Origin of the sequence: Pseudarthrobacter sulfonivorans (genome assembly GCF_014712225.1) — a bacterium.
Classification (GTDB): Bacteria; Actinomycetota; Actinomycetes; order Actinomycetales; family Micrococcaceae; genus Arthrobacter; species Arthrobacter sulfonivorans.
The window spans coordinates 57236-170803 of sequence record NZ_JACXBW010000006.1 but is presented as its reverse complement, the minus strand read 5'-3'; the positions used below and the strand labels follow the sequence as shown (position 1 = coordinate 170803).

Annotated in this window: 100 protein-coding genes and 1 pseudogene (2 of these 101 only partly in view); 54 read left to right on the top strand and 47 right to left on the bottom strand. The window is 66.2% G+C overall.

Annotation, left to right across the window (positions count from 1 at the left end; translation table 11 throughout):
• The 5 genes from IAQ70_RS09870 to IAQ70_RS09850 all read left to right on the top strand — a co-directional run.
• Positions 1-1736, top strand: partial view of a VgrG-related protein gene (locus IAQ70_RS09870; RefSeq protein WP_190989137.1) — the 3' portion only. The gene continues 85 nt to the left of window position 1, outside the view; 1736 of the gene's 1821 nt are visible here — the last part of the coding sequence; its start codon lies beyond the left edge, outside the window; its stop codon occupies positions 1734-1736.
• Between the two features lie 43 nt (positions 1737-1779).
• Positions 1780-2193: a GPW/gp25 family protein gene (locus tag IAQ70_RS09865; RefSeq protein WP_190989136.1), complete on the top strand. Its 414-nt coding sequence runs from the start codon at positions 1780-1782 to the stop codon at positions 2191-2193.
• Positions 2193-4142, top strand: a complete 1950-nt coding sequence (locus IAQ70_RS09860; protein WP_190989135.1) for a putative baseplate assembly protein — start codon at positions 2193-2195, stop codon at positions 4140-4142. The genes IAQ70_RS09865 and IAQ70_RS09860 overlap by 1 nt, the downstream gene beginning before the upstream one ends.
• A 1-nt stretch (position 4143) precedes the next feature.
• Entirely contained in the window at positions 4144-4713 is a 570-nt protein-coding gene (locus IAQ70_RS09855; RefSeq protein WP_190989134.1) for a phage tail protein I, read from the top strand.
• A gap of 571 nt (positions 4714-5284) precedes the next feature.
• Complete coding sequence (locus IAQ70_RS09850) at positions 5285-5902, top strand: discoidin domain-containing protein (RefSeq protein WP_190989133.1); 618 nt, start codon at positions 5285-5287, stop codon at positions 5900-5902.
• Here IAQ70_RS09850 and IAQ70_RS23170 read toward each other — a convergent pair.
• Positions 5871-8288, bottom strand: coding sequence for an AfsR/SARP family transcriptional regulator (locus IAQ70_RS23170; protein WP_190989132.1), 2418 nt, complete (start codon positions 8286-8288; stop codon positions 5871-5873). The two genes, IAQ70_RS09850 and IAQ70_RS23170, sit on opposite strands and share 32 nt — an antisense overlap.
• A 1219-nt stretch (positions 8289-9507) precedes the next feature.
• Positions 9508-11373 (bottom strand): dihydroxy-acid dehydratase, encoded by a 1866-nt coding sequence (gene ilvD / locus IAQ70_RS09840; RefSeq protein WP_190989131.1) that lies wholly within the window; start codon positions 11371-11373, stop codon positions 9508-9510.
• A gap of 76 nt (positions 11374-11449) precedes the next feature.
• Here ilvD and IAQ70_RS09835 point away from each other — a divergent pair, with 76 nt between their 5' ends.
• Entirely contained in the window at positions 11450-12241 is a 792-nt protein-coding gene (locus tag IAQ70_RS09835) for a helix-turn-helix transcriptional regulator (RefSeq protein WP_190989130.1), read from the top strand.
• Between the two features lie 16 nt (positions 12242-12257).
• On the opposite strand, the gene IAQ70_RS09830 is transcribed toward IAQ70_RS09835, so the two are convergent.
• Entirely contained in the window at positions 12258-14003 is a 1746-nt protein-coding gene (locus IAQ70_RS09830; RefSeq protein ID WP_317983624.1) for a M28 family peptidase, read from the bottom strand.
• A gap of 411 nt (positions 14004-14414) precedes the next feature.
• Here IAQ70_RS09830 and IAQ70_RS09825 point away from each other — a divergent pair, with 411 nt between their 5' ends.
• On the top strand, positions 14415-15155 hold the full coding sequence (locus IAQ70_RS09825; protein ID WP_263406493.1) for an IclR family transcriptional regulator: 741 nt from the start codon (positions 14415-14417) through the stop codon (positions 15153-15155).
• Between the two features lie 364 nt (positions 15156-15519).
• Here IAQ70_RS09825 and IAQ70_RS09820 read toward each other — a convergent pair whose 3' ends face one another.
• Entirely contained in the window at positions 15520-16332 is an 813-nt protein-coding gene (locus IAQ70_RS09820) for an IclR family transcriptional regulator (protein WP_190989128.1), read from the bottom strand.
• A 479-nt stretch (positions 16333-16811) separates the two neighbouring features.
• On the bottom strand, positions 16812-17585 hold the full coding sequence (locus IAQ70_RS09815; protein ID WP_190989127.1) for an N-carbamoylsarcosine amidohydrolase: 774 nt from the start codon (positions 17583-17585) through the stop codon (positions 16812-16814).
• Between the two features lie 463 nt (positions 17586-18048).
• Here IAQ70_RS09815 and IAQ70_RS09810 point away from each other — a divergent pair, with 463 nt between their 5' ends.
• The 3 genes from IAQ70_RS09810 to IAQ70_RS09800 all read left to right on the top strand — a co-directional run bounded on the left by IAQ70_RS09810 (position 18049) and on the right by IAQ70_RS09800 (position 25947).
• Entirely contained in the window at positions 18049-21915 is a 3867-nt protein-coding gene (locus IAQ70_RS09810) for a hydantoinase B/oxoprolinase family protein (RefSeq protein ID WP_190989126.1), read from the top strand.
• A gap of 131 nt (positions 21916-22046) precedes the next feature.
• Entirely contained in the window at positions 22047-23411 is a 1365-nt protein-coding gene (locus tag IAQ70_RS09805; RefSeq protein WP_190989125.1) for an MFS transporter, read from the top strand.
• A 376-nt stretch (positions 23412-23787) separates the two neighbouring features.
• Positions 23788-25947: an amylo-alpha-1,6-glucosidase gene (locus IAQ70_RS09800; RefSeq protein WP_190989124.1), complete on the top strand. Its 2160-nt coding sequence runs from the start codon at positions 23788-23790 to the stop codon at positions 25945-25947.
• A gap of 645 nt (positions 25948-26592) precedes the next feature.
• Here IAQ70_RS09800 and IAQ70_RS09795 read toward each other — a convergent pair.
• The 3 genes from IAQ70_RS09795 to IAQ70_RS09785 all read right to left on the bottom strand — a co-directional run bounded on the left by IAQ70_RS09795 (position 26593) and on the right by IAQ70_RS09785 (position 28966).
• Entirely contained in the window at positions 26593-27972 is a 1380-nt protein-coding gene (locus IAQ70_RS09795) for an MFS transporter (protein ID WP_190989123.1), read from the bottom strand.
• Positions 27973-28180: 208 nt separating this feature from the next.
• Positions 28181-28402, bottom strand: coding sequence for a recombinase family protein (locus tag IAQ70_RS09790; protein WP_223859738.1), 222 nt, complete (start codon positions 28400-28402; stop codon positions 28181-28183).
• A 375-nt stretch (positions 28403-28777) separates the two neighbouring features.
• Entirely contained in the window at positions 28778-28966 is a 189-nt protein-coding gene (locus IAQ70_RS09785; RefSeq protein ID WP_190989232.1) for a three-helix bundle dimerization domain-containing protein, read from the bottom strand.
• 274 nt (positions 28967-29240) lie between these two features.
• Here IAQ70_RS09785 and IAQ70_RS09780 point away from each other — a divergent pair, with 274 nt between their 5' ends.
• Positions 29241-29501, top strand: coding sequence for a hypothetical protein (locus IAQ70_RS09780; RefSeq protein ID WP_190989121.1), 261 nt, complete (start codon positions 29241-29243; stop codon positions 29499-29501).
• On the opposite strand, the gene IAQ70_RS09775 is transcribed toward IAQ70_RS09780, so the two are convergent.
• The 3 genes from IAQ70_RS09775 to IAQ70_RS09765 all read right to left on the bottom strand — a co-directional run bounded on the left by IAQ70_RS09775 (position 29498) and on the right by IAQ70_RS09765 (position 31434).
• Positions 29498-29680 (bottom strand): ANTAR domain-containing protein, encoded by a 183-nt coding sequence (locus IAQ70_RS09775; RefSeq protein ID WP_317983623.1) that lies wholly within the window; start codon positions 29678-29680, stop codon positions 29498-29500. The genes IAQ70_RS09780 and IAQ70_RS09775 overlap by 4 nt on opposite strands.
• 256 nt (positions 29681-29936) lie before the next feature.
• Entirely contained in the window at positions 29937-30164 is a 228-nt protein-coding gene (locus IAQ70_RS09770) for a DUF2188 domain-containing protein (protein WP_190989120.1), read from the bottom strand.
• A 430-nt stretch (positions 30165-30594) separates the two neighbouring features.
• Complete coding sequence (locus IAQ70_RS09765) at positions 30595-31434, bottom strand: DNA/RNA non-specific endonuclease (RefSeq protein ID WP_190989119.1); 840 nt, start codon at positions 31432-31434, stop codon at positions 30595-30597.
• A 151-nt stretch (positions 31435-31585) separates the two neighbouring features.
• Here IAQ70_RS09765 and IAQ70_RS09760 point away from each other — a divergent pair, with 151 nt between their 5' ends.
• A complete protein-coding gene (locus tag IAQ70_RS09760; protein WP_190989118.1) occupies positions 31586-32263 on the top strand; it encodes an AfsR/SARP family transcriptional regulator in 678 nt (225 codons plus the stop codon).
• 20 nt (positions 32264-32283) lie between these two features.
• Here the strand turns inward: IAQ70_RS09760 and IAQ70_RS09755 are convergent, their stop codons facing one another.
• The gene (locus tag IAQ70_RS09755) at positions 32284-32526 is read right to left on the bottom strand and encodes a hypothetical protein (RefSeq protein ID WP_190989117.1); all 243 of its coding nucleotides are present in this window, start codon (positions 32524-32526) and stop codon (positions 32284-32286) included.
• A 431-nt stretch (positions 32527-32957) separates the two neighbouring features.
• Positions 32958-33380 (bottom strand): alternative ribosome rescue aminoacyl-tRNA hydrolase ArfB, encoded by a 423-nt coding sequence (gene arfB, locus IAQ70_RS09750; protein WP_190989116.1) that lies wholly within the window; start codon positions 33378-33380, stop codon positions 32958-32960.
• A gap of 106 nt (positions 33381-33486) precedes the next feature.
• Between arfB and IAQ70_RS09745 the strand changes: the two genes are divergently transcribed.
• Both IAQ70_RS09745 and IAQ70_RS09740 read left to right on the top strand, forming a co-directional pair.
• On the top strand, positions 33487-34242 hold the full coding sequence (locus IAQ70_RS09745; protein ID WP_190989115.1) for a ZIP family metal transporter: 756 nt from the start codon (positions 33487-33489) through the stop codon (positions 34240-34242).
• 26 nt (positions 34243-34268) lie between these two features.
• Positions 34269-34928 carry a cyclodeaminase/cyclohydrolase family protein gene (locus IAQ70_RS09740; protein WP_190989114.1) on the top strand — a complete coding sequence of 220 codons (660 nt, stop codon included), beginning with the start codon at positions 34269-34271 and terminating at the stop codon, positions 34926-34928.
• A gap of 32 nt (positions 34929-34960) precedes the next feature.
• On the opposite strand, the gene IAQ70_RS09735 is transcribed toward IAQ70_RS09740, so the two are convergent.
• The 3 genes from IAQ70_RS09735 to IAQ70_RS09725 form a co-directional block, all read right to left on the bottom strand.
• Positions 34961-35758 (bottom strand): phosphatase PAP2 family protein, encoded by a 798-nt coding sequence (locus tag IAQ70_RS09735; RefSeq protein ID WP_317983622.1) that lies wholly within the window; start codon positions 35756-35758, stop codon positions 34961-34963.
• Positions 35759-35890: 132 nt separating this feature from the next.
• Positions 35891-36592 carry an SCO1664 family protein gene (locus IAQ70_RS09730; RefSeq protein WP_190989112.1) on the bottom strand — a complete coding sequence of 234 codons (702 nt, stop codon included), beginning with the start codon at positions 36590-36592 and terminating at the stop codon, positions 35891-35893.
• Positions 36593-36623: 31 nt separating this feature from the next.
• Positions 36624-37295: an MSMEG_4193 family putative phosphomutase gene (locus tag IAQ70_RS09725; protein WP_190989111.1), complete on the bottom strand. Its 672-nt coding sequence runs from the start codon at positions 37293-37295 to the stop codon at positions 36624-36626.
• Positions 37296-37387: 92 nt separating this feature from the next.
• Here IAQ70_RS09725 and IAQ70_RS09720 point away from each other — a divergent pair, with 92 nt between their 5' ends.
• Complete coding sequence (locus IAQ70_RS09720; RefSeq protein ID WP_190989110.1) at positions 37388-38776, top strand: sigma 54-interacting transcriptional regulator; 1389 nt, start codon at positions 37388-37390, stop codon at positions 38774-38776.
• Positions 38777-38797: 21 nt separating this feature from the next.
• Positions 38798-40804, top strand: a complete 2007-nt coding sequence (locus tag IAQ70_RS09715; protein ID WP_190989109.1) for a vWA domain-containing protein — start codon at positions 38798-38800, stop codon at positions 40802-40804.
• 43 nt (positions 40805-40847) lie between these two features.
• Here the strand turns inward: IAQ70_RS09715 and IAQ70_RS09710 are convergent, their stop codons facing one another.
• Positions 40848-42131, bottom strand: coding sequence for a glycoside hydrolase family 1 protein (locus IAQ70_RS09710; protein ID WP_190989108.1), 1284 nt, complete (start codon positions 42129-42131; stop codon positions 40848-40850).
• Between the two features lie 223 nt (positions 42132-42354).
• Between IAQ70_RS09710 and IAQ70_RS09705 the strand changes: the two genes are divergently transcribed.
• The 7 genes from IAQ70_RS09705 (at position 42355) to IAQ70_RS09675 (ending at position 52126) form a co-directional block, all read left to right on the top strand.
• Entirely contained in the window at positions 42355-43905 is a 1551-nt protein-coding gene (locus IAQ70_RS09705; protein ID WP_190989107.1) for an ABC transporter substrate-binding protein, read from the top strand.
• A 61-nt stretch (positions 43906-43966) separates the two neighbouring features.
• Complete coding sequence (locus IAQ70_RS09700) at positions 43967-44920, top strand: ABC transporter permease (RefSeq protein ID WP_190989106.1); 954 nt, start codon at positions 43967-43969, stop codon at positions 44918-44920.
• Entirely contained in the window at positions 44917-46974 is a 2058-nt protein-coding gene (locus IAQ70_RS09695) for a dipeptide/oligopeptide/nickel ABC transporter permease/ATP-binding protein (RefSeq protein ID WP_190989105.1), read from the top strand. Before IAQ70_RS09700 ends, IAQ70_RS09695 begins: the two co-directional genes overlap by 4 nt.
• On the top strand, positions 46971-47978 hold the full coding sequence (locus tag IAQ70_RS09690; protein ID WP_190989104.1) for an oligopeptide/dipeptide ABC transporter ATP-binding protein: 1008 nt from the start codon (positions 46971-46973) through the stop codon (positions 47976-47978). The genes IAQ70_RS09695 and IAQ70_RS09690 overlap by 4 nt, the downstream gene beginning before the upstream one ends.
• A gap of 23 nt (positions 47979-48001) precedes the next feature.
• Positions 48002-48928: an MBL fold metallo-hydrolase gene (locus IAQ70_RS09685; protein ID WP_190989103.1), complete on the top strand. Its 927-nt coding sequence runs from the start codon at positions 48002-48004 to the stop codon at positions 48926-48928.
• Positions 48929-49001: 73 nt separating this feature from the next.
• Complete coding sequence (locus tag IAQ70_RS09680) at positions 49002-51296, top strand: family 78 glycoside hydrolase catalytic domain (protein ID WP_190989102.1); 2295 nt, start codon at positions 49002-49004, stop codon at positions 51294-51296.
• A gap of 5 nt (positions 51297-51301) precedes the next feature.
• Positions 51302-52126, top strand: coding sequence for a nucleoside hydrolase (locus tag IAQ70_RS09675; RefSeq protein WP_190989101.1), 825 nt, complete (start codon positions 51302-51304; stop codon positions 52124-52126).
• 171 nt (positions 52127-52297) lie between these two features.
• On the opposite strand, the pseudogene IAQ70_RS09670 reads toward IAQ70_RS09675, so the two are convergent.
• The 10 genes and pseudogenes from IAQ70_RS09670 to IAQ70_RS09625 all read right to left on the bottom strand — a co-directional run.
• A pseudogene (locus IAQ70_RS09670) lies at positions 52298-52447 on the bottom strand (polyphosphate kinase 2); the annotation flags it as partial.
• A gap of 272 nt (positions 52448-52719) precedes the next feature.
• Positions 52720-52956 carry a hypothetical protein gene (locus IAQ70_RS09665; RefSeq protein WP_190989100.1) on the bottom strand — a complete coding sequence of 79 codons (237 nt, stop codon included), beginning with the start codon at positions 52954-52956 and terminating at the stop codon, positions 52720-52722.
• A gap of 426 nt (positions 52957-53382) precedes the next feature.
• The gene (locus tag IAQ70_RS09660; protein WP_190989099.1) at positions 53383-53862 is read right to left on the bottom strand and encodes a universal stress protein; all 480 of its coding nucleotides are present in this window, start codon (positions 53860-53862) and stop codon (positions 53383-53385) included.
• Entirely contained in the window at positions 53852-54994 is a 1143-nt protein-coding gene (locus IAQ70_RS09655; protein WP_317983621.1) for an MFS transporter, read from the bottom strand. Before IAQ70_RS09655 ends, IAQ70_RS09660 begins: the two co-directional genes overlap by 11 nt.
• A 70-nt stretch (positions 54995-55064) precedes the next feature.
• Positions 55065-55484, bottom strand: a complete 420-nt coding sequence (locus IAQ70_RS09650; RefSeq protein ID WP_190989098.1) for an arsenate-mycothiol transferase ArsC — start codon at positions 55482-55484, stop codon at positions 55065-55067.
• The gene (locus tag IAQ70_RS09645; protein WP_190989097.1) at positions 55481-56155 is read right to left on the bottom strand and encodes an arsenate reductase ArsC; all 675 of its coding nucleotides are present in this window, start codon (positions 56153-56155) and stop codon (positions 55481-55483) included. Before IAQ70_RS09645 ends, IAQ70_RS09650 begins: the two co-directional genes overlap by 4 nt.
• A 33-nt stretch (positions 56156-56188) precedes the next feature.
• Positions 56189-57565 carry an FAD-dependent oxidoreductase gene (locus IAQ70_RS09640; RefSeq protein ID WP_190989096.1) on the bottom strand — a complete coding sequence of 459 codons (1377 nt, stop codon included), beginning with the start codon at positions 57563-57565 and terminating at the stop codon, positions 56189-56191.
• A gap of 173 nt (positions 57566-57738) precedes the next feature.
• Positions 57739-58716 carry a thioredoxin-disulfide reductase gene (gene trxB / locus IAQ70_RS09635; protein WP_190989095.1) on the bottom strand — a complete coding sequence of 326 codons (978 nt, stop codon included), beginning with the start codon at positions 58714-58716 and terminating at the stop codon, positions 57739-57741.
• A 24-nt stretch (positions 58717-58740) separates the two neighbouring features.
• Positions 58741-59163 carry an arsenate reductase ArsC gene (locus IAQ70_RS09630; protein WP_190989094.1) on the bottom strand — a complete coding sequence of 141 codons (423 nt, stop codon included), beginning with the start codon at positions 59161-59163 and terminating at the stop codon, positions 58741-58743.
• Between the two features lie 193 nt (positions 59164-59356).
• Positions 59357-60028 (bottom strand): arsenate reductase/protein-tyrosine-phosphatase family protein, encoded by a 672-nt coding sequence (locus IAQ70_RS09625; protein WP_190989093.1) that lies wholly within the window; start codon positions 60026-60028, stop codon positions 59357-59359.
• A 46-nt stretch (positions 60029-60074) separates the two neighbouring features.
• Here IAQ70_RS09625 and IAQ70_RS09620 point away from each other — a divergent pair, with 46 nt between their 5' ends.
• The 4 genes from IAQ70_RS09620 (at position 60075) to IAQ70_RS09605 (ending at position 62292) form a co-directional block, all read left to right on the top strand.
• Entirely contained in the window at positions 60075-60815 is a 741-nt protein-coding gene (locus IAQ70_RS09620) for an aquaporin (RefSeq protein ID WP_190989092.1), read from the top strand.
• A 62-nt stretch (positions 60816-60877) separates the two neighbouring features.
• A complete protein-coding gene (locus IAQ70_RS09615) occupies positions 60878-61228 on the top strand; it encodes an ArsR/SmtB family transcription factor (protein ID WP_190989091.1) in 351 nt (116 codons plus the stop codon).
• A 23-nt stretch (positions 61229-61251) separates the two neighbouring features.
• Positions 61252-61737, top strand: coding sequence for a GNAT family N-acetyltransferase (locus IAQ70_RS09610; protein WP_190989223.1), 486 nt, complete (start codon positions 61252-61254; stop codon positions 61735-61737).
• Between the two features lie 24 nt (positions 61738-61761).
• Positions 61762-62292 carry a DinB family protein gene (locus IAQ70_RS09605; RefSeq protein ID WP_190989090.1) on the top strand — a complete coding sequence of 177 codons (531 nt, stop codon included), beginning with the start codon at positions 61762-61764 and terminating at the stop codon, positions 62290-62292.
• 59 nt (positions 62293-62351) lie between these two features.
• Here the strand turns inward: IAQ70_RS09605 and IAQ70_RS09600 are convergent, their stop codons facing one another.
• A complete protein-coding gene (locus IAQ70_RS09600; protein ID WP_190989089.1) occupies positions 62352-63344 on the bottom strand; it encodes an arsenic resistance protein in 993 nt (330 codons plus the stop codon).
• A 2-nt stretch (positions 63345-63346) separates the two neighbouring features.
• On the bottom strand, positions 63347-63808 hold the full coding sequence (locus IAQ70_RS09595; RefSeq protein WP_190989088.1) for a MerR family transcriptional regulator: 462 nt from the start codon (positions 63806-63808) through the stop codon (positions 63347-63349).
• Between the two features lie 116 nt (positions 63809-63924).
• Here IAQ70_RS09595 and IAQ70_RS09590 point away from each other — a divergent pair, with 116 nt between their 5' ends.
• Together IAQ70_RS09590 and IAQ70_RS09585 are read left to right on the top strand one after the other, a co-directional pair.
• Positions 63925-64311, top strand: coding sequence for an ester cyclase (locus IAQ70_RS09590; RefSeq protein ID WP_190989087.1), 387 nt, complete (start codon positions 63925-63927; stop codon positions 64309-64311).
• A 225-nt stretch (positions 64312-64536) separates the two neighbouring features.
• Positions 64537-64848: a thioredoxin family protein gene (locus tag IAQ70_RS09585; protein WP_190989086.1), complete on the top strand. Its 312-nt coding sequence runs from the start codon at positions 64537-64539 to the stop codon at positions 64846-64848.
• Between the two features lie 307 nt (positions 64849-65155).
• Here the strand turns inward: IAQ70_RS09585 and IAQ70_RS09580 are convergent, their stop codons facing one another.
• The 3 genes from IAQ70_RS09580 to IAQ70_RS09570 all read right to left on the bottom strand — a co-directional run bounded on the left by IAQ70_RS09580 (position 65156) and on the right by IAQ70_RS09570 (position 70626).
• Positions 65156-65983 (bottom strand): hypothetical protein, encoded by an 828-nt coding sequence (locus IAQ70_RS09580; RefSeq protein ID WP_190989085.1) that lies wholly within the window; start codon positions 65981-65983, stop codon positions 65156-65158.
• A gap of 380 nt (positions 65984-66363) precedes the next feature.
• The gene (locus tag IAQ70_RS23165; protein ID WP_343999261.1) at positions 66364-70293 is read right to left on the bottom strand and encodes a trypsin-like serine protease; all 3930 of its coding nucleotides are present in this window, start codon (positions 70291-70293) and stop codon (positions 66364-66366) included.
• Between the two features lie 9 nt (positions 70294-70302).
• Positions 70303-70626 carry a CU044_2847 family protein gene (locus IAQ70_RS09570; RefSeq protein WP_190989083.1) on the bottom strand — a complete coding sequence of 108 codons (324 nt, stop codon included), beginning with the start codon at positions 70624-70626 and terminating at the stop codon, positions 70303-70305.
• Positions 70627-70930: 304 nt separating this feature from the next.
• Between IAQ70_RS09570 and IAQ70_RS09565 the strand changes: the two genes are divergently transcribed.
• Positions 70931-71512, top strand: a complete 582-nt coding sequence (locus IAQ70_RS09565; RefSeq protein WP_190989082.1) for a recombinase family protein — start codon at positions 70931-70933, stop codon at positions 71510-71512.
• A 157-nt stretch (positions 71513-71669) separates the two neighbouring features.
• On the opposite strand, the gene IAQ70_RS09560 is transcribed toward IAQ70_RS09565, so the two are convergent.
• Positions 71670-72389 (bottom strand): TetR/AcrR family transcriptional regulator, encoded by a 720-nt coding sequence (locus IAQ70_RS09560; protein WP_190989081.1) that lies wholly within the window; start codon positions 72387-72389, stop codon positions 71670-71672.
• 99 nt (positions 72390-72488) lie between these two features.
• Between IAQ70_RS09560 and IAQ70_RS09555 the strand changes: the two genes are divergently transcribed.
• The 7 genes from IAQ70_RS09555 (at position 72489) to IAQ70_RS09535 (ending at position 76331) form a co-directional block, all read left to right on the top strand.
• Entirely contained in the window at positions 72489-73292 is an 804-nt protein-coding gene (locus tag IAQ70_RS09555) for a DUF4386 domain-containing protein (protein WP_190989080.1), read from the top strand.
• A gap of 5 nt (positions 73293-73297) precedes the next feature.
• Entirely contained in the window at positions 73298-73891 is a 594-nt protein-coding gene (locus IAQ70_RS09550; protein WP_190989079.1) for a hypothetical protein, read from the top strand.
• On the top strand, positions 73888-74847 hold the full coding sequence (locus IAQ70_RS09545) for an NAD-dependent epimerase/dehydratase family protein (protein ID WP_190989078.1): 960 nt from the start codon (positions 73888-73890) through the stop codon (positions 74845-74847). The genes IAQ70_RS09550 and IAQ70_RS09545 overlap by 4 nt, the downstream gene beginning before the upstream one ends.
• A 21-nt stretch (positions 74848-74868) precedes the next feature.
• Positions 74869-75078, top strand: a complete 210-nt coding sequence (locus IAQ70_RS22695) for a hypothetical protein (protein WP_223859719.1) — start codon at positions 74869-74871, stop codon at positions 75076-75078.
• Positions 75079-75378: a DUF2306 domain-containing protein gene (locus IAQ70_RS22690; RefSeq protein WP_223859794.1), complete on the top strand. Its 300-nt coding sequence runs from the start codon at positions 75079-75081 to the stop codon at positions 75376-75378.
• Positions 75348-75563 carry a DUF2306 domain-containing protein gene (locus tag IAQ70_RS22685; protein ID WP_223859712.1) on the top strand — a complete coding sequence of 72 codons (216 nt, stop codon included), beginning with the start codon at positions 75348-75350 and terminating at the stop codon, positions 75561-75563. Before IAQ70_RS22690 ends, IAQ70_RS22685 begins: the two co-directional genes overlap by 31 nt.
• 303 nt (positions 75564-75866) lie before the next feature.
• On the top strand, positions 75867-76331 hold the full coding sequence (locus IAQ70_RS09535; RefSeq protein ID WP_190989077.1) for a phage tail protein: 465 nt from the start codon (positions 75867-75869) through the stop codon (positions 76329-76331).
• Between the two features lie 489 nt (positions 76332-76820).
• On the opposite strand, the gene IAQ70_RS09530 is transcribed toward IAQ70_RS09535, so the two are convergent.
• Complete coding sequence (locus tag IAQ70_RS09530) at positions 76821-77651, bottom strand: IclR family transcriptional regulator (protein WP_190989076.1); 831 nt, start codon at positions 77649-77651, stop codon at positions 76821-76823.
• 150 nt (positions 77652-77801) lie between these two features.
• Here IAQ70_RS09530 and IAQ70_RS09525 point away from each other — a divergent pair, with 150 nt between their 5' ends.
• The 8 genes from IAQ70_RS09525 (at position 77802) to IAQ70_RS09490 (ending at position 88495) form a co-directional block, all read left to right on the top strand.
• A complete protein-coding gene (locus tag IAQ70_RS09525; RefSeq protein WP_190989075.1) occupies positions 77802-80552 on the top strand; it encodes an alpha-L-rhamnosidase in 2751 nt (916 codons plus the stop codon).
• Positions 80549-81541 carry an alpha/beta hydrolase gene (locus IAQ70_RS09520; protein WP_190989074.1) on the top strand — a complete coding sequence of 331 codons (993 nt, stop codon included), beginning with the start codon at positions 80549-80551 and terminating at the stop codon, positions 81539-81541. The genes IAQ70_RS09525 and IAQ70_RS09520 overlap by 4 nt, the downstream gene beginning before the upstream one ends.
• On the top strand, positions 81538-82482 hold the full coding sequence (locus IAQ70_RS09515) for an alpha/beta hydrolase (RefSeq protein WP_190989073.1): 945 nt from the start codon (positions 81538-81540) through the stop codon (positions 82480-82482). The genes IAQ70_RS09520 and IAQ70_RS09515 overlap by 4 nt, the downstream gene beginning before the upstream one ends.
• A gap of 122 nt (positions 82483-82604) precedes the next feature.
• Positions 82605-83600, top strand: coding sequence for a bile acid:sodium symporter family protein (locus IAQ70_RS09510; RefSeq protein ID WP_190989072.1), 996 nt, complete (start codon positions 82605-82607; stop codon positions 83598-83600).
• Between the two features lie 100 nt (positions 83601-83700).
• Positions 83701-84645, top strand: a complete 945-nt coding sequence (locus tag IAQ70_RS09505) for an alpha/beta hydrolase (RefSeq protein ID WP_317983620.1) — start codon at positions 83701-83703, stop codon at positions 84643-84645.
• A gap of 49 nt (positions 84646-84694) precedes the next feature.
• On the top strand, positions 84695-85552 hold the full coding sequence (locus IAQ70_RS09500) for a fumarylacetoacetate hydrolase family protein (protein ID WP_190989071.1): 858 nt from the start codon (positions 84695-84697) through the stop codon (positions 85550-85552).
• Positions 85552-87279 carry an FAD-dependent monooxygenase gene (locus IAQ70_RS09495; RefSeq protein ID WP_190989070.1) on the top strand — a complete coding sequence of 576 codons (1728 nt, stop codon included), beginning with the start codon at positions 85552-85554 and terminating at the stop codon, positions 87277-87279. Before IAQ70_RS09500 ends, IAQ70_RS09495 begins: the two co-directional genes overlap by 1 nt.
• Entirely contained in the window at positions 87257-88495 is a 1239-nt protein-coding gene (locus tag IAQ70_RS09490) for a DUF3500 domain-containing protein (protein WP_190989069.1), read from the top strand. The genes IAQ70_RS09495 and IAQ70_RS09490 overlap by 23 nt, the downstream gene beginning before the upstream one ends.
• A 209-nt stretch (positions 88496-88704) precedes the next feature.
• On the opposite strand, the gene IAQ70_RS09485 is transcribed toward IAQ70_RS09490, so the two are convergent.
• The 4 genes from IAQ70_RS09485 to IAQ70_RS09470 all read right to left on the bottom strand — a co-directional run bounded on the left by IAQ70_RS09485 (position 88705) and on the right by IAQ70_RS09470 (position 91897).
• On the bottom strand, positions 88705-89775 hold the full coding sequence (locus tag IAQ70_RS09485) for a quercetin 2,3-dioxygenase (RefSeq protein WP_190989068.1): 1071 nt from the start codon (positions 89773-89775) through the stop codon (positions 88705-88707).
• A gap of 95 nt (positions 89776-89870) precedes the next feature.
• On the bottom strand, positions 89871-91073 hold the full coding sequence (locus IAQ70_RS09480; RefSeq protein WP_190989067.1) for an MFS transporter: 1203 nt from the start codon (positions 91071-91073) through the stop codon (positions 89871-89873).
• Between the two features lie 72 nt (positions 91074-91145).
• The gene (locus tag IAQ70_RS09475; RefSeq protein ID WP_190989066.1) at positions 91146-91556 is read right to left on the bottom strand and encodes a cupin domain-containing protein; all 411 of its coding nucleotides are present in this window, start codon (positions 91554-91556) and stop codon (positions 91146-91148) included.
• 8 nt (positions 91557-91564) lie between these two features.
• Complete coding sequence (locus tag IAQ70_RS09470; RefSeq protein WP_190989065.1) at positions 91565-91897, bottom strand: carboxymuconolactone decarboxylase family protein; 333 nt, start codon at positions 91895-91897, stop codon at positions 91565-91567.
• A gap of 179 nt (positions 91898-92076) precedes the next feature.
• Between IAQ70_RS09470 and IAQ70_RS09465 the strand changes: the two genes are divergently transcribed.
• From IAQ70_RS09465 to IAQ70_RS09455, 3 genes are all read left to right on the top strand, one after another.
• The gene (locus IAQ70_RS09465; protein WP_190989064.1) at positions 92077-92619 is read left to right on the top strand and encodes a GNAT family N-acetyltransferase; all 543 of its coding nucleotides are present in this window, start codon (positions 92077-92079) and stop codon (positions 92617-92619) included.
• Between the two features lie 536 nt (positions 92620-93155).
• Positions 93156-93674 carry a flavin reductase family protein gene (locus tag IAQ70_RS09460; RefSeq protein WP_190989063.1) on the top strand — a complete coding sequence of 173 codons (519 nt, stop codon included), beginning with the start codon at positions 93156-93158 and terminating at the stop codon, positions 93672-93674.
• Positions 93675-93759: 85 nt separating this feature from the next.
• Positions 93760-94200 carry a hypothetical protein gene (locus IAQ70_RS09455; protein WP_190989062.1) on the top strand — a complete coding sequence of 147 codons (441 nt, stop codon included), beginning with the start codon at positions 93760-93762 and terminating at the stop codon, positions 94198-94200.
• 61 nt (positions 94201-94261) lie between these two features.
• Here IAQ70_RS09455 and IAQ70_RS09450 read toward each other — a convergent pair whose 3' ends face one another.
• Complete coding sequence (locus tag IAQ70_RS09450; protein WP_190989061.1) at positions 94262-95116, bottom strand: HAD-IIB family hydrolase; 855 nt, start codon at positions 95114-95116, stop codon at positions 94262-94264.
• A gap of 179 nt (positions 95117-95295) precedes the next feature.
• Between IAQ70_RS09450 and IAQ70_RS09445 the strand changes: the two genes are divergently transcribed.
• Positions 95296-95601, top strand: a complete 306-nt coding sequence (locus tag IAQ70_RS09445) for a putative quinol monooxygenase (RefSeq protein WP_190989060.1) — start codon at positions 95296-95298, stop codon at positions 95599-95601.
• 13 nt (positions 95602-95614) lie between these two features.
• On the opposite strand, the gene IAQ70_RS09440 is transcribed toward IAQ70_RS09445, so the two are convergent.
• From IAQ70_RS09440 to IAQ70_RS09420, 5 genes are read right to left on the bottom strand one after another with little or no spacing between them, the layout of a single operon-like run.
• Positions 95615-96802: a VWA domain-containing protein gene (locus tag IAQ70_RS09440; RefSeq protein ID WP_223859710.1), complete on the bottom strand. Its 1188-nt coding sequence runs from the start codon at positions 96800-96802 to the stop codon at positions 95615-95617.
• Complete coding sequence (locus IAQ70_RS09435) at positions 96799-99102, bottom strand: DUF5682 family protein (protein WP_190989058.1); 2304 nt, start codon at positions 99100-99102, stop codon at positions 96799-96801. Before IAQ70_RS09435 ends, IAQ70_RS09440 begins: the two co-directional genes overlap by 4 nt.
• A gap of 3 nt (positions 99103-99105) precedes the next feature.
• The gene (locus tag IAQ70_RS09430) at positions 99106-100215 is read right to left on the bottom strand and encodes an ATP-binding protein (protein ID WP_190989057.1); all 1110 of its coding nucleotides are present in this window, start codon (positions 100213-100215) and stop codon (positions 99106-99108) included.
• The gene (locus tag IAQ70_RS09425) at positions 100212-101663 is read right to left on the bottom strand and encodes a DUF5691 domain-containing protein (RefSeq protein ID WP_190989056.1); all 1452 of its coding nucleotides are present in this window, start codon (positions 101661-101663) and stop codon (positions 100212-100214) included. Before IAQ70_RS09425 ends, IAQ70_RS09430 begins: the two co-directional genes overlap by 4 nt.
• Entirely contained in the window at positions 101660-102958 is a 1299-nt protein-coding gene (locus IAQ70_RS09420; RefSeq protein ID WP_190989055.1) for an SWIM zinc finger family protein, read from the bottom strand. The genes IAQ70_RS09425 and IAQ70_RS09420 overlap by 4 nt, the downstream gene beginning before the upstream one ends.
• 165 nt (positions 102959-103123) lie before the next feature.
• Between IAQ70_RS09420 and IAQ70_RS09415 the strand changes: the two genes are divergently transcribed.
• Complete coding sequence (locus tag IAQ70_RS09415; protein WP_190989054.1) at positions 103124-104062, top strand: 5'-3' exonuclease; 939 nt, start codon at positions 103124-103126, stop codon at positions 104060-104062.
• A 21-nt stretch (positions 104063-104083) separates the two neighbouring features.
• Here the strand turns inward: IAQ70_RS09415 and IAQ70_RS09410 are convergent, their stop codons facing one another.
• Both IAQ70_RS09410 and IAQ70_RS09405 read right to left on the bottom strand, forming a co-directional pair.
• Entirely contained in the window at positions 104084-104368 is a 285-nt protein-coding gene (locus IAQ70_RS09410) for a DUF1540 domain-containing protein (protein ID WP_190989053.1), read from the bottom strand.
• A 94-nt stretch (positions 104369-104462) separates the two neighbouring features.
• Positions 104463-105059: a hypothetical protein gene (locus IAQ70_RS09405; RefSeq protein ID WP_190989052.1), complete on the bottom strand. Its 597-nt coding sequence runs from the start codon at positions 105057-105059 to the stop codon at positions 104463-104465.
• Between the two features lie 149 nt (positions 105060-105208).
• Between IAQ70_RS09405 and IAQ70_RS09400 the strand changes: the two genes are divergently transcribed.
• The 3 genes from IAQ70_RS09400 (at position 105209) to IAQ70_RS09390 (ending at position 110591) form a co-directional block, all read left to right on the top strand.
• Positions 105209-107365, top strand: coding sequence for an elongation factor G-like protein EF-G2 (locus tag IAQ70_RS09400; protein ID WP_190989051.1), 2157 nt, complete (start codon positions 105209-105211; stop codon positions 107363-107365).
• A gap of 11 nt (positions 107366-107376) precedes the next feature.
• Complete coding sequence (locus IAQ70_RS09395; RefSeq protein ID WP_190989050.1) at positions 107377-108633, top strand: MFS transporter; 1257 nt, start codon at positions 107377-107379, stop codon at positions 108631-108633.
• 101 nt (positions 108634-108734) lie between these two features.
• Positions 108735-110591 (top strand): gamma-glutamyltransferase family protein, encoded by a 1857-nt coding sequence (locus IAQ70_RS09390; protein WP_190989049.1) that lies wholly within the window; start codon positions 108735-108737, stop codon positions 110589-110591.
• Between the two features lie 19 nt (positions 110592-110610).
• Here IAQ70_RS09390 and IAQ70_RS09385 read toward each other — a convergent pair whose 3' ends face one another.
• Positions 110611-110871 carry a hypothetical protein gene (locus IAQ70_RS09385; protein WP_190989048.1) on the bottom strand — a complete coding sequence of 87 codons (261 nt, stop codon included), beginning with the start codon at positions 110869-110871 and terminating at the stop codon, positions 110611-110613.
• A gap of 95 nt (positions 110872-110966) precedes the next feature.
• On the opposite strand from IAQ70_RS09385, the gene hrpB reads away from it, so the two are divergent.
• Positions 110967-113568, top strand: the 5' portion of a protein-coding gene (gene hrpB, locus IAQ70_RS09380; protein ID WP_317983619.1) for an ATP-dependent helicase HrpB. 137 nt of this gene lie beyond the right edge of the window; the window shows 2602 of its 2739 coding nt (coding positions 1-2602); the start codon lies at positions 110967-110969; the stop codon falls past the right edge of the window.

Sequence of the window (113568 nt, the reverse complement as noted above, 5' to 3'; positions counted from 1 at the left end):
TATCCGGCTACATCGACGACAGCAGCAATGTACCGGACCTGTTCCTGCTGAGGTTCAGCGACGAGTATTCCACGGTGCTGGAGAAAGCAGGAATCAGCATCGGGGTGCCGGTCAAGCTGATGGTCCAACAGAGCGGCCCCGGCGGCCCTGCGCCTTTGCTGTCCGGCGAGGTCACCGCCGTGGAAACGGAAATGGATCACGACGGCATGTACACGATCGTCCGGGGGTTGGACCATTCCCACCGCCTATTCCGGGGACGCCGGGTAGAGGCGTACCTGCAAAGTACGGCCGCGGACATCGTCCGCAAGGTGGCGCGTCGCGCCGGAATCCAGGCCGGCACGATCGACGCCAAAGGCCCTGTGCTGCAGCACGTGGCCCAGGACGGCATCAGCGACTGGGACTTCCTGCACCGGCTGGCCGCCGAGGCCGGCGTGGTCCTGTCCGTGTCTGGCGGCTCGCTGCACTTCACGTCGTCGACGGATGCGGCGACGGCCCCGCCGGATTCCGGCGGTGCGAGAAACGAGCCGCTTGTGCTCGAAAGGGGCGTGAACCTTGTGTCCCTGCGCGGAACTGTCACGTCCGCTGAACAGGTTCCGGACGTGGAGGTCAGGGGCTGGGACGTTGCGGCGAAACGGGCGATTGTCGCCGTCGCGCCGGCAAAGACACGCAGCGCCAAGCTGCCGGACGTGAACCCCGTGGCGCTCGCCAAAAAATTCAACAGCCCGCGCTATGTTGCCCCGGCCACGGCTTTCGAGCAGGCGGCACAGTGCGACGCTACAGCTGCGGCCCTCGCGTCCCGCCTGAGCGGCTCGTTCGCCGAACTGGAAGGCGTTGCCCGCGGAAACCCCAAGCTGCGGGCCGGTACGGCTGTCTCCCTGAAAGGGGCCGGAAGGCCATTCGACGGGAGCTACACGCTGAGCTCATCGCGGCACGACTTCAGCCCCGATACCGGTTATCTCACCACGTTCGCCGTGAGCCACGAATCCGAGCGCTCACTCTACGGAGTCGCGGCCGGAGCGAACAGCAGGGCCGCCGTGCCCGCCGTCGTCAATGCAGTGGTGACCGCCGCAAAGGATCCCGAGAACCAAGGCAGGGTCAAGGTGAAGTTTCCCGTCCTGTCGGATAGCTACGAGAGTTGGTGGGCGCGCACCGTTCAGGCCGGTGCGGGCGCTTCGCGCGGCGCAGTGGTCCTCCCGGAGGTGGGCGACGAGGTCCTCGTCGCCTTCGGACACGGCAGCTTCCAGCAGCCTTTTGTCCTGGGAGGCCTCTACAACGGCAAGGACAAACCCGATAGGCCGTGGGCGGACCATGTGGGGTCCAGCGACGGCGCTGTCCGGCGCCGCGCCTTCGTGTCCCGGTCCGGCATGCTCGTAGAGTTCCTTGAATCTTCTGACGGCGAACAACTCACCGTCAGCACCAACGGCGGACGACAAAGGATCACGCTTGTCCAGAAACCCGATGCCGCAATTGAGATCCTTTCCGAAGGGCCGGTCAACATCACCGCGAAGAAGGACGTTTCAGTCACGACGTCAACGGGCGAGGTGAAGATCAAGGGCAAGAAGGTGACCGTGGAAGCGTCGACGGGCCTTGAACTGAAGGGTGCCACTGTGAAGATCACGGGCAGCGTGTCGGCTGAACTCAAGGCACCCAACGTCAAGGTGGCGGGAGACGCAACAGCCGAACTGAGCGGCGGCGCAACCACAACGGTCAAGGGCGGTCTGGTCCGCATCAACTGAACGCGACCACGAGATGTTTTGGGCTGACGACAGGAGGAATGACGTGGGACAGGAATTCATCGGTGCCGGCTGGGCGTTCCCGCTTCGAACCGACAGGACGGGCGGCATCGCGCTGGTTCGGGATCAGCGTGAGATCGAGGAAAGCATCCATCTCATCCTGGCGACGTCACCGGGGGAGCGACCCATGCGTCCGGAATTCGGTTGCGCTGTCCACGACTACGTTTTTGCGCCAGCAGATGCCGCAACAGCCGGAGACATCGCATACGTGGTCCGCGTGGCGCTGAACCGCTGGGAGCCCCGGATCGATGTTGAAAACGTGCTGGTCCACCTCGATGGGGCGGACGACGGGGTGATGCTGATCGACATTCAGTACACCATCAGGGGCACCAACGACCCCCGGAACCTTGTGTTCCCGTTTTATGTCATCCCGCGTAGCCGGGAAGAACGTGACTACTGATGCTGCCCTCACCCAATCTTGACGATCGCCGCTTCCAGGACCTTGTGGATGACGCAAAGCGCCTGATCGCAAACTACTGCCCGGAGTGGACTGACCACAATGTCTCCGATCCGGGGGTGACCCTCATAGAATCTTTCGCTTTTATGGTTGATCAGCTGTTTTACCGGCTCAACCGCGTGCCGGACCGCCTGTATGTCGCTTTTTTGGATCTGCTGGGCGTCACACTTCACCCACCGACGGCCGCCTCGGTTGAGCTGTTGATGTGGCTCTCAGCACCCCAACCCGACGCCGTCGTGATTCCGCAGGGAACTGAAGCGTCCACCCGGCGCACCGAGGAGGACGAAGCGGTGGTGTTCGCCACTACGCGGACGCTGACCATTCCTCCGCGCCGCCTGGCCCACATCATGGCCCAGGCCGACGGCGGGGTCCCAGTGCCACATCCGGAGGCTATGCACGGGGACGGCGGTTTCGCCTGCTTCAACACCCCGCCGGTGCCAGGCGACGTCCTGCTGCTCGGGCTCAACGACCAGGCGCCGTCCTGCGCGGCGGTCCTGCGTTTCGACTGCGAGGTCAGGGGCGTTGGAGTCAACCCGCAGAACCCGCCGCTGGTGTGGGAAGCGTGGGACGGCACTGCCTGGGTTTCCTGCGACCTGGACAGTGACGGAACCGGCGGCCTGAACCGGCCAGGTGACGTTGTTATCCACCTGCCACCCAACCACACGGCCTCCGTATTAGCAGGATCCAGGGCTGGCTGGTTGCGCTGCCGCGTCGTGGAGCCCGACACGGGCTACCCCTCATACAGCGCGTCACCCACCGTGCGGTCCGCGAGCGCTTTCATCATGGGCGGGTCCGTGCCCGCCATCCATGCCGAGACCATGGCCGATGAGGTGATTGGCATGTCGGAGGGCGTTCCGGGGGAGTCCTTTGAACTGGGCAGGCACCCTGTGGTGCCCGGCGGCGAGGATTTCGTCATCGAGATTGCTTCCGGCTCCGGCTGGGATTCCTGGACGGAAGTGGACTCGTTCGCCGGATGCGAACCGGATGACATGGTCTTTGTACTTGACCGCACGGCCGGCACGGTGCACTTCCCGCCCGCCGTCCGCGAACCGGACGGAACCCTGCGCTACTACGGGGCCGTGCCGTCCGCCGGCAGCCTGGTCCGCGTTCCGCGTTACCGCACGGGAGGCGGTCCAAAGGGAAATGTCGCCACCCGCGCTGTTTCCGTGTTGCGGTCCACCATTCCATTTGTCAACAGCGTCGAGAACCGCCGCGCGGCCCACGGCGGTGTGGCTCCGGAAACGATTGAACAGGCCAAGGTCCGCGGCCCGCTGGCACTGCGCACCAGGGACCGTGCCATCACCGCTGAGGACTACGAACAGCTGGCTAAGAGAGCAGCGCCGGACATTGCCCGGGTCCGCTGCATCCCGGCCACGGCAGCGGACGATGCTGGCGGGGTGCGAGTGTTGGTGGTCCCGGCAGCCGTTCGGGACAAGGAACAACGCATCGCCTTTGAAGATCTGGTTCCGGACGACCAGACCCTCGCTGAGGTGGCATCATATCTGGATGCACGCCGACCCGTGGGGGCCCGGGTTCTGGTGGAACCGCCCTTCTACCGCGGTGTTACCGTGGTTGCCCGGCTCACGGCACGTCCCCGGATCTCGCGTGAGGTCCTGCAACGGGATGCCCTGAAGGCGCTCTACCAGTATTTCGATCCGATCAGCGGCGGTCCGGACGGCGACGGATGGCCGTTTGGCCGTCCCGTTCACGCCGGCGAAGTCCACGCGGTGCTTCAGGGGCTGGCCGGAACCGAGATTGTGGACGAGGTGCTGGTGTTCGCAGCTGATCCCATCACGGGCCGGCGGGGAGAACCACTGCAGCGGGTGGACGTGGAACGGAACGCGTTGGTGTTTTCCTTCGACCACCGTGTTCGTGTCGTGGAAGGGGCCTGACATGCGCGGCATGGTGAACGGACTTGCCAGCCCGGTACCCCTGGCGCCCCGGCTGCCCGCTGTCCTCCAGGAGGATGATTTCCTCCGGCAGTTCCTCAGGGCGTTCGACGACGCCCTCGCGCCTGTGTTCACGACGCTGGACGGACTGGACTCCTACTTTGACCCGCGCCTGGCCCCCGAGGATTTCCTGGATTGGCTCGCGGACTGGGTGGGTATCCGGCTGGACGAGTCGTGGCCGACGGACCAGCGGCGCGCCGTGGTTGCCAACGCGGCAATGATTCACCGCCGCCGCGGTACCCTCCCCGGCGTGTCCGACGCCGTTCGCCTCTCCGTTGGAGGGGCCCTGGATGTGCAGATCGAGGACAGCGGTGGTGCGTCGTGGTCATCGACTCCCGGTGCGGACTTTCCTGGCACCCCGGCTGCCCTGCTTCATGTGCGGGTGTTCGCCGATTCGCCGGAGGATGTCAACGTTCGTCGCCTGGAGGGGGTTATCAACGCCGTGAAACCGGCCCACGTCTTTCACAAGCTGGAGATCGTGCCCCGAGTCACCCTGTTGCCGGACGATTCCTAAGGAGCCCAAGGTGCTGATCTGCGGAGATTGCAGTGCCCGGAACAACGACGGCGAGAGCTTCTGCAGCAATTGCGGCGCCTATCTCGTGTGGCAGGGCGAGCAGGGGGAAACACGGCCCAGCGCAACAGAAAAGCCCGGGGCAGATCCCGGCCCCGCCATGAAAACAGTGCTCTTGCCCAAGCTCCCTCCGCCGCCGGACCACGCCCCGAGTCATCCGTCGGTCCATGGACCCGGTTCCCAACAGGGCCCGGCCCCACGGGCGGGCAAGGACGCCAGCGGTCTTTCCCCGGTGCCGCGCGTAACGCTCATGGCCGGCGGCTCCCGTGAGGACGACGCTCCAGGGGCCGTCAAAGCAGGGAAGCCCGCCGTCCCGGTGACCGATGGCAGCACCGGGCCGGGTGAGGTAAAACCGGGCAAACGGACAACCCCACCTCCGGCAGCCGCCCATCCTCCCGGCAATGAGGAGCCGCCGGCACCCGGCGAACTGATTTGCGGTCGATGCGGGACAGGGAACAAACCGGACCGCAACTTCTGCCGACGGTGTGCAGCGAGCCTCAAGGAGGCCGCGGTTGTGCCGCCACCGCCGTGGTGGCGTCGGCTCGCATCAAAACGTGCGAAGCCTTCGCTCCCCGCCGGGACCCGGCCGAAACGCAAACGGCGGCGGTTCCCCGTCAGGCTTGTATCCTTTCTGGCGGTGCTGGGCGTCCTTGGCGGAGCAGCCTACGCGGGCAAGGATACGATTGCCGGTGGTGTGGAACGGGTCCAGGACATCCTGTTCAGCGGAAACGAACGCGCCATTAAGGCCACTGCATCGAGTTCAGCACCGGACCGAGGGGCCGATCTGGCGATAGACACCTTCAGGAACACGTCATGGGCCGCGGGAGTGACGGGCAATACGGCAGACCAATACCTTGACATTACTTTCGGACGGGAAATCCGCTTGACGTACATCTACGTCACCGGCGGTCCGGACAGCGAACGGCGTCCGCGGAGTGTGGAGATTATTGCACTCCAAGCCGACGGCGAGCGTCCCATCAAAACGTTCGCGTTGATGGACGGGCCGGCAAGGCAGGACTTCTACGTCGGCGCAGACCGGGTTTCTTCGGTGCGGTTCAAGATCCTCGAGTCGTCGGGTCCTGCGGAAGCACCCGTGGCTGTCACGGAGATTCAGTTCTCAAGCCGACGGTGACCTTGTCAGCCGTTGTGCGGTCAGGGCCGGCCGGGACTCCCAGCGAATTCAGCACGACGTCGTATCTGCTCTGCGCCCGTTGGGCGGCGGCCGGATCCCCTAACTGTCGGAACGTCTCAACCAGGGTCCGCCACGATTCATCCCGCCAAGGATCTATTTCAACGCTCCGCGTTGCGGCGGCGGCCGCTGCTGCCGAGTTCCCTAAACCAAACTCCACCCCCGCGAGCGATGCGGCAGCTTCGGCAGCCCGCATGCGGTACCTTTCGCGCGTCTCGGCGGCCCATTCGGCCGGCCCATCCTCGGGGAGGACCTCGCCCGTGTACAGCTCGACAGCCCGGCGAAGTTCAACTGCCGTGCCAGGGTTGTCCCCGGCCGACCTCGCCTTGGAGGCGGCATAGAGTGCGTCGTCGAAGTCAGCAAGGTCAAAGGTGGACCCTGTCCCGAGCACCAGTGCGTAGGCCTCGCCTTGTCGGGCAAGAAGCTGCGGGCATTCGGAGGTCCCTTCAGGCTGCAGCGCGCCCCGAAGGCAGGACACGCTCACCTGCAGGGCATGAAGAGCAGCCGGCGCGTCTAAGTCGGGCCACAGTATGCCCGCGAGCTTCTCCCGGTGCACTAGGCGGCCCGCATTGAGGGAAAGAATCCGCAGCACGGTACGTGCCTGGGGCCGTATCTTGGAGAGGTCCACCGCTACGCCGTCACGGCGAAGGGTGAATCCACTGAAACACGCCACGTCCAACGATGGCAGCCGGGCGCCCCGGCACGGCGGGTCTGTTCGGCTGGGCTCCTGACTTGTTGAAAGCGGCAGGTCGGCGGCCACAGCCTGCTTCATAGGGCCCGGAAGGCGCCGTTGCTGACTCTTCGGGACCAACCACGTCCAAGGACGACATAGCAGGCCTGCAGACTGCCCTGTTTGCGTGGCTTGGCGCATCAGCTCTTCATACTCGTCCGGCGTTTGGAGTGCCATAGCTGCGTACGAGATTGCAAGGGCCCCGGGCACAGCTGCGGCACGGGCGAACGCTTCGGCGGTCTGCACGGTGTCGAGGGCTCCCGGGATGTCGAGGCTTGCGGCGACAAGTGCCTGCGCCGACCGGGCCCAGGCTTCGAGCGTGCCGGCCGAAAGCCGGCGGAAGCGCAAGGCGAGGGCCTCCAGCTGCTCAAGATCTGTGGCCCCCGACCGCAGACGGATAAGCGCTGCGGCAGCGGCGACGAGCGCCGCTCCCCATTCGTCGCCGCGGTCCTCGCAGGATGCAATGACAGCGTCCACTGCCTTGAACCCTGCAGGGGTCCTGCGCAGTGCCGCCTGGATGCCATGAGCCAGACGGCATAGCCACGTAAGGCCCCGCCGTTCTGCCTCGCCCAGGACGGCGTCGACCTCAGTGGCGGCGGCGCCAGAGGCCGTGCCTGAGTTGTCGTGCCCAAATACGGCCAGGACAAGTTGCGCCGCGAGGGCAGACCCGAGGCAGGTGCCGGGCCGCTCAGCAGCCCCAATTAGCAGTGGCAGTGCGGCTTTCTGGTTTCCCGCCACCAGAAGCGACAATCCTGCGGCCAGCACGTTTTCGGGCTGGCGCCGGTATGCCAGCGGGCGTGCTGCAGCACCAGGATTACTGTGGAGCGCATTCCGTAACTCCCACGACGGGGCAAATACGGACGGCGGGGCAGCGCTACCGGCCCACACAGCCGCTGTCAGACTAAGATCCCGGGCAAGGCGCCGACAATCACGGTCGGCCGTTAGATCGGGAACTCGGGCGGCGGCGCGCTCCGCCGCTGCGGGCCGCCCGTCGTCGACCATTTGCCGGCAGCGCGCCAGCATGGTCCAAGCGTCGTCCCGCAATACGGAATCAGGAAGCGAAGCCGCCCATCTGCACATTCCGGGCAGGACGGCCAGCGTGCCGGCCCGGCCAAGAACCTGTCCCACTGCCTTCCAGTCATTACCCTCTGCCAGGACCTGTAGCCCTGCGCCCACCGCACCCTCCTGTTCAAGAATGGCCGCGGTCCGTTGCCGGAGCTCAACCTGTGCATCTGACCCCGCATCGCCGACGCTGGCAAGCAGGTATTGCCGCAGGACCTTCGGTGTCCGGAACATCGTTCCGTCATCGTCCATGGATAGGACCCCAAGGCGCTCGAGCTGGTGGAGCAGCACCCGGCTGTCATTTCTATCGAGAAGCGCATCGCAACGTGATGGCGTGAGGACTTCCAGCAGGCACGAGACGCGGAGCAATTCTTCCATCTCCGCTGAGATTCCGGCCAGGAAGTGGTGGGTCAGGTAGTCTCGGGCAAATCGTGACGTCGCACCGAGGGATTCCGCGGAACGCCGTCTTGCTGTACTGGTGCGGTTTTTCGTTGCGAGGTGGAAGAGGTGCAGCGCTGCGGCCCAGCCCTCGGTCACCTGAGCCAGGTTTGAGACGCCGTCGTGGCTGAGCGGCTGCCCGTAAGTGTTGCGAAAAAGCTCATCAATTTCGGGTATGCGAAACCTCAGATCGTCTCCGCGGATTGTTAGGGCAGTCTGCAGCTCGGATCTGGCCAGATTGAGATGAGGCGATCGGCGGCTTCCAACGAGGAAGCGCACATTGGGCGAGCTGAGGGCTATCAGCTGTTCAAGTTCAGCCTCCGCGCATGTATCTTCCAAGAGATGGAAATCGTCCACGACAAAATACAGTGGACGTTCCAGGCGCTCGGTGGCACGTGCCAAGGCGGGGAAAGAGCTGGCCGGCTCGGCCTTGATGGCTCTAGCCAAAGCAATTGCAAAACATACAATCATTCTCTCCGGTTTCGCATCGAGCTTGCTCGACCGATACCACGCCACATCGCCGGAACATTGCGCTGCCCACTGTGTGAGAAGGGTTGTCTTCCCAGTGCCAGGGGGGCCGACTACCAGTCCCAGCCGCGGGCTGCTTGAATCATTCAGGCCTGGGGTCAGACGGGGGCGCAGCAATCCAAATGCTGAAGGTGCCTTGGAGAGACGTTCAGGATGTGGGTCGACCATACCGTCCTGCTTTCCTACAGTTTCGGTTCCCGTTGTTTCAGACACGCCGGGGGATTGTGGCAGACGCTGATGGCTGAGGCCCTAACGAGCGCATCCGGCAAGCATGCAAAAGTCACGATCTGCCTTCTTCACAAAAGTTCTCGCCACATGGCGCGCTCCGAACATTAGGGCCGGTCCCAGCAGTTAACCCGGGCGAGCGTTATCGGGGCGTTATTGGATCGTTTTGACTGCCCTAACATCGGGCCATGTGGGCTTTCCTGGCACGATAGATGGCCGCGGAAACGAAGCGGACCACGGGCCCAGGCATTGCGGAGCGCCGGCGGCCGCAGTGCTGCTGATCTTTGCCTGACCGTTTCCGAGATCCTGCCGGCGACTTGGTATGGCCTGCCCTGAAGCGATCGGCCCGAACGGTTCGCCACCCTTAAAGCGGATCGCGGCGGACATCATGGCGTTGATGGCCCCTGCGGTCTGGAGATGTTCCCCGTGGCCGGAATCATCACTGTCGCGGCCGCACCCTTAACCCCGCGTACCGCCGCCTCCCGGCGTCCTACACGCGGGTAGCTGCAGAGGCCGAGGAGGCGGCGGACACCGTCGGGTAATCCGCCGCCTACGGCCGCATCCCTTATCCGACGGCGACCGGCAGCGGCTCCAGGGGCACGTGCCGCACTGCCCCCTTGTCTGCGGAGAGCGCGAAGGCCGCGTAGGCACGCAGCGCGGGGGAGACGGCGCGCTCACGGTCGCGGGGCCGGTAGCCGGTGGTCGCCTCCAGCAGATCGCGGCGGCGGTCAAGCTCGTCGTCGGGCACTTCCACCGTGATGGAACGCGCGGGGATGTCGATGGAAATCGTGTCGCCGTTCTCGACCAGTGCGATGGCCCCGCCCGCGGCAGCCTCGGGGGAGATATGCCCGATTGACAGCCCGGAGGTTCCGCCGGAGAAGCGGCCATCGGTGATCAGCGCGCACTTCGCGCCGAGACCCAGGCCCTTGAGGAACGACGTCGGGTAAAGCATCTCCTGCATGCCCGGACCGCCGCGCGGGCCTTCGTAGCGGATGACGACGACGTCGCCTGCGACGATCCGTTTGCTGAGGATGGCTTCGACGGCGTCGTCCTGCGATTCGAACACGACGGCCGGGCCGGAGAACTTGAAGATCGATTCGTCCACGCCGGCGGTCTTCACCACACAACCATCCACCGAGATGTTGCCCCGGAGCACGGCCAGTCCGCCCTCCACGGTATGCGCGTTTTCGATCGAGCGGACACAGCCGTTCGCGTCGTCGGTGTCCAGGGTGTCCCAGCGCTCGGACTGGGAGAAGGCCGTCGCGGAGCGGACGCAACCAGGCGCCGCGTGGAACAGTTCGACGGCGGTGTCGGTGGCTTTGCCGCCGCGGATGTCCCAGTTGTCCAGCCACGAGCGCAGGTCCGGACCGTGCACGGAGCGCACATCGTGGCGGAGCATCCCGCCGCGGTCCAGTTCACCGAGGATGGCCGGGATGCCGCCGGCGCGGTGTACGTCCTCGACGAGATAGTCGCCATTGGGGGCAACCTTGGTCAGGCAGGGTGTCTTGCGTGAGATGGCGTCGATGTCCTCGAGCGTGAAGTCGAGTTCGGCCTCCTGGGCGGCGGCGAGCAAGTGCAGGATGGTGTTGGACGAGCCGCCCATGGCGATGTCCATGGTCATGGCATTTTCGAACGCGGCGCGGCCGGCGATGGCGCGCGGCAGCACTGACTCGTCGTCACCGTCGTAGTAGGCGTTGGTGATGTCCACGATTGCCTTGCCGGCGTCCTGGTACAGCTCCTTGCGGGCCGTGTGCGTGGCCAGAGTGGTGCCGTTGCCCGGCAGCGAGAGGCCGAGCGCTTCGGTGAGGCAGTTCATGGAGTTGGCCGTGAACATGCCGGAGCAGGAACCGCAGGTAGGGCAGGACGTTTCCTCGATCCGCAGGAGATCCTCGTCGGAGACGGAGTCGTTGACGGCGTCGGCGATGGCGGAGATCAGGTTCAGGCGCTTGCGGACGGTGCCGTCCACCAGGACCGCGGTGCCGCCTTCCATGGGGCCTCCGCTGACGAAGACCGTGGGGATGTTCAGCCGCAGCGCGGCCATCAGCATGCCGGGGGTGATCTTGTCACAGTTCGAGATGCAGATCAGGGCGTCGGCGCAATGCGCGTTGACCATGTACTCCACTGAGTCGGCGATCAGGTCGCGCGAGGGCAGCGAGTAGAGCATTCCGCCGTGGCCCATGGCGATGCCGTCGTCGACGGCGATGGTGTTGAACTCGCGCGGGATGCCACCGGCCTCAATGATGGCGTCCGAAACGATGCGCCCGACCGGCTGGAGGTGGGTGTGGCCGGGGACGAATTCGGTGAAGCTGTTTGCGACGGCGATGATCGGCTTGCCGAAGTCGGATCCGTTGACGCCGGCGGCCCGGAGCAAGGCGCGTGCGCCCACCATGTTGCGGCCGTGGGTGACTGTTCGTGAGCGTAGAGGAGGCATGTAAGCAGTCAACCAGTGGGCGTGCGGCGGTGGAAGACGGTCCTGGTACTAGTAGTGGGAGTGCTAGATTCTTGGGATGAGTGATGAACGACGGCGGGAGCTGGGGCAGTTCCTGCGTGACCGGCGCGGAAACCTGGTTCGGGCGGAGCTGGGACTGCCGCCCATCGGGCGCAGCCGCACCCAGGGACTGCGCCGTGAGGAGGTTGCCTCCTTCGCCGCCGTCAGTGTCACCTGGTACACGTGGCTCGAACAGGGCCGGGAGATCAATGCCTCGCGCCAGGTCCTCGAGGCCATCGCGCGGGTGCTTCAACTGACAGCCGCCGAGAACTCGTACCTTCTGGCTTTGGGCGGCTACACTCCCGTTCCAGTGGCGGACATCGCCCCGATAGAGGAAGCACCCGCACACGTGCAGCGGCTGCTGGACTCTCTGGACTTCCCGGCCTTCGCCGTGGCCCCGGACTGGGGGATCGCCGGCTGGAACCGTGCTTACGCAGGCCTGTATTCGCGAATAGCGGCCGTCGGACCGGCTGACAGGAACCTGCTCTGGCTGATTTTCACGGACCCGCACCTGCGCGAGATGCTCCCCGATTGGGAAGAGACGTCACGGCATTTCGTTGCTGAATTCCGCGCCGAAGCAGGAGCGCGCCTGGGATCGGCGGCTCACACGGCGCTGATCTCCCGCCTGGCCGCGGCCAGCCCCGAGTTTGCCCAGCTCTGGGCCGACCGCGGCGTGGAACGGTTCGCCTCCCGGCAACGGGTCTTCCTCCACCCCGAGGCGGGTGAGTTGGTTTATGAGCAGCACCGGTTGGTGCCCTCGGACGCGCCGGAACTGCACCTGGTCATGTATGCCCCTGTGCCGGGCACGTGAACGGGTTCGACCGGTATCAGGTGCCGCTGTTCAGAGCCTGCGCCACGAAGATGGCGATCATCCGCAAAATTTCCAGGGCGAGGCTGGTGTCGAGTGTCTCGAGGGTGTCCCGGTCAGTGTGGACGCGGTCGTTGGCAGAGTCGGTTCCTTCGATCGTCAGGACGGCCGGAATGCCCGCGTCGATAAAGGGCACGTGGTCGCTATTGAATGGGTCGAGGCTGGTCTGAACGGCCAGCGACGTACTTGCCTGCGCGATGCCTGCCAGGGCGTCGATCATGCCCTGCGACACGGGTGCCCCCTCCAGCAGCACCGTGGCCGTGCCGGTATTTTTGCAGGCGATCATGTCCATGTTGATGACGGCGCTGATCCGTGCGCGCTCAGCCGCGTTGAGGCCGCTCACGTACTGTGTGCTGCCGAACAGGCCCTGTTCCTCGCCTCCGAACAGGACCAGGCGCAGGTCGTGCGTCGTTGACCGGCCCGCCTGTGCCCGGGCGATGGCCAGCACGCCGGCACTGCCGGAGGCGTTGTCGTCCGCACCCGGTGCGGCGGCTGAAAAGCCAGTGACGTTCACGGAATCCAAGTGCGCAGTGACCAGCACCAGCTCCCGCTCAGCACCGTCCCCGGGGCGGTCAGCAATGAGGTTGCGGCTTGTCCCGCCGGGGACGGCGACGGTCTGGATCTGCGTGGCATAGCCAAGTTCGGTCAGCCGCCCTTCCGCCCAGTCCAAAGCCCCGAGGAACTCGGTGCTTCGGGAGTGGCGCGTGCGCAGGCGCGCCAGCCTTCCGACGTCGTCCTCAAACGCTGACTCAGACAGGTCGTCGGCGCCGATGCCCCCCTCCGCAGCCGCCGGCGCTGATCGCCCGGCCCCGGCAGCCCGTTGGTCAAACACCACGGCGCCGGCCGGAAGGGGGCCCACCCGGTAACAGGACGCGTGCGGCCCGTCGGCGGGGGACTGCACGGCAGGATCGAATTCGACCACCAGGTAACGGCCTTTGTCCACCACGACGCGGACATCAGGATGGTCCTCCTGGAAGAGGCGGGCGGTCTGCGTGACCACATGAAGATGCCGTTCGGGAACCAGCAGGCGGCGCGCCGAATCAGCAGCCTCGCCGCGGTCGGGGTCCTGTCCGGGGCGACCGGCGGGGGTGCGCACCACAAGTACGTCACCGAGCCTGGACCACCTGGCATTGCTGGCCCCGATGCGGTTCATCATCGCTTCCTGACCGTCTGGGTGAACGTCCATGACAACGGTCTCCACCGGTTCCCCGCGGTCAAGGAACGTCTCCACAAGCGGCAGGACCCCGGCCAGCGTGTCGATCTCACCGTGCGGCTGCCCCGGGCCGCGGACATGGACAGCCACCAGCCCCAGACGGCGGGCTGCGAGCACATGGTTGCGGTTCTCGGTCACAAACAGAATGTCGCCGAATTCGACGGCGGGACCCGCCTTTGAGGCTGCTGCCCGGAAAACCGCCTGGTCCGGTTTGAACACGCCCACCTCCGTGGACAAGGTGACCCGTTCCGCGACGGGCTCGAAGAACTGCCGGATGCCGAGGTCGTCAAGCAGGCTGTAATACTGCTGCTGGATGGCGCCTACATCCGAGGGCGCGGCCGGCATGTCAAAATCGGACACGAGACCGAGCACGGCGGCCGGCTGCCCGTCGGTGCGCAGTGCGGCAATCGCCTCAAGCGTCTCCACGGCGCCGGGAAGGAGGACACCACCGCTCTCGAGAGTGTCACCAAGATCGAACAGAATGAGTTTCACAAGCGGCTCCCAGGTTCTGGCCCACCACAGAAGAGTCCGTACCGGGCCTCATGGTCCTGATTCTTGACCATGGCGCGTTACTGCCGCGTTACTACCGCCCCACGATCCGGAGCCCAAGCCCGCGCGGCGGCGGCGAAACAAGCGAGCCGCGACCACGAGCCGACGGAGAACCAACAGGGGCGAGGTAGCGCCAGCAGCGAGTGTTTTCGGCACGCGCGGATCCGGGCTGGCGTCCTGCAGGTCGTATTCTTGGGGCCGCGCCGCCGGCGATGTAGTACTGGCGGCTACATCCCGGACTGCGGCATATGATGGGCCAAAAGAGCGGCGGGGGACACGCCACACGGAAGGATGCAGATGGCAGGCAGACCGAGGCAGGACAACGGGCAAGTCCAAGGAGCTGCGGCCTCCCTGTTGAACGGTCTTGCTGTACTGGAAGCCTTTTCCGTTCAAAATCCGGTTCTTGGTGTGACTGAGGTTGCTCAGCGCGTTGGCCTCCACAAGAGTACGGTGTCGCGCATTCTTGGCGGTCTGGCTGAAGCTGGATATGTCCAGCGGGATGAGGAGACGGGACGGTATCGGCTCGGACTGGGTCTCCTTGCGTTGTCCGGCCCTTTGCTGGCGGATCTGGATGTCCGACGGGCTGCGTTTCCGTATTTGGAGCAGTTGACCGAAAGCACCCAAGAGACCAGCGCAATCTCGGTCTGGAATGGTCATGAGGCCATCGTCGTGGAGCAGGTCGCCAGCCACTATCAGGTCAAACACACTGCCACCATTGGAACCCGATACAACAAATTCGAGAGTTCCTCGGTGCGGGTCTTCCTGGCGGAGCTGGCCCCGGCCCTCGCGACCGAACTGATCGAAACGGGGCGGATACTACGCACGGCAGGAGATGGTTTGCCGTTGGACCACACAGCCCACCTGCAGGAAGTCGCCCGTCAGGCATACGCTGTCAACGATGGTTCGACTGCCGAGGAGGAGTTTGGGGTTTCCGCTCCGGTCCGGGACTACCGAGGCAAGGTGGTTGGGTGCATCACTGCATCCGCTCCCCGTTCCCGCGTGCACAAGCACGCCACCGGGGACGCTTTGGTTCAAGCCGTGCAACATGCTGCCTCGGAAGTATCCAATCGCCTGGGCTGGTCGGCCGCGACCTGAGCCACGGGAAGGAATCAGACCTGAAAGTTCCGTCCCGGCAGCCAATCCGTCCGCGTAGGCGTAGGGCCTTCTCTTCCCAGCTTGTGCCAACCGCGGCCACGCCGGAAGTGTCAGGTTCAACGGCCTGCGCGGTTCTGGAGAAGGGGCTGCCCTGCGGATCGAACACCTCCGCGTCTCCGGTCCCGGCGAGGCCGTGACCACGACGCTCGGGCCGGTCGGTCCTGCGCTGGAGACCGCCGAGGAAAGCGGCGCGCAGAAGTTGCTCGATCCTGCCGGGGCGCCGTGTCGCGGCTTTTACCGTCCCCTGGCTGCTGGAGGCTGGAGGCAAGTGCGGGGGTTGCTTTCCGGAGGGCGATGGCGGCGGTCAGGGCACTGGAGTTGTTTCGCCCGGACGGCTACCCAGCCGTGACGATACCCTTTCGGCTGCCTGTAGCACGGCTTCGCGGAGGAGGGACTGACTCTGCTGGTGCTGCACCCGGGCCCGGGGTGCGCTGGCTGTGATGCAGCCGACGACTGCGCCCCGGTAGTCCCGCACGGGTGCGGAGACGCCGTATTCCTCGTATGTGGTCTCGCCGTCGTTCACGGCGTAGCCGTGGTCCCGGACCTCGGCCAGTTGTTCATGGGCCGGGTCGGCGAGTCCCCGGTAGTCGTGCTGCAGCACTGTGCGGCCGGCCAGAAGGCGGTCAGTCTCCTCGGGCGGGAGTTCGGCGAGGAAGACGCGGACCGAGGAGCTGGCGAACTTGTTATAGCGCGTGCCGATCGCAGCGCTGTGCTTGACCTGATGAGGGCTCGCCGTCTGTTCCACAACGATCGCGTTGGTGCCATTCCAGACGGCGATCGCGGCCGTCTCGCCGGTGGCCTCGGTGAGTTCTTCGAGATGGGGCAGGGCGGCACGGCGGACACCGAGCTCGGCCAGCAGCGGTCCGGCCAGGCCGATCATCCCGAGTCCGAGGCGGTATCGCCCGGTGTCTTCGTCGCGCTGCACGTATCCGGCTTCGTCCAGGCCGGCAAGCATCCGCGAGACCGTGCTCTTGTGCAGGCCGACGAGCTCAGAGATCTCCGTGACGCCCAGGAGGGATCGCTTGGCGACGGAGAAGGCTTCGAGAACCGTCAGACCGTTGAGCAACGACGCTGCCGCCCCTTGCGGTTTGTCGGTAGTGGTTTGTTGATCCAGCATGAGTTCTCCCTCTTCGGGCGCTAGTGCAAATCACCCGTATCAGTCATCGTACGATGCCCGTTCCTCCACTGGCCGGAGGCCGGGCCGCCGGCCGCTGCGGGCCCGCCGCGGCCCAGGAGATCCGGGACCGCACCGTGGTGAAAGGATCCGCCTAGCCCACGGGGGTCTTGACCGGGTTCGCGGAACAGTGTCGGCGAGGTCGGGCAGGTTGTTATGGTACTGGATGACGTTCTCCAGCGGCTCGACGTCCACGGCGGAGGAGCCCCTCTGATGGACGTTCTGGTCTCGAATCTGCTCCTCACGGCATCGGGTGGTGGATCGGCGTAGAGGTATCCTTGGCCACTGCCGTGTTCCAGAAACGCACTCATCACCGCAGCCCAGCCCGACCCGACGACAGCCGGCACCCGCTGAGGGGTGCCGGCTGTCGTCGGGTCGGCCCGCGGATGCCGGACCGCGGGGCTCCGAGAGTGCGGTGCGGCTTAGGCCGGATCCGCGGGGCATGCCACCTCGGGCTGGGGATCCGAGAGGGTCTTCGGGACCGTGTCCTCGAACTGCGGGAGGCGGTTCAGGTAATCCACCACCGAATCCGTGGACTCCACGTCACCGAACTTGTTGTCGATGTCGTAGAGGTTCCACTGCACGACGCCCGGGACGCGGTCACCGATGGTCTCGCGGGGGATGATCGGGCGGAAACCCTTCGCGATCGCATCCTCGACTGTGTGGCGCACGCACCCGGCCGCGGTCGCACCGGTCACGATCAGGGTGTCGATGCGGTTGGAGGTCAGGAAGAGCTCGAGGTTCGTCCCCGGGAACGCCGAGGCGCGATTCTTCTCGATCACGACCTCGCCCTCCGCGGGCGCGATGCGGTCGTCAATCTGCGCCCAGTAGGAATCCGCCGGAAGGGTCTCCGTGGGGATCTTCGAGTACCACAGACCCATGTCGTTCGTCCCGGAGGTGGCATCGCGGTTGCGATACACGTTCGTGGTGTAGAAGACCGGGACACCCTTGGCACGCGCGGCCTCGTTGATGCGCTGGACGTTCGGGATGATCGTCTCCATGCCCGGGCAGCTGAACGGGTGGCCCGGACGGGTCCAGGCGTTCGCGAGGTCGATGTGGATGACGGCGGGGCGGTTGCCGAAGCCGATCCGACGCTTGAAGCCTCGCTCGTTGTAGATGTCCGTGCCTGCTGCGAACGCCTCCTCCAGCACTGCTGCAAGACGGGCTTCGATGTCGTTGAACGTCTCTGTTGTCATGGTTGTCTCCACTCTCTCGAGGACCGGGCTTTCCCTGTCCGCATTTTGTTGCTGTGCCATCACAGTAGTTGCTGTTTGCGCAACGTACAACCCCTTTTCTGAGATTTCCCGGAATTCGCTTCCAGGCCCCGCGTCGGCCAAGGGGGCCAGGCCGACGTCATCCGAAAAGCATGAACTCGGAACGAGGCGATTTATCCAAAAGCCGCGCGGGGGTCAACCCTTGACCACTCGCAGCATCCGGTCCATAGGCCAAGGGGGCGCCTGAAAAAAAGAGCCGCTAGCCATTGCATGTTGCTCCCACAAGAACTACATTGCTTAGTAAGCAACTTTGTGACCCATAACACATAGATTTGCGGTCTAACCCCAGCGGACTCCAACCCGGGGCTGGCCTTATGGCCGAGAGGCCTACGCAGGCTATCCCCTTCAACGCAGTCCTGAGCCTCACTTCCGAAAGGACCCCAGTATGAAGCGCATCGGAGTAGACGTCGGCGGCACCTTCACCGACTTGTATTTTTCGGACGACGCACAGCGCATTGCCGTTGTGGAGAAGGTACCGTCCACCCCGCATGACCCGTCCGAAGCCGTGATCTCCGGCATCAAGAAGCTCTGTGAGAAGGCCGGTGTCTCGCTTGCGGAGATCGACCAGCTGGTGCACGGGACCACGGTGGCTACGAACACCGCGCTGACGCACACCGGTGCGGAGGTCGGGATGATCACCACGGAGGGTTTCCGGGACATCCTGCACATCGCCCGTCACAAGAAGCCGTACAACTTCTCGCTGCAGCAGGAGCTGCCCTGGCAGACCAAGCCGCTGATCAAGCGCAGGCATCGGCTCACGGTCAAGGAGCGCATCACTGCCCCGAACGGTGACGTCCTGGTTGCCCTGAACGAGGACGAGGTCCGTGAGCGCGTCCTCGAGCTGAAGGCGGCCGGCGTCGAGGCCATCGCGGTTTGCCTGCTGCACTCTTACCTGAACCCCGCCCACGAGCAGCGGATCGGGGAGATCGTCGCGGAGGAATTCCCCGAGGCGTACCTGTCCCTGTCCAGCGAAATCGTGCCCCTGTACCGGGAGTATGAGCGGTTCTCCACGACTGCCTTGAATGCCTATGTCGGGCCCCGGGTCTCGCGGTACCTCTACCGCCTGCAGGAGCAGGCCGAAGGCTTGGGTTACAAGCGGGAGATCCTGCTGATGCAGTCCTCCGGCGGCATGGTCCCCATCAAGGAGGCCGCCAAGCGGCCCGTCACCCTGATGATGTCCGGCCCGGTCGGCGGCCTGATCGGCGGAATGTGGGCCGGTCGCCAGTCCGGCTTCGAGAACGTCGTCACCCTGGACATCGGCGGTACCTCGGCGGACATCGGTGTGGCCTACCAGGGTGAACTGCGCATGCGCCACCTGCTGGACACCAAGATCGGCGATCACCAGGCCATGGTCCCCATGGTGGACATCGACACCATCGGTGCCGGCGGCGGCTCCATCGCCTACGTCGACGCCGGCGGGGTGTTCCGTGTCGGCCCCCAGTCGGCCGGCGCCGTCCCCGGCCCGGTCTGCTACGGTCGCGGCGGCACGGAACCGACATCAACTGACGCCCAGGTGCTGCTGGGCCGCATGCGCCCTGACCGCGTCCTGGCAGGCTCAGGAATGGACATGGATCTCGAGGGTGCCCGAAAGGCCATGGAAGGGCTCGCAGAAAAGCTCAACATGTCAGTGGACCAGGCCGCCCTCGGCGCGCTGCAGATCCAGAAGTTCGGCATGACCCAGGCGATCGAACAGAACTCCGTACGCCGCGGCTACGACCCGCGCGACTTCACCCTCGTCGCCGCCGGCGGTGCCGGCGCACTGTTCGCCTGCGAGATCGCCGCTGAACTGGAGGTCCCGAAGGTGCTGATCCCGGCCCACCCCGGCATCATGGCCGCGACCGGCCTGCTGGCCACGGACGAGAAGTACGAGTTCGTCGCCACCAGGCGGTTCACGTTCGCCAGCGCGGACTCCGGCGCCATCCAGGGCTCCTATGAACAGCTCGAGCGCGAGGCCAACGCCCAGCTCGATGCCGAGGACGTGCCGGCCGAACGCCGCAAGCTCGAATGGCTCGCCGACGCCCGCTACGAGGGCCAGGGATACGAGATCCGCTTCACTGCCCCCGCCGGACCGGTCAACCAGGCCTGGCTGGAAAAGGCCGAGGCAGCCTTCCACGACGCCCACTTTGAGGAGTACGGCCACCGCTTCAAGAACGGCACCGTGGAGGTCATCAACATCCGTGTCGAGGCCAGCGCGGTGATGGATGACCTGCCCACGCCGGAAGCGACGAAGTCCGGTTCCCTCAAGGACGCCCTGGTCGAAACCCGCCCGGTGACCTTCGAACAGGATGGCAAGCCGGTCACCCTGGACACCGGCTTCTATGACCGCGACAGGATGGGCGTGGGAACCACCTTCGCCGGCCCTGCCATCATCGAGCAGTACGACTCCACCGTCGTCATTCCGCCGGGATTCTCCGGAACGGTGGACCCGGCCGGCAACCTCGTCGTCGACTGCCCGGCCGCCGCCCAGAGCGCCGAGAAACTGGCCACCCCGATCCTGATGCGCGTGATCGGCGGCGCCCTGAACTCCGCAGCCAAGGAAATGGCTTCGGTGCTGTTCCGGATGGCCTACTCATCGATCATCCGCGAGTCCGAGGACCTCGGTGCAGGCCTGTTCGACAAGGACGGCAATGTGCTGGCCGAGTCCGACTCCACACCAATGTTCATGGGCTCCATGCCCAAGATCGTCAAGGGCGTGATCTCGGTCCTCGGCGACGACATCCACGACGGTGACATCATCCTGCACAACGATCCGTACCTGGGCGCCACGCACTCTCCCGACGTGGCGATCATCGAACCGATCTTCCACGACGGGGAGCTCGTCGGCTTCGCCGGTGCCTCCGGCCAGCTGATCGACAATGGCGGCGCATACTCCGGGCTGATGGTGGACATCCAGGACATCCAGTCCGAGGGCACCATTTTCCGGGCGGTCAAGATCTCCGAGAAGGGGGTCCGTCAGGAATCGCTGATCCGGCACATCCTTAACAACACCCGGACACCCACCTCCAACGAGGGCGATTTCCAGGCCATGATCGCCGCCTGCGAGTTGGCCAAGACCCGCTACACCGCCCTCATCGAGCGCTACGGTTTCGGCGCGGTGCGCGACGCCGGCCAGAGCTGGATCGACTACTCCGAGCGGATGCTGCGCCAGGAGATCGCCAAGATCCCCGACGGCGTCTACGAGACCGAGGTCGGCTACCTGGACGACGACGGCCGTAACTACGGCAAGAAGCTGCCGATCGTCGTGAAGGTGATTGTCGAGGGTGACGAGATCACCTACGACCTGACCGGGTCCTCCGAACAAGTACCCACCGCCTACAACTGCGCCTTCGAGGGCACCACCGTCTCGGCGTTCACGTTCATCACCCGCATGATATTCCTGGACGAGGTCGCTTTCCCGGTGTTCGTGCCCCAGAACGAGGGCATGCTCAAGCCGCTGAAGGTGATCGCCCCGGAAGGCACCATCTTCAACCCGAAGTACCCGGCGGCGACCTTCTCGCGGTTCTCCCAGGTGCAGCGCGCCGTCGACCTGGCCCTGCGGGCCCTCGCCCCCGTTATCCCCGAACGCGTCACGGCCGGCAACTCCGCCCACATCCACTTCATCTCCTACTCCGGTTGGGATGAGAAGCAAGGCGAGTACTGGGTCTACCTCGAGGTCAACGAGGGCGCCTACGGTGGCCGCTCGACCAGCGACGGGCCGGACTCGGTGGACAACCTCATCGCCAATACCCGCAACAACCCGATCGAGGAGCTCGAGTGGCGGTTCCCGATGCGCACCGACCGCTACGAATTGCGTTCCGAGCCGGGGGCGGCCGGCGAGTTCCGCGGCGGCATCGGCATCGTCCGGGAGAACACGTTCCTGACCGACACCGCGATCACCTGTGAGGGTGAACGCCACGAGTCGGACGTTCCGTGGGGCGCCTTCGGCGGCCATGAGGGCCTCAACGGCTCGCTGGTGAAGAACGTCGGCCGGGCGGGGGAGGAGTCCTGGCCGTCCAAGGTCACCGGTCGGCAGCTGCTGGCCGGCGACTCCCTCCAGATCACCGTGCCCAGCGGTGGCGGCTTCGGTGACCCGCACAAGCGGGACCCTTTGAAGGTCCTCGAGGACGTCCTGGACGGCTTCACCACGGCCGAAGCAGCCACCCGCGATTACGGTGTGGTCCTCAAGGAAGTCAACGGCCAACTCACGGTCGACCTGAAGGCCACTGCGGGACGCCGTGAGGTCCTGGTCGCCGAACTCAGCCCCACCAGCTGATCCAGGACCAGCAGTAGTGAGGGGGCGTCTGGAGGCCAGATAGTGAATCTGGCTTCCAGGTCGCCCCCTCGTTCCGTACCCAACACATCCTCATCACACCATCCACCCCTCCCCGTGAATTAGGAACCGCTATGTCCACTGCCCCACTCTTCCGATTCGTCGAGTCAGACGTCACCCCCAAAGACGTCCGACTGGCCACCTGGATATGCTTCTTCGCCTGGACCTTCGCCGTCTACGACTTCGTCCTCTTCGGCAACCTCCTGCCAGTACTGGCCGCAGACCTCGGCTGGAGTGCGGCCCAGTCCACAGGGATCAATACCTGGGTTACCGCCGGCACTGCACTGGTGGCCTTCGCGATCGGCCCGATCGTCGACCGGATCGGCCGCCGCAAGGGGATCCTGATCGCCGTCATCGGCGCCGCCGTCGCCTCCCTGCTCACCGCCACCGTCGGCTGGGTAGTAGGCCTCGCCGCCGGCCTGGGAATCATCTTCCTGATCCTCGTACGTTCTCTGGCCGGCCTCGGCTACGCCGAACAAGCCATCAACGCCGCCTACCTCAACGAGATGTTTGCCCACCAGAGCGATCCCGCCAAGGCCCGCCGTCGGGGTCTCATCTACTCGCTCGTCCAGTCGGGCTGGCCCGTCGGCTCCGTGCTGGCTGCCGGGTCTGTCTACTTGCTGTTCCCCATCGGCGGGTGGGCGCTCTGCTTCGTCGTGGCCGCGATCCCCGCCATCTTCATCGTCATCGCCGGACGTTGGCTCAAGGAGAGCCCCCAGTTCGCCCACCGTCACCAGATCGACAAGATGATCAAGGACGGCCGGGTGGAAGAGGCACAGCAACTCGGTAACAAATACGGAATCGACGTCTCGGAGAAAGCCAGCCCACTCGTCTCCGTCTTCCGTGGGGAATCACTGCGGTCCACCCTGACAATCGGCGGCGCCTTCCTCCTGAACTGGTTCGGCGTCCTTGCATTCGCGATCCTCGGCACGTCGCTGCTTACGGCATCGGACGGCAAGAACGTCGAGTTCGACAACGCGCTGCTGGTCCTCATCATCTCCAATGCCACCGCCTTCGCCGGCTACTTGTTCCACGGCTGGCTGGGCGATCGGATCGGGCGCCGCAGCGCGATCGGCATCGGCTGGATCCTGTGTGCCGTCTCCTTCTTCGCCATGCTTCAGGCACCGAACGGAAACTTCCCGCTCATCATCGGGCTCTACAGCGCCGGACTGTTCTTCCTCATCGGCCCTTTCTCGGCCCTGCTGTTCTTCACCGGCGAAAGCTTCCCCGTCCACACGCGGGCAACGGGCGCCTCCATCATCAACGCCTCAGGCCAAGTCGGGGCGATCCTCGGCGGCCTGCTGATCACCGCCACCCTCGCCGCCGGCGCCGGCTGGATCAACGCCACCCTCTGGTGGGGTGTCATCCCCATCCTGGCCTCCGGACTGCTGATCTTCGCAGCCCGGAACGTGGACCCGAGCAAGGTCCGCACGGACTAACACGCCAGAACCCCGCACCACAAACACCATCCGCCCGGCGGGAACTCCTGGCCCCCAGAGAGTTCCCGCCGGGCGCATCCGCTGGCACTGCGAGGGGCGCGTATTCCTCCAAGGCAACAGGACAGTGGTGCTGCGCTAAATTCGGCACCAGGCGGGCAGCAGTGACGCACGGATCCTGGCTATGCCCACCCGCTCCTCGAGCTAACGTCCCGGCCTGCCAGTACCTCCACCACAGGACTTTTTCGAGGGTCCAAGGCTCCCTCTGGCGTCGGAGTGTGAGCAAGAGTAGCGTCGGTTGCAGAAATTAGAGGCGACGTGCAGCAGCATGCCAAGAGGGGCGAAGGCATGCTGGCGCAAGGTTCTTGAAGGGGCCGGGATGGCTGGGTGGAATGCCGATACGGCCGCCGGCCCGCTGGGGGCCGGGGCAGTTACTTTGGTGGAGGGGTCGTCTTTCTGCATCTCCTTGCCGAACGGGGACATTCATCCCGAACATCCGCACGGTGTTTTCGTCCTCGATACCCGGATCCTGTCCGGCTGGAGGCTGAGCATTAACGGCCAGCCGCTGGAGCCGCTGGCGGCGGAGACGAAGGAGCCGTACCGGGCGCTGTTTGCAGCCCGCGCTCCCCGCCTGGACGGGTATGCGGACAGCCCGCTGATCGTGGAGCGGCTGCGGGAGGTGGGGGCCGGCATCCAAGAGCGGGTCACCGTCCGCAATTACTCCCTGAAGCCGGCCGAATGCGTGATTTCCCTGCGGATTGAGGCCGATTTCGCGGATCTTTTCGAGGTGAAGGAGGCGCGGATCCAGCGCCGCTGGGAGGAAACCCGTCAGCCGGACGGCGACTCGCTGACCATCCGGGCCGTCTGGCAGGAGGTCCGGAAGGACGTCGTGATCCAGGCCCCCGGAGCGGACGTTTCGCCGGAGGGCCTCACGTACCGGGTGTCCGTCCCGCCGCACGGACAGTGGAGCACGACCCTGACCGTAGCGCCCGGCGTCGAGGGAACCAGCCCCGAAGCGTCCTTCGGCCGTTCTGAGGGGGACGGGTTATCTCCCCGGGACCGCCGCCACAGGGACTGGGTGGCGAAGATTCCAGTGTTGCAGATGGGTAACCGGTCGATCGAACGGACGCTGCGGCGCAGCTACGACGATCTGGGCGCCCTCCGCATCGAGGACCCGGAGCATCCGGAGCGGGTCGTGGTTGCTGCCGGTGCGCCCTGGTTCATGACACTCTTCGGCCGGGACTCGCTATGGGCCTCGGAAATGGCACTGCCGGTGGATCCCTCCCTGGCCCTGGGGACGCTGCAGACGCTGGCGGACCACCAAGGTACCGTCGTGGATCCGATGAGCGAGGAGGAGCCGGGCAAGATCCTGCACGAGGTCAGGCTCGATGTCTCCACCGGTCTGGCCTTGGGCGGTAAGTCCGCTTACTACGGCAGCGTTGATGCGACACCGCTGTTCGTGAGCGTGCTCGGCGCAGTGAGCCGTTGGGGATTCGCCAAAGACACCATCGCCGCGCTGCTGCCGCACGCGGACCGTGCCCTGGACTGGATCCGGGACTACGGGGACAAGGACGGCGACGGTTTCGTCGAGTACGAGCGGCTCAACGACCAGGGCCTGATCAACCAAGGTTGGAAGGATTCCTGGGACGGCATAAACTTCGCGGACGGGACCCTGGCGGAACCGCCCATTGCGCTGTGCGAGGTGCAGGCCTATGTCTACGCGGCGTACATGGCACGCGCCTGGATGGCGTACGACGCAGGCGACGCGGCCTTGGCGGACGAGCTTGCCGACCGGGCGGCGCAGTTGAAGAAACGGTTCAACGAACAGTTCTGGATGCCCGAGCACGGGTACTACGCCATCGCCCTGGACCGCGACAAGCGGCCGGTGGACGCGTGCGCTTCCAACATGGGCCACTGCCTCTGGCTGGGCCTCATGGACGAAGACAAGGCCCCGCAGGTGGCTGAACGGCTGATGTCCCCGGAGATGTTCAGTGGCTGGGGTGTGCGGACCCTTGCGACTGACATGGGCGCCTACAACCCGGCGAGCTATCACAACGGCTCCGTCTGGCCCCACGACAATGCGATCATCGCGACCGGCCTGCTGCGCTACGGCTTCGTAGCAGAGGCGCAGCGGATCTCCACCGCCCTGCTGGAAGCGGCCGAATACTCCGGAGGCCGGCTGCCTGAGCTCTTCTGCGGCTTCAGCCGGGACCAGTTCGCGGAGCCCGTGCCCTATCCGACAGCGTGCTCGCCGCAGGCCTGGGCGGCGACCGCACCGATCCTGCTGGTGACGAGCCTGATGCGCTACGACACCCATGTCTCCCGCGGCAGCCTGTGGATGGATCCGGTGCTCCCGGAATCCTATGGGGACCTGCACATCACCAACGCGCCCCTGGCCGGGGGCCGGATCACCATCGACATCGCCAATTCCGTCCCCGCCGTTCAGGGACTGCCCGAAGGAATGGTGTTCCACCGGGGGCACCGGCCGTGGATGACCGAACTCGTGGAACAGGCCAGCCGACACCCGAAGGCTCAATAAGGGCCAGATCCGCAGGCTACCCTCTGGTTGAATTCCTTCGCGGTGCTGCACAGGCCCCGTACGGGCTGGTCACGGGGCGGGACGGTTGTTTCCCTTTGGGTCAGGTCCGTCAGAAGTACGCGAGGCGATAGTACCGCCCGTGCCCAACAGCTGGATGTGTGCCACTGCGCGCTTCCTTTTCGAACGGGACGGTCCGAAGGAGCGGACCGTCTCTGCAGAGAGATGCAAGGCTTGTCCAATGTAATTCACAGCACGCCAACGAAAACAAGGGGCTGCGGCTAGATCCCACCAGCTGACTGTGGACCCGGCGGAGGCACAGATCCCTGAAAGGGGGCCGGGACTTCAGCGTCCAGGCACCCAAAACGGGGAATTATTCACCGGGTTCTATTTTGCAAATTCTTCGATCGGATCGCCTCTGCCCGACCCCGGCCTAGCAAGTGTCATGCACGGAGACGGGGGATTACTGCGACGGTCATCCTCACGAGTGGTCAGCTGTGACTGCAGTGGAGTCCTCGGATATGCCCAGGTCCGAATGGCCGGGCTGAGCCCTGCCAGGCCGATCTCTTGGAAACGATGGAGTGCGGGTGCTGTCCGGACCCACCCGGGTCCGGACAGCGGGCCGCCATTTTTTCTGGCTCTGGGAGGTCAGGCCCCGGGCACCGCCTGTGAGGCCACGGCGGGCGCGGGCTCGGCGGCCACGGGGTCGTCGTGGTAGCGGCGCAGAGGTCGTCCTGCGGTCTCGGGCATGAGGAAGGTGGCCACGAGGAATGATGCGACAGCGATGGCTGCGACGTAGATCGCCGGGGAGAGCGAGTATCCGGTTCCCGCGACAAGCCACGTTGCCAGGAAGGGTGCGGTACCGCCGAATACCGCGTACGTGATGTTGTAACAGGTGCCTGATGCCGCGAAGCGCACGTCGGTCGAGAACATTTCCGACATCAGGACTGAGGTCACCACGTTAGCGGTCACCGCACCGAGTCCTATGAGCAGCTGGCTGACAACGGCGGTTGCGAACGTTCCCTGTTCGGCGATCATGTAAGCCGGAATGGTGAGGATGGCCAGGAGGCCGGCGGCGGTCTGCATGGTGCGGCGGCGCCCTATGCGATCCGAGACACGGCCCATGACGGGGGCCAGCGCCGTTGCAAGGGTCAGCGAGATCAAGCTCGAGAACAGGGCAAGGTGCGGGGGCAGGCCGACCACCTTGATCAGGAAGGTCGACATGTACGTGGAGTAGATATAGAAGGAGAGCGCCGTGAGCATCACGAACCCGCCGAGGCGCAGCATCGCGGGCCACTGGGTGCGGAAGACGACTCCCAAAGACGGGGCGGGCCGGGCGGCGGAATCGTCGATCATCGCTTGGAACTCGGGGGACTCGTGGAGTTTGGCGCGAATGTAGAAGGCGATCAGGCCCATCGGTACTGACAGCAGGAAGAGGATGCGCCAGCCCCAATCCCCCATGGCCTCGGGGGGCAGGATGAAGCTGAGCAGCGCTCCGAGTCCAGCGGCGAGGGCGAATGAGGAGAACGTCGCCGCGGACATGGCGGACGAGTAACGTGCCCTGTGCCTGTCGGGGCTGTGCTCGACGACGTAGATGGTGGCGCCCGCGTATTCGCCGCCGGCGGAAAAGCCTTGTAAACACCGGGCGAGCACCAGCAGGACGGCGGCCCAGATGCCGATCGTCTCGTGGCTTGGGATGAGCCCGATTGCGGCCGTGGATCCGGACATCAGCAGGACGGTCAGCACCAGGATCTTTTTACGTCCAAGGCGGTCGCCCAGGCGTCCGAAAAAGATGCCGCCCAAGGGCCGGAGCGCGAACGCGACAGCAAACACGGCGAACGTCTCGAGCAGACCCGTGACCGGATCCGTGGATGAGAAGAAGGTCGCGGCAATGTGAGTTGCCATATAGCCGTAGATGGCAAAGTCGAACCACTCCACCACGGTCCCGGCAAAAGAGGCCCGCACCACCTTATGCAGGCGCTCCGGGCTCACCTTCTCCAGCGAATTGTCTGCAAGGTCGCGTTCCATGGTGTCTCCATTCAGGGGGTGGCGCCGATTACCGCGTGGTGTGCTTCAGTTCAGCCCAGAAAATTGCGGACAGCAGTCGCACGCATGATTTAGATCACGTTGGTCAGACAACAACATATTTCCTTTATTAGCAACAAGTCAAGGCTTTTGCTTTGACGCTTCCTTTCATACGAGGAGAACTACCGGGCTTCCGCACCTCGCACATGGTCTAGTCAGGCCAAGTTCGTGACGCTGCCGAAGTGGACCCTCGGTGTTCCAGGTCATCGATGAGGGTCGGCAAATTGAAGGTGTTGCGCCCCAGGCGGTCCAGCTGCCAGAGCACGACTTTGTCACCGTCCGGCAGATGCTCAAGCATTTGGTCCAGTTCAGGTCGGCTCGCAGTGCGAAAAATCCGACGCAGGCACTTGGGTTCCGCGGTTGCGGAACCCAAGTGCCTGCGTCGTACGTTTGGGCGAGCGGGCGGCCCCGCTGTGAAGGAGGTTACACGCAGGGGCAAGAGAATCAGCCAGGCTGAGTCCGTAGATCTCCTTGGCCGAGGAGAAACAGAAGGGTCGACCAGCCGGCCCTTCGCCGTTTGAATTCTTCACGGCGAAGCGGCCTCACTCACGCATATCTGCCGGAGAGGTCAAGAACGTCATCACGAAGATGCGAAGGAACCCACCCCACCCTGGTGCGGAGCCTCAACTATGTGTTCCCTGGCGAGAAGGACCGGAACGGCGTGCGCGGCCCAGGGGAAGGCAGCGTCGACCGGCCTGGGTGCTGGCCGACCGGAGTGGTCCCTGTGTTGGCAGACGCCGATGGACGGCTAAGGGTGGGCGAGGCGGAGCTTCGCGGCCCGTTCTACAAGGATAGGGACGTACTCGCGGATGGGACCTTCGTCGAGCGATCCGTGTTCCTCGGCCACGATGTCCTCGATTTCAGAACGTTGTTCATGAGGGAAGCGCTCGGCCAGACGGTCAACGACAGCCATAAGGGCTTCGGGTTCCTGGATCATTGCAAGAGTTTCGGCCCAATAATTAGTACAGTCAAGGGCGTTTACTCTTGGGCCCCGGCGGCCGGCGCCGATGCGGCCTTCACTGCTCCGAAATCTCCAAGAAATCATGCGATAGAAGCTTTCCTGCAACCTGGGGGAAGGCTCCCAGCAACGACATACCCATCCGGTCCGGCGGTGGCTTCGAATCAATCATCAAGGCCTTGATGCCGGGCGTCCTGATGTTCCTGCAGCCGCGGATCGTTAGACGCCACCAACAGAAGGCGCACAGATATGAATGTCCCCGGCTACAGCCGCTTCCTTTCCGAGTCCATCACCCACGATCCGGAGCGCCAGACAGGGCTCCGCGGCGTACATCAGCTGGTGCCTGCTCAACAGCGAAAAACCCGGCTCCAGTGCGGCATTCTGGGCAGCCACGAAACGTCGGGGATACGGTGCGCACCACCGCAGGACCGGCCGGTACATCTGGCCGGGCCTGGCCATGACCGGACCGGCAGCGGTGGACTACATCCTCTCCAACCGCCCCAGCCTCGTTTAGACAGCCCGCCAACTAGGATCCGACGCCAGTGCGGTGACATCGTGGACTTTCTGGTTGCGGTTCTGGGAGGCCTTCACCAGTAAGGCGAAGGCCTCGTCCTGCGTGCAGGCGCTCTCGGTCATGATCATGCCGTCCACGAAGGCCTTAACGTCCCCGGTCCCCGCAGCTGGTGAAGTCACTGAAAGTCCTCGTTCTGCTCCTCAGTTTTCACATGCCGCATTGTAGGAGCGAAAGAACACAGGATCATACGACTTTGAGGCACGCCTAACGTAGGTGTTCGTGTTGAACTCCTCAACGGTCGCCGCAAGCAACCTGGCATCCATCCCGCTAACCGGAAGCAATCCGTGGATGTAGGCGTCGAGCTCGAGCATTCCGGCTCTGCCTCCCGTGCGCCAAGCCCCGGGGTTCCATGCACTGAATCAGCGAAAAGACTTCCTAGCCCGGAACGTTCCGGGGGTCGTTGCCGTGGCTGTCCTTTTCACCGATCCGGCCAGCCTGGTTCTTGATGATGTGCTCCACGCCGTCAGCCTTTGCCGCATCCCGGCCGGCGGCAACCGCCTCATCCTTGGTGCCGTAGCCGGCGCCGAAGGCCCGGGACGTTCCTTCGCGCTTGTTCTTCCATGCGCCGTCTTCGTAGTACGTCTCGATATCACCCTGGGCCATTGAAATCTCCCTCTCTGATGGAACTGCGTCAATATACGAATGGTGCAGACAGCGGAAAACCCCGCAGCACGAGTCACGTTATGCGGGGTCCTCCTAAGCGCTGGCTCCGCATGATGGGGGACATGCGGAGAAGCTGATCCCAACCCTAATAGAAAGCAACCTTACTTTTCAAATGCATGGCCATCGACGACCGGCAGAGGATCCAGACGGGCAGCAGCGATCAAAGTCCCGGGCGGGGGAGCCGCAGCTCTATCCAGAGGACCAGGAGCGCGGGGCTAAAGGCCGGTCAGCTTCTGGAAATCACAGTGAAGGGTGCCGCCCCGTCTCACAGAAGCCGGCAATCCTGGCTCCCGCCGAGGGCACGCGGGACTTGTCCGCGTGCCGTCCAACTATGGGGCCATGTACCGGTTCCGGCCCTGGAACTGAGCGCTCACCACCGGATGTCTCCGACACTGTTGAGCGGTTCCCGGTCCCCGCTGGTTGAGGCTGCCCGGAAGGCGTCAGCGGTGTGCAACGCGTCCGCGAACTGCAGGTGGGTGCGCTCCTCCAGCTCGGCCATGGTGATCTGAAAGGTGCGGAACTCGTCGAGGTCGATCGCTTCCAACGCATTCAGGTTCTGGGTGAGCAGGAATGCATGGCTCTTGAACTGTCCCTGCTCCACGTAGGCGAGGACCTTCCAGTACTCCCGGGGCAGCCGTGTGCCCCGGTACACACGGTCATCATCGTGGAAAACGGGTCCGCCGAACGCGCTCACCTTCAGGTCTTGGACATCAACGTCGGCGAAGACCGCGTCTTCGAGCCGCCCCCACACCCCATCCTTGCTGCTTTGGTTAAAGTCATCCATCTGCGGTGTGATGTTCGTGAAGAAGAACGAGTCCGTGTTTGCCCTCTTCGCCTCGGGTAAGGGCCCCCACAACAAATCTGCCCGGCGGGCAAGATGCCCCCGGTCGAGGCGGTTGGCGTTGTACAACTCGTCACCGTTTTGGAAGTCGGCCGGAATTCTCGGGTCCTTGACGAAAGGGATGCCGCTGCGGTTGATCTTCTTGAGGGTCCCGCCGTCGATGTTCCAGGCGACCCAGCGGGCGAACCGCCTGGACTTGCTGAGCGCCAGGGAGAAGTGTGTGTAAGGGATGATCTCCGAGCCGTCGAGTCGGACGGCGTCATCCAGCAAGGCATCGTTGATGGTTGGCGGGGCGACCGGCTGCCCCAAAAACTCGGCGGAGTAACCCATGGTCCCCGCCGCGGCCTCATTGGATGTGTCAGTTGTCATTGGGTCACCCTAGTTGCACGCCGTTACTGAGGTGTTACAGGTCATAAATCCGACAGAAGGGGGCTGCCATTGACAGCCCGCTCCGGACTGCGGAAAGTGGTTGATACATCTTTCGGGGGTACCCATGGGCAATGGCGACTATGGTTTTGAGTTGAGACTGCTTCAGTCGTGGCAGCTGCGCCGGGACGCCGACGTCTTACATGTCGCAGTGCGGCAACAACGGCTCATCACAGCGCTGGCAATCAACGGGCCCCGGACCAGGAGCTACCTTGTTGGACTGCTCTGGCCGGAGACCCCCGAGTCCAGGGCGCTCGAAAGCCTTCGCGTTGCCCTGCACCTCATTTGCCGGCAGGTTCCCGGCCTGCTGGTCAACAACGGGCCCATGCTGTCCCTCAGCGAAGGTGTTGATGTGGACCTGCACCGGCTCCGGGACCAAATCCGGGAGCTGAGCCGGGCCGGCCTTAATGGAAACGTCTCTTCGTGCCTCCAGCAGCTGCGGAACTCCGAGCTACTCCCGGGCTGGTACGACGATTGGGTGCTCTTTGAACAGAGCAGGTTGCAGCAGGACCGGCTCCATGCGTACCACATCATTGCCCGCGAGTCGCTGGTACGGCGTGATTATGAGTCCGCCCTCGAGGCCGCGGAGGCGGCTTTGGAAGTCGAACCGCTCTACGAAAGCGCCGTTGGCCTCCTCATCGAGGCTGAACGGCAGCGCGGCAACAATGCTGCCGCGCTTCGCGCCTTCTACAAATACGAGACGAAACTGAAAGCGGACATGGGTCTGGTGCCGTCGGGGGCCATGCGGCAACTTGTCTCGGAGATGTCGTGACGGCCAGCCGCCATACGAATTCAGAGATCGCGCGGGGGCGCCGACCGGGCGTTAAGCCACTGGCGGACCAGCCTCAGGACCTCATCCGGATCAGCAGTGGAGATAGTGCGCGGATCTTCGTCCGGTGCTTGGCTGTAGGTCAGCCTGGCGCGGAAGCCCGGCGCCTGGTCCGGCTCGTTCCACGTGCGGATAACCAAGGCAGCCATTGCCGGGTCTGACTCGTTTTCGTCGGCGACTCCTGACGGCGGATCATCCTGTGTCATCGCATTTCACCCTACTCTCATTCGGCGGGTTCCCGTTCAGCGGAAGCCCGCGGAGGCTTCCTCGATCCTGCAGCAAAAGAATCAGCAATCGGCCTAGCTAGGCGAAAGGTTGGCTCAAGATCGCCGAAGCCGTGTCCGTCCCTTCGCGGCGACAGGGGCTGTTTCAGATTGGAACACTGTCCCCGGCGCCACACCCGTCACCCTGAATACAGAGACAGTGGCCTAGATCACAGTCTGACCAATGAGCCTGTTTCAAGGGAGAAACACATGACAAGCAGCACAACATCGCCGCCGGCGATGACGCCCGGAGTGCGGCCACCGCCGCACTCCTCGGCAGCGCGCTCGAGTACTACGACTTCTTCGTCTACGGCGCCGCTTTTGCCGTGGGCTCCGTGGCCCGGCGGAGCAGCCGCAGCGGTGTGAAACCCGCGCTACTCGGCGCTGGGCCGCCGTCGTTGTTGTTTCGTAGCTGACCGCTGTTGCTTGGCGGCGAGGTGCCGGTGTTTGGACCCACGGGTGGGTTTGGTCGGCCGGCGGCGGGGACCTTCCGGCGCAAGGGCCACCCTCACAAGGTCGGCCAGCTTGGCCAGCGCGATCTCGCGGTTGCGCAGCTGGGAACGCTGCTCGGAAGCGGTCACGGTGATCACCCCGGCGATCAGGCGTGGTCCGAGGCGCGTGAGCAGCATCAGCCGCTGGCCTTCCGAGAGCGCCGCCGAATCCCTGACGTTCCACGAGAGCTCCACACGGCTGTCCGTGGTGTTGACGTGCTGGCCGCCCGGGCCCGACGAGCGCGAGAACCGCCAGCCCAGCTCCGTTGCGGGAATGGTGAGCGCGGGCGACACCTCCAGATCCATGCAACCAGCCTTGCACAAAATGCCCTCCGCCAGCCCCACCATCCCGGGTTCGGCGCCGGCGTGAGGCACTGTTAATAGCATTGCCAGCAGTTGAAGGGGAGAAATCATGCCGATGTGGTTCCAGGCGCTCATGTGGGGGACGGTTGCCGGTGGCGCCCTGGTCATTGGCGCCGGTGTCGCCTGGCTGTGGAAGATCCCCTCAAAGCTGGTATCCACCGTGATGGCGTTCGGAGCCGGGGTGTTGATCTCCGCCCTCGCCTTCGAACTGGTCGATGACGCTGTTGAAGGGGGCGGACTGCTGCCGACTGTGGGCGGATTCCTGGCCGGTGCGCTGATTTTTGTCGGCTCCAACGTCCTGCTTTCCCGGGCCGGGGCGAAGCACCGCAAACGGTCCGGTGGGCGGCAGCCGACCGAGCAGGAATCACCCGGCAGCGGCACGGCCATCGCGGTCGGTGCGCTGATAGACGGGATCCCCGAATCGGTGGTCCTCGGCCTTGGCCTGGTGGTGTCCGGGACGGTCAGCCCGGCGATGCTCGCCGCCGTCTTTATTTCAAATGTCCCCGAGGGCCTGTCCAGCACCGCCGGGATGAAGAAAGCGGGCAGGAGTCCGGCCTACGTCTTCGGGACGTGGACCGGCATCGCCGTTTTCTCCGGGCTGGCCTCGCTGCTCGGTTTCACAGCGCTGGAAAACGCCTCCGGTGAAGTTGTCGCGTTCATTACCGCCGTCGCCGCCGGGGGAATCCTGGCCATGCTCGCGGACACCATGATCCCCGAAGCCTTCGAAGAACATCACAACCTGACCGGGTTCACGGCCTCCGTGGGCTTCCTGACCGCCCTTACGATCCACCACGTGGGCGGTTGAGCTCACGAAGCAGGCAGACTGGTGTCATGGATGATGCTGAAGCTGTCACTACTCAACGTTCGACGGTGGCGGATTGGACGCGGGCGTTGGCGGAGTCGAACGGTTCGCCTGGCGGTGGCGCGGGGACGGGAGTCATGCTCGCCATCGCCGCGTCACTGACCTCGATGGTTGCCGGCTACACCGAACCTGGCCCGCACCAGCGTACGGAACTCGCCGCTATCCATGAGCGGGCGCGTTCGCTCCGCGAGGCCGCGCTTCGCCTTGCCGATGATGACGCCTCGGCATCCAAGGCCTTCGGCGCCGCGTTCCGCCTGGAGCATGGACCGGAGCGCGAGGACGCCATCCACCGGGCATCCATCGATGCGGCCAAGGCATCCGCCGTGCTCGGCGATCAGGGCATTGCTGCCATCGGAGATTTGGGCTGGCTTGCGGCCCACGGCAACCCGGCGCTCATAGCGGACATCGTCGTCGCGTTCGGTGCCCTCAGGGCAGCGGTCACCGGGGCGCGCACCAACGTGAGTTTCGATCTCGGCGCACTCACGTCCGCGGGCGCCACCCTCGAAGAGGTCAGGGACCAGCACCCGGCGCTGTGGGAAACCGTCGAGAGGCTCAACGGCGCCCTTGAGCGGATCGACACACTCACCACGCGGATAGATCACCGCGCCGCCCCGACCGACGCCGGGTGAACGGTGGTTTCTTCAGGCGGAGTACAGCGAGGCTACCTGGGGGCGAGTTCGCTTGCAGCCGCACCCGCGCGGCGGGTGCGGGCGGTGAGGTAGAGTCTGTGCGCTGTGATCACCAACGCTAGCCAGGCCGCCCCGAGTGCCCACGCGGCGAGGACGTCTGTGAGCCAGTGGTGGCCCAGATATACCCGGCTCAAACCGATGGTCAAGGCAAAGAGCGCTGCCAGGATCGCTGTGATAATCCTGGCATGCGGCGACTTAAGCCGCAGGATGATCAGGTAGGCAACGATCCCGGCGATGACCACAGAGTTCAAAGAATGACCGCTAGGAAAGGATGCCGAGTACTCGTAAGGCGGAACGGCGTCGACCAGCGGGGGCCGGGTCCTCCCGATGAGCGACTTGCCCGCGATGGTCATGAGCAATGACCCGGCGCCGGCAATGACGATAAGGATCACAGGGGTCCACGACCGGCGTCGGACAGCCAACGTTGCCATGACGGCCAGCGCGAGGAGCGGCATGCCGATGGTTCCGCCAACATCGGTATAAGCCGTCGTGATGATATTCAAGGCGGGGGACCGAAGAGTCTTGGCAGTATCCAGCACCGGATGGTCCAAGCCGGCGACACCGTCGGCTTCGACCACGGCTTCGTAGACCTGCGCGAATACCGCGGTGAGTGTCACAGCCAGTGCCGCCCCAACGGCCAGCGTCAGAATCAGCGCCGCGTGCGGGCCGAGAATACGGCTGGCCCGCCCGACGACGAAGGCCAGGAACTGGCCGAGCCGGGTGTCCCAGCGTGTAAGGTCATTCCCGCCGACGAAGCGGTCGTGTTGCACTTCGCCTTCTACGCCGCCCTGAGGCGCGTGCCTGTCTTCGGGCGCCACGCGTCCTACCTTCCGTTCAGTACTCCCCAAATAATAAGCAACCTTAGCATTCGGTTCGTCATTCTCCGATCGCGGAACCGCCCCTCACACCAGGGGCCACGGGTACCGCATGCCAGTACGGTCCACCGGCAGCACGCCGTCATGCAGTACCCGCCGGACCCGGCGCTGGAGTGCTGCAACTTCGGCGTCGTCGAGGAGTTCGGCCACCTCGGCAGGTACGGCCTCGGCGAGCGGGATGATGTCCTCGAGCAGGGCGCCGGGGATCGGTTCTCCCGCGAAGTCCCAGATGACGGTCCGCAGCTTGAAGGGCGCGGAGAAGCACAGCCCGTGATCGATGCCCCAGATCCGCCCGTCGTCGCCGCGCAGCACGTGCCCGCTCTTCCGGTCCGTGTTGTTGGTGACGTAGTCGAACAGGGCGATCCGGGACAGGGAACGGTGGGTCTCGGGTGCGTCGGCGTACAGGGTGAAGTAGTGCTCACGGAAGTCGCAGTCGACGAACCACTGCAGCGAACCGACGCCCAGCGGGGCGTCCTCGCGGATCACCGTCGCCGGCACCAGCCCCCATGCCAGGTACTCACTGAGCAGGTAGGCCGCGCGTTCCCGGCGGAAGAGCCCGGGCTCGAAATCGGAGAGCGGGCGTTCGCCGGCTTCAGGCTTGTAGACCGCCTGTGCGGAGTCGGCCCCGCTGGAGACCCGGACCAGGAACGTCTCGTTGCTGCTGCGGAGGATACGCCCGAGGAGCTCCACCCGGCCTTCGCTCAGCAGCGTCAGCTCCCTGCCGGGCACCGGCCGCCCCTTTTCGCCGTCGGTCCCGCGTTCACGGCACCCTCAGCCCACTCAGCGGTTCCGCGGTGGAATTCACCATCAGCACCGCCGGTGCCCTGCCCTCCATGCAGGAGATGGCCGACACGGAGCCGGGGCTGATGAGAATCCGCTGGAACAGGTCCAGGTGCGTGCCCAGCGCGTGGGCGAGGGCCGCCTTGATGGGGTCGGCGTGGGAAAAACATACGACGGCGCCCCCCGGGTGGGCGGTGCACAGCGCCTCAAGCGTTCCCACCATGCGGGCCTGCATCTGCACGAAGCTCTCCCCGTCAGGGAAGCGGAACGCCGAGGGGCTGTGCTGGACGGTCTGCCACTGCGGCAGCCCCACCAGTTCCGCGAGCGCGGCGCCCGTCCACTCGCCGAAGTCGCACTCGATGAGGCCGGCGTGTTCGTGCACTTCCAGCCCGCTGCGGGCGGCTGTCGGCGCGGCCGTCTCGCAGGCGCGTTCCAGCGGCGAGGAGTAGAGGCCGTCAATGGGGAGGCCGGCGAGGCGTTCCGCCACGCGTTCCGCCTGATCGCGGCCCCGGTCGGACAGATGCAGGCCGGGGGCCCGGCCAGGCAGCACCATGCCGGTGGTGGGCGTCTCACCGTGCCGCACCAGGAGCAGGAGCGTGCCTGGCGGTTCCGACGCCGGGGCCGATTGTCCCGGGGGAGTGGCTGCAATCATCAGGATCCAGCGTATCGTTCACCGGTCGCCCCCGGGCAGGAATTGTGGGGAATCGCTCGATTCCCCGCCGGTTCGGGGTCTACCGTAGAGGGGTGAGTGATCGCCCCGATATTTTCACCGTTGGTGAGTTGCGTGCCGCCGGCCATGTCCGCAGGGAACTGCGCCTCGAAATCCGTGAAAACCTGCTGGCTGCGCTCGCCGCAGGCCGCGACCCCTGGCCGGGGATCTACGGGTTCGGCCGGACTGTCCTGCCCCAGCTGGAGCGCGCCCTGATCGCCGGGCACGACGTCGTCTTGCTCGGTGAACGCGGGCAGGGCAAAACGCGGCTCCTGCGCACTCTTGCTGGCCTCCTTGACGAGTGGTCGCCGGTGATCGAGGGATCCGAACTCAACGAACACCCGTACGAACCGATTACCGAGCAGTCCCGCGCCCAGGTCCTCACCGAAGGGGACCGTCTGCGGGTGGCATGGCGCCACCGCTCGGAGCGATACGTCGAGAAGCTGGCGACGCCGGACACCTCCGTTGCCGACCTCATCGGCGACGTCGATCCCATGCGTGTGGCCGAGGGCCGCCGGCTCGGGGACCCGGAAACCATCCATTACGGCCTCATCCCGCGCTCCAACCGCGGCATCGTCGCCATCAACGAACTGCCGGACCTCGCCGAGCGCATCCAGGTGTCGATGCTGAACGTGATGGAAGAGCGGGACATCCAGATCCGCGGCTACGTGCTGCGGCTGCCGCTCGACGTGCTGGTGGTCGCGTCCGCGAACCCCGAGGACTACACCAACCGCGGCCGGATCATTACGCCCCTCAAAGACCGCTTCGGCGCCGAGATCCGCACCCACTACCCCATAGAGCTGGAGGACGAGGTCTCCGTGATCCGGCAGGAAGGCCAGCTCGTGGCTGACGTTCCGCCTGTCATCCTGGAGATACTGGCCCGCTACACGCGCGCACTGAGGCTGTCGCCGGCCGTCAACCAGACCTCGGGGGTCTCGGCCCGGTTCGCCATCGCGGGCGCCGAGACGGTTGCCGCCGCCGCCCTCCGCAGGGCCAGCGTGCGCGGCGAGGCCCAGGCAGTCGCGCGGATCATCGACCTGGAAAGCGCGGTTGAAGTCCTCACCGGCAAGATCGAATTCGAATCGGGGGAGGAAGGCCGCGAGGAAGCAGTGCTTGACCACCTGCTGCGCACGGCCACCGCAGAAGCGGTGCGGGCGCACTACCATGGCCTGGACCTGGGCCCACTCGTGGCCGCACTTGACGGGCACCGGACCGTCACCACCGGAGATCAGGTCACCGCCCGCGAATTCCTGGAAAACCTCCCGTCGCTTAACGGATCAGCCCTTTACGACGAGATCAGCGGCAGGCTCGGCGCACAAAACGACGGTCAGCGCGCCGCCGCCATCGAACTTGCCCTCGAAGGTCTCTACCTCGCCCGGCGGATCTCCAAGGAGTCCGACGACGAGGAAACCATCTACGGCTAGCAACCCGGAGAGAGGCGAACCATGAGCCTTCACCACCGATCCTCCAAGTACGGCCGGTACGCGGGAGGGCCGGACCCGCTTGCGCCGCCGGTGGACCTGGCCGAGGCCCTTGATGCCATTGCCGAGGACGTCATGGCCGGATATTCGCCCCGGCACGCCCTGCAGGAGTACCTCCGCCGCGGCGGCCGGGACAGGGAAGGGCTGGATGACCTCGCCCGGCGGGTTCAGCAGCGCCGCTCAGAACTGCTAAGCCGTCACCGGCTGGACGGGACGCTGAACGAGGTCAAGAAGCTGCTGGACACGGCCGTCCTGGAGGAGCGCAAGCAACTGGCCCGCGACGCCATGATGGACAACACCGACCGCGCCTTCCGGGAGATGCAGCTGCAAAACCGGCCGCAGTCCACGGCCGCGGCCGTCAATGAGCTGGCCTCCTACGACTGGCAGTCCAGCACCGCGCGGGAGGCCTATGACAGGATCAAGGATCTGCTGGGCCGCGAGGTCCTTGACCAGCGCTTCGCCGGCATGAAGCAGGCACTCGAGGGCGCCACGGAGGAGGACCGCGCGGCCGTGGCCGAGATGCTGCAGGACCTGAACGGGCTGCTGGACAAACACCGCCGCGGCGAGGATACCGACGCGGACTTCCAGGAGTTCATGGCCAAGCACGGCCAGTTCTTCCCGGAGAACCCGCAGTCGGTCGAGGAACTGATCGATGCCCTCGCCCAGCGTGCGGCCGCCGCCCAGCGGCTCATGCAGTCGATGTCCGCCGAGCAGCGCGAGGAGCTGATGCGGCTCTCCGCCCAGGCTTTCGGTTCGCCGGAGCTGATGGCACAGCTCGACCAGCTCGACGCCAGCCTGCAGGCATTGCGCCCCGGCGAGGACTGGACAGGCTCCGAACGGTTCGAGGGGCAGGAAGGCCTCGGCCTGGGTGACGGCACGGGCGTGCTGCAGGACATCGCCGAGCTCGACGAGCTGTCCGAACAGCTCTCCCAGTCCTACAACGGATCACATTTGGACGATCTTGACCTGGACGCCCTCGCCCGGCAGCTTGGGCAGAACGCCGCCGTGACAGCACGCACCCTCGCCGACATTGAGCGGGCCATGCAGGACGGCGGCTACCTGCGGCGCGGGGCCGACGGCGACCTGCGGTTGTCCCCGCAGGCGATGCGGCGGCTCGGCAGGTCGCTGCTGCGGGACACCGCCAAGCAGCTCTCCGGGCGGCAGGGGCGCCGGGACACCCGGATGGCCGGCGCCGCCGGCGAGCACACCGGGTCCAGCCGGCAGTGGGAATTCGGGGACGCGGAGCCCTGGGACGTCACCCGCACCATCACCAACGCCATCCGCCGGACCATGGCCGACGGCGGCGACCCGGGCCGCGGATTACGGCTCAGCGCAGAGGACATCGAGGTGGCGGAGACAGAGGCACGCACCCAGGCCGCCGTCGTCCTGCTGGTGGATGTGTCGTTCTCGATGGCGGCCGAGGGGCGGTGGGTGCCGATGAAACGGACCGCGCTTGCCCTGCACCACCTGGTGTCAAGCCGGTTCCGGGGGGACAGGCTGCAGCTGGTCACCTTCGGGCGCTACGCACAGAACATGGATATCGGCGAGCTCACCGCGCTGGCGTCGCGGCGTGAGCAGGGAACAAACCTGCATCACGGCCTGCTGCTCGCCAACCGCTTCTTCCGCCGGCACCCCTCGATGCAGCACGTCCTCCTGGTGGTGACCGACGGCGAGCCTACCGCGCACCTGCTGCCGGACGGAGACTCATGGTTTGACTACCCGCCCGACCCCGAAACCATCCGCGTCACCATCGCCGAACTCGACCGCCTTGGCCGCGCCGGCACACAAGCCACGTTCTTCCGCCTGGGCGATGACCCGGGGCTCGAACGGTTCGTCCAACGGATGGCCCGCCGGGTGGACGGCCGGGTGGTTGCGCCCGAAGCCGGAGATCTCGGCGCAGCCGTTGTGGGCGAGTACCTCAGGGCCCATTTCCGCGACCGTCCCTACGACGACGCCGACTGGGTCTCCTAGCGCTTCCGAGCCGGCGCCCACGCCACCGAATCCCCGACGGCGGTCAGGCGGGCTGGGGTGCCTTGGCGGCCTCGGCGTTGGCCTGAGCTGCGTGCACCTGTGCCTGCCGGCCAAGCCAGTGCGCGCTCTCCTTGGGCGTCCGCTCCTGGGTCTCGCGGTCAACTGCGATGAGGCCAAACTTCGGACCGAAGCCGAACACCCATTCGTAGTTGTCGAAGGCGGTCCAGGCAATGTAGCCGCGGACGTCGATGCCGTCCGACAGGCAGGACTCCACACCGTCCACTGCCGTCCGCAGGTAGTCCACCCGCTGGGCATCGTCCTCGGAGGCCAGGCCGTTTTCCGTGACGATCACGGGAATGCCGGCAATTCTGGCAGCTTCCCGGATGGTCGCTTCGAGGGCCTGCGGGTAGATCTCCTCACCCATCTGGCTGGTGGGCACACCCTCCGGCGCCGGCGCATGGCCGTTCGGGCCGTAGACGGTGCGGCCGTAGGTCTGGATTCCCACAAAGTCGTCACCGCGGGATGCTTCCAGAAAGCGTTCGTTGACGTCGCGGCGCACCTGGTCGGCAAGTTCCTCGCCGCCGTCAATCGCCTGGATGTCTGAGTTGGCGAGCGTCCAGCCCACGGGAAGTTCCGGCCGCCGGGCTTTGATCGCGGCGGTGGCGGCGCGGTGTGCTGCCAGCTTCACGTCGAACCCGGCCTCCGTGGAGCAGAACTGGAACGGGGCCACCGTGCTGGCGTCCACGCCGAGGCGTTCCGCGGCCGCGGCCCACACCGGCACTGAGCCACGGTTCTCCGGTGCCACGCCGCCGATCCCGAAGGACTCCAGCAGCCACGGCAGGTTAGGCTCGTTCAGGGTGCAGGCGACGCCGATGAGATCGCCCAGGTGCGCCATCACGCGGTCGCAGTAGCGGGCGAAGAGCTCCGCGGTCCGGGGGCCTTCCCAACCGCCCACGGCGAGGAGCCAGCGCGGTGACGTGAAGTGGTGGAAGGTGACCACGGGGGTGAGGCCGTGCTCGTGGCAGGTCTCCAGCATGCGCCGGTAGTGGTCGAGCTCGGTCCTTGAGAAGTGCCCTTCCTCCGGTTCAATCCGGGCCCACTCCACGGAGAAGCGGTAGGTGGTGAACCCGAGCTCTGCGATCAGGGCGATGTCCTCGCGGTAGCGGTGGTAGTGGTCCACGGCGTCACCTGAAGGCTCGGAAAACATGCTGTCCGGGAGGTGCTCGAGGAACCAGGTGTCGCTGTTGACGTTGTTTCCCTCGACCTGGTGCCCGGCGCTGGCGACGCCCCAGAGGAAGTCCTGCGGGAATGGTGATGCGGTGGTCATGTGGTTCCTTTCGTTTCAGCGCCAAGAACAGCGCACGGGGCCTCTCTGCCCTGACGTCAATCCTTTCCTGCCGCGTGACCGGGGCCACAATACCTTTTCAATCAATGACATTCTCATGTGAGCGCGAAATGCCCCCGGCCGATGCTTGAGGGGTGCCGGCCACCAGCCCGGCCCCCACGCTCTTCAATCACCGTTGTCACATCAGAATGCAAAGGCGCACTACATGAAACTGAACTCCACCGCCCGTGCGAGCTCCGCCGTTCTGGCCGGCGCGCTCCTGCTGGGATCGCTGACCGCCTGCGGCGGCTCCAGCCAGTCAGCCGCCAAAGCGGACACCAGCTCCCTGACCCTCGCCGTCGACAGCGACTCCGCATCGTTCGGCTTCGACCCGCTGCGCGTTTCAGCTGCGCAGCGGCAGTTCTTCGAGGGTCTGTACGAGAGCCTGATGACCCTTCAGCCGGACGGCTCCGCAGGTCCGGGCCTGGCCAAGGAGTTCAGCTACAACGCCGACAGCACCGTCCTGACGCTGACGCTCAAGGACGGTGTGACGTTCACGGACGGGTCAAAGCTCGACGCCGACCTGGTCAAGGCAAACCTCGATCGCCGGTCCGATACCGCCCTGAGCGCCTACTCCGCCGTAGCCAAGGGCGGCGCCCAGGAGATCGCCTCCGTTGACGTGGTCAGCCCCACCCAGGTGGCCTTGACCTTCACCAAGCCCCAGCCCGGCTTCGAGAAGAACCTGGCATCCACCACCGGCATGATCGTGGGCAAGAACGGCGTCACTGACACGGCCAGCCTCGCCGCCACCCCTGACGGATCCGGTCCCTACACGCTGGATCCCAGCACGGTGAAGGGCAACAAATACGTCCTGGTGAAGAACAGCAAAAGCCCGGAAGCCGCGAAGTACACCTTCGACAAGGTCATCTTCAGCGTCGTCCAGGACCCGCAGGCCCGGGCAAACGCCCTGGTTTCCGGCCAGGCCGACGTGGCCATGCTGACCTCGAACACCGTTGACTTCGCCAAGTCCAAGGGCGTGGGTGTGACCCAGATCGGCGGCACCGTCAACACCATGATCTCCTTCGACAAGATCGGCAAGACCGCCCCCGCGTTCGCGGAGGAGAAGGTCCGGCAGGCCATCCAGTACGCGATCAACCGCCAGGCCCTGGTGGACGCACTGCACAAGGGTGACATCCCCGCCTGGAACGCCCTGCCCAAGGACTCCGCAGGCTTCAGCAAGGACATAGAAACCACGTTCGCCTACAACCCGGACAAGGCCAAGAGCCTGCTGGCCGAAGCCGGCTACCCGAACGGTTTTGAGTTCACCATCATTGCCAGCGCGCAGACCCAGACGGACCTGCAGGCTGTCCAGAAGGATCTCGCCGCCGTCGGAATCACCATGAACGTGAAGATGGCCTCCTCAACGGATGAAGCCTTCGCCGCCGTGGCCACCACGCCGTTGGGCTACGCGCCGCTGAACTGGGACAACCCGGTTGGCGTGATGTACGGGGCTATCCTGAACGGCTTCACCAACGTGCAGAAGGCCACCGATGAGCAGCTGAACGCGGCCACCGGCGAGCTGGCTGCCGCCAAGGACGACGCCGCCGCCAAGGCCGCGGCCACCAAGCTGAACACCCGGCTGGTGGAATCCGGCTGGATGATCCCGCTGTATGAGGCGCTCACCAACCAGGGCTACAACACCAAGAAGGTGGCGCCGGTGGAGTTCGCCGGCACCAACGCCTACCCGCTCCTCTCGTCCTACAAGCCGGCCAGCTAATACCCCCGAACCTTCCGGACGGCCGCCCCTGGCGGGACGGCCGCCCGGAAAGTTCTGACCGATGGAGGTCACTATGGCACTCTTTATCACCAAGCGCCTGCTGATGGCGTTGGCCACCGTGCTGGTGGTTGCGGTGCTGGCATTCCTGCTGGTGCACGCAATGCCCGGCAGCCCGGGAGCCGTCTCACTCGGCGCCGGCGCCTCCCAGGAAGCGATCGATGAGGTCAACCGTCGGCTCGGCTGGTCCGATCCGCTCCTGGTCCAGTTCTTCAGCTGGCTCGGCGCCGCAGTCCAGGGTGACCTCGGGATCTCGCTCATTGACGGACGCTCCGTGAGCGCGGACCTGGCCAGCCGGCTTCCCGTCACAGCGTCGCTCGCTGCCGGCGCCACCCTGCTCAGCGGAATCCTTGGCATCGCGCTGGGCGTCACCGCGGCTGTCCGGGGCGGCATGGTTGACCGCGTCATCGGCGGCGTAGCCGGCATGGCCGTAGCCCTCCCGGCCTTCTGGATCGGCATCATCTTCGTCTACCTCCTGGCAGTCCAGTCCTCCGTCTTTCCCGCCACCGGCTATGTTCCGTTCGAGGACTCCCCGCAGGACTGGGCGTTGTCCCTCGCGCTGCCGGTGATCACCCTGGCCGTGGGTGGCGGGGCCTTCATTGCCCGCCAGACCAGGGCTTCCATGCTTGAGGCGCTCCAGCAGGAGCACATCCGTACCCTCCGGGCCACCGCCACCCCCACCTGGAAAATTCTGTACGTCCATGCCCTGCGCTATGCCAGCCTCCCGATCGTGGCCGCCATCGCGCTGCAGTTCATTCAGCTTTTCGGCGGCTCCGTCATCGCCGAGCAGCTGTTCGCCATGCCGGGCCTCGGCCAGGCCGTCCAGAACTCCGTCAGCACCCATGACGCCCCGTCCGTGCAGGGCGTGGTGGTGATCGCCACCGTTGTGGTGGTCGCCGTGAACCTGGTGCTGGAACTCGCCACCAAGTTCCTCGACCCGAAGTTGCGTGCCTCATGATCCCCAACACCGCCCCCGCACCTGCGGATGAAACCACGACGGCGGCTGCCGTCCTTCCCCAGACCCCCGGCCAAAGCGCGGCGAAGAAATTCGCAGGCAGCAAGCTCTTCGGCTCACCGGCGAGCATCGCCGGGGTCATCTGGCTGGCCGCGCTGGTGGCCGCCTCCTTGACTGCGCCGCTGTGGCTGCCCTTCAAGACCGAGGACCAGGACTTCACCGCGGTCCTGTCCGGACCCACCGCCGCCCACTGGCTCGGCACGGACGAACTGGGCCGGGACCTCCTGAGCCGCATCTTCGCTTCCGCGGCCGGCACGCTGGGGACGTCGATGATCACGGTGATTGTCGCCGTCGGCCTCGGAACCCTCCTGGCGATGCTGGCCGCAGCTGCCGGTGACCGCGCGGAGAACGTCATCAGCCGCGTCACCGAAATCATGATGTCGCTGCCCGGCACGGTGATCATCCTGGCGGTCATCGGCGCCGTGGGAACCAACATCCCGCTGATCATGGGAATCCTGGGCGTGCTGATCTCGGCGGGCATCTACCGCGTGATGCTGGGCCAGGCGAAGTCCCTGCAGTCCCAGCTGTATGTGGACGCAGCCAAGGTGGACGGCATGGGCATGGCCGGCATCAGCCTCCGCCATGTGCTGCCCGGCCTGACCAACACCATCGTGGTGCAGGCGGCCCTGATCTTTGCCGTCGGCATGCTCATCCAGGCCGGTTTGGCGTTCATCGGCTTTGGCCCGCCCATCCCGGAACCGAGTTGGGGCGGCATGATCCAGGGCGCCTCGCAGCACGTCTACGACGCACCCTGGCTGATGGTGCCCACCGGTGCCGTGCTGGCACTGACAGTCCTGGCCGCCAACGCGATCGGCAACGCCCTCGGCAAGGCACCCAACGCCACAGCCTCGCACCTGCCCTCCGCCGCCGCCCGGCGCCAGCGGGCCAAATCCGTCGCCGCGATCGCCGCAGCTGCGCCGGCACCGAAAGACTCAGCGAAGGACACACTCAGCGTCCGCAACCTTTCCGTAGGTGTGGACAACGGGGTCCGGCTCGTCACGGACGTTTCCTTCGACGTCGAACCCGGCACGGTTCTGGGCCTGGTGGGCGAGTCAGGCTGCGGAAAGACCATGACGGCGCTGTCGCTGCTGGGACTGCTGCCCTCCGGAGTGTCCGTGGCTGAAGGACAGATCCTCTGGAACGGCACGAACCTGGCCGCGGCCACCGAGAAGGCCATGGAAGGCATCCGTGGCCGCGAGGTGGCACTCATCTCGCAGGAACCCATGCGCGCCCTGGACCCCATGTTCACGGTGGGCTACCAGCTCACCGCCGCTATTCGCCGGCTCCGCGGGACGGGCAGGGCCGATGCGAAGGCCGAAGCCCTGGGCCTGCTGGAAAAGGTGGGCATCGTGGACGCCGCGCGCATCCTCAAGACCTACCCGCACCAGATCAGCGGCGGCATGGCCCAGCGCGTGGCCATCGCCCTGGCGCTCTCCGGACGGCCCCGCCTGCTCGTGGCAGACGAACCTACCACCGCGCTGGACGTCACCGTGCAGGCCGAGATCCTCTCGCTGCTGCGCAGCCTGGTGAAGGACACCGGAATGTCGGTGGTCATGGTCACCCACGACCTCGGCGTGGTGGCCGACCTTTGCGACCAGGTGGCCGTCATGTACGCGGGCCAGGTGGTGGAGAACGGCCGGACGGACAGCATCCTGGACAACCCGCGCCACCCCTACACCCTGGCCCTGCTGGCCGCGGACCCGCACGCCAACCATGCCGCGGACATGCCGGAACGGCTGGCCACCATCACCGGCCAAGTTCCGCAGCCCAAGGACTGGCCCAGCACGTGCCGGTTCGCCTCCCGCTGCCAGTTTGCCGGTTCCGCCTGCACGGTCCCCGTCCCGCTGCTGCCCTCAGGCGCCGGCGACGGCGTGGTGCGCTGCGTCAAAGCCGACGAACTCGCCGTCGTAGGCCTGGACTGGGTGGCGACGGACATCCCCGCCCGCCACGTATTGAGCCTGTCTGAAACCCGGACTGTTGAAAAGGATCACGCATGAGCACCGCAACCTCGGTCCGCCCTGAAGCACCGCTGCCCGCTGCCGACCGGCCGCTGCTGGAGGTCAAGGACCTGGTGGTCCGCTACGGCCGGGGCCGCACGGCAGCCGCGGCTCCAGCCGCCGTCGACGGCGTGAGCTTCAGCATCGCACCCGGCGAAACCGTGGGGCTGGTGGGGGAGTCCGGCTCGGGCAAGTCGACCATCGGCAAGGCGATCCTGGGCCTGCAGAAGGTTTCCGGCGGGTCCATCACCTACCAGGGCAGGGACATCACCTCAGCCGGCGCATCCCAGCGCAGGGCTTTGGGCGGGGACCTGCGGGCCGTCTTCCAGGACCCCAACTCGTCGCTGAATCCTCGGAACACCGTGGGCTCCTCGCTGGCTGAACCGCTCCGGCTCCGCGGCGTGAACGCGGCCGAAGCCTGGCAGCGCGCCGGGGACATGCTGGAACGCGTGGGCCTGCCCCGCGAGGCCGTTGACCGGTACCCGAGCCAGTTCTCCGGCGGCCAGCGCCAGCGCATCTCCGTGGCACGCGCCCTCATCTGCGACCCCAGCCTGGTGGTCTGCGACGAAGCCGTAAGCGCACTGGACCTCTCCACCCAGGCCCAGGTGCTGAACCTCCTGGCCGACCTGCGGGACGAGCGCGGCCTGGGCTACCTGTTCATCGCCCACGACATCGCCGTGGTCCAGTTCCTGGCCCAGCGCGTCGTGGTCCTCTACCGCGGCCAGGTAATGGAAAGCGGACCTGCATCCGCAGTCACCGAGAACCCCAAGCATCCGTTCACGCAGGCCCTCGTGGCAGCGTCCCCGGTGCCGCGGCCCGCAGAACAGGCAGCACGCCGCCAGGCCCGCGAGTCCCTCGGCGTCCGGACCGGAGCGGCCGCCACTCCCGGTCCGGGAGGGTGCCCCTTCCGGCTCCGCTGCCCCCTGGCCACCGACCTCTGCCGCGACGAACGCCCGGCCCTGCGCACCGCGGGCGGCTCCGACGTCGCCTGCCACTACGCCTGATGACCCCCGGATCGGAGCAACCCATGGCAGAGCAGCAACGGCCCCATGAAACGGATGGAACCGGCGACCGGATTGTCATGCTGGGAGTCAACGGAGGGCCGGTGCTCAGCCTCGGCGAGGCCAAGCCCGCCCTTGCCCTCGTGGTCAATGATGTGGTGTACCTCGTTGATTGCGGCCTGGACACAGCCCGTCAGCTGGTCAATGCCGAATTGGGATTCACCCGGGTACGGGAGGTTTTCATCACGCACCACCATCTGGACCACACCTCCGGGCTGCCCGGGCTCCTGCTGCACGGCTGGACAGCCCGGCCGCCCCTTCCCGGCATCAACATTTGGGGGCCGCCCGGGACAAAACAAAAAGCAGTGAACCTCCTCGACGGCTTCGAGGACGAAATCGCTCTGTTCCAGGCTGGTGGCGGCTTTGGTACTTTCACGGCGCCGGAGGGACATGACGTGGAAGCGCCCCGGGAGGGCGGCATCGTCCACGTCATGGAAGACGACAACGTGCGCGTGGATGCCACCCGGGTTTTCCACGGTCCGGAAGTAGCCGACGCTTACGCCTACCGGTTCACTGTCAAAAGCACAGGCAAGGTAGCCGTGTTTTCCGGCGACACCGCCGCTCCGGACGCAAACCTTCTCGCGCTTGCCCAAGAGTGCGACGTTCTGGTCCATGAGACCCAGGACAACAGCGCTATCGAGCGCATTGCTGCCGGCCTTGCCCACCCTTGGGGAGAGGAGCTGAAGAAGCACCTTTTCGAAGCGCACTCAAGCGTCCTGGACCTCCCTGCCGTTGCCCTGGCGGCCCGGGCAAGGAAACTGGTGTTCAGCCACTACACGCCTGTCGCGCACCCGCCGGCCACCTGGCTCGCGATGGCAACTCCTGCGGCAGAAGCCATCGGCTACGAGGGTGAGATTATCGCCCCGAGCGCCCTGGACGTCATACCGCTTTAGCCGGACGCGCATCTCCTATGACTGCCGCTTCCTGCAGAACTGAAACCCGCTACATAGAACGGAACACCACCCCATGCCACTGGCACCCTGGCAAGCAGCCATGATCACCCCGGACGAAGACTTCGACGGCGCCCCGCTCCTGCGCAAGGAATTCCAGTTGGATGAGGGGCACGGCGCAGTGGCCAATGCGACGCTCCGGGCCACCGCCTTCGGCGTCTACGAAGCCCTGATCAACGGGGTCCCGGTGGGCGAGGACGTGCTGAGCCCCGGCTGGAGCTCCTACGAGTGGCGGCTCCGCTACCGCAGCTACGACGTAACTTCGCTGGTGCAGCCCACCACCGTCCTCGGGGTGTCGCTGGGCAACGGCTGGTACCGCGGACGCCTCGCCTGGCATGGCATGTCCAACCTCTATGGTGATGAGCTGGGCTTCTTCGGGCAGTTGGACATCGAATTCGAGGACGGGCACGTCCAGACCGTTGCCTCGGACGCCTCCTGGCAGTCCGGCCCCTCCGCCACCACCTTCAACGACTTATACGACGGGCAGACGATCGATGCCCGCCGGAACCAGCCCGGCTGGGCGGTGCCGGGCTTCGGCGCCGGCACGACTGCCGCCTGGGCCGGGGTGCACGCGCTCGAGTTCGACGCCGGACGGCTGGCGGAGCCGGTGGGCCCGCCCGTCGTGCGCACCGCCGTCGTCAAACCCCAGGAAATCTTTACCTCGCCCGCCGGCAAGACGCTGGTGGACTTCGGCCAGAACCTGGTGGGCTGGCTCCGGTTCACCGTCCAGGGCGAAGCAGGGCACGCCATCACGGTCCGGCACGCGGAAGTGCTGGAGGACGGCGAGCTGGGTGTCCGCCCCCTGCGCTCGGCCAAGGCCACGGACACGTTCATCCTGTCCGGCGGCGAGGACTTCTTCGAGCCCACCAAAACGTTCCACGGCTTCCGCTACGCAGAGGTCTCCGGCTGGCCGGGTACGTTCACAGCGGACTCACTGGAGGCCGTGGTGGTCCACTCCGAGCTGGAGCGCACCGGCACCTTCGAATGCTCCAACGACCTCGTCAACCAGCTGCACCGCAACATCGTCTGGGGGCTCCGGGGCAACTTCCTGGACCTGCCCACGGACTGCCCGCAGCGGGACGAACGGCTCGGGTGGACCGGCGACATCGCCGTCTTCGCGCCCACCGCGGCGTTCCTCTACAACGTCAAGGGCTTCCTCCAGGACTGGCTCCTGGACCTCGCGGCCGAGCAGAAGGCGGCCGACGGCCTGGTGCCCATCACCGTCCCGGACGCCCTGAAGTACTGCCCGCAGCCGCCCGAGTTTCCCGCGCCGGAATCCTCCGCGCTGTGGAGCGAAGCTTCCGTGTGGGTTCCGTGGGCGCTGTGGGAAGCGTACGGCGATGACACCGTGCTGAAGAACCAGTACGAATCCATGACCACGCATACCCGCCGGGTGGAGGGGCTGCTCTCATCCACCGGGCTTTGGGACACGGGCTTCCAGTTCGGTGACTGGCTGGACCCGGACGCCGATCCGGACAAGCCGTGGGACGCGAAGGCCGACACCGGCGTCGTGGCCACCACGTGCCTGTTCCGCACCGCGTCCATCACCGCCCAGACGGCACGGCTGCTGGGACACCAGGACGACGCCGAGTACTTCGGGCAGCTCGCCGCGCGGGTCCGGGCCTCGTTCCTGGAGCACTACGTGGCCGCCGACGGCACCATCCACAGCGACTGCACCACGGTCTATGCCCTCGCGATTTCCTTCGGCATCCTGCCCGGCGCCGAGCAGGTGGACTTCGCCGGGGAGCGCCTCGCCGAGCTGGTCCGGAGGAACGACTACCGCGTGTCCACCGGCTTCGCCGGCACCCCGTTCATCACCGGCGCCCTCACGGACACCGGCCACAGCGAGGACGCCTACCGCCTGCTCCTGGAACAGGGCTGCCCGTCATGGCTGTACCCGGTGACCATGGGCGCCACCACCATCTGGGAGCGCTGGGACTCCATGCTGCCGGACGGCACCATCAACGCCGGCGAGATGACCAGCTTCAACCACTACGCCCTCGGCGCCGTGGCGGACTGGCTGCACAAGGGGGTGGGCGGCATCAGCCCGCTCGCACCGGGGTACAGCAAGGTGCGGATCGCGCCGGTGCCCGGCGAGGGCATCGAGTGGGCCAAAACGTCCTTGAAGACGCCGCACGGAACCGTCCGCGTGGAATGGAAGCTCGACGACGGCGCCCTCCACCTCGAGGCGACGGTACCTGGGGGAGTGGAGGCCGACGTCGTACTTCCGGGCGGTGAGACCCGCAGCATCGGCGGCGGCACGCACAGCTTCACCGCGCCCGCCGCGCTTGCCATCCCGGCGGGGGCGTAGGCGCCGTGACGGCTTTGGGGAGAGCCTCCGCGGACCTGCTCGTCGTGGACAATGACTACGCCGGCGACCCTGACGGCTTTGTTGCCCTGGCCCACATCCTTCTGCGGGCCGGGCCGGGTGGTGCCGTACTGGTTACCACGTCACCCTTGGATCCGGGACTGGCCCCACTGGCAGGTGCGGACCCGGCAACTACAGCTACCGGTGGCCGGGAACTCGCCGGGCACCTCGTCGAGCTGATGGAGCGACATGATGTGCGGGTCGTTGCCGGCGCGGAGTCCACTGGGGTTACTGAGGAGCAGGTCAGCGCTGCGGCGCGAGCGATCGTTGAGATGTCCGCGCGCTTTGACCGGACCACGGTGCTGTGCGGGGGACCACTGACTAACGTTGCTGCTGCCCTCCGGCTGGACCCTTCGCTCCGTGACAGGGCAACGCTGGTGTGGGTGGGCGGCACGCTGGCTGAGCCGGGCGGGGGAGAGTACAACTCGGACACCGATCCTGACGCGGTGGCGCAGGTACTGGCATCGGGGATGCCAGTTGTCCGGGTTCCCTTCGAGGAGTACACAGCAATGACCGTTGCGGCGGATGCCGTGAAGAACGACCTTGCTGCCGCCTCGCCGGTCGGCTCGTGGCTGGCGGAGCGCCTGGTCGACGTGCCCCCGTTCGTGCAACTGGGCGGGACGCTAAATCTTGGTGACAGTGTCCTCGTGCCGTTTGTGCCGGGTCACGACTCACATTCAATTCGTGTTCTACCGGGATCGGTGGTCCATCATCAGGTCGACAGGTCCGGGTTGTGGGGCGATTTGATCCGGCGCCTCGCGGCGCACGGGTAGCCGGTGCAGTGCCTGTGAGTTGTTAGCGGCCGGCCGCTGGGAGCCGCTGGATTTGCTCTGCGGCGTCCTGCTTTTGCGCGGAATTCCGCCAGGAAGCGCCTGCTGCGTTGGGACGCGCAGCCCAACCCTGGATGAAAGAAGCGCCCGAAACCGTGTAGTTAGAGCTCCCGCTTAGTCGCCGGCGGCGTCTCGTCCGCGGCGCACGATCAGCGGGTCCGGCTCGTACACTACCGAGGGGTCCTTGTCGACGTAGTCGAACTGGTTGAGGAAGAAGCGCATGGCGTTGATCCGCCCCCGCTTCTTGTCATTGGACCTGATGGTGGTTCATTCGATATTCAACAGGCAACCGGCGGGGCTGTTGGATGCGTGGATATGCTGTTCTCGGAGCCGGTGTTACGCGCAGATGGAGCTTCGGAAAGGCTCGTCCGATTTTCTGCACCGGATTGCATTCTGCAGGAGGAAAGGCCCAGACAAAGGCCGGCGACTGTGCAGACGGCGGGAAGCCGGATACCCATAAAGCCCCAATGGCCGACCCTCTTCGAGAAGGTGTTCCCGTAAGCCGTCCGGCGATCTGTTGACCCGAAACGGATGAGCTACTCGTCCTCAGAAACCTCGTCGTTTGCCGTTTCCTCAATCCAGTCGATTGCCTCATCTGAGAGGAAAAATTGCCCCGGAGCGCTGTCCCCGACCCAGGATGCATCTGCCGTAGGTGTGCCTGCCACAGCCGTGATCTGATCAAGGATGTTCGACGGCACGACGTCACCGTTGTTGTTGATCAACCATTGCTGGGTTGACGGGTCCATCTTTGGCCACCACTCCTCAATGCGCATGGCCTTATCTTGGCACGGCGCCAAGCCGTCCGATAGCGGGTCAATTTTGCTGGCGCTCATTGAGGGACGGCAAAGCGCCTTAATTTTTGAAGGGGTTCACTGTTCCAAAACGGCAACCCTGACCGGGCTAAGAACCTATCCGAAAAGCGTTAAGCAGCGACGTGACTGTGTACCGAGCCAAGCGACGAAGCGATCCTGAACGGCGTCGTCCCCACGGCGGGTTTCCGCAGAAAGACACCTCTTTGCAGCGGTTCGCCCCGAACACCACGATTGTGGAGTTTGCCGATAAATGGCGGCGTTGTGTGATCGCTATCTGTCGCATGACTGCCCCCCGGAGCTGACTTGTATCGCTAGGGTTTCGAGGCGCGGAGGTTTCGAGACACCCAGTTGATGCGAAGCGTGATCCGACCGCTCGACCCTTCAGCGCTAGGTGCGGGGCTCGGGAACGATGAGGACCGGCCGCTGTTGTTGGTGGGTCAGAGTCACAGGCACGGCCCCTTCGAGGGTCCTGTCCAGCCAAGCAAGGGTTCCTGGCCTGCCTGCCCCGACGATGAGCAATGCTGCATCGGTGTTCTCCGCCAAACGGTTAAGGGCCTTGGGAACGTCGCCGTTGATCATGCGGAAGGACCACGTTTCCCCTGGTTTCCCGAGAATGGCTTCAAGCTTCCGTTGCAGGTGCCCCGACGGGTATTCGGCTTCTTCATTGACGCTTGGGTCCAGGGAAAGAGCTGTGCGTTGGTTCCCCGGCGCCCATTCGGTGAGGTAGCTGGCCGGATCGACGAACGCACAGATGAGATGCACTTTCAGGGCGGCCGCGAGGGCTGCAGCAGTCCGGATCAGGTGCTCAGAGAAGTTCCAATCGACGCCGAGAATAATGGGGCCGTCGGGCCAGTCCTCATCGGGCATGGGAGCTTCTCAGCAGCGACCCGGCAGCGATAAGCAGGGCGATTCCGGTGGCGGCGGCCATGGCTGCAGTCATGGCGTTGAATGAGCCAAGCCATGCGGCGATCGCCGGGCCTGCTGCCGGGGCGAGGGCGGTGACGACTGTGAGGGGTGCAGCGAAGCTGCCTTGAAGGGTGCCCAGGCTGGTTGCTCCCCACCGATCGGCGACGATTGTCGCCTGCAGGAGTGTCTCTGGCAGCCACGGGACGGCTCCGGCGAGCATCCCGGCCCCGATCAGCAGCGGGACCGACCCCGGCAGGAGGGCGAGCAGGAGGAGGGCGCCGGTAGCGGTTCCGGTGACGACTGTGATGCGGGCTTTGGCGGGGATGGCGGCGAAGAGCAGGCGGCCGCCGACTTGTCCTGCACCGACCAGTCCAAGGCCAAGGGCGGCGGCGGTGTAGTCGGCTCCTTTTTCCATGAGGAGAGGGATGATGTTCAGCGTCACGGTATACAGGCCGAGGCAGAGCAGGACCATGAGGGCCTGCAGGCCCACGAAGCCAGGACTGCGGCGGATGCCGCGGACCAGTGCCCGCTCCTCGATCAGCAGGGCGCCACGGCTCACGTGCTGCCAGGACCGGTTGAGGCATCGGGCGTGCAGCGGCACGGTCACGGCACCGAACAATCCGGCGAGGACGAGGAAGGCTCCGCGCCACCCGACCGCGTTGCAGACGGAAGCGGTGAGCGGCGCGAAGATGGTGGACGCGAATCCTGCCACGAGGGTCAGGATGGTCAGCGGCCGGACCCGGGCGGGGCCGTACCAGCGGCTGATCACGGTGAACGCCGGTTGGTAGAGCACCGCGGCCTGTGCCGTGCCGGCCAGCAGCCAGGCCGCCGCGAACCAGGGCAGGTTCGGTGCCAGCCCCACGAGCACCAGAGCGAGCACTCCGACCAGCGATCCCGCGATCATCAGGTTGCGCGGGCCGGTCCCGTCCAGGATCCTGCCGACGGTGATCCCGGCCACCCCGGAGACCACCAGCCCGGCCGAAAAGGCCCCGGTGACAAGGGCAGGGTCCCAGCCGGTGTCAGCACTGATGGGCCGGACCGCTGCCAGCAGTGCGTAGTAGAGCACGCCCCGCCGGTGACTTGGGTGACGCACAGGACGGCCAACCCGCCGCGGGGTGGCCCCTCCGCGGCCAGTGTCCGTGACGGCGCCGGGGCGGACATGGCTAGTTCCCGGTGAGCTCCGTGAAGAGGGCCTGGACCCGGGCTTTGATATCGTCCCGTACCAGGCGCATGCGTTCCATGCCTTCGATTCCGCGTTCGGAGGGCTCGTCCGTTTCCCAGACCTCGAAGCGCTTCCCTTCGCGCGGTTCAAGCTTGGCTTCGGTGCCCAGGACGATGACGGCGTCCACGGTGTCCAGGACCTCGTCGGTGACCGGTTTGGGGTGTTCGCCGGTGACGTCGATGCCCAGTTCGGTCAGGGACTCCACTGCCTGCGGATTCAGGGACTTGGCTGGCTTGGTGCCGGCTGAATAGACAGCAATGGCGTCTCCTGCGAGGTCACGCATGAGGCCTGCGGCGAGTTGGGATTTGCCGCCGTTCTTGCTGCACACGAACAGCACGGACGGAGTCTTTTCTTGGGTCATGAGTGGGTTGTTTCCTTTGTGAGTGGGACGGCGGGAAGTGAAGCAACGAGGTTTTTGACCCGTTCGTGGATCTGGTCCCGGATGTCCCGGACGATTTCGAGGGGCTGGTCGGCCGGGTCGGGCAGGTCCCAGTCCTCATAGCGTTTGCCGGGGTAGATCGGGCAGGAATCCCCGCACCCCATGGTGATGACCACGTCGGAGGCACGGACGACATCATCGGTCAGCGGCTTGGGATAGTTCCTGGTCAGGTCCAGGCCCATCTCGGCCATCACGGCCACGACGCTCGGATCCAGTTCGGCCGCGGGCAGGGACCCGGCGGACCGGACGTGGATCCTGCCCTTGGCTTCGACGGTGAGCAGGGCGGCGGCCATCTGGGAGCGTCCGGCGTTCTGCACGCAGACAAACAGGACCTCAGGCACCTCGGAGCCTACTGCTCCCTTGGACTTGGCCAGGGCTGCCAGCCGGTCGTTGGCGAAGTGTTCGGTGGTGGTGGGCAGGTACGCGTTGATTTTCGCGGTCCGGGCCAGTGCCGTGTAGGACTCGAAGAGGTAGCGTTCGACGGTTTCGGCGGCGAAGATCCCGGCGAACCGCTCGGCGAGCCGTTCACTGATGCGGTGCAGGAGCTCGGTGTTGTCCTGCAGGCCAAGGCCGGTGTCGCGGTGTTCAGTCATGACAGCTCTCCAAGGGGTTTTTCGTTGACCGGGTCAGTTGTTGGTGCCGGAGCGGCCGTGGGCGAGGCCGGTGGGGAAGCCCACCAGCACCGGTTCGGGTGCGGTGCAGCATCCGGACTCCGCGGGGGCGGATGCAGTGGCGGGGACGTCGCAGCTGGTGCCGGCGTCGGTGGAGCAGACCCCGGTCTCGGGAAGTTCGAGGTGGACGGTGTCGGCTGATTCTTGGTCGCCGGCGAGGGCGGCAGCGACGGAGCGGACCTGTTCGTAGCCGGTGGCCAGCAGGAAGGTGGGCGCACGGCCGTAGGACTTCATCCCGACGATGTAGAAGTCGTTGTCCGGGTGGGCGAGGAGTTTTGCGCCGTGTGGCGGGACGGTGCCGCAGGAGTGGAATTCGGGGTCGATGAGCGGGCCCAGTTCCATGGGCGCTTCGACGGCGGGGTCCAGGTTGAGGCGGAGTTCGCGCAGGATGTTCAGGTCCGGGCGGAAGCCGGTGCAGGGAATGACGATGTCGGCTTCCAGGGTACGGCCATCCACGGCTTCGACCGTCACTCCGGAATCGATGCTCTTCAGGGTGCTGATGCCGAACCCGGTGTGCAGTTCGATTTTTCCGGCTTCCACGAGGCGGCGGACCCGGGCGCCGAGCTGGCCGCGCGCGGGCAGCCCGTCGAGGTCGCCGCCGCCGTAGACCTTGTCCGCTGTTGCGCCCCGGACTGCCCACAGGATCCGGGTGTCCGGCTCTTCTTTGGTGAGGTCGGCGAGATTGATGAGGGTGTTGGCGGCGGAGTGTCCGGCACCAACGACGAGGACGCGGCGGCCGGCGAAGGCGGCGCGGTCGCGGCCGGTGACGTCGGGCAGCGGCGTGGAGATGCGGTCCTGTGCTGCTTCTTCGCCGATGGCGGGCAGGCCCGAGGTGCCGAGCGGGTTGCGGGTGGACCAGGTGCCGGAGGCGTCGATGACTGCTGCCACGGTGTGGTCGCGGGTTTCGCCGTCGCTGTGCTCGACCCGCACTACGAAGGGTGTGGTGTTGCGGCCCTTGATGTGGGTCTTGTCCAGGCCCTGCCGGGTGACGGCGGGGACCCGGGCTCCGGTCTGCAGACGCGAGGCGATCTGGGGAAGGGCGGCCAGGGGTGTCAGGTAGTTGTCGATCAGTTCCCCGCCGTAGGGCAGGGCTGTGGGCCGGGGTGCTTCCCAGCCGGCTGCCTCGAGGAGGCGGACGGCCGCGGCGTCGGTGTTGAACCGCCACGGTGAAAAGAGACGGATGTGGCGCCACTGTTCAATGGCCGCCCCCGGCGACGTGCCGGCTTCAAGGATCAGCGGTTCCAGTCCCCGTTCGAGTAGGTGGGCCGCGGCGGCCAGGCCAATGGGCCCGGCGCCGATCACGGCGACCGGAAGGTTCTTCGCTGAATCCATGGTGTCCTCTTTCATCCGTAGTGGTGGTGCGATTGTGGTTGGGGAGCACCTGCCGGCCGGTGGGCCGGCAGGCGCCCGGGGATGGTGGTTAGCAGCAGTCCTCGTCGTCACAGCAACCTGAGTCGCCGCAGCATCCGTTGGTCATGAAGCTCACCCCCTCCCGTGTTCCCGGTTTAGGCGTGGATGGGTTCTTCGACTAACGCCGTGGCGATGCTGTCCGCGTCGTCCAGGGCAGCGAGGTAACGTTCGGCGTCCAGGGCCGCGGCGCAGCCGGTGCCGGCGGCCGTGATGGCCTGGCGGTAGCGGTGGTCCACGGCGTCGCCGCACGCGAACACCCCGGAAAGGTTCGTGACCGTGGTGGGCGCGTCGACCTTGATGTAGCCCCCGGCGTCCAGGTCCACCTGCCCTGCCACCAGTTCGGTCCGGGGGACGTGGCCGATCGCCACGAAGATCCCGGTGGCGGCCTGCTCGCGGGTCTCCCCGTTGCGGGTATCGGTGAGGGTCACGCCGGTGACCTTGGTGTCGCCGTGGATGGCGGTGATGGCGGAGTTCCAGGCGAAGCTGATCTTCGGGTTGTCTTTGGCCCTCTGGGCCATGATGCGGGAGGCCCGCAGTTCGCCCTTGCGCACGACGACGGTCACGGACTTCCCGAATCGGGTCAGGAAGGTTGCCTCCTCCATGGCGGAGTCCCCGCCGCCGACGACGATGATGTTCTGTTCGCGGAAGAAGAACCCGTCGCAGGTGGCGCACCAGGACACGCCGTGGCCGCTGAGCTTCTTCTCCTCGGGCAGGCCGAGTTCCTTGTAAGCGGAGCCGGTGGCCAGGATGACCGCCGGGGCCTGGTGGGTTTCCCCGCCGCCGGTGACCACGGTCTTCAGGTGGCCCTTCAGGTCAACGGAAGTGACGTCGTCGAATACGACCTTGGCGCCGAATTTCTCGGCCTGTTCCTGCAGCCCGTCCATCAGTTCGGGCCCCTGGATGCCGCCGGGGAAGCCGGGGAAGTTTTCCACCTCGGTGGTGTTCATCAGGGCACCTCCCGCGGTGACCGATCCGGCCAGCACGAGTGGTTCGAGGCCGGCGCGGGCGGCGTAGATGGCTGCGGTGTACCCGGCGGGGCCGGAGCCGATGATGATCAGCTGTTCGTTGCTCATGGGCGTGTTCCTTCAGGGGCCGGGTTACTTGGCGGCCGGGATCAGGGAGTCGATCAGGCCCTCGATGCGGGTCTTGATCTCATCGCGGATGGGGCGGACGGACTCGACGCCCTTGCCGGCCGGGTCTTCCAGCACCCAATCCTCGTAGCGCTTGCCCGGGAAGTACGGGCATTCATCGCCGCAGCCCATGGTGATCACCACGTCGGACTCCTTGACGGCTTCGGTGGTGAGGACCTTGGGGACCTCGGCGGACATGTCGATCCCGAGCTCGGCCATGGCCTCAACGGCGGAGGGGTTGATCTTGTCGGCGGGCTGGGAGCCCGCGGAGCGTACCTCGATCTGGCCCTTGCCGTGGGTGGTAAGGAACGCGGCGGCCATCTGGGAGCGGCCGGCGTTGTGGACGCAGACGAACAGGACGGAAGGCTTCTTGGCGGTTTCGGTGCTCACGGGGTCACTCCTGGATCAGTTGGTGGATCGGTTCGGGTTGAAGCCGTCGCGCCCACACATCTGCGTCTTGATATTGATGTTGATCGATGTATGGAGTATCGGACGATTGATTGATGATTGTCAATATATAGAGCGGTGCTCCCGCGGATTCCTTTTGCCTGGCTGGGTTCACCAGCAGACGGAACGGCGCTTATCAGGCGGCGTGCAGCCGGGGCGCGAGGTCGTTGATGCGGTGGGAAATGTCGTTGAAGGCGTACTCAAAGGCCTCCTCGGTGTTGATCCGCAAGGGGTCCGGCACCGACCAGTGGACGGCGCGGAAGTTAGTGATTTCCTCATGGGCGTTATCGCAGACAGTGACGACGAAATCACCGCCCGTGATGCCATCCAGTTTCCGGGGCGGAACTTCCGGCAGGTCCATGCCATGGCGGCGTGCCACATCGATGGCGCCCTGGGCGATGCGGTCAGCCGGGTGGGTCCCGGCGGAGGTGGAGGGAATGTCGCTGACCTGGCGCCAGAGGGCGGCGGCCAACTGGGAGCGTGCGCTGTTCCGCGTGCAGACAAACAGGATGCGGGTGGCGGCGTGTTCGATGCCGGGCGCTAGTCCTTCCAGGGCGCCGGCGGCCAGGCGGATGTAGCTGCGGCGCTTGTCCGCCTCGGAGCGGTGCCGGGTCGCCAGGCCCGCTCCCTCAAGGGCGCGCAGGTGGTGGGACAGCAGGTTCGAGGGCATGCCCAGTTCGGTCTGCAGTTCCGTGGGCGAGAAATCGCCGAGCGTCAGCAGGTCGACAATGCGCAGCCGCGCCGGATCGGCGAGGGCTGCATGCTTGGCGACCCGCGACTGGAACACATCTGCTGATTCAGTACTCATTGAGTCAATTTTGACTGAGTTAATATCTTGAGTCAAGCTTGGTGCCATGACTACAAACCAGCCTCCGTTGTGGCGCCGCGCCGTCGCCGAACTTCTGGGCACCAGCCTGCTCGTGACGATCATCGTGGGTTCAGGGATCATGGCCCAGCAGCTTTCCCCCAACGACGTCGGTCTGCAGCTGCTGCAGAACAGCACTGCCACGGTGCTGGGCCTGACGGTCCTGATCCTGGTCTTCGGGCCGGTCAGCGGAGCGCACTTCAACCCCGTCGTTTCGCTCGTGGACTGGCTTCTGGGCCGGCGCAGCGGCAGGGGCCTGACCCTGCCGGAGCTCGGGGCGTACATTGTCGCCCAGGCGATCGGGGCCATCAGTGGCTGCGTGGTTGCGAATGCGATGTTTGAGGTCGGAACGTCGATCTCGGGCAAGGACCGTGCCACCGGCGGGCACCTGCTCGGTGAAGTCGTTGCCACCGCCGGTCTGATCCTGCTGATCTTCACCCTCGCGGCCACCAAGCGGGGTGTCCTGGCCGCACCGGCCGTCGGCGCCTACATCGGGGCCGCATACTGGTTCACGTCCTCGACTTCCTTCGCGAACCCCGCCGTGACGGTCGGCCGGATCTTTTCCGACACCTTCGCCGGGATCGCCCCTGCCTCCGTGCCCGCGTTCGTCCTAGCGCAGCTCATCGGCGCCGCGGCAGGGCTGGGTCTGGTACTCCTCTTCTTCCCCTCCGCCGGCCGCGCCGCCGATAACGTGGTGCTCCCGCACGAGGCGGACAAGGTAAAGTCCTAGCCCCGACAAACCGGCGCCCCTGCGCTTATTGATGGATGTCAATATAAGCGCATAATGGGTAGATGAATTTGCTGCCCGTTCTTGAGCCAACCACGGACACCACCTGCTGTCCGCCGGCAGAAGACACTGCCCTGGGCGTCAAGGAGGCCAAGCAGCAGGCGCTGGTTTTCAAGGCCCTCGCTGACCCGAACCGGCTCCGACTGCTCTCCATCATCAAGGCCTCCCCCTCCGGGTCGACCTGCGTGTGCGACCTCACGGAGCCTTTGGACCTGGGCCAGCCGACAGTGTCCCACCACCTCAAAGTCCTGGTCGAAGCGGGCCTGCTGCAACGCGAAAAGCGCGGCACTTGGGCCTACTTCTCCCTTGCCCCCGGCGCGTTGGACCGCGCAGCAAACCTCCTGGCCAACCTGTGACGCCCACACTGACCGTGCGGGCCATGGAGCCGGCGGACTGGCAACAGGTGCAGGGCATTTATCAGGAAGGCATCGACACCGGGAACGCGACGTTCGAAGCGTCCGCCCCGGATTGGGAGCACTTCGACCGGTCCAGGCTCCCCGGGCACCGCCACGTGGCAGCCTCTGCCGACGGCACGGTCGTGGGCTGGGCGGCGGTCTCGCCCGTATCAGCCCGCCCGGTATACGCCGGCGTGGTCGAACACTCCGTGTACGTCGCATCCTCTGCCCGGGGACTGGGCATCGGCGAAGCCCTGCTCCAGGCACTCATCGAGTCGACCGAGAACGAGGGCATCTGGACCATCCAGGCCAGCGTCTTCCCCGAGAACGAAGCAAGCCTCAAACTCCACCTGTCCACCGGCTTCACCATCGTCGGCCGCCGGCAGCGCATCGCCCGCATGACCCACGGGCCGCTCAAGGGCCAGTGGCGTGACACCCTCCTGATCGAACGCCGCTCACCCGGCATCTAAATCCAGCCAGCGCCGGGAGGAAATGTGGAGCCGACAAAGGACGAGATCCTTACCGGATACGGACGGGCACGGGACGACCTGGATAGGTGGCTGGCCGAGGCCACCGCCGCGGACCTTCGCAGTAAGAGCAACGGCACGAAGTGGACCAATGAAGAGCTGCTCTTCCACATGGTTTTCGGCTACATGGTGGTCCGTGCGCTGCTTCCGCTGGTCCACCTCATTAGCCGTCTTCCCGCGCCCGTCGGGAAGGGGTCCGCCGCGCTCCTGAATGCGGGCACGCGCCCTTTTGACATCATCAATTACTGGGGCTCCCGCAGCGCAGCGGTGTACTTTAACCGGCGGAGGATGGCCCGGAAACTCGAGAAAACCATCTACGCCATCACCCGCACCCTGGAGCGCGAGAGCCCAGCGTCGCTGTCCAGGTCCATGGCGTTCCCGGACCGGTGGGATCCATTCTTCGCGCCCAGCATGACGCTCAACGATGTCTACGCGTACCCGACAAAGCACTTCGACTTTCATGGCCGGCAACTCAGCCTGACCCGCCCAACCCCATAAACTGCACGACTGCCGGTTACCTGATCGGACCCGCGTTCTCAGCTGGTCGTCGCCCCTTTTTACGACTGTGCGCTGGTCAGATGATGTGACTCGTGCTCCGGCACGATGATAGGAACGATGCGTACCAGGACGACCATGGCAACCAGTTCAACGAGTGTCTGGGTGACGACAGCCAGCGGGGCGATGCTCAGCGCCGGCGGCAGGGCCAGGGCCAGTGGGAGGACGACGAGGGAATTGCGGGTGGTCGTGGAGAAGATAACGGCCCGGGTGCCCGGGACGTCGAGGCGGACCGCCCGTCCTGCAATTTTTCCAATGATGACGGCCATGACGACGAAGGCCACGTAGAGGGGAATAACACGGGTGAGATTGAGGACCTGGGAGCCCACTGCCGCGATCTGTGATCCGATCACGACCGCGAGAGTGACCATCATCAGAGGCACCATCGCACCAGCCATGACCTGCTCTATGGCTTGACCTGCACGGTGGCGGCGGGCGATAGCCTGCACTGTGGCGGCGGCGGCCAGGGGCAGCACGATCAGCAGGAGGAAGGCTTCGATGAACGGGGCGACGTCGATCACGTTGAGAACATCGCCGCCGGCGAAGAGGAACAGATAGACCGGAAGCATGAGGATCTGCACCAGCATCAGCAGCGGGGTTGCGGCGAGCAGGCGGGCGCTGGCGCCGCCGCCGATCCCGCTGAAGACGATGACGTAGTCGATGCATGGGGTCAGCAGCACCAGCAGGACGCCGAGCATCAGCCCGCGGTCGTCCGCGACAAAGCGGGAAAGCCCGAACACGACGGCAGGGACGATGATGAAGTTCCCGACGAGCACCGTCCCCAGGAAGCGGATGTCACGGAATGCTTTGCCCACCTCGATCAGTGGGACAGCGAGGAACGTGGCAAACAGCAGCAGGATCAGTACCGGTTCGATGGAATGTTCCAGGGCCGGTGCGAGCTGCGGCGCAGCCAGACCTACCGCCGCCCCAGCCAGGATCGCGGCCATGTAGAGCAGCACCTGGTGTTCGTCCCACCAGCCGATAATGCGGTTCATGATCACCGTGTTCCTTTGATGTCTGTCGTCTGTGGTTCCGTTGTCTGCGTGCCGCATGTTTCCCGATGAGTGCCGAGGAGTGCGCATTCGGAGCGGCAGGATCGTCCGCTGTCCGGACAGGCACCAACCCTGGCCACTGCCGCGTCGAGCCGGTTACGCAGCAGGCGCAGACCCGCAAGGCGTTTATCGACCTCAAACAGCCGCTGCTGCAGTTTTGGGTGAAGAACTTCACGCACCTGAGTGCAACTCTCAGCCTCGATGACGGTCAGAAGATCCACAATTTCAGGTAGCGACATATCGAGCTGCTTGGCAGCCTCAATGAACGACAGCTGGCCGAGCGCACCAATGTCGTAGTCCCGGTATCCGTTAGTGCCGCGCTTCGCTGTGAGCAGCCCTACCGATTCGTAGTAGCGCAGCGTCGTAGCAGGGACCCCCGACGCTGCCGCCAGCTCTGAAATTCGCACGCTGCTTAGCATAGACCTTCGAGTGCACTTGAAGGTCCACCCAGCACGAGTCTCTAGCTGGAACTGTGGGCGGTGTGGGACTGTAGCAGCATCAGATGCGGTCCTATGGTTGACGCATGAGCGGGACGGCCGAGCACAACAAGCGCGTTGTTTCCATGCTGGTTGAGGCCATCAGTCGTGGGGACCTGGCAGCCTTTGGCGAGCTTTACACCGCAGAGGCTGCCGCCAAAGCCCGTCAGTGGGTCCGACCATTTCTGGAGTCTTTTCCCGATGTCAGGATGGATGTCGTCCATATGGTCGCCGATGGCGACACCGTCGTCGCCAGGCTGCGCTGTTCTGGTACTCACCTCGGTGTCTGGCGCGGGCATGCCCCGACCGGCAGGCGCTTTGAGCGGGTTGACGAGGTGTACTTTTTTACTTTCCTGAATGGACAGGTCAGTGACAGCTGGGGCATCGAGGACAACCTCAAACGCTTCCGTCAGCTAGGCCTCGCACTCCCGTAAGCGTCTCATTTCCCGAGTGGTTCGAGACTGGGAAGTTGCGAACACCCGGAAGTTACATGGACACCCCCCATGGGAAGCGTTGAAAGCCATGTACGGCCGCCGCTGGCTGGGGACGGTGCCGCGGTGGCAGCTCCCGAGGACTGGACGGTAAAGGTATGGGTGCCTTCGATGGGGTCCCCGTGGCGAGGACACCGTCCGCTGCCCAGGGACGGGGAGAATGAAATCATGAGACTCGAACTGCTGCACATCGATGAATGCCCCAATTCGGACCGGGCACATGAACGCCTGGAAGAAGCGCTGGCCGTCCTGGGACGGAGTGAAGTCAAGGTGAACATGCGGCTACTGATCACACCCTCGGACATCGCGGGCAGCGGATTTGCTGGATCACCGACTATCACCATCGAGGGGGCCGACATCTTCCCTGCCGGAGCCGCGGCCGATGATCTCGCCTGCCGGGTCTATCACACACCCCATGGCCTCTCGGGACTGCCAACCCTTGATCAGCTAATCGAGGCGCTCAGGGACCATGGCCTCTGACAGCCAACACACCTGCACCTGTTGCGGTAGAACCATGAGCCGCAGGAAACTCCATGCCCTTGGTACGGCACAGACCTACATTTGCCGGCGATGCGGCCTGTGGGTAGCCTTCAGGCTTCGGTCTGACCGGCCTTCAGCGGGCTAACCCAGGAAGCATACGGGTTACGAGACACCTTCGAGAACAACCCAATTGATCTCTGCATTTATCAGCGTGACCAAACGACTCCCCGAACTCACAGCGGACTCACAGACTTTCGACGCGGAGCTTGTAGAGCAAAGCACCCTTGTAGGCACAGGAGTGCAAGTCTCATGGTGTCGTCGGCGTAGGAGTAGGTTTCGGTTCCGTTGTTGTGGACGTAAGCGTTCGCAAATCCAACAAAGACGCCGCAAAAAAATCGCCCTCCCTTATCTCTCCCCCGGAGAGGGCAGCGTATGCGCAGACAAAGGTGAACTTATCTCCAGCTATGACCAGGTTATCGCTAACCTTCGCCGTGCCGGTACGATCAGGTCCGGCCTCGCCCCACTGCAGGACACGTGAACCGGTAGGAGGGACATCGAGGGAAGGAAAACTCGACTCGCGGCAGGGGTCCAAAGTCGAATCTTCCCCAGCAGAAGAACCAATTCCGTAAATACGGAGCAGCATTTTTTCGGTGCTTCTTAAGGCGGCGGCCGTAGCTTCGGATGTGACGGTGACGGCACCGGAGGATGATTTAGCGGCTGACAGAGACAGGCTTGGCATGTCCCGAGAATGCAAACTCCGGGCACCGGTCTGCAAAACACCGATCATGCCCGCAACGATGATAACCGCGGAGAAAATCGTGACTACAGGAGTCGCCCGCTGAGTCCTCGGAAATAGAAGCAAAATGACAGGCAGTGCTGCCCCGACGATTACCGCAGTGATGGACCAGGCCGTTCCCTCGGGATCATTGCGAACCATCCTGCGCAAAAAGTCTTCTTGTAGGCCCAGGGCCGCGACGATGGAAACGACAACCGCTAGCGCGCCTGAAACGGCCACCCAAACGCCAGCAGGAGGTTTGCCTGGCGTTTCGTCTACCTTGGGAGGTTCAATGTCTTGCTGGCTCGTCGATGGCAGGTGGGGTTTCGTGCGGAGGACCCTGATCCAATGCGAGAGCATTTGCCGTCTCCTAATCAATCAGCGCCATTGCTGCCCCCTAAACACAAATCATCCTCCGTCGAATAAAAACTGGCAAAGGTAATGACTGGGCGGCGCGTCCGTAGAGTACTGACAGTGCGTCCCGGTGTCTTGAATCTCTAGCGTTTTGAGGCACGGAGGTTTCGAGACACATTAAGTCCGACTTGGAGAAGGGTTTGCTGTCCGTAGGGGGATCCATCACCGCGACGCATGCATGGAAGAGGACGAACTCTGACTGCTAAAACGAGCGACTGGACGGGGGAGGTGGCCATCCTGGGCGAAGTAACGCCTTGAGGGTCCGGACACTTGACTAAGGGGCTGCCAAAGCTGTCGCGCAACCCATTCTTATGTTGAAATTGAGTTCAGTCCCATTTGAAGTGTGCAACAGAATGTCCCGTTGCTACGGCGAGGACAGAGTCGCCCAAGGCTATTGCCCGGACTTCTGCGAGAAAAGTCAGCTGGTTCCCGACAGGAGCGCCGTACTCATCCCAAACGCGCACGCTCCCATCCTGCCCCACGGAGACGATAACGTCCCGGCCGCCTAGCCGCCCCACCGCCAGCGCAAACACCGAGTCCTGCTGAGCTACCAGCGGCTTTCCAATGGGAGCGCCTTGCTCATCCCAGACGCGCACGGTCCCATCCGCCCCGCCAGAGAGTACAACGTCCCGACCGCCCAGACGCCCCACTGCCACCGCGTACACCTCACTCTGGTGACCTCTTAGCGGGTTTCCGATGGGGGTGCCGTGTTCATCCCAGACGCGCACGCTCCCGTCCCAGCCAGCGGAGACAAGAACGTCGCGGCCGCCCAGACGCCCCACCGCCAGCGCATACATCCAGCCTATGTGACCGCTTCGTGGCTTACCGATCGGAGAGCCGCGAGCATTCCAGATGCGTATGCTTCCATTCCATCCGGCAGCGACAACAACGTCGCGGCCGCCCAGAGGAGCTACAGCTAACGCCACCACCTTACTTTTGAGGCCTTTAAGCGGGTTTCCGATGGGGGTGCCGTGTTCGTCCCAGACGCGCACGCTCCCATATTCCCCGCCTGAGACAACGACGTCACGGCCATGCAGACGCCCCACCGCCACCGCGTAGACGCTCTCCCGGTGGCCTTCCATCGGCTTCCCAATGGGGGCGCCGCGTTCATCCCAGACGCGCACGCTCCCATCCCTCCCGCCAGAGACAACTACGTCACGCCCGCCCAGACGCCCCACCGCCACCGCGTACACCGTGTCCCAGTGGCCTTCCAGCGGATGTCCGATGGGAGCGCCTTGCTCCTCCCACACGCGCACAATTCCATCCGCCCCCGCGGATATAACAACGTCGCGGCCGCCCAGACGACCCACCGCAATGGCATTCACCTCATTCTGATGGCCTTTGAACGGGCTCCCGACGGGAGCGCCGCGTTCATCCCAGACGCGCACGCTCCCATCCCTCCCGCCAGAGACAACTACGTCACGCCCGCCCAGACGCCCCACCACCACCGCGTGGACGCTTTCCCGGTGGCCTACCAGCGGCTTCCCAATGGGAGCGCCGCGTTCATCCCAGACGCGCACGCTCCCGTCCCAGCCAGCGGAGACAACTACGTCGCGCCCGCCCAGGCGCCCCACCGCCACCGCGTGGACGGTTTCCCTGTGGCCTTCCAGCAGCTTCCTCCCAATGGGAGCGCCGAGCTCATCCCAGATACACAGGCCGGGGCCCCATCCGGCAGAGACGACAACTTCCCTGCCACCCAGACGCCCCACCGCCACCGCATTCACCCCGTTTTGGTGACCTTCCAGCGGTTTGCCGATGGGAGTGCCGTGCTCATCCCAGACGCGTACGTACCCATCCCATCCGGCAGAGACGAAAACGTTGTGGCCTGCCAGGCGCCCCACCGCGTAGACACCTTCCTTGTGGCCTTTGAACGGGTTCGCGATGGGAGCACCGTGCTCATTCCAGATACACAGGCTGGGGCCCCATCCGGCTGAGACAACAACTTCCCTGCCGCCCAGACGCCCGACCGCCACCGCATTCACCCTGTATTGGTGACCTTCCAGCGGTTTGCCAGTGGGGGCGCCGTGCTCATCCCAGACGCGCACGCTCCCATCTGCCCCACCAGAGAGAACAACATCAGCGCCGCCCAGACGCCCCACCGCCACCGCCGCTACCGTGCCCGTGTGGCCGGTGAGTAGCTGGTGCGACTGGCCGAGGCTATGAGCCCAAGTGACAGCCCAACCCCGTGATTTCTTCAAATGTACGACGATACCTAGGTGCGCCGCAGTGAGACTCAGCAGGTCAATTCGCTCTCGACCGGGCGGCAGACGCATAAGGTGGCCAGCGGCACGAATGAAGGTGTGCCCTATGGGGCTTTTGCGCACATTGTCGTCTTCCAGAATCACGCTGGTAAGTAGGGCTGAATTGCAGTGTGCCAACACCTCAGAATCCGTGAGAAACTCGGCAAGCTGGCCTGCTTTAAGGGCATGGGCAGGGGCATGGGTTAGTGCGTAGTCATCGGCTCGGGCCCAACCGCCGACCTCGCTAACGTGGGCGAGGATTGTCTTGTAGATCGCGGCGGCGTCCCTCCGGTCGCTGGGATTAAGGAGCTCGTCCGTAAGGGCCTGATGGAACAGCCGCGTAATTCCACCTACACCATCGGTGCTTGTTTCGAGCAGGAAGTCGGCAACAGCACTGGTCTTGAAGTCGCGCAGGGACGCGGGCCCTGCCTCATAGTGCAAAGCGTTTGCGAACCCGAGCCACAAGTCATCGGAGATACCCGAGCCTTCTGCGTGGGCCAACGCGGTGAGCAGTCCCCTAGTTAGACGGGCCATGGCCTCAGGCTGCCGATCGATAACCTTATCCAGAGCCTCCCCGATCTTGGCGGGCAACTGCCTTGGGTCAAAATCGGGCGCATCGGGATCAACGACCGGCAGGTTTTCCGAGAGGAAAACAGCGGTCAGAGCTGCGACGAGATAGTTTTTCGCGGCGCGGTCTGCGATGGCTTTAGCCAAGCGGTAAGTCAGTTGCTGGTCCTCTCTGTAGCGCGGCCATGCTCCGTCAGCGGGGTATGGAAAGTCGGCTTCTTCCTGGGTAAGCAAACTAGCGGCGAATGTCGCCAACGCTATGGGATCGAAATAGGGATCGGAGTCTAAGTCCATGAGGTTGGAGGCCTGCGCCCCGGGAACATTCAGCAGGGAAAGAAGAGCTCCGTTCACACGAGTCCTGCCAGCCGCACCTGGCCTTGTGGCGACCACTACTGCCACTCCAGGCACCCCTGCCACACCTGCCAAAGTCCCGGCGATTTGCTCCGCATCCCGGTGCGTCGCTGCTTCATCCAGAGCATCCACCATCACCGCCAAGCCGCGTGCCGGGACACCTCGCTGCAGGCCCACCAGCACATCCTCGTCCCGGTCGAGATCCATCACCTGACGAACACCGTCCAGGAACTGAGGGTAGGTGGCCGAGCGGGCGTGAAAGACCAGACCCGCTCGGAGTCCCAGTCTTTCCCCTAGTAGGGCGGCCCGACCCAGAACGGCTGACTTCCCAGCCCCCGGCTGTCCTGTCAGCACTAAGGGCCTACCAACCTCATGCCCGGTTTCCAGCCACTCGCTGATTTTCGCCAGTGCCGCTTCGCGCCCAGTGAACAAGTCACCTTCCCGGGCGTCGTTGGAAAGGTGCCCAAGGGCGCGTCGGGTTACGTGTGTCCGGGCTTCTTCTCCGGCGAAAACCCATCGAGTGGGTAGCCCCTCGAAGATCTTGCTTATGCCGCGTATTCCCAGGAACCGGTCAAACCTCCCTGCTTCCGATCCTTCGGTAAGGATCCCAACCAACTCGCCCGTGGCATCATCCACTACTGGACCACCCGAGTGGCCCTTGAACGATCCGGTAGCATCCTCCCAGTCCAACTGGCGGTACTCGCCTCTAGCACCGGCAGGGCCGCGCACACGGAATGAGCGCCATACCCCGTTAGCCATGCGCTCCGCTGAAGGAAACCCCATTACTCGCACGTGGTCGGGCAGCCTCCGCTCGGGTGCCGCAACTTCCACGGGCGGCGGCAAAGAGACAGCCAATCCTTTCGGCAGGGCCACCATGGCAACATCAGCCTCGTCCGGTACCTTGCAAGTGCACTGGTGCAGCACGCCAGTGGCGAACCGGACAAAAACCGTAGGCATCGATCCGCTCTTGGCATGGAGGACGTGCGCGGCAGTGAGCACACGTGCCCCACCGATCAAAACACCAGAACCGATTCGTTTCTGGCGGTCATCTAAGATCTCTGCGGTAGCCGCCAGCACCTGCTGTTCCCACCCCGCCATCACGCGACCTCAGGAACCGGATCCCCGGCCACTGGCCCACTTTAAGGTCAGCTTCACTGAACCGCTGGCAGTGGACTTCGCGAAGAACCAGCCGACTTCACCGGAAAGGCCTACCGCGACTTCCAAAGAGATTTCATCGGGGTTGAGCGAAGCCCGCAATTTTTTCGCCATGACGGCCGCAGCTTGGGCAACTCCTTCGAGACGCTCCGTGGTCGCTTCCCCTGCATCTTCGACGTCTGGGCTTCCCGAATGCATCGAAACTAAATCGCTCTCCGCAGCTTCGAACAACGCTACAGAACCGTCCTCGAGTTCGACCCGCAAGAAATCCGCCACGTCGCTATCCTTTCGATCGAACCGGCTTTCATTATACGAACGTAAGGGCTGACGCAGACAGCACCCTAGGGCGAGGTTAGCTCCTCTCCACACAATTGCAAGGGGTCCCGCACGAAAGAAGGGTCGCATAACCCTTGGGATGCGAGGCGTCTCAAGGCAGAGGAAAGCAACGCGTCCGCAGGTTCTGGTTCCTGTGCAATCACATGGCTTTCCCAGCACCAGGCCATTCTCATAACTATGTCTCGAAACCCCTTGGTGGAATCGGCATACTAATCATTAGTTACGAGACACATTCGGAGGCAGCATGTCGAAACTTATTGGCTATGCACGCGTTTCGACACGGCAGCAATCCACCGACCGGCAACGGGCAGATCTACTCGCCGCCGGCGTTCGACCCGATGACCTATACATCGACCATGGAGTCTCCGGGGCGCGTGCTTCGCGACCAGAGTTCGATCGGGCACTCGACGCGCTCATCCAGGGTGACACCCTCGTCATCACGACTTTGGACCGGCTCGGCCGATCCACCCAAAACATGCTCGCCTTCGCCGATGAACTCCGCGGCAGGGGCGCCGGTCTGCGGGTGCTGAACCTGGGCGGAGGTGACGTCGACACCGCAACACCGATGGGCGCAATGTTGTTCACGATCATGGCCGCCCTCGCGCAGATGGAACACGAGATCAAGCGCGAACGCGTCGCGGACTCCATTAACAAGCGTCGCGAGGCTGGCCTCGGACTTGGCGGCAGGCCCCGCCGGGTCACTGATAGCCAGATTCAGAATGCTGTCCGCCTGGTTGAAGGCGGCGACCCCGCTGCGCAGGTTGCCCGCGATCTCGGAATGTCCCGAGCAACGTTCTATAGACGGTCGCGAGCACTTAAGGGCTAGCCGCAACGCGCCATGCTCCCTGAAGGCGAGACCAAGCCACCACGGAACGCCGCAAAGGAGCGATTAGGTCCAGCAGGCCAACGGTGCGGAAACCGGCAAACCCAGCTGTGAAAAAACCGCCATTCTCGACTAACAGTCACAGGGACCATGCCGTTAGTTAGCTGGCAAGTGCGTTGGATGTGCCCGCCTCTGCAATGGGCACTGCAGTGATGCCGTCGAGCACTTTGCGGAGCCCCCACATGTATTGCTCAGTGGATATGTAGCCGGCCATTGTCCCTACTGCGGCGGCGGACAGCGGGTGGGTTTCGGGCGGGATGGCGGAAAAGCCGGCTTGGCGTGCTGCTATCCGTTCTGCTTCCGGCGGCAACCTATGTGTTCCGCCGGACTCCGCGACTTCCAGGGCTATCGAGCCGAAGACGTAAACGATCAGCAGATAGGCCGCCTTGGCGGCGTCCCACGGCGTGAGGCCGGTATCCACGAAAATCCCCATGAGGCGTTCGTTCAGGGCCAGTGCGTGCGGGCCGTTCATCGGCCCGCCAATCATCAGGTTGACCGCGCCCGGGTGCGCGGTGAGGCGTTCCCGCAACTCCAAGGCGAGAGCTTCAATTCGTTGGCGCCATGGCATGTCGCGGTCCGCGAAGACCGCATGGTCAACCAGCCCGAGCAGGTGCTCGACAATTGCCTGAACCACCGCGGCTTTGTCAGGAAAGTAGGTGTAGACCGCGTTCGGGGCGACGCCGACCCGCGCGGCGATGCCCCGGATGGACGCTGCCTTCATGCCGCCCTCATCCAGAAGGTTCAGGGCGGCCTCCAGGATCTCCTCCTCCGTGAGGGTACGCCGGGGTCCGGGCCTGGATTTCCTGGCTGGTGACGTCATCTTTTCGGATCCTCTGTTGACAATTGGCTGTACGGCGTACAGTGTTTGTACATCGTACACCATTGTACGGTGTACACCATTCTCGGAAGGACAGACGCCATGACAACCACTGACACAGGCAGGAAGCTCCTACGGGTTACAGGGGCACTGTTCGTCGTGAGCGCCCTCGCGTTCGCCGCGGCTGCCACAACGTTGTCGGTGACGTTTGACTGGCCCGACATCCTGCGGGAGCCGGCCAGCGTTGTGCTGCCGGCCTTCGCGGCCGGCGGACCCGGGCTGGTCTGGACCTGGTTTGCGACGGCCTGGACGTACGGGCTCCTTGCCGTACCACTCCTGCTGCTGCCCGTAGCTCTCGGCCTCCGTGATCATCCGGCCATGACGGTCGCCACCTACGTCGGTGCCGCTTCTGTGCTCCTGTCCCTGATCGGCTTCCTGCGCTGGGTGTTCGTCGTTCCGCCCCTCGCCGGCTCCTACGTCACGGGAGATTCAACGACACGTGCGGCGGTGGACGCCGCCTGGACTGCGCAGCACCAGTTCGGCGGGGCGCTGCTCGGAGAACACCTGGGCCAGCTGCTTGTCATCGCGTGGTCAGTCACACTCAGCGTGGTCATCCTGCGCAGCGGGATTCTCCCGCGCTGGCTCGGCCTGGGCGGGTTCCTCGTCAGCATCGTCTACCTGCTGAACCAGGGCGACATCCTTGCCACGGCGGTCCCTGGATTCCCCGTCTGGGACCTGGCCGGCCTCCTCGGCAGCACCGGCTGGGGATTGTGGGTGGCCGCACTGGGCGTTTGCATCCTGATCCGCTCCACCCGCGGCAGCCGCCCCGCAGCCACCACCCCCGTTGCTCCCACCCCTTCAGCACCCACAGCACCCCGGCAGCCGACGCCCGGCACAAGGAATTGATCCCCGTGAACCGCATCAAAGCATCCCGGACGACGTTCCTTCGCGGCTGGTTACTCTGGACCGCCGGGTTCCTTGCCCTGCCGCTGGCCGGGTTCGCCGGAAGCGCGGTCATAGGACGGGTGGACGGCCCACTGGCTGCCCTGGCCGGCGGAGCCATCGCCGGGCTCATCATCGGCGGCGGCCAGACACTCACGAGCAGCCGCCGGATGCAGGCCCGCAAGTGGATCCCGGCGACAGCTGTCGGCATGAGCGTAGGACTGTTCCTCGGCGCCGCCGCCGTCAATTACCGCACGACCCTCGCCGATCTTGCCCTGATGGGCGCCATCAACGGACTGGTCCTCGGTTCCGCCCAGGCATTGGCCCTGCCCCGCCATGCGCACGGGCGCTGGATCTGGGCAGCAGCCATGCCAGCGTTGTGGGCCCTGGGGTGGACTGTCACTGCCCTGTTTATGATCCAGGTCGGCCAGCAATTCATCGTCTTCGGCGCCAGCGGAGCATTCGTCGTCACCGCGATCACCGGACTCCTGCTCCACGCCATCCTGCCGTCCCGGGCAAGGGAGCGGCGTGTCGGACAGGCGCCCTCGGCGGCAACAGCATGAGTACGGGATTGCACGTCATTTTCGGCACCGGAGCCATCGGTCTCGCGACGTTCGATGCCCTCCGGCACCGCGGTCAGACCGTCCGGCTCGTGAACCGGTCAGGACAGGCACGCGTTCCCGATGGCGTGGAAGTTGTCGGCGGGGATGCCAGCCGTCCCGCATTCGCCATCGACGCAGCCCGCGGTGCCACCGTCGTCTATCAGACCATGAACCCGCCGTACGCCAAGTGGGCCACACAGTTCCCCGCCCTGCAATCCGGCATTCTCGCCGCCGCCGAAACCACAGGCGCCCGCCTGGTCAGCATGGAAAACGTCTACCCGTACGGACGACCCGACGGCCACCCGCTAACGGAAACCCGCGCCAACAACGCCCACACGAAAAAAGGCCAGCTCCGGGCCAGAATGTCGCAAGAACTCCTGACGGCCCACGACGCCGGCCGCGTTCAGGTCGCCATCGGCCGCGCCTCCGACTACTTCGGCCCCCGCGGCGGCGCACAATCCAACCTCGGCGACAGGGTCTTCCCCGCAGCCCTTGCCGGGAAAACCGCCAATGTGCTCGGCGACCCGGACCAGCCCCACACGTACACCTACATCCCGGACATCGGCGAAGGCCTCGCGGTCCTCGGCGAACACCCCGACGCCCCGGGAGAAATCTGGCATCTGCCCAACGATCCCGAAACCCGCACGACAAGAGAACTTGTCGACACAATCTACAAACTCGCCGGCCAGCCCCGCGCCAGGCTCCGAGCCCTGCCGCCGCTGCTCCTGCGCGGTCTCAGCCTCTTTAACCCCACCGTCCGTGAACTCCTCGAAATGCAGTACCAATTCGAGGAACCCTTCATCGTCGACAGTATGAAAATCGCTGACAAGCTCGGTCTCAAGGCGACCCCCATGCATGAGGCCCTCGCCGAAACACTTCTGAGTTACCGACCTGATAAGTCCTCGGCCGTCCGATGACACCAACCAGAGAGCCAAACCGTGACAACTGCAACCATTCCCCGCTCCCGTAACAACCCCCGTACCCGATGGCTCGTGCCCGCCGCCCTGATCTTCCTCAGCTTGGTCCCGATAATCGCAGGGGCGGGGCGCCTGACCGAATTAGCCGCGGGTCAGACGACGCCGGACAACGCGCGCTTCTTCGACTCGCCGATCCCCGTGCTGATCCACATCCCCGCCGTCACCGTCTAGCTGCTGCTGGGGGCGTTTCAGTTCGTACCCTCGCTTCGCCGGGGCAAGCGCGGCAGGACCAGCTGGCACAAGATTGCCGGACGCATCCTTGCCGCCACCGGCCTGCTTGCCGCCCTGTCCGGCCTGTGGATGGCAATCTTCTACGACCTCCCGCCCCTGGACGGCACGCTTCTCCTCGTCCTGCGGCTGGTCTTCGGGTCCGCCATGGCGGCTTTCATCGTCCTGGGATTCACTGCCGTGCGGCGCCGGGACTACGTCCGGCACAGTGAGTGGAGTCCCGCGCCTACGCCATCGGCATAGCCCAGGGAACCATCGTTGTCGTCACCATTCCCTGGATTCTCCTGGTAGGACCGATTGACGAGCTGACACGGGCACTGCTGATCGGGGCATCGTGGGTCATCAGCCTGGCCGTGGCCGAATACTTCATCTACCGGCGCGCCCACGGACCCGCACGAACGCCGCGCGCTTCACTCCGGCCCGCTTAGGGCACCGGAACCAGTACTGACGGACGCATGATGTATCTGTCCGGGCGGACACGTGCCATGGGTGGCCATTGGAATTCTTAGTCATGCCACTGTGGCGCCGTGGCAGGAGAAAGTAGGCCAGACCTACCGTGGCTACCTTGAGCTCCTCAAGTTTGCCGGGGCGCGCCTCCAGACGTGTCCGGACATGCGATGAAGTTACCCATCTCATCTCCCGTTGACGGCTGGGCTAATGGGTCGTCCTGCTCCACCAATAGTCCTACCAGTCTGCGACGATGTGCGAAGGAAACTTTTCCAGGAGGATGTATGCCGTACACAGTTGATTTCAAGAACGTGTCCACCGTTGGTCTGGAGTCGTCACCCGTTGCGGAGGCGCTGGCGGGGCTGCGTGCCAACGAGGCGCGCTACTTCAAGAACAAGTACGACCACGATTTCACGGTCACGCCCGCAGGGGACGCGCCGGAGACGCTCGACTGGATCCACGGGATTCTCTCCAGCGAGCGCAATATCGCCATCTCCTCCCGTCCGCTTGAGGTTTCATCCTTCGAGGTGGCCAGCACCCGGATGGCCTACGTGTTCTACGAGTCCGGCCTGTCCATCAACGTGATGTACGGAATCGAGGACGGAAGCAAGCGGGCGGTAGGGTTCAAGCTCTCCGACGGCATGGAAGTTCCGGAGGAGCTGGCGTCAAGCTTCAAGTTCGCGCGCCAAAAGTCAAAGCTCGCCGGCACCATCCGCGGCTCCTACTTCGTGATTAAAGGCCGGTACTGAATCCCGGACAAGATGTCGCCATGCCCTCCTGTTTCACCTTACGAAGCCTCACGTCGCACAAAAAAGCAGATGGTATCCAAGGAATGAGCAAGGCTTAGGGGTCTTGCCTACGCCGATACTTCCTCGTTATGGGTTCGGGGTCGTCCCGGTAGGCCTTTCGCCAGCGCAAAAAGTTATACCCTTCACGCCAATACTCCGCCAGCCGGCGGAACTCCCTCAGGTCGCCTTTAAAAGTTCCAATCCACGGCCGACCGGAGTTGCGTAAGAACTGGATCTCCCGCCGGTCAGGCGCTCCCGGGATCCGCCCGGTCCGCGTCCCTTTGCTCCTTTGCAACTTCCGTATCGTCTCCTGATCCATTGGGATAGCGTACTTCGAGATTTCGTTCATGGAACGCCGCCAATGACCAAACACTTCCACCAGAGCAACCGTGCGAAAACCGCCAAACCGGCCTGTGAATGGCCGCCATTCCCGGTTGATAGTCACAGAGATCACCCCTCGGAGTGCGTCCTTACGTCGGGGCTGAGCTCGGCAAGGTGGCCCAGGTTCCTGGAGACGGCGCGCGCCGTGGCGCGGACCGCCGGCGCCAGCACGTTGGGCGGGGTGGAACCATCAGGGACCACGATGGACAGTGCGGCCACCACGGATCCCTGCGCGTCATAGATCGGCGACGCCACCGAGACCGTGCGCGAGGGGGCTGAGCGGCGGATCATGGCAATCCCGGTGCGCCGGACATCGGACAGGGTGCGGCGCAGCTGGCCTTCGGGCATAGGGTCCACTCCGGGTTCGTTCTCCGGCGGCTTCCGCAGCGTGGCCTCCTGGAACTGCTGGTCCGCGCCGGCCAGCAGCACCAGCCCGACGGCGGTTGACCGCAGTGGAGCGCGCCCGCCCACGCGGTACGCGACTTCGGTGGCGTCCTTCGAGGACAGCCGCTCGATAAGCACGGCCTCTTCGTTGTCGCGGACGGCCAGCAGCACGTGGTGGCGGGTCACTTCGAAGAGGTCCTCGAGGTAAGGCAGCGCGATCTCGCGCACCCCGTGGCCGCGCGGCGACAGGGATGCCACCTCCCACAGGCGGACCCCGACGACGTACCGGCCGTCGTCGAGCCGTTCCAGCGCACCCCACGCAACCAGCCGGGCGATCAGGCGCAGCGCGGTGGGCGCGGGCATCCCGGCGTGACGCGCAAGTTCCGAGAGCGTCAGCGCCCGACGGCGGTCGGAAAAGACCGCGAGCAGGCTCAGCGCCCGGTCAATGACCGGTTCGCCCTGCTTGGGCCGCTTCCCGCGGGCTGGAGTCGTTTCTGTGTCCAAAGGGACAGTCATGGCCTGTGGTCCTTGCGCCGTTACGGGTTCGGACCGCAGTCCGTGAGCTAGAGCACAATACCATTCCAACCAATGAAAGTAGGGTGTATGGGGGTGCCGGCCGGAAACGAAGCTGGAACTCCAGCCATCCCACCTTCAGGAGCTTCCTGCATGACCTCCACCAGTCTCGACGCCGGCGTTGAGGAAACCCTCCTGGCCCCGGCCGCGCCCGCCCGGCTTCGCGTGGAGCATCTCCGCGAGGCGATAGGCATCACCACCACCGAGCCGCGGCTCAGCTGGGCGGTGCCTGAAGGAACGGGGTCGGCCGCCACAACAGCGCAAACTGCGTACCACCTCACAGCGACCAACGGCTGGGACACGGGCCGGGTTACGTCCGGGCGGTCCCGGGTTCCGTACTCCGGCCCGGCCCTACAGTCGCGTAGCCGGTTCGAGTGGCGGGTGCGGACCTGGACCAGGAACGCCGACGGCACGGAAACTGAAAGCGCCTGGTCTGAGGCGATGCCCGTGGAGCTTGGGCTGCTGCACCCCTCGGACTGGACCGCGCAATGGATCGGCCCGGACGAGCCTGAAGTTCCTGCCCCCGGCGCACGCCCCGGCTATGCCCTGCATAAGACCTTCACCCTGGACGCAGCACCGGAAACAGCCCGCGTCTACGCCACCGCGCACGGAATCTACGAGCTCTTCCTCAACGGACAGCGGGTAGGCGACCAGCAACTCACACCGGGCTCTACCAGCTACAACACCACCCTCCAGGTCCAGACCTACGACATCACCGCACCGCTGCGCCCCGGCATCAACACGGTAACCGCAGTCCTCACCGACGGCTGGTACCGCGGAACCTTCGGGTACACGCGCGACGCCGACATGTACGGCACGCAGACGGCATTCCTCGCGCAGCTGGAACTGGTGTCCGGGGACAGCAGGACGGTCATCGGCACCGACTCGTCGTGGTTGGTGTCCGCAACGGAGATCGTCAGTGCGGACCTGATGGGCGGGCAGCGGATCGACTTCCGCATGCCGCACGCTCCCGACGGCAGCGCACCTCCGGCGAGTGCCGCCGTCGTCCGCGACGGCAGCTACGGAACGCTGACCGGTCCGGTGGCGCCGCCCACCCGGATCGTGCAGGAGCTCGCTCCGGTCTCCATCGCCCGCCTGGCTGACGGACACCAGGTGGTGGACTTCGGCCAGAACATCCACGGCTGGGTGCGCCTCACCAGGCTCGGTGCGGCAGGGGAGACGGTCACCCTTGTCTACGGCGAGGCGCTGGATTCCAACGGCGATGTCACGCAGGACCACCTGCGCCCGCATGACTTCAAGCGCCCCGGACAGTTCCTGTCCGCCGGGCAGGTTGATGAGGTGACGGCGACGGGCGGTCCGGGGGAAGTGTTCGAGCCCCGGCACACAACGCACGGGTTCCAGTACGTGTCCGTGCGGGGCCTCCCCGTGGACCTGGCGCCGGAGGACATGACGGCATGCCTGGTCCAGACCGACCTGGAGCCTTTGGGCACTTTCACCTGCAGCGACAGCCGCCTGAACAAACTGCACGAAATCGTGCAGTGGAGCCTCCGGGGCAACGCCTGCGAGGTCCCCACCGACTGCCCGCAGCGGGAGAAGGCCGGCTGGACGGGGGACTGGCAGCTGTTTGTGCCCACGGCCGCCTACCTTTACGACGTGACGGGATTCTCCCGCAAGTGGCTCAACGACGTCCGCGCCGACCAGTGGGAGAACGGCGTCATTGCCAACATCTCGCCGTCGCCCGGGCCGGCAACCACCGCCGCTGACTTCATGGCCTTCGTCAACGGCTCGGCGGGCTGGGGCGACGCCATCGTGATGGTGCCGTGGGAGCTGTACCTGGCCACCGGAGACGCCGGGATCCTCGCCGAGAACTGGGACGCGATGACGCGCTGGCTGGACTTTGTCCGGACCACCGCCGAATCTCGCCGGCACCCGGTCCGCGCTGCTGCCGGCCCGGTCCCCGCGAATCACGAGAAGTACCTCTGGGACACCGGCTTCCACTGGGGCGAATGGATGGAACCGGACGGCCCGGAGCCGGACCTGTTTGCCGCCCGCTCAGCCGATCACGGCATCGTGGCCACCGCCTACTACCGGAACTCCACCGCGCTGATGGCGAGGATCGCCGGCGCCCTCGGCCACAAGGAAGAAGCCGCCGCGCTCACTGAGCTCTCCGAGAACGTCCGGCAGGCCTGGGAGGCGGAATACGTGGACGACGCCGGGCAGGTCACCGAACCGAGCCAGGCCAACTGCGTCCGCGCGCTGGCCTTTAACCTTGTGGGCCCCGGGCGGCGCGCCCCCGTCACCTCCCAGCTGGTATCGCTGATCCGGGCTGCCGGCACCCACGTGGGCACGGGCTTCCTGGCCACGCCCTACCTGCTGCCCGTCCTTGCCGACAACGGTGAACTGGACCTGGCCTACGAACTCCTCATGCAGGACTCGGAACCCTCCTGGCTGGCGATGGTGGACCGCGGCGCCACCACCATCTGGGAGCTCTGGAACGGACTCGACGCCGACGGCACCCCGCACCAATCCCTGAACCATTACAGCAAGGGTGCCGTGGTGTCGTTCCTCCACCGCTATACGGCCGGCCTCAGCCAGGCGCCCGGCAGCGCCGGCAACGAGCGGATCATTATCGAGCCGCGCCCCGGGGCTGCGCTGACTTCTGCGGCCACTTCCCATCGGGGCCCGCAGGGCCTGATTGAGGTGCAGTGGACCATGGACGACGGCGGGCTGCAGCTTCGCGCTGCTGTCCCGCCGGGGACCACCGCCGAAGTCCGCCTCCCCGGCGGGCGTGCCGCCGTCGTCGGATCCGGAACCCATCACTTCACTGCCGCAGCCAGCTGCGAAAATCCCGAAAACCCACAGCTCGTAAGGAGCACACTATGAGTGTCAACGAAGCCACCGAGGTCCACGAAACCGGACTGCCCGATACCGCCCGGCCGGGCGGCGTCAAGGTCCCGCCGTTCCCTGTCTACGACGCCCCGGGCGTTCCCGAAAACGTCTCGGACGTCTCGGCCGTGCACCGGGAAGTCACCTATGCCCGGGCCATCGGCTTCCGGCCGCTCAAGATGGACATCTGGCTTCCCCGCCAGGCAGCCGGATCCGTGCCGCTGGTGGTGTGGGTCCACGGCGGCGCCTTCCAGCTTGGTGACCGCCGCGAGCTGCCGCCCACTTTCGAACCGAACTCGGTGTTCCGCCTGCTCAACGAGGCGGGGATTGCCTGTGCCACTGTCGATTACCGGCATTCCGTGGAGGCACCCTTCCCGGCGCAGCTGCACGATGTGAAGGCCGCAGTCCGCTATCTGCGGGAATTCTCGCAGGACCTGGGTCTCGATCCGGACCGGTTCGGGGCGTGGGGCGAATCCGCGGGCGGCCAGCTGGTCGCGATGCTGGGACTGACGGGAAGCCGGGAAGACCTGCACGGCGGCCTCGGCGCGCAGGGGCACTCCAGCAGCATCAGCGCCGTCGTGGATTTTTACGGGACCTCCTCACTCGCCCAGATCCCGCCCAGGGACGAACTGGCCGGACTGTTCCCGCCTGCGTTGACTGCGGCGGTGCCGGCCGGGATGCCGCTTCAGCCCGGACCCATGCTGGTGGGCGGCTCGGACGATCCCGCGCTCCTGGCCGCGGCCAGCCCGGTCAGTTACGTGACCGCCGGCGCGCCGCCGTTCCTGCTGATCCACGGCGACAGCGACGGCCTGGTGCCCCATGCACAGACAGACCTTCTTGCCGCCGGACTCGCGGAAGCCGGGGTGGAGCATGAAGTGGTCACCATCAAAGGCGGGGACCACTGCTTCTTCGGTGCGGAGGACCAGGTTGATGCCATCCTTGCTGCCGCCGTCGGCTTCTTCTCGGACAAGCTGGGCAGGCCATGACGGCCCGGCAGCGGGACTCCTACTCTGCTGCCGACGACGGGACGCTGGCACCCGACGCGGGCTTCGCCGAATACCTCGCTGCCCCCGAAGGCCCGGAAACCCTCGCGGGACAAGTGGGCCCCCATGTCCCCATCCGCACTGTCACCGCCGATGGCCGGCACGGGCCGGTGGCGATCCGGATTTATGGCGAGGCGGGCCGCGCGGACGGACCGGCGCTGGTCTGGCTGCACGGCGGAGGCTTCGTCAGCGGTGGGCTGGACATGCCCGAATCGGACTACCTGGCACGGGTGCTGTCGTCCGCCGGGACGCCGGTCCTGTCCGTGGACTACCGGCTGGCCCGCGACGGCGTGCACTTTCCCGTGCCCCACGACGACGCCCTCACCGGCTGGTTCTGGGCCCGCAAGAATGCCGCCGGGCTCGGCCTGGATCCGGATCTCCTGTGCCTGGGCGGGGCCGGCGCGGGCGGCAACCTCGCCGTGGGGGCAGCGCTGTACCTGACCGACGCCGGGAAGCCGCTTCCCGCGAAGCTCCTCCTGGCCTACCCCTTCCTCCACGCCGAGCTGCCGCCGCCTGCGGGCGGACTGGACGCGGACGTGATGGCCACCCTTCCCAGGCACCTGCGCTTCACCCTCGAAGACTGCCTACGGAACGCGGAGAATTACGTCGGCGGCCCGGTGAGCATGGCATCCTCGTATGCGATGCCCGGCTACGCCGACCCGTCCGGGCTGCCCCCGACGGCCATCGTCGCCTGCGAGTACGACGACGTCCGCGGCTCGTCCGAGCTCTTCGCCGCCAACCTGGAGCACGCCGGGGTTGCGGTGTCCTTCTTCCTGGCCCGCGGCGCAGTCCACGGCCACCTCAACCACGCGGCAGGCAGCCCGGAGGCGCAGCCGGTCCTGGATTTCCTGGCACGGGAACTGGCCTCGGCGAAGGCTGTCTGACGGCTCGGTCAGGGCCGGGCAGGGATTCTCCACGGCCGCTTCGCAACTGGCAAGCCTGCTGCCTGTTACCTGCGCCGGTCACGAATTAGCGCTGACCCGCCGCCAGGTGTCAGCATTATTGGATGCTTGAGGCAACAAAACACCACACCCAGGGCGAAACGCCCCTCAACCCGGCATTGGCAGCGGAAAGCAGGATCGCCCGCGTCGCGGTGACCGTGTTTCCGCTCCTGGTGGTGGTTGCCGGCATCGTGGGCTTCCTGGCCCCTGGCGTGTTCAAGCCGATGGCGCCCAGCGTGCCGTACCTGCTGGGCATCATCATGTTCTGCATGGGGCTGACGCTCACCCCGCCCGACTTCGCCGCCGTCGCAAAGCGTCCCTGGGCCGTTGCCCTGGGCATTGTTGCGCACTACATGATCATGCCCGGCGCCGGCTGGCTGATCGCCGTCGCCCTGAACCTGGAACCGGAGCTGGCCGTGGGCCTGATCCTGGTGGGCTGCGCGCCGTCCGGCACCGCCTCCAATGTGATGGCCTTCCTGGCCAAGGGCGACGTTGCCCTTTCCGTGGCCGTCGCCTCCGTCTCGACGCTCATCGCCCCGGTCGTCACCCCTCTGCTGGTCCTCTTCCTCGCCGGTTCCTATCTTCAGATCGACGCCGCCGGCATGGTCCTGGACATCGCCAAGACGGTCCTGCTGCCGGTGGTGGCCGGGCTGCTGGCCCGGCTGTTCCTCAGGAAGTTCGTGGCAAAGGTCCTGCCGGCACTTCCCTGGGCATCCGCCGTCGTGATCTCCCTGATCGTGGCCATCGTGGTGGCCGGCAGCGCCAGCAAGCTCGTGGCAGCAGGCGGCATCGTGTTCCTGGCCGTGGTGCTGCACAACGGTTTCGGGCTCGGACTGGGCTACCTCGCCGGAAAGATCGGCCGGCTGGACAGCAGGGCACGCAGGGCCCTCGCCTTTGAGGTGGGGATGCAGAACTCGGGCCTGGCGGCGACGCTGGCCACCACCCACTTCAGCCCTTTGGCTGCCCTGCCGTCGGCCGTGTTCTCGCTGTGGCACAACGTTTCCGGCGCCATCGTCGCCGCCTGGCTGGCCCGCCGCCCGCTGCGGGACGCCAAGGGCTGAGCCGCCCCGTCGACGGTCCCGAAGTAGCGCAGCCGCGAAGCTGTTTCATTGAGTGAAAGCGGCCACGCGGGACGGACTCCCTGTACGCCAGAGTTGAGTGGTGACGCGGTCCACAGTGGTGGTCCGGCGCAGGAACGAAACGGCGCGGTACGACATGGAGTCAACGATGACGGCAGGGCGGGTTCTGAAGGGCATCGAGTTCGCCCGCCCCGAGGGCTCAGCCCCGCTGCTGCTTGACCTCTACCTCCCCGCGGAGCCGAAGCGGTCCGGCGCTTTGCCGGCGGTCATCCACTACCACGGCGGCGGCTGGCGGGTAGGTGCCCGCTCGTCCCTTGGCCCCGCCGTGGACGCGCTGGGCCTGAGCCCGATCGAGCGCCTGGTCGACGCCGGGTTCGTAGTGGCCTCGGCGGATTACCGGCTGAGTTCAGTGGCCACCTTCCCTGCCCAACTGCTGGATGCGAAGGCTGCCGTCCGGTGGCTCCGCGCCCATGCCGCTGACTTCAACGTGGACGCGGACAGGATCTACGCGTGGGGCGATTCCGCGGGCGGCCACCTGGCCAGCCTGGTGGGGCTGACCGGCGGATCCTCGGAATACGGCAGCGATTCCGGCGACCCCACGGACGTCAGCGACACGGTTGCCGCCGTCGCGGCCTGGTACCCGCCCACGGACCTCCTCCACATGGGGGAACAGCGTCTGCCCGACGCCGCGGCCAGTGCCGATGATCCAGGCTCGCGGGAGGCGCTCCTCCTGGGCGCCCAGCCGGCCGAGTCGCCGGCCAAGGCAGCCGCCGCAAGTCCCATCACCTACGCGGGGGACCACGCTCCGCCGTTCTTCCTGGCGCACGGCACGGCGGACCGCTTCGTTCCGCCGGCCCAGTCCGCCACCCTGGCCGCGGCGCTGGAAGCCGCGGGCACCGACGTCGAACTTTTGCACCTTGAGGGCGCCGACCACATGTGGCAGCTGCCGGGGCAGGATCCTGCCGCGGCCGCCACGGCCGCTGACGCCACCATCGATTTTTTCCGCCGCCAGGCGCACACGCCCTGACCTAAGCGTCCCGGGCACCCGTGCCCGGGCAAGAATTGAAAGGCCCCCTATGCAGTTTGTTGGTATCAACCACCGTGGCGAGTCCTGGGCTGCAGCCCTCGTGGACCCGCACCTTTTCCCGCTCGCACCGGTCTCCGAATTCTGGACCGATCCCGCGGGCTGGCAGGACAAGGCAGTCACGCTAACGGCCGACGCCGGCAGCTCGCTTGAGCGCGGAACCGTCACCGAAGTGCCGCTGGTCCCCGCCTCCGCCCGCGTCATCTGCGTGGGGCTGAACTACAAGGCGCACGCCGCCGAGGGCAGCTACAAGGACCAGGACCTGCCGCCGCACCCCACCCTGTTCGGGCGCTGGACGGCGTCGTTGTCCGTGGGCAACGTCCCGGTTCCCGTGCCGGGCGGCGAAGCAGGGCTGGACTGGGAAGGCGAAGTTGCCGCGTACATCGGCAAGCGCGTTGAGTCCGCTGATGAAGCCGCCGCGGAGGATGCCGTCTTCGGCTACTCCACCTTCAACGACCTCACTGCCCGGCGCGCGCAGAAGCTGACCTCGCAGTGGACGCTGGGCAAGAACGGCGACTTCACCGGCCCGCTCGGCCCCCTGGTGAGCCGCGACGAGGCGGGCGACCTCCGGGACGGCCTCCAGGTCCGGACCCGGGTGAACGGCACCGAAGTCCAGAACGGCAACACGCGGGACATGATCTTTTCCGTGCCGGCCATCATCTCCCTGATCAGCGAAACCTTCACGCTCCACCCCGGCGACGTGATCGCCACCGGCACCCCCGAGGGCGTCGGCTACGCCCGCACACCGCAGTGGCTCCTCCAGGCCGGCGACACCGTGGAAGTCGAGATTGAACGGCTGGGCACGTTGACGACCCCCATCGGCGGCGCGGCGCTTCGGGCGAGGGCCTGATGACTGCCATCTCTCACGCCCGCCTGGAGGATCTTCCGGCCGACAGTCCGGTCCTGATCTCCGGGGGAGGCCCCAGCGGATTGTTCCTTGCCCTCGACCTCGCCCAGCGGGGGATTCACAGCGTTGTCATCGAGCCGCGCACGTCCATCGATCCGGACCGGCCGCGTGCGAAGACCACCAACGCGCGCACCATGACCCACCTCCGGCGCCTGGGACTTTCGACGGCACTGCGCCGGGCTGCACCGCTGCCGGTGGAGTTCGCGCAGGACATCATCTTCTGCACGTCTCTGACGGGCCGCGAAATCCGCCGCTTCGCCAACGCCTTCCAGCTCGAATCCGGCCGCTACGAGCCGCAGCCCGAATGCGGGCAGCAGGTACCGCAGCCGGTGCTGGAGTCCGTGCTTCGTGACGCCGTGGCGGCGTCGGCGCATGCCACGCTGCTGACGGGCCTCCGGGTTGAGTCGTTCGCAGGCTCCGGATCCGGTCACCAGGCAACGGTGGCGGACGCCGCCGGCCGGCGCCGCACGGTGGGTTGCGCGTTCCTGGCAGGAGCCGACGGCGGTTCCTCCACCGTCCGCCGTGGTTTGGGACTGCGGCTGGAGGGCGGCTCCGCGGCCCTGTCCAACATCAGTATTCTCTTCCGGTCCGCTGACCTGGCGGAAACCATCACTTTGGACCCTGCCGTCCAGTACTGGGTCCTGGGCCCGGGGACTGCCGGCATGGTGGGCCGCATGGACCTGGACCAGACGTGGTGGGCCATCATCCAGGGCGTCGAGGTCCACCGCGACGACGGCTCACCGGACGTGGATGCCGTGGCCCTCGTCCGCTCCCTGGTGGGGGCCGACGTCGAAGTTGACGTCATGGCCACAGATCCGTGGACGGCACGCATGCTCCTCGCACCTTCCTACGGGCACGACGGCGTGGTCCTGGTAGGCGACGCCGCACACCAGAATCCGCCCTGGGGCGGCCACGGTTTCAACACGTGCATCGGTGACGCCGCGAACCTCGCGTGGAAAATCGCGGGCGTCCTGGACGGGTGGGCCGGGCCCGGCCTGCTGGACAGCTATGAACTCGAGCGGCGTCCCGTGGCCGAGCGCACCATCAGCGATGCCGCGGCCAACGGCAAGGCGCTTGCCTACCACTTCGCCGACCCGGCCCTCGAGGCCGAAGGGACCGCCGGGGCCGCCGCCCGTACCAGCGCGCACGCGGCGCTGGGCGTCAAGCAAAGTGAATTCGATTCCCTCGGGCTGGTGCTCGGCTACACCTATGCGGCGTCCCCGCTGGTGGTCCCGGACGGGTCGCCCGTTCCGGCTGAGGACCCCATCCGCTACACCCCGTCAGCCGCCCCCGGCGCGCTCCTTCCGCACGTGTGGCTCGATGACTCCACGTCGGTCTACGACGTTCTGGGGGTTGGGTTTACCCTTCTCGCCGACGCCCCGTCCTTGGCCGGGGCCGCCGTCGAGGACGCGTTTGCGCCCGTCCTGACCACGGCAGCCGCACTGCGCCTTCCGCTGACAGTTGCCGCGCTGGGCCCTGACCGGAACGGCGTCCCACTGGCGGATACCTGGGCTGCCGATGCCGTCCTGGTCCGCCCGGACCAGCATGTGGCGTGGCGGGGAACCTCCGCCGGGGCTGCCGCCAACGCCCTGCGGATCGCCGCCGGCTGGACCCACACCCACTCTTTGGAACCTGAGGAGAACGCCCATGTCAGCGCCGTCATTTCGTGATTACCTGTTTCAGCCCGACCATCCGCGCGTGGCCAAGGTCCGCGGCCTGGATGCACGGTCCTACGCGGAGGCGGCCAAGGATGATCCGTTCGCCGGCCCGATGATCGAGGGCTGGAAGGAGCTCTACCCCCGGCCGTTCACCGGGGTGACCAGCGACGGCGTGGTCCGTGACGGCCTGTTCCCCCTGGCTGATGCCTTGCCCGGGGAGGAGGCGCCGACGGCGGACATGGTGGCAGCGGCCGAAAAGCTGCTGGCTCTGGCCTCGCTGGACCAAATGAGCCGGCTGAGCTACCCCGTGGACGCCCCCGAGTGGCAGAGCTGGGCCAACCCCGAGTTCATGCAGCACGACACGGGTGTGCGGCTGGACGAGGTGGATCCGGCTCTGCGCGACGCCGCGCTGGGCGTGGTGGAAGCGAGCCTCAGCCCGGAGGGTTATGCGCTGATGCGGAACCTGATGCGGATCAACGGCTTCCTGGGCGACCTGGTGGACCTGCCGCTGCTCATGAACGAGTACAGCTACAACTTCGCCCTCTACGGGGTGCCCTCCGGGACGGAACCGTGGGGCTGGCAGCTGTTCGGCCACCACGTGGCGCTCAATTGCCTGGTGGCCGGAAGTCAGCTGGTGGTCTCGCCGGTGTTCCTCGGCGCCGAGCCGGACACCATCGATGCCGGCCCGCACCAGGGCGTGAAGGTCTTCAAGGAACGCATCCAGTGGGCCCGGGAGCTCATGGCCGGCCTGCCGGCCGAACTCCGGGCCGGCGCCGTGGTGTTCGAACACATGGAGGATCCCGCCATGCCCGAGGGGCGGCTGCATCCCGGGGACGAACGGCACCTCGCGGGCTGCTTCCAGGACAACCGCGTGATTCCCTACGAAGGCATTCCCGTGAGTGCGATGCCGCCGTCCGCGCTGGCGTTGCTGGACAGGATTGTCGAGGACTCCATCTCCTATCTTCCCGCCGGGCCGCGCGCTGCCCGCCGCCGGGAAATCCGGGAACACTACGCCGAAACCTGGTTCTCGTGGATCGGCGGCTGGCAGGGCGGGGACGCCTTCTACTTCCGCATCCAGAGCCCTGTGGTCATCCTCGAACTCGACCACCACACGGGAGTCTTCCTCGACAACGAGACCCCCGCGCCGTTCCACATGCACACCGTGGTCCGGACGCCCAACGGCAACGACTACGGCCGGGCACTGGTCAGGCAGTTCCCCTCCCGCTAGCCATCAACGTGGGCCCACGCCCGCGGGGTTCCCTGGCCGAGCTTGCGAGGTTAGGGTGCGGGTGGGGAGCAGTCGATGGGCTTCTGGCCGAGCTTGCGAGGTTAGGGTGCGGGTGGGGAGCAGTCGATGGGCTTTAAAAGCCAGATGGCCCGGACTTCCTTTCGGAGGTCCGGGCCATTGGTTTGCCTTGGGTCTTGGGTCTGGAGGAACTAAGAGATTTCCAGAGCAGTGCGCCGCTGCGGGGGAGGACCCACCACGGTGAGGTCCATCTCCGCCTGCGCCCGGCCGAAGCCTTCCATGTCCATGTACGGTGTGCCGCCTTCGGTGTACATGTAGTCCTCGGTGGGCTTGTTGAAGTACTCAAAGAACCCATTGAAGACCGACGGCGTCAGGAACCCCACCATCTGCGTGTTGTGGGAATCGAAGGCGAACGAGTGGACGGTGCCGGCCGGGGCGTGCACGAAATCTCCCTTGGTCAGCAGCATCTCGCGGCCGTTCGCGTAGAGCCACATCCGGCCCTCGGTGCACAGGAAATTCTCGGTGTGCTCGGAGTGGAAGTGCAGCGGGATGTACGGCGTCTTGGCGCCCTTGGTGTGCACCGCGAAGTAATTCGAGCCGGTGTTCGCCGGCCGGGACAGGTAGGTAAACATCGTCTGGTAGCTGGCCAGGCGCTCGCCCTCGTGGGCACTCAGGAAGTACGGGCTCTGCGCTGGCGGCAGGCCGGCGTCGTGCTTGAACGTGGGGGTGACCCTCTCAACGTCCGGGAAGGTGATGCCGAACTCGGCGCCGACTGCTGCCTGTTCCTGGCGGCTGGCCTTGTGGCCGGCACGGACGGGAGGGACGTGGGAGTCGATGGGAGTGCCCACGCGCTCGTAGTAGGCTTCCGCGCCGCCGGGGGTCATCCAGGTGAGGAAGCGGGTGTAGTGGCTGGCCATCCGGTAGGCGTGGGGTGTTCCAGGCGGAATGACCACGGAGTCGCCGGGGGTGAGGATGCGGCTCTCGCCGGGCAGCCAGACGTGCAGGATTCCGTCGAAGACGTAGAGGGTTTTGTGCTCCACCTTATGGCTGACGAAGGGCGATTCGGCCCCCATGCCGCCGGAAATGTAGGCGGCGCTGAAGATCCCGCCGGTGTCGGCCGCGCGGGCAATCACCGTGACGAGCTGGCCGTTGATCTCGTACCGGGCACCTTCCCCCGACGCCATGTAATAGGGGACAGCTTCGCCGGGCAAGGCATTGGCCACAGGCAGCTGCTGGTTCATTTCCTCAACGCTGAGGGACATCGGTTCCTTCTTTCCTGTTTCGCCCAAATGGGGGTCTTGAAGAAGCATCCCCGACATCGCCGGCTGAAACGAGACGGAGTTTCATTGGTTGAAAGCTATCCGCTGCTCGGGTTACGGGCGGCAACCACTGTGCTGATCCAGACGATGACGGCAAGGATGGTGTAGCTTGCGGTGATTGCTGGAAGGCTGATGGTTCGGCTTGCCTGGCCGGCGATCAGGCTGGGAAGCGCGGAGCCGGTGTAGGAAATGGCGTAGATGACCGAGAGCAGGCCGGCGCGCTGCCCCGGGAGCGCTTCAGGCAGGAGGGTGTTCATGCTGCCCGAGGTGGCGATGCCCATTCCGATGCCGCCGACGACGCCCGCGCCGATGAACAAGCCAAGGATTCCGGCGGTGCTGGCAAACGTGAGGCCAAGACCTGCTGCAGCGACCAGCGTCATCCCGACGCGCTGCGCGGCCGCCGGCGTGAAGCGCCCGGCGATGAAACCGCCCAGGAAACCCGGAGCCATATAGGAGGCGAACACGGCGGCTGCGACGAGAGGGCTGTGGGAGCCGAGGTCATCGGCCGCGATGGAAGGGCCGAACGAGGTGAAGAAACCGCCAAATGCCCACGTGGCGACGAAGATGCTGGAGGCGAGGGGCAGGTAGCGGCGGGACGCCCGGGGGACGGCGAGCCGGGGGATCAGTGATGACCAGGCGCCACGGCTGCGGGCCACCGTCTCGGGCCGGGTCGCCAGGGCGACCGCGCAGCCGAGCAGGAGGGCGGCGAACACCAGGAAGGTCAGCTCGCGTGGGGCCGGTGCGAATTCGACGAGCGCTCCGGAGATGAAGACGCCGAGGGCCAGTCCGACGGTGGCGGCAGCGGTGGTGACGGTCGAGACAAGCCAGCGGGGCCGCTGCGGTGCGGTGTCGACGGCGTAGGCGCCGATCGCGCTGGAGGCCAGGCCGGCGGCGAGTCCTTGGAGGGAGCGGCCGATGAGCAGCGGGAGGAAGCTGTGCACAAAGAGCAGTGTGATGCAGCCGGCCACGGCGATGAGCAGCGCGGCGATGGAGACGGGACGGCGTCCGTGGTGGTTGGAGAGCCGGCCGAGGACAAGCAGGGCGAAGACAGCGCAGGCGAAGTAGGCGACGGCGACCAGTGAGAACTCGTCATTGGTCAGGCCGTTGACCGTCCGATACGTGTCGTAAAGCGGGATGGGTGTGGCGCCGGCTGCGAAGACCGCGACAAAGGAGACCGTCGCGGCGACGAAGCCGCGCGTTTTCACACGGGTGGCGGTCAGGTGGGTGGAGTCCGTGGCCATGTGCTTCCTGAGGTGACGGCCCCGGAACCACGAGGTTCCGGGGCCGTCGTCGAGGTGAACTGGAGGGCCGGGTTACGCCTGGGGGGTTCCGTTGTATTCGTCGTCGGTGATGTGCTCGCGCCAGGTGGTGGTCTTGGCGGGGTCCTCGCCGTTCTGGAGCATGGCGATATGTTCCATGAAGCAGCCAGGGGCGGCAGCGTGCCAGTGCTCCTCACCCGGCGGGGTGTAGAGCGTCTGGCCGGGGTGGACTTCGATGATGGTGCCGTCGCGGCCGCCGAAGCGTGCGACGCCCTGGGTGACCCGAAGGTACTGGCCGTGCTCGTGCGAGTGCCAGGCCGTGCGGGCGCCCGGAGCGAACCGGACGGTGGCGACAACCATGGTCTGGCCGGATTCGTGGGGCAGTGCGATCGGGTCGAGCCACACGTCGCCGACGAACTGGGCCGCGGGGTTTTTCGAGGTGGGAACGGTGGGTTCGATATGCATGCTGTTCCTTACTTGGTGTCTGTGAAGAGTTGCTTGGCGACGCCCATCGCACCCATGCCCTTCGGCCAGCCGGCGTAGAGCGTGACATGGGTGATGGCTTCGATGAGCTCCTCCTGGGTCACGCCGTTTTCGATGGCGCGGCCGAGGTGGAATCCCAGCTGGTCGGTGTTCCCGCCGGCGGTGAGCACGGCCACCGTGATGAGGCTGCGGTCCCGTGCGGAGAGTTCGGGCCGGTTCCAGACGTCCTCGAAGAGCACGTCGTCGGTGAGCTCGGCAAGCTTCGGGGCGAAGTCGCCGAACATCCTTCGGCCGCCGCCGAGCTGCTTGGGTTGGTCAGTCATGATGATCCTTCTCTCGGCTTGGAAGTGGTTCGTGTCGGGCTGCGTTCCAGTCAACAGGAATTCACATCCGCGAGGGAGTCCCTGCTGTAGGTAGCACTGCCAGGGTCTGTCTCAGCCAGCGGTCGCTGATCCACAGGCCGGACCTGACTGGACCTGGCGACCTGGACTAATGTTTACCGATGATTGAATCGCACCAACTTAGCGAGAGCGTCATCATGCGCGTACTGCGCCTCAGTGATGCGCCAGCGCTCGCCGCGGCATATGTGCGCAACCGGGTGTACCTCTCCCGCTGGGAGCCAGTGCGGCCCGAGGAGTATTACACCGAAACCTGGCAGCGTGGCGACATCGCCAACCGCCTGGCTGCGCATGAAGCCGGGGAGGGGTGTCCCTTCGGCCTGTTTGCCGGGGATACGCTCGTGGGCCGGTTCAACCTTGCCGGAATCGTTCGCGGTCCATTCCAGAGCGCGGTGCTCGGGTACTGGGTCGATGGCGACTATGCAGGCCGCGGGCTGGCGTCTGCCGCGGTCCAGGGGATAGTCGCCGTAGCCCGCGACGACCTCGGGCTGCACCGCATCGAGGCGAGCACGCTGCTGCACAACGTTGGCTCGCAGCGGGTGCTACGGAAGGCCGGCTTCCAGCACATTGGCATGGCCCCCCGGTACTTGCGAATTGCCGGACAATGGCAGGACCACAACCTCTACCAAGTGGTCCTGCACGACTGAAGCCCAAACACGGTTCGCGCCGCCGACGGCAGACAGTCCCCGCTTGTCAGGGCAGGTCCAGGGTGAAGACCACCAGCTGGACCAACGGAGCGGGCCGGGGCTTTTCGCGCTCGGGGCGCCGGACAAACCCGAAGCGCCGGTAGAGCACTTGGGACCACGAGAGCTCCGGTTTCCAGATTCTCCGCAACGAGCAGGACGCCCGCCCGGGCACGGGCCGCCGCATCAAGCAGCAGGGCGCGCCGTTCGGGGGGCGGCTTGGGGTGGCCGGGCAGGTTGTGGCCCAACCCTTCGAAGGTCAACCGGCCGACGGCTTCAAACTCGCCGGCGGTTGGGCTGCAACACGTCTACTCATCGCTTAATGCTGGGACCCAAAGAAAGGCTACGGCGCAGGTCAGACCCAGGTGGAGGAGCCTTTCGTTACCCCGTGCTTCGGACCGTGAAGACACGTTGCGTCGCGCGTCGGCGCATTTCACCCCCGGTTGAAAGGGGTCGGGGCGGGTGGTTGGTTGGACGTATCGGCTTTGAAAGGAATGAACATGACGGAACATTTTGATCTCACTCCACAGCGTCTGCGTCACGTCCTGGGCCACTTTGCGTCCGGGCTGACAGTGATCACCGCAGCAACTGACAACGGTCCGGCCGGGTTCACCTGCCAGTCCTTCTCTTCCCTTTCGCTGGACCCGGCGCTGGTGACCTTCAGCCCCGCCCGCAGCTCCAGCACCTGGCCGTTGTTGCGGAGCGCGGGACGCTTCACGGTTAACATCCTCCCCGCCGGGCACCAGCACCTCGCCGCCCAGTTCGCACGTTGGGGAACGGACAAGTTTGCCGGCGTGGATTACTCCGCCTCGCCGCTGGGCAATCCAGTGCTGGACCAGGCGCTCGCCTGGGTGGACTGCGAGCTTCACGAGGAGTACGACGGCGGCGACCACACCATTGTGGTGGGTGCCGTACACGCTCTTGGCGCGCGGGAAGGCGCCGAGCCGCTGCTTTTCTTCAAGGGCGGCTACTTCGAAGGGGTGCCGTCCCGGGCTGAATTGCTGGACAGCGTCGCATGACGCCGGCCAAGTCCGGCTCGTGCCCGCGGCTAGCTCCCGACCGCCGGCGCCGGTCCGACCACCCATTCCTGAAGGGAGTACGCGCATGATCGGGACACTCACCCATAGGATCCAAATGATCTGCGGCGACGAGCTCTCATTGCTTCGTCGGCAGATGTACGCGCTCGCCCGGCAGGACATCCACGAGGGCGCGGTTGACGGCGCCGCAACGGCAATGGCCCGCAACCCGTCCTGCGTCAACCACGGCGTCAGCGTGGACGTGGTTTGTTTTGCCACCCGCCCCACGGGACAGGCTGCCGACTTCATGATTTCCGTCGCCATGCACATGCATCCGGAACGCCGCGCCGGGGACGTGTACTGGGAAGAAGCCGACGCCTGGGCGCAGGCCGTCGCCGGCAATGAGCGGGTCAGGGTGGAGCCGCGCGGTAGCCGGGACAGTCCCGTGGGCAGGGTCTTCCATTACGCACTCACCGATGAAACCGCTGCAGCTGGATTTCAGGAGCCAAGGCTGGCAGCGGTCACCTGACCAGCGCCGCGCGTGCGGGCGCACGGCGCAGCGGTACTGTCCTCACGCAGCGGTACTGTCCTCAGATGAGGCCCAGGTCAGCGAACGCGGCAACCAGTCCTTCGCGGTGCGGCGGCGCGGCAACACGGTCAGCCAGGGCGAGGAGTTCCGGCGGCGACCCCTCGATGGCGATGCCCACCCCCGCAAACGCGATCATTTCCAGGTCGTTCTGGCCGTCGCCCACGGCAACGGTGTTTTCCTGTTCGATGCCCAACCGGGCAATGACGGCCGCCACGCCGTCGGCCTTGCTGATGCCGCGCTGGTACAGCTCGCCCGCGTGCCGCCCTTCGTTGGCGATCGAATTGGCCACCACGGCGATGCCAACGCCGATTTCCCGGGCAATGCGTTCCATGGGGACCGGGGCCTCGAACACCGAGATCTTGGCGAAGGCAGTGGCCGCGCGGTTGGTTGTGGCGCGCACGGAGCCCAGGATGGCTGAGGAGCCCCTCGAATGGCCGTCCGGCGCGCGCCGGAAGTGCTCTTCGATGATGGCACGGAGCCGCGGCTCGGCTTCCGGGGCAACGTGCAGCGAATCCTGGGCTTCAAGAATGTAGACGGCTTCGTGGCCATCGAGTACAGCCACCGTCCGGGCTGCCAGGTCGGCGGGGAACCGGCGGTCCAGCAGGACCTCGCCGTCCACCTCCGCGTAGGCACCGGCACTTGCCACCAAACCGTCGAAGCCGGCTGCGAGAATGCTCCGGGGCAGCATGGACACCGGACGTCCGGTGCAGAGCAGGACCTTGTGTCCGGCCGAGCGCGCGGCACGGACCGCCCGCACATGACCGTCCGGGACAACCCCGTAGTCCGCATAGGTGCCGTCGACATCGAGGAAGATGGCGCGGACGGTGGCTGTGGAGGTGACTGGCTTGGTGCTCATGATCCCGGATTCTACAGGGGCAGCACGGTGCCGCGGAGCGGTGCGCAGTCTGGCCGCCGGCGGCCGCAGGGCTTGACACCCGCCGTCGTCCTTCCGGCTGGAAGGCCAACCACCGGGCTACGATGATGTGGCTGCCGGTGCCAACCCGGCCGCAATACCCAAGAGCAAGGAACTCTGAGATGGCACAGTCATACTTCCAGGTAGTCGTCCGCTACACGGTTAAGCCCGAGGAAACGGAAACCGTCCTCCGGCTGCTGGGCGAGATGGCCACAGCCACCCGGGCGGAAGAGGCGAACCTGTCCTACGAGTTCTTCCAGGGTGTGGAGGACCCGGCGCAGATCGTGATCTTGGAACGCTACCGGGACGCAGCCGGGTTTGCCGCGCACCGCGACTATGAGCACATTGAACGTATTGGCGCTTCGCAGATCATCCCCAGGTTGGAGCGCCGCACCATCCAAACGTTTGACGTGACAGAGCGCGCCTAGCAGCCGGGACACATCACGATGTGTGGGACGTCGCGATGTCGTTCGTGGCGGCCCATTCGCTGACGTCCCTGCGTTCGATCGCCGCCGCCATCAGGTCCGGAAACAGGTCCGGAGTGCAGGCGAAGGCCGGGACGCCGATGCCCGCGAGCGCAGCGGCGTGGTTGGAGTCGAAGCTGGGGTGGCCACTGTCGCTGAGGGCCAGAAGGGCAATCAGGGTGGCTCCTGATCCGACGATGGCGGCGGCGCGCCGCAGCATCTCCTCGGCGATCCCGCCCTCGTAGAGGTCGCTGATCAGGACCAGGATCGTGTCGGTGGGCCGGGTGATCTGGCCCTGGCAGTAGGCGAGGGCCCGGTTGATGTCCGTTCCGCCGCCGAGCTGCACGCCGAAGAGCACATCCACCGGATCTTCCAGGTCCTCGGTGAGGTCAACCACTTCGGTGTCAAAGACCACCAGCCGGGTGCGTACGGATCGAAGTGAGCTGAGGACCGCCCCGAAGACGCTGGAATACACCACCGATTCGGCCATTGAACCGGACTGGTCGATGCACAGGATGATCTCGCGCTGCACCTCGTTGCTGCTCCGGGCGTAGCCGACCAGCCGCTCGGGCACCACGGTGCGGTACTCCGGCTGATAGTTCTTGAGGTTGGCGGCGATGGTGCGGTTCCAGTCGATGTCCCGGTGCCGGGGCCGCCGGGTCCTGGCAGCCCGGTTGAGCGCCCCTGAAACGGCCTGGACGGTCCTGGCGCGCAAGCGCTCCTCCAGCTCCCTGGTCACCTGCCGGACCACCGTCCTGGCGGTCTCGCGTGAATGTTCGGGAATCACCCGGCCCAGTCCGATGAGCGTGCTGACCAGGTTGATGTCGGGCTGCACGGTGCGGAGCATCTCGGGTTCGAGCAGCAATTGCCGAAGGCCCAGCCGGTCCATGGCGTCGGCCTGCATCACCTGCACCACGGTGGACGGGAAGTAGCCCCGAATGTCGCCGAGCCACCGGGCAACCCGCGGGCTGGACGCCCCGAGGCTTCCCGGGCCCTTGTTGGGGGCATCATAGAGCGCCTCCAGCACGCTGTCCCGGCGGGCGTCCTCGGCCGAGAGGACAACGCCTTCGCCGCCCTCCCTCATGATGCCGTCGGCCTCATGCCCGCCGAGGACCAGGCGCCACCGGCCCAGCCTGTCACGGCCCTCCGGATTCATGTCGGTCATGCGATCGCCTCCCATCCCAGGATCCGTGCCATCGTGTGGATTGCGGGGCCTGCGCCGCTGAGGTCCGGCGCGACGGCGTCGGGCCCCTGTTCAGGCCCTGGTCCACGGCTGAGCTGTTCGCCGATCTCGCGCCGCTCAGGCCGGCTGAATGCGGAGAACGTCCTGCGCAGCAACGGCAGGACGTCGTCAAACATCCCGTCCTGGACGCCCGCCACCCAGTCATCGACGATCTGCAGGAGGCGCCGGTCGTGGATCAGCAGCACCGCGTCGCCGGACAGGAAACCGTCCAGCCAGGCTGCGGCCCCGGGCGCCGGCGTGGCGATGGACAGCCGCCGGCTGAGCCGGGCGGCCACCTCATCCCGTCCCACCAGTCCGGCATCCAGCAGAAGGCGGGTGGCCCGGCCGGCGACAGACCCGTGAATCCGGTCCGAACCGGCGACGGCGGCCAGGGCCCGGTGCCAGTCGTCCAGTGGCAGGTCCGGCAACAGCGACAAACCGTGTTGAGCCGAATCCATGGCGTGCCGCATGGCGTCGGCACCTGCGTCGTCCAGCCCGGCACAGGCGACAGGCAGACCGACGCAGGCCCGCACCACTGTGGCATCGAGGATGGTGTGCACACCGGTGACATCCACGCCGCGCACATTCCCGTACCGGCAGGTCCGGGCGAGCGGGGCGATGGATTTCAGCAGCGGGGCAACATCCTGCTGCACTGCGGTCCGCTCGGCGAGGACCGACACTACGGACGCGATACCTTCCGGAAGGTCGGCCAGGAGGCAGCTTTCGAGGAGTTCGCTGAGGTCCGCGAGGCTGCCGGAGCCTTGGGCGCGTTCGGCCACACACGCTGCCGCTGCCGCGGCCACTGTGGTCCCGTACCGGCCGGCTTCCACCACCGCCACGGCGAGTTCGGGCTGCCAGCTGAGTGTCCAGGCCTCCTTGAACGTGCCGGTGGTGCGTCCGGTGCCGGCAGGCGTTCCCCAGTCCACCCCCAGCAGGGCCAGCCGATGCAGCAGAACGGAACGGGCCAGCTGGGCGGGCTTGCGAAGGTCGATTGACACGACCTCTTCCATCGCCTTGGGCTGCAGCCGCAGCCGGCGCTGGGTGGCCGCCAAATCGGCGGCGAGCGGCACGGTGGGCGCGGTTTCCGGGACGGTTCCCAACGCGAGACCGATGGTGAGTTCGCGGCGTACCAGGGCCAGAGGTAGCGGGGAGCCGTCGCAGAGAACGGACTGGGCTGCGTCGTCCAGTTCAATCAGGCCGGGGCTGGGACGGCCGCGGACGGCGGCCAGGGCGGCCGCCAGGCGGCTCGCCTCCACCACGGAAGCCGGCGATGCGTCGAGGTTCTCCTGGCGGAGAGTACGGGCGACGCGGACCAGCCATGTGGTGGCCACATCAGCGACAGGCCCCTGGGCAGTCCAGTGGGCGAACAGATGCTGGTACCAGCCGGGTGCCGTGACACCGGCCCCATAACCGGTTTCCAGGCGAAGCCGGTCCGATGTCCACGGCACCCACGTGACTGACACCTTGGTCTTTGGCAAACCGGCCAGAAGCTTGCTGTCCGCCGACGCCGGTGGAAAATTCGCCGGGACCAGGGCGGGGGCGTGATAGGCCCCGCACACCACCGCGATCCGTGCGTGCCCCTCACGCATGGCGGCCCGCAGGAGCCGACGCATCGCGGCTTCACGGCGGGCGTTCTCGACGACGTCGGGGTGTCCGGCGTGCCGGTCGTCCACGGCGCGGATCTCCTCGATGGCGTCCGTAATGGCCGCGAAGCGTTCGAGGGGATCGGACGTGCGGTGCTCGACGGCGTCCTCCCACCAGCGCTCGGCGTCACTGTACCCGGCGGCCTCGGCCAGCATCGAGATCGCATCCGGCCGGTAGGGCAGTTGCGGGGGTGATGGCTGAACGGGCCCGGCCTCATCGCCGGGCTCATCCCCGGCATCGTCGCCGGTCTCGTCGGCCGCCTCATCGCGGGCCGTGTGCAGTGCGAAGCTGTTCGCCGCCGGCAGGTCGATGGTCCGAACCGGTATCCCTGCTGAAAGGGCCCACCTGATCGCCACCCACTCCGGGGAAAAGTCCGCCAGCGGGTAGAACGTGGCCAGGCGCGGCTGGTCAGCGGCGTAGATCAGGGCCGCGACGGGCGGGACCATTCCGGCCTCTGCAACCAGCGGGATGACCGGGTCGAGCTCCGGCGGTCCTTCCACCAGCACCAGGTCCGGCCGGATGGTTGCCAACGCCTCTGCCACCGAGCGCGCCGAACCCGGCCCATGGTGCCGGATCCCCAGGACATGGACGTCCGTCATGGATCAGTTCGAGCTTTCGAGGTCGCGGCAGGCCCGGTAGAGGTCCTTCCACTCCGGCCGGTTCCGGACAACGGTCTCCAGGTACTCCTGCCAGATCACCCGATCCTGAACCGGGTCCTTCACCACGGCCCCGACCAGGCTGGCCGCCACGTCCTGGGCACGGACGCTGCCGTCGCCGAAGTGGGCTGCCAAGGACAGGCCATTGGTCATCACAGAGATCGCCTCGGCCGTGGACAGTGTGGCGGACGGGGACTTGAGGGTGGTGCGCTGGTCCTGGGTGAGGCCGGCGCGCAGTTCCCGCATCACCGTGACCACCCGCCGGATCTCGGAAAGAGCGGCAAGATCCGCCGGAAGGTCGAGGGCCGCGCCGAGGCTCCGCACGCGGGTGGTGACGATCTCCACTTCCTGGTCGAGGCTGTCGGGCAGCGGCAGGACCACGGTGTTGAACCGGCGGCGCAATGCCGAGGACAGGTCGTTGACGCCTTTGTCGCGGTTGTTTGCGGTGGCGATGACGTTGAATCCCTTGCGCGCCTGCACTTCAGCATTGAGTTCAGGGATCGGCAGTGTCTTCTCGCTCATGATCGTGATCAGGGAATCCTGCACGTCCGACGGGATCCGGGTGAGCTCCTCGACCCGAACGAGGCTGCCGCTCTCCATTGCCCGCATCACCGGTCCGGGCACCAGCGCCGCCCGTGACGGGCCATCGGCGAGCAACCGGGCGTAGTTCCAGCCGTACCTCAGTGCCTCCTCCGGTGTGCCGGCGGTGCCCTGCACCACCAAGGTGGACGTGCCGGAGATGGCCGCGGCCAGGTGTTCGCCGAGCCAGGTCTTTGCGGTGCCCGGCACTCCGAGCAGCAGCAGGCCCCGGTCGGTGGCCAGGGACGCCACGGCGATTTCAACCAGCCGGGCCGAGCCTAAATACTTCGGGGTGACCACCGTGCCGTCGGAGAGGGTGCCGCCGAGGATGTACGTGGCGACTGCCCACGGGGAAAGCTGCCAGCTGGGCGGCCGGGGCCTGTCATCGGCGGCAGCCAAGGCCAGCAGCTCATCGGCGTAGGCGGTTTCCGCATGCTCGCGCAGAATGTCCGGGGCGGTGGTCTGGGCATCGGTCATTGGAAGGCCTCCGTCAGGGATTGTCGGAACGATTGGTATTGCACCACATCCCGGAACACGCGGCGCCGGCCGGCGTCGTCGTCCGAACGTTGCAGCAGGTGGTGGCAGTGCTCTGCCGCGGCGGGCGGCAGCGCCAGCGGCAGGAACCCGGACACCATCTCCGCCAGGTAGCCGCCGTCCTTGGCGGCGAGCAGTTCCAGAACGGCGTTGCCCAATGGCAGTCCCCACGGCCTCGGCACCTCACGGAGCAGCGCGGCCAGGGCCATGGGCTGCAACGTGCCTCCGTTGATGTGGCGCAGCAGTGCGGGTTCCTGTTCGGCGGCCGGCAGACAGCCCAGCAGCCGTGCATCGGCACGAAGATCGAGCAGGGCGCGCGCCCAATCCGCATCGGAGCGCAGGGCCGCGGCTGTGAAGATGGCGTCGACCACGCGGGGTTCACGGTCGAGCATTGCCAATGTCGCCGCCGGATTCCGCCCGCTGATGGCCGTCCATACGTCCAGCGGGGCACCCCTGACGATGGCGTCCAGCCGTCCCAGCCGGTCGGGTTCGCCGGTGCGGGGTGCAGGGGCGATCCCGTCGCGTACGGCTGAGGGGTCCGGATCTGGCGGCAGGTCGATGTCGAACTGCTTGCGCAGCAGCCCTTTGACGCGGAGGAGGGGCGCAAGCCGGGCGGCCATCCGCTGCGCCCGCGCGCTGGTTGGGAGCCGGTCAAGCAGCGCGGCGGCGGCGTCCCGCACAATCTTGGCTTTCTCGTCCAGTGCCGGTTCCAGCAGTTCCTCGTCATCCAGGCTTAGGTTGGTGGCAAGAACACCCAGATGCGCGGCGCGTTCCCGGGCGCTAAACCCATCCCAGTCCTCGCGCAACCGGTCCCGCGCAGCGGCCGGGTCGCTGTGCCGGAGCCGCTCAAATTCCGTTGCAGCGTCGGTTGCTTTTTGCGCTGCCCTGGTGGTTGCGGTCCCGGAAACCGTGACGGAGGCCCTATCCCCGATGTCCAGGAGCCACCGGCCCCGGACGCCGGTGGCCGGAAACAGCTGCGCCGCCACCGCCGGCCGTGCCTCGGCCATGGCAAGCACTGCGGGGAGCGAACGGTGCGGAACGCAGAGCCCGGCACGGGCCGCGAACTGCAGCCAGTCAATGACAAGCCGCGTCCGCAGCTCCTGGCCAACGGGCGGCTGGCTCAGCAGCAGGTCCAGGAGGCGGGCTGCTTCACCCGTGGCCTGCGGTGCATCGTCCGCCGGCGCCGGATCAGCGATCCCGCCGGCTTCCGCCGTGCCCGGCCGGCGGGCCGCGCGGGTGATGACATCGGCCAAGGCTGCCTGGTCAAGCAACAGCTCCTCGGGTGACACGTCGCCGGGAGGGCGGAACCCCAGCCCGGGCACCGGCGCCGGCACGGGATGCCGTCCCGTGCCGATGAGTGCTGCACTGCGAAGATCCGCCACCCAGGTCATGGCGTCAGCACCGTTCCGTTGACGACGACGGACAGGGGCCGGACGCGCCCGTCCTCCAGTTCGCCGAACACGTCGACCGGGTGGCCGCCGGTGAGTGCCAGGAGGGAATCCAAGGGCGCATCAAGCAGGGGGAGCGAGTGGCCGGCGCCGTCCTGTAGGGATCCAGGTGTGCCCGGGCAGACGCGGACGCCGGCGAACAACGCGGGGTGGCGCTCACGCCATGGGGAAAGCGCGACGGCGGCCGCTTCCGTTTCCAACACGGCAGCGATGCTGCAGCCCTCACCCAAGTTGTCGGCCAGTCCGCGCGGGGTGATCGAACGGATGAACATCGCCCGCCGCGGTGCGGTGCCGGGATAGCGGGCCAGTGCCACGTCCAGCACGGCGCCTGCCAGCTGCGGAGTGGCGAGCGCTTCACCCTGCGCCGCAAAGTCAAGCACCACCACCACGGTGCCATCGGGGCCGCGAAGCCACGTGCGCTGCTGCTGGAGCCGTCCGTCGTCACCACGATGGGCACCGAGCACCAGCCACGGTCCGGGAAGGGCTTCCGTCCCCTGGACGTCGGCCGACGGCGTCGGCCAGCCCAGGGTCACGCGCAGGTCTGCCAGCTCTTCGGTGGTCAGCTCTTCCCGTTTGCCCCAGGCTTTGCTTATCGCCCACCAGCGGCCGGTTCGAAAGAGCAAGTGGTCGGCCCAGTCGGCGCGGGCGTGGACGTCCGATCCCATGGACCGCACCTGTTCCGCCAGGCCCGGCAGTTGGGCGTCAACCAGGCGTCCCGCTACTCCGTCCCACCAGGAATATGGCTGGTTGTGGGCGGCGGCCAGGCCGGTCCGCACCAAATCGGTGAGCCAGCGGGCGAAGTCGGCGATCCCGGCGTCCATCACTGAGAGCCTGTCCGCCAGCCGTTTGGCCTGTGCGGCCGGATCCGCCGGCTGTTCTGACTGTCGCCGCTCCTTGGTGAGGGCCCGGTCAGCCCGCTGGCTTGCCCACTCCGCGGCGAAGGCGGCAGTCTCCGCGCCGCCGTCGGCCATTTCTTCCCGTGCCCACATCAGGAGGAGGGCCAGGGCGTGCTTACACGGGAACTTGCGGCTCGGGCATGAACAGCGGTACGCCGGGGCGGCAACGTCCACGCTCACCTGATAGGGAGTCTTGCCACTGCCCTGGCACTTGCCCCAGACCAGGGAATCGTTGCTTCCGGTCTCGGACCAAGGGCCCGGCCGTGCCAGCTTTCGGGCGGCCGCCAAGGAAGAGGGGTCGGGCGCGGCGCTGATCACTTGCTCCTCGCTCCATCGCCCCATGAAGCACATTCTGCCCGACGCCGGCTACTCCGCAAGCATGCTCGGCGGTGTGGCGGATTGGATAACCAATGCCGGACCGCCGCTATTGCCACAGGTCCGCACGGGCTAGGGTCACGTTCCAGCGGGCCTCTGTCACTGGGAACCGCGTCCGTGTCAGGATCAGGTATGTCCGAACGCCTGATGCTGCTTGACACCGCCTCCCTGTACTTCCGCGCCTTCTACGGCCTGCCCGACACCCTCCGCCGCCCTGACGGCACACCGGTCAACGCGGTCCGCGGCCTCCTGGACATGATCGCGCGGCTCACCACCGATTACCGGGCGACGCATCTGGTGGCGTGCTGGGACGACGACTGGCGTCCGCAGTGGCGCGTGGACCTCATCCCGACCTACAAGTCCCACCGGGTCGCGGAGGTGGTGGCCAACGCTCCTGACCTTGAAGTGGTCCCGGACGCGCTCGAAGCGCAGCTTCCCATGATCCGCCGGGTCCTGGAGCTCGCGGGCATCGCCGTCGTTGGGGCCGCGAACCACGAGGCCGACGACGTTGTGGGTACCTACGCCAGCGCGGCTGACCTTCCCGTCGACGTCGTGACGGGCGACCGTGATCTCTTCCAGCTCGTCGACGACGACCGCCACGTGCGGGTCATCTACACCGCGCGCGGCATGCGGAACCTCGAAGTCCTGACCGACGCCGTCGTCGTCGGGAAATACCGGGTGCTGCCCGAACAGTATGCCGACTACGCCACCCTCCGCGGCGACGCCTCGGACGGGCTGCCCGGTGTTGCCGGCATCGGAGAGAAAACGGCGGCGGCCCTGCTTGGCGAATACGGCACGCTGGACCTGCTGCTCGCGGCGGCAACGGACCCGGGCAGCGGTATGTCGGCCTCCGTTCGGGCCAAGCTCCGCGCAGCCAGCGACTACCTCAGAGTCGCGCCGACTGTGGTGAACGTCGTGCGTGATCTGGCGCTGCCGTCACTGGAGCAGGCAGGCGCGCAACTGCGGCCCGTCGTCGGGGAACCGCGCACGGAACTGGAGCGCCTCGCCCGTGAATGGAACCTGGGCGGCTCGATCGCCCGGCTCCTGGCCGCCCTCGACCTTCGTCAGTGACAGCCTCTACGTGTGCGCGGTCTACGGGTGCGCGTAGGTGAGGCAATCCGCGTTGTCGCGGCCGGGACCCACATGGACTTCCGGTGCGTTGCACATCAGGTGGTCGTTGTGGACGCACTCACTGCGCTGGCAGGCTCCGACGTCGGCCAAAACCTTGGGCAGGCCACCGTGCATGCCGGTATCGATGAAAGTGGCGCAGGAAGCATGGTCTTCAGCCCCGCCCACCGTGATCGCGGCGGCGTTGCAGTGGGAGTGGTCGTTGAAAGAACAGTTGGCAACACTGCAGTCTGCGACGTGCGTTGTCATGGGAAATCCTCCGTGTTCAGGCTGCCCGGACGGGCGGCTCCCTCTGCCCACGGTAACGCTGCGGACCACGATCAAAAAGGCCCAGTCGTGTGACCTAATTAGCAGGGTGCTCATCGGCGGCCGGCAGGAACTGGCCGTTCCTGATTCGGGACGGCCCGCAGGCCACGGCGACCGGCGGAATGTTCCACGGCCCGCGTTCCCGCAGCGGCGGCCGGCCGACGGCGACGTGGGGCACCCAGTGGGGATACCTGAAGCCGAGGGCCCGTGAGCCCAGGATGAAGTCGTCCACATTGTCCACCAGGAGCCCGTCCAAAAGGGTTCGCAGGCCCTCCACAAGGGAAACCTGGTATTCGTGCACGTGCTGCGGCACGTGCACTTCGAGCCCGGAGATCCTGCCGCCGCCCAGTACGATCAGCCGGTGCGAGGTCCCGCCGAAGCCTTCCAGTTCAGGCAGGGAATGCAGCCAGCGCACGGTCGCCCGGATCGCCTCGCCGGCAGGGGTGATGCCCTTGGTCCAGTCCTCAACGTCCTGGCCGAAGTCGTCGAGGATGCCGACATGCAGCAGGGTCAGGTGCAGTCCCTGCGGCCTGCGGAGCGCCTCGACGAAGTTGCCCAGGGACTCGTAGTCAGCCGGGCCCGAACCGACCGCGATGACGGGAACCTCCACGGTGATGCGGGGCGGCGCTTGCATGCGGACCTCCTCAGGCCGGTGTTCCAGTGCCATTATCCTCCGGCGCGGGGCCCTCGCCACGGGGGGCCCTATTGCCGTTCGGGGCGCAAAGGTGTCGAATCAAAGGACACGATTCGGCCCGGTGCACGGCAAGACGCCAGGAGGTTCCCATGTCAGTGAAGGGCGCAAAGGACGCAGCACGGATGCCGGGCCGGGGCGGGCCGGAGGCGCGGCGCGGTGACGCAGGGGCAGGCATCGAGGCGGACGGGCCGGCCCAGGTGCGGAACGTGGCACTCATCGGGCATTCGGGCGCCGGGAAAACCATGCTGATCGAGGCTCTGCTGGCCGCCCACGGCATGATTTCGCGGAAGGGGTCCATAGCCGAGGGCACAACTGTCGGCGACTCAGACTCCTCGGCCGTCCGGCAGCAGCGTTCGGTGGGGCTGGCCGTGGTGCCGCTGCTGATCAACGGCATCAAAGTGAATGTGCTGGACACCCCCGGGTACCCGGACTTCATCGGCGAGCTGCGGGCGGGCCTGCGCGCTGCGGATGCGGCACTGTTTGTGGTCTCAGCCGTGGACGGGATTGATGCCACCACCACGGGGCTGTGGGGCGAATGCGAACGAGTGGGGATGCCGCGTGCTGTGACCATCACCAGGGTTGACCACCCCCGGGCGGATTACGATGGCGTCCAGGCCGCCTGCCAGCGGGCCTTCGGCGATGCGGTGGTGCCGCTCTACGTCCCGGTCCGGACCGGCGGTGAGATCACCGGCCTGCTCGGGCTGCTGCAGGGGACGGTGTCCGACTACTCCGAAGGGGACCCCGGAGGACAGGTACGGGACGCCGGCTCCGGCGAGCTCGCCGGAGCCGAGGCGGCACGGGGCCAGCTCATCGAAGGGATCATCGCCGAAAGCGAGGACGAGACCCTGATGGACCGCTACCTCGGCGGCGAGGACATCGATACGGACGTTCTGGTCACGGACCTGGAAACCGCCGTCGCCCGCGGTTCATTTTTTCCCGTCCTGCCTACCTCGGCGGTGACCGGCCTGGGGGCTTCCGAGCTGATGGAAGTCCTGGCCAGGGCGTTCCCCTCACCCTTGGAGCGGGAGCTGCCGGATGTGACTGACCTGGCCGGCGGTCCGGCGGGAAGCCTTTCCTGCGATCCCGACGGGCCGCTGGCCGCCGAGGTTGTCCGCACCACGGTGGATCCCTTCCTGGGCCGCGTTTGCCTGGTGCGGGTGTTTTCGGGCACGCTGCGGGAGGACACCCCGGTTCATGTGGCCGGCCACGGACTGGCGGACCGCGGCCACCAGGATCATGACACCGACGAGCGCGTCACCCATCTGTATTCACCGCTGGGTGCCAATCTCCGGCCGGTGGCACAGTGCGTTGCGGGCGATATCTGTGCCGTGGCCAAGCTGGGAAGCGCCGAGACCGGCGACACCATCTCAGCCAGGGACCAGCCCGTGCTGCTGTCCACATGGGAGATGCCGGAACCGCTCATGCCGGTGGCCGTCGAGGCTGACTCGCGGAGCGACGAGGATGCCCTCTCCCGGAGCCTGGCCAAGGTCGCAGCGGGTGATCCGACGCTGCGGGTGGAACGGAATGCCGAAACGCACCAGCTGATCCTCTGGTGCATGGGCGAGGCGCATGCCGACGTAGTGCTGGACAGGCTGCGGGACCAGGGCGTGAAACTGCACACCCAGGAGGTCGTGACCCCGCTGCGGGAAACTTTTGCCGGCCCGGCCGCGGGCCACGGCCGGCACGTCAAACAGTCCGGCGGCCACGGGCAGTATGCGGTCTGCGATATCAACGTGGAACCGCTGGCGCGGGGCAGCGGGTTTGAATTTGTGGACAAGACGGTGGGCGGGGTGATCCCCGGAACGTTTATCTCCTCCGTGGAGAAGGGCGTGCGGGCACAGATGCAGAAGGGGCTGGCCGCCGGATTTCCCGTGGTGGACCTGCGCGTGACCCTGCTGGGCGGCAAGGCCCACAGCGTGGATTCGTCCGATGCTGCGTTCCAGGCTGCCGGTGCCCTGGCGCTGCGGGAGGCGGCGGCCGCGGGACGCATCCAGCTCCTCGAGCCCGTCTCCTCGGTCAGCATCACCGTTTCGGACGAGCATGTCGGGGCGGTCATGAGCGACCTCTCCGGACGCCGCGGCCGGCTCACCGGCACAGCGTCCGCCGAGGGCGAACTGACAGAAATCAGCGCTGACGTGCCGGACCAGGAACTCCTGCGCTACGCCGTCGAGCTGCGGGCGCTGACGGCCGGGACAGGCCGCTTCCGCCGCCGCTACCTCAGGCATGAGCCAGTGCCCAGCAGTTGACCAGGCAAATCGTGAACCCCGCCGCCCGCAAGATCCAACGCATCTACCTCACCCTGACGTTGGGCAACACCTTGGCGGCCTCGTTCATCTGGGGGATCAACACGCTCTTCCTGCTGGACGCCGGGCTCAGCAATCTTGAAGCCTTCACGGCCAACGCGTTCTTCACCGCCGGCATGGTGCTGTTCGAAGTGCCTACCGGTGTGGTTGCCGACGGCTGGGGGCGCAGGGCCTCGTTCCTCCTTGGCACGGTGACACTGGCGGTCTCCACGTACCTTTACTACCTCCTGTGGCAGCTCTCCGCTCCATTTTGGGCGTGGGCGGTCGTGTCAGTGCTGCTGGGCCTGGGCTTTACGTTCTTTTCAGGGGCCGTTGAGGCCTGGCTCGTCGACGCCCTGCATTTCTCGGCTTACGAGGGCGACCTGGAGACTGTCCTGGGGCGCGGACAGATGGTGTCAGGCATCGCCATGCTGGTGGGCTCGGCAGCCGGCGGCGTGGTTGCCCAGGCAACCAACCTGGGCGTGCCGTTCCTGATACGCGTCGGGGTGCTCCTGGCGATGTTCGCTGTGGCGTTTCTGCTGATGCATGATGTGGGGTTCACACCGGAACGCTCCCCGCATCCGCTCCAGGCAACCAGGGCAGTGCTGAGCGCATCCATCGACGGCGGGCTCAAGAACCCACCCATCCGGTACATCATGCTTGCAGCGCCGTTCAGTGCCGGCGTCGGCATTTACGTCTTCTACGCGCTGCAGCCCTTCCTCCTTGAACTCTTCGGCGACCCCCGGGCCTACTCCATTGCGGGCCTCGCGGCGGCCATTGTTGCCGGCGCCCAGGTGGTGGGCGGCTGGCTGGCGCCGACGCTCCGGCGCCTGGTCCGCAAGAGGACCACTGTCCTGGTGGCGACCAGCGTCCTGGGCGGGCTGATCCTGATGGCCTTGGGGTTCACCCGGCTGTTTTGGGTGGCATTGCTGCTGCTGACCCTGTGGGCACTGGTCACGGCAGCAGCCACCCCGGTGCGGCAGGCCTACCTCAACGACATGATCTCCTCCAGGCAGAGGGCAACAGTGCTGAGCTTCGATTCCCTGATGGGATCAAGCGGCGGGATCGTGGTGCAGCCGCTGATGGGCCGGGCGGCCGACGTGTACGGCTACCCGCTGTCCTTGGCCCTAAGCGGCGTGATTGAGCTGTTCGCGGTGCCGTTCCTGCTGGCAAGCCGCCGGCGGCGCTCGCCGGCCGACACCGCCACCGCGGCCACCGAAACATCCCTCTGACGCGGTGGTGGCGCCGCTTTGATTCAGCCTTGAGAGTCGCATTCAGGGGGAGTAATGTGACGCGAACCACAGTTCGCAAAAAACTCCGACAAGGGGGCATCATGCCTACTTTGCGACGTCAAGTGGCTGCCGTCACGGCAGTTCTGGCTTTGAGCGTGACGGCTGGCGCCGTCGGCACCCCGGCCTTCGCGGGCGACGACCGGCAGGCCAGGAAAACTTCGATTGCCACCGGGTACGGCGGAGCTGTGAGCACCGTGGACCTGGACGCGTCCGCAGCCGCCATCGAGGTTCTTCGCCACGGCGGCAACGCAGCGGATGCTGCAGTGGCCGCGGCCGCTACCCTGGGCGTGACCGAGCCGTACAGCGCCGGGATTGGCGGTGGCGGCTACTTTGTTTTCTACGATGCCCAGTCCGGCGAGGTCCAGACCATCGACGGCCGTGAGACGGCACCGGAGACCATGCCCGCCGACGCGTTTATCAATGCCGCCACGCAGAAGCCCTACCCCTTCGCCGAGCTTGTCTCCAGCGGCGTTTCCGTCGGCGTCCCCGGCTCGCTCGCCACGTGGGAAAGGGCCTTGAAGCGGTGGGGCACCCTAAGGCTTGGTGACGCCCTGCAACCTGCTATCGACGTGGCCCAGGACGGCTTCGTCGTCGATGACACGTTCCGCCAGCAGACCCTCGACAACAAGGTCCGGTTCTCGGCATTCACTCCCACAAGCAGCCTTTTCCTGCCCGGCGGCGACGCTCCCGCCGTCGGAAGCATCTTCCGCAACCCCGACCTCGCCGCCACGTACCGCCTCATCGCGAAGAAGGGGACTGACGCCTTCTACGCCGGCCCGCTGGCCGAAGAGATGGCGGCCACGGTGCAGGCGCCGCCGAAGGACCCAGCCTGGGTACCGCCTGCCAGCGCTCCGGCGACCAGCATCCCGGCGTTCCCCGGCTACCTGACGACGGCGGATCTTGCCGCCTACACGACCCTGGACCAGGACCCCACGCATGTTGAGTACCGTGGCTACGACGTGTACGGCATGGCGCCTTCCAGCAGCGGCGGCACCACCGTAGGTGAGGCGCTGAACATCCTGGAGCCGTTCAACCTGGGCGAAATGTCGACGCCGGCGGCGCTGCATCACTACCTTGAAGCCACCGCGCTGGCCTTCGCGGACCGCGGCAAGTACGTCGGGGATCCGGCGTTTGTTGACGTCCCCACCGATGCCCTGACCGATTCGCTGTTCGGCAAGGAGCGGTCCTGCAACATCAACCCGGCAACGGCAGCTACCAAGCCGGTTGCAGCCGGGGACGTGTCAACCTACGACGGCGTCTGCCCGGTTGCGCCCGCAGCTGCTGCCCACGAGACGGACACCGAGAATGTCTCCACCACTAACATGACCGTCGCCGACAAGTGGGGCAACGTGGTGGAGTACACCCTCACCATCGAGCAGACCGGCGGTTCCGGCATCGTGGTTCCCGGCCGCGGGTTCCTGTTGAACAACGAGCTGACCGACTTCTCCTACGACTCCACGAACCCGGAAGACCCGAACCGGGTGGAGCCGGGCAAACGCCCGCGGTCCTCGATGTCGCCCACCATCATCCTCAAGGACGAAAAGCCGTTCCTCGCACTCGGCTCGCCCGGCGGATCCACGATCATCACCACCGTCCTGCAGACGATCCTCAACCGTGTGGACCTGGGCATGACCGTGTCCGAGGCAATCGCGGCTCCGCGCGCCGCGCAGCGGAACACCGTCAATGTCACAGCCGAGCCAGGGTTCATCAGTGCCTATGGAAGCGGCCTCACGCCGTACGGGCACAAGCTGGTGCCAGCAGGCGACGCGTTCAGCTCAGCAGCTGAGATCGGCGCCGCCACCGCCATCGAGTTCGACCGGCACGGACGCATGGAAGCTGCAGCGGAACCTGCCCGTCGTGGCGGAGGTTCGGCGATGGTGGTCACGCCGGCACCTTGAAGCGGGCCGTCAGCCGGCGTTATTGCCCCATCCCGGGACGGACTGCAACGAATTCGATTCCGGCCTGCACTTTTTTCTTCGGTCCCCGCGAAAAGCCCTTGGCATCAAGCTGGTTCTGCGCCCGGTACACCGCCAAAGCCTCATCGTAGGCCTCGTTGAGCCTGCTGCCCGTGAATTCTTCCTGTGAACCGTCGCTGAAGGTGATGGTCACGGGGGTGCTGGCTGGTAAGTGCTTCTTCATACGGATGAAGCCTTCGGAGTCCTGCTGGAGGTGGATCAAGGGGGTCCCGCTTTCATGATGGAATACTTCCAGTCTGACGCATCCGCCCGCACCTGCGAGCCCGCCGTTCCAGGGATAGCGGCGACAATGGACAGGTGACTCCATCGAACAGCCCCGCCGCCGGCGCGGTGCCCACCGCCATCCCCGGCCGGTTTGACCTCGGAACCATCGGCACGGGCCTGGCTTTCGCGGCTTCGCTTGGGGAGCTGGCTGAGGTGCTGCGCGCGGGCGGCCCGGCGGGGACAGCCGTGGTGCAGGCCCCTCCGGGTACAGGCAAAACCACGCTGGTCCCGCCGCTGCTTGCCAACCTCGCGTCCACCCCCGGGCTCGCATCCATCCCGGGGGCCTTGCGGGTGGTGGTCACCCAGCCACGGCGCGTCGCCGCCCGCGCGGCCGCGCGGCGTTTGGCCGCCCTGGACGGCACACAGGTGGGGGACCGCGTCGGGTACACCGTCCGCGGCGAACGCAAGGCCGGGCCCGGCACCCTGGTGGAGTTCGTCACTCCCGGAATCCTGCTGCGCCGGCTCCTGGACGATCCCGGACTGGAGACCACCGGTGCTGTCATCCTGGACGAGGTGCACGAACGCGGCCTCGAGACCGACCTGCTGCTGGGCATGCTCAGAGAGGTCCGCCAGCTCCGCGGGGACCTCAGCCTGGTGGCCATGTCCGCCACGCTGGACGCGCCCCGCTTCGCCGCCCTGATCGGAGGGGCTGCACCCCATGCAACAGCAAGGGGGGCAGCGGACGACGGCGGCGGGCCGGCTCCCGTCGTCGACTGCCCGTCAGCCCTGTACCCGCTGGAGGTTCAGTGGGCTCCTGCGGCCGTCCCTCGGCTCGACGGCCGCGGCGTGGCACGCGGGTTCCTGGACCACGTGGCGGACACGGCCGCGGGGGCGCATGCCGCCGGCGTGTCACGGGATCCCGGCACCGATGCCCTGGTGTTCGTCCCCGGAGCCTGGGAAGTGTCGTATGTTGCGGCCCGCCTCCGCGGCAGGGCTGCCTCCGGGACGGAGGTGCTGGAGCTCCACGGCCAGGTCAGCCCGGCCGAACAGGACCGGGCCGTGTCCGGGCGGCGGCAGGGTGGTCCGGCGCGCATCATCGTCTCCACCGACCTGGCCGAATCCTCGCTGACTGTTCCGGGCGTGCGGCTGGTGATCGATTCCGGCCTGACCCGCGAACCGCGCCGGGACGCCAACCGTGGCATGTCCGGACTGGTGACCGTCTCCTGTTCCCGGGCCTCGGCGGAGCAGCGGGCCGGCCGTGCCGCGCGGCAGGGACCCGGGCGCGTCGTGCGCTGCTACGACCAGAAAAGCTACGGTGCTGCTCCGGCGCACGTCACCCCGGAGATCAACGTCGCCGACCTGACGGGGGCCGCGCTGACCCTGGCCTGCTGGGGATCGCCCGGCGGCCAAGGGCTGGCACTTCCGGATGCCCCGCCGCCGGCGGCCATGGCGGAGGCCATCGAGGTGCTGAGGGAACTCGGCGCCGTTGCCGCTGACGGGCACCCCACCGGCCTGGGCAGGACGCTGGCCAGGGTACCGGCCGATCCCAGGCTGGCCCGCGCGCTCCTTGACGGTGCCGTGGCCGTGGGTCATCACGCGGCGGCCGAAGTAGTGGCACTCGTGGCGGGGGACCAGCGGGCACCGGGCGCGGATCTCACCCGTGTTCTTTCCACCCTCCGCGGCGGCAGGGAACCTGCCGCCCGGCGATGGGCGGAGGACGTCCGGCGGCTGGAAACGATCGCGCGGAAGGAAAGCGCCGCCGTCGGCCCTTCTGTTGTCACCGCTCCGGTGACCTCCGCCGAATCCCCGGGCGTCGTCGTCGCGCTGGCGTTCCCTGACCGGGTGGCACGGCGGGTGCCGGGGGATGGCCCGGCGCGCTACCTGCTGTCCTCCGGTACCCGCGCGGGGCTGCCGGCCGGCAGCCCGCTGTCCGGGCACGAATGGCTGGCCGTGGCGGAGGTTTCGCGCGCCGCGGGCCGGGACGCGGCCGGGACCGGCGCACTGATACGCTCCGCCGCTCCGCTGACGGCGGATCTCGCGCAGGCGGCCGCCCGGCACTTACTCAGCGACGCTGTCGAAGCAAAGTTCAGCCAGGGCAGGGTCACGGCCCGGCGGGAACAGCGGCTCGGAGCCATCAGCCTGTCCTCCACCCCGGTCCGTCCCTCGCCCGCCGAGGGGCGGACAGCCGTGGCCCGCGCGCTGTCTGAGGAGGGTCTGGGAACCATCGGATGGTCGACGGCGGCAGACGCGTTGCGCCGCCGGCTCGCCCTCCTGCACCGCGAACTCGGCGCCCCGTGGCCCGACGTTTCCGAGCGGGCGCTGCTCGCGGCCCTCGACACCTGGCTGGGCCCCGAGCTTGAAAAGATGGCCGGCGGCGCTGCCGCCGGCGGCATTGACCTCACCGACCCCCTGCGGCGGTTGCTTCCTTGGCCGGAGGCCGTCCGCCTGGGCGAGCTGGTCCCCGAGTCGCTGAAGGTGCCCAGCGGATCGATGGTACGGATCGACTACCCGGACGTGCCGGAGAGTGCAGGGCCGGGGAGCACTGGAGGACCTGGCGCGGACGACACCGGCCGGCCGGTCGTGGCGGTCAAGCTGCAGGAGTGCTTCGGCTGGGCCGAGACCCCGCGGCTGGTGGACGGCAGGGTGCCGGTCCTGTTCCACCTGTTGTCGCCGGCGAGGCGGCCGCTGGCGGTGA

What these genes read in the sequence shown, in the direction of transcription:
- IAQ70_RS09555 (WP_190989080.1), top strand. Translation starts at nt 72,489, where the DNA reads ATGACAACCACTGACACAGGCAGGAAGCTCCTACGGGTTACAGGGGCA.
- IAQ70_RS09440 (WP_223859710.1), bottom strand. Translation starts at nt 96,802, where the DNA reads ATGACCGACATGAATCCGGAGGGCCGTGACAGGCTGGGCCGGTGGCGC.
- IAQ70_RS09525 (WP_190989075.1), top strand. Translation starts at nt 77,802, where the DNA reads ATGACCTCCACCAGTCTCGACGCCGGCGTTGAGGAAACCCTCCTGGCC.
- IAQ70_RS09510 (WP_190989072.1), top strand. Translation starts at nt 82,605, where the DNA reads ATGCTTGAGGCAACAAAACACCACACCCAGGGCGAAACGCCCCTCAAC.
- IAQ70_RS09800 (WP_190989124.1), top strand. Translation starts at nt 23,788, where the DNA reads ATGGCTGGGTGGAATGCCGATACGGCCGCCGGCCCGCTGGGGGCCGGG.
- IAQ70_RS09725 (WP_190989111.1), bottom strand. Translation starts at nt 37,295, where the DNA reads ATGATTGCAGCCACTCCCCCGGGACAATCGGCCCCGGCGTCGGAACCG.
- IAQ70_RS09695 (WP_190989105.1), top strand. Translation starts at nt 44,917, where the DNA reads ATGATCCCCAACACCGCCCCCGCACCTGCGGATGAAACCACGACGGCG.
- IAQ70_RS09465 (WP_190989064.1), top strand. Translation starts at nt 92,077, where the DNA reads ATGATTGAATCGCACCAACTTAGCGAGAGCGTCATCATGCGCGTACTG.
- IAQ70_RS09530 (WP_190989076.1), bottom strand. Translation starts at nt 77,651, where the DNA reads ATGACTGTCCCTTTGGACACAGAAACGACTCCAGCCCGCGGGAAGCGG.
- IAQ70_RS09580 (WP_190989085.1), bottom strand. Translation starts at nt 65,983, where the DNA reads ATGCTCTCGCATTGGATCAGGGTCCTCCGCACGAAACCCCACCTGCCA.
- IAQ70_RS09460 (WP_190989063.1), top strand. Translation starts at nt 93,156, where the DNA reads ATGACGGAACATTTTGATCTCACTCCACAGCGTCTGCGTCACGTCCTG.
- IAQ70_RS09860 (WP_190989135.1), top strand. Translation starts at nt 2,193, where the DNA reads ATGCTGCCCTCACCCAATCTTGACGATCGCCGCTTCCAGGACCTTGTG.
- IAQ70_RS09600 (WP_190989089.1), bottom strand. Translation starts at nt 63,344, where the DNA reads ATGAACCGCATTATCGGCTGGTGGGACGAACACCAGGTGCTGCTCTAC.
- IAQ70_RS23165 (WP_343999261.1), bottom strand. Translation starts at nt 70,293, where the DNA reads ATGGCGGGGTGGGAACAGCAGGTGCTGGCGGCTACCGCAGAGATCTTA.
- IAQ70_RS09835 (WP_190989130.1), top strand. Translation starts at nt 11,450, where the DNA reads ATGAGTGATGAACGACGGCGGGAGCTGGGGCAGTTCCTGCGTGACCGG.
- IAQ70_RS09820 (WP_190989128.1), bottom strand. Translation starts at nt 16,332, where the DNA reads ATGCTGGATCAACAAACCACTACCGACAAACCGCAAGGGGCGGCAGCG.
- IAQ70_RS09740 (WP_190989114.1), top strand. Translation starts at nt 34,269, where the DNA reads ATGGATGATGCTGAAGCTGTCACTACTCAACGTTCGACGGTGGCGGAT.
- IAQ70_RS09705 (WP_190989107.1), top strand. Translation starts at nt 42,355, where the DNA reads ATGAAACTGAACTCCACCGCCCGTGCGAGCTCCGCCGTTCTGGCCGGC.
- IAQ70_RS09455 (WP_190989062.1), top strand. Translation starts at nt 93,760, where the DNA reads ATGATCGGGACACTCACCCATAGGATCCAAATGATCTGCGGCGACGAG.
- IAQ70_RS09710 (WP_190989108.1), bottom strand. Translation starts at nt 42,131, where the DNA reads ATGACCACCGCATCACCATTCCCGCAGGACTTCCTCTGGGGCGTCGCC.
- IAQ70_RS09745 (WP_190989115.1), top strand. Translation starts at nt 33,487, where the DNA reads ATGCCGATGTGGTTCCAGGCGCTCATGTGGGGGACGGTTGCCGGTGGC.
- IAQ70_RS09400 (WP_190989051.1), top strand. Translation starts at nt 105,209, where the DNA reads ATGTCAGTGAAGGGCGCAAAGGACGCAGCACGGATGCCGGGCCGGGGC.
- IAQ70_RS09520 (WP_190989074.1), top strand. Translation starts at nt 80,549, where the DNA reads ATGAGTGTCAACGAAGCCACCGAGGTCCACGAAACCGGACTGCCCGAT.
- IAQ70_RS09625 (WP_190989093.1), bottom strand. Translation starts at nt 60,028, where the DNA reads ATGAGTACTGAATCAGCAGATGTGTTCCAGTCGCGGGTCGCCAAGCAT.
- IAQ70_RS09535 (WP_190989077.1), top strand. Translation starts at nt 75,867, where the DNA reads ATGCCGTACACAGTTGATTTCAAGAACGTGTCCACCGTTGGTCTGGAG.
- IAQ70_RS09680 (WP_190989102.1), top strand. Translation starts at nt 49,002, where the DNA reads ATGCCACTGGCACCCTGGCAAGCAGCCATGATCACCCCGGACGAAGAC.
- IAQ70_RS09410 (WP_190989053.1), bottom strand. Translation starts at nt 104,368, where the DNA reads ATGACAACGCACGTCGCAGACTGCAGTGTTGCCAACTGTTCTTTCAAC.
- IAQ70_RS09500 (WP_190989071.1), top strand. Translation starts at nt 84,695, where the DNA reads ATGCAGTTTGTTGGTATCAACCACCGTGGCGAGTCCTGGGCTGCAGCC.
- IAQ70_RS09810 (WP_190989126.1), top strand. Translation starts at nt 18,049, where the DNA reads ATGAAGCGCATCGGAGTAGACGTCGGCGGCACCTTCACCGACTTGTAT.
- IAQ70_RS09425 (WP_190989056.1), bottom strand. Translation starts at nt 101,663, where the DNA reads ATGACCTGGGTGGCGGATCTTCGCAGTGCAGCACTCATCGGCACGGGA.
- IAQ70_RS09420 (WP_190989055.1), bottom strand. Translation starts at nt 102,958, where the DNA reads ATGGGGCGATGGAGCGAGGAGCAAGTGATCAGCGCCGCGCCCGACCCC.
- IAQ70_RS09715 (WP_190989109.1), top strand. Translation starts at nt 38,798, where the DNA reads ATGAGCCTTCACCACCGATCCTCCAAGTACGGCCGGTACGCGGGAGGG.
- IAQ70_RS09390 (WP_190989049.1), top strand. Translation starts at nt 108,735, where the DNA reads ATGCCTACTTTGCGACGTCAAGTGGCTGCCGTCACGGCAGTTCTGGCT.
- IAQ70_RS09430 (WP_190989057.1), bottom strand. Translation starts at nt 100,215, where the DNA reads ATGACCGATGCCCAGACCACCGCCCCGGACATTCTGCGCGAGCATGCG.
- IAQ70_RS09690 (WP_190989104.1), top strand. Translation starts at nt 46,971, where the DNA reads ATGAGCACCGCAACCTCGGTCCGCCCTGAAGCACCGCTGCCCGCTGCC.
- IAQ70_RS09685 (WP_190989103.1), top strand. Translation starts at nt 48,002, where the DNA reads ATGGCAGAGCAGCAACGGCCCCATGAAACGGATGGAACCGGCGACCGG.
- IAQ70_RS09795 (WP_190989123.1), bottom strand. Translation starts at nt 27,972, where the DNA reads ATGGAACGCGACCTTGCAGACAATTCGCTGGAGAAGGTGAGCCCGGAG.
- IAQ70_RS09815 (WP_190989127.1), bottom strand. Translation starts at nt 17,585, where the DNA reads ATGACAACAGAGACGTTCAACGACATCGAAGCCCGTCTTGCAGCAGTG.
- IAQ70_RS09560 (WP_190989081.1), bottom strand. Translation starts at nt 72,389, where the DNA reads ATGACGTCACCAGCCAGGAAATCCAGGCCCGGACCCCGGCGTACCCTC.
- IAQ70_RS09650 (WP_190989098.1), bottom strand. Translation starts at nt 55,484, where the DNA reads ATGACCCAAGAAAAGACTCCGTCCGTGCTGTTCGTGTGCAGCAAGAAC.
- IAQ70_RS09405 (WP_190989052.1), bottom strand. Translation starts at nt 105,059, where the DNA reads ATGCAAGCGCCGCCCCGCATCACCGTGGAGGTTCCCGTCATCGCGGTC.
- IAQ70_RS09445 (WP_190989060.1), top strand. Translation starts at nt 95,296, where the DNA reads ATGGCACAGTCATACTTCCAGGTAGTCGTCCGCTACACGGTTAAGCCC.
- IAQ70_RS09470 (WP_190989065.1), bottom strand. Translation starts at nt 91,897, where the DNA reads ATGACTGACCAACCCAAGCAGCTCGGCGGCGGCCGAAGGATGTTCGGC.
- IAQ70_RS09765 (WP_190989119.1), bottom strand. Translation starts at nt 31,434, where the DNA reads ATGACAACTGACACATCCAATGAGGCCGCGGCGGGGACCATGGGTTAC.
- IAQ70_RS09480 (WP_190989067.1), bottom strand. Translation starts at nt 91,073, where the DNA reads ATGGCCACGGACTCCACCCACCTGACCGCCACCCGTGTGAAAACGCGC.
- IAQ70_RS09545 (WP_190989078.1), top strand. Translation starts at nt 73,888, where the DNA reads ATGAGTACGGGATTGCACGTCATTTTCGGCACCGGAGCCATCGGTCTC.
- IAQ70_RS09665 (WP_190989100.1), bottom strand. Translation starts at nt 52,956, where the DNA reads ATGCGCATTGAGGAGTGGTGGCCAAAGATGGACCCGTCAACCCAGCAA.
- IAQ70_RS09495 (WP_190989070.1), top strand. Translation starts at nt 85,552, where the DNA reads ATGACTGCCATCTCTCACGCCCGCCTGGAGGATCTTCCGGCCGACAGT.
- IAQ70_RS09585 (WP_190989086.1), top strand. Translation starts at nt 64,537, where the DNA reads ATGAGACTCGAACTGCTGCACATCGATGAATGCCCCAATTCGGACCGG.
- IAQ70_RS09590 (WP_190989087.1), top strand. Translation starts at nt 63,925, where the DNA reads ATGAGCGGGACGGCCGAGCACAACAAGCGCGTTGTTTCCATGCTGGTT.
- IAQ70_RS09620 (WP_190989092.1), top strand. Translation starts at nt 60,075, where the DNA reads ATGACTACAAACCAGCCTCCGTTGTGGCGCCGCGCCGTCGCCGAACTT.
- IAQ70_RS09415 (WP_190989054.1), top strand. Translation starts at nt 103,124, where the DNA reads ATGTCCGAACGCCTGATGCTGCTTGACACCGCCTCCCTGTACTTCCGC.
- IAQ70_RS09645 (WP_190989097.1), bottom strand. Translation starts at nt 56,155, where the DNA reads ATGACTGAACACCGCGACACCGGCCTTGGCCTGCAGGACAACACCGAG.
- IAQ70_RS09785 (WP_190989232.1), bottom strand. Translation starts at nt 28,966, where the DNA reads ATGATCCAGGAACCCGAAGCCCTTATGGCTGTCGTTGACCGTCTGGCC.
- IAQ70_RS09565 (WP_190989082.1), top strand. Translation starts at nt 70,931, where the DNA reads ATGTCGAAACTTATTGGCTATGCACGCGTTTCGACACGGCAGCAATCC.
- IAQ70_RS09615 (WP_190989091.1), top strand. Translation starts at nt 60,878, where the DNA reads ATGAATTTGCTGCCCGTTCTTGAGCCAACCACGGACACCACCTGCTGT.
- IAQ70_RS09700 (WP_190989106.1), top strand. Translation starts at nt 43,967, where the DNA reads ATGGAGGTCACTATGGCACTCTTTATCACCAAGCGCCTGCTGATGGCG.
- trxB (WP_190989095.1), bottom strand. Translation starts at nt 58,716, where the DNA reads ATGAGCAACGAACAGCTGATCATCATCGGCTCCGGCCCCGCCGGGTAC.
- IAQ70_RS09490 (WP_190989069.1), top strand. Translation starts at nt 87,257, where the DNA reads ATGTCAGCGCCGTCATTTCGTGATTACCTGTTTCAGCCCGACCATCCG.
- IAQ70_RS09450 (WP_190989061.1), bottom strand. Translation starts at nt 95,116, where the DNA reads ATGAGCACCAAGCCAGTCACCTCCACAGCCACCGTCCGCGCCATCTTC.
- ilvD (WP_190989131.1), bottom strand. Translation starts at nt 11,373, where the DNA reads ATGCCTCCTCTACGCTCACGAACAGTCACCCACGGCCGCAACATGGTG.
- IAQ70_RS09780 (WP_190989121.1), top strand. Translation starts at nt 29,241, where the DNA reads ATGTCCCCGGCTACAGCCGCTTCCTTTCCGAGTCCATCACCCACGATC.
- IAQ70_RS09610 (WP_190989223.1), top strand. Translation starts at nt 61,252, where the DNA reads ATGGAGCCGGCGGACTGGCAACAGGTGCAGGGCATTTATCAGGAAGGC.
- IAQ70_RS09770 (WP_190989120.1), bottom strand. Translation starts at nt 30,164, where the DNA reads ATGGCCCAGGGTGATATCGAGACGTACTACGAAGACGGCGCATGGAAG.
- arfB (WP_190989116.1), bottom strand. Translation starts at nt 33,380, where the DNA reads ATGGATCTGGAGGTGTCGCCCGCGCTCACCATTCCCGCAACGGAGCTG.
- IAQ70_RS09660 (WP_190989099.1), bottom strand. Translation starts at nt 53,862, where the DNA reads ATGCCCGATGAGGACTGGCCCGACGGCCCCATTATTCTCGGCGTCGAT.
- IAQ70_RS09855 (WP_190989134.1), top strand. Translation starts at nt 4,144, where the DNA reads ATGCGCGGCATGGTGAACGGACTTGCCAGCCCGGTACCCCTGGCGCCC.
- IAQ70_RS09485 (WP_190989068.1), bottom strand. Translation starts at nt 89,775, where the DNA reads ATGTCCCTCAGCGTTGAGGAAATGAACCAGCAGCTGCCTGTGGCCAAT.
- IAQ70_RS09805 (WP_190989125.1), top strand. Translation starts at nt 22,047, where the DNA reads ATGTCCACTGCCCCACTCTTCCGATTCGTCGAGTCAGACGTCACCCCC.
- IAQ70_RS09475 (WP_190989066.1), bottom strand. Translation starts at nt 91,556, where the DNA reads ATGCATATCGAACCCACCGTTCCCACCTCGAAAAACCCCGCGGCCCAG.
- IAQ70_RS09640 (WP_190989096.1), bottom strand. Translation starts at nt 57,565, where the DNA reads ATGGATTCAGCGAAGAACCTTCCGGTCGCCGTGATCGGCGCCGGGCCC.
- IAQ70_RS09515 (WP_190989073.1), top strand. Translation starts at nt 81,538, where the DNA reads ATGACGGCCCGGCAGCGGGACTCCTACTCTGCTGCCGACGACGGGACG.
- IAQ70_RS09755 (WP_190989117.1), bottom strand. Translation starts at nt 32,526, where the DNA reads ATGACACAGGATGATCCGCCGTCAGGAGTCGCCGACGAAAACGAGTCA.
- IAQ70_RS09435 (WP_190989058.1), bottom strand. Translation starts at nt 99,102, where the DNA reads ATGACGGACGTCCATGTCCTGGGGATCCGGCACCATGGGCCGGGTTCG.